Below are 115,343 nucleotides of genomic sequence, written 5' to 3'. Positions count from 1 at the left end.
GCTCAATACTTTTCCATTATCACTACTGGAACTAGTCTTAGAACACGCAACTACAATCAACGAAAAGCACATTAAAATTGCAGCCACGAAAGCTAGTTTCTTCCTCAATTGCCATACTCCCTCTCGTTAGTATTTTGGAATTTTCCCGTTCCCATATAACACTAATACTTTGGAAGAACGCGGTACTGACAATGTCATGTGATTTAAATAAGAATTTCTTATATTTACTTCCAAAACCGCTAATTTCAATTTTGACCCACTTTTGGAAAAACTGCTTTACAAAAAGTGAATCAAAATATCAGCAAATTGATAGTATTATATTAACTGTATTAAAGATAGATACCTCGTATAGATAAACACACAAATTAAATTGCAAAAGTTCTACTGGCATAGAACTAAAGCTAAAGAGTTAAAAAAAGAATCTTCACAGCTGGCACTGCGAAGATTCAAACACACACAACACAAAGTTTTTAGTTAATAGATGAAGTTACTGATTGTTCAACAACATCAACCATAGATACATACATATCTGGTGCTACACGAACAAATGGAATACCTGCTTGAGTATAGATGGCTGTATCTGAATACCATTTTGTACCTGCGGCAAGTTTAATTTTACTATTTTCCTCGAAATTATGATTGTAGACGGAGACCTCATGATCTTCGGCTACTTTTATTGTTTCGGGGCGTTTTTTGTACAAAAAACTGTCGTCTGAACTTACGTAGTCGTTAGCAGCAACTTGGTAGTAGTCCTTACCATCAATTGTTCTGATGTTGCTTACTGACCATGTACTGTTTTCAGGTAAAGTTGAATCTGTTTCATCACCTGAAGCATTGTACAAGTTAGCTGAATCTGAATCAACTTGTACCTTATAACTTGAACTTACACTCTTTGCTTGAGCAGTTGTTGCTGGCATAACAGCTGCTCCGGTACTTAATAAAGCCATTGCTAATAAAGCGATCGCGTTTTTTTTCATAATAATTTTCCTCGTATAGATAGATTTTTAAATTTAGACAAAAATAACACACAAAATAAAGCACACAAAAATTCTACTGGCATAGAATTAAAGACACACGCAACAAATTGACCGATTGGCATTTCGTCCAATATTATTGTTAATTTAATAATACAAAATTTACTAAACAATTTCAATACATATAGTCTATTTATTGTTATAATTTTTTTAATAATTTGCGTAAAAGTAAAAAAAGAACAAGAAACTGTGTATTTTAACTCAGTCTCTTGTTCTTTTTTGTTCGAAAGATGTTTAAACCATTTTGTCTAATAGTTTTTGATCACTCACAAACTTTGCAAAATAATATGCTGAATCTCTTAATTCACGGTATTCCTGACTTCTATTTTCATCTTTTTCAATCGATTCTGCTGCATAAAAATATAAGTAGTCCAAAAAATAGGTCGTATGTTTTGCTTTTGCTAAATTAATACCCTTTGAACTAAATTTCCAAGATTTTTCTGGAATATTTAATTCAATATAGGCATTTGCCAAAGATTTGCAGAGATAAATCAGTTCGATCTCATTCGCATTAGCGATTTGTAAGTTTTCTTTAGTAGCATCTTCGATCATCTCGAAGTAATATTGTGCACGGTCTTTATGACCTTGTCGCATATAATTCATACCTTTAAATAAATACGTCAACAAAGTATAAATATCATAAACATCAGATTTAGTTAACTGCAATACTTTGTCTAAAGTAAATAGCGAATTGTCATAATCTCCATCGTTATATTCCAGAGCACCTTTGATCAAGTTAACTTGCTTCATGTCTCCATCGCTCAACTTGCTATGCAAGATAGATAACTTCTCTGGTATCTCATCAGTATCATCTAATAATAGATCCCTCTCCAATGAATCAAGGATGCTTTCTTCTTCAGAGGTAGAATTACTTGAGAAATCACTGAATACATCGTTTAAGCTCAATTCCAACTTCAAACATAATTTTGTAAGAATATTTACCGTTGGAGAAATATTGTGTTTTTCGATCTTACTTATAGTATTTTGAGTACAAATATCTGCTGCCAATTCAGTTTGTGTCAGATGCATACTTCTTCTCTTGTCATAAATAACTGATCCTAGAAACATTCTTCTCACTCCTATTATTGAGATAACATTATTATTAATAATACCACATAGGATATTAAATAGTCCTTTTGTGATTATTAAGTTTTTTACTACCTATATTATGTTAATATTCAAGTACATGAAATGATTTACCACAAGGTTAATTTTGGAATTTTTTTTAACCTTTTTATATATAAGTAAGCAGAGAATAACATATAATGATTTATTTAAACCCAATATCTTATCAAAGTGTTGATTTTATAAATAATATACTTTTTTTCTTATTAGTTTTCATTATAATCCCAAAAACTAGAAGAAAGTCAAATGTGATACTAGCCATTGTGGCTAGTATCACATTTAGCTTTATAGACATATATCATGATAATGCCGGTATCTTGCTGCTGATCATTTCATATTTTTTCTTATTTCGACATTATAAACCAAAAACCATCAATAGAGTACTGTGGTTACTTATTAGTTTATTTATAAATGCATTTTCACAGAGTTTAGCTTGGATAATTTCAATCAGCTTATTCAATATTCACGATCAAATAGTCATGATGCTCATCTGTAATGTAATTCTAACCTACGTATTCGCAATGCTGATCGTTTATTCAGGAATATTGGTAGTTGATCAATGGAAAAAATACATTAACTTTAATGACCCAATCATAGCTGCGATCATAGTTTCCGCAATGTTAATACTATTTGTGGGCTTCGTTGCGTTCACAACTATTTCTCGAATTTTAGACGTCCAATTAGCTTATATGCGGACAAACGTTATTTTAACCATAATCATATTTATTTTCATTTTTCTCGGAACTTTGTACTATATTGCTGGATACCTCAAACAACAACGTGCTATACGAGAATTGGAAAAAATCAAAGAAAACAATTTGTACATCAAAGAACTCGAAGGTAATTATGACGAGATGCGGAAGTTCAAACACGACTACAAGAACCTACTGCTGTCCCTATCTGTATTGCTAAATGACGATGATGATAAAAATGCCAGAGAAAAAATCAAAGATCTACTAAAAGATTCAACCATAAATACTAATGACGTCTCCAAACTGAACAACCCTCGCTTATTCAAGATACAAGATGAGCTAGTTCGAGGAATCATAATTAGTAAAATCATTACCGCAAAAAATTTCAACATTACCACAAATACTGAGATCGATCCCGAAATATTTATTTCTAGGAGCGATTCAGTTCCAATTACGAGAATCCTTGGGATCCTTTTTGATAACGCTATTGAAGCTTGTCGCAAGAATCCTCAACCATTCTTAAAATTTGCGATATTAGGCGATGATAATACGACCGAATTTATTATCATCAACAATACTGCGCCTAATACACAGATAAATATCAATAAAATTTTTGTTAACGGTTTTTCCACCAAAGAGAATCACAATGGTATTGGCCTGGCCAATGTTCAAGAACTAGTAAATAAAAAGCCAAATTTCTTTTTACATACCAAGTTTGAAAATGATGAATTTACCGTCATTTTAACGATTGAAAAGGAGAATTAGATTTTGTTAAACGTTGCTATATGTGAAGATAACCTTGAATTGATCGATGTATATCGTTTGATTTTTAAAAATTATATGAAGGATCACCCAGAACATGAAATGCGGATCGTTATTTCGACCGGAAATCCTACTGAATTCGAAAACTATATTAAGTATCGTAGTGACAACAACGATATGTTTTATTTGATAGATATTGAATTTGCCGACTCACAGACTAAGGGAATCGACTTGGCTGAAGAGATCCGTAAAAATGACGCCACGGCAAAAATTGTTTTTGTTACAACGCATGAAGAACTGGCTTATTTAACGTTTAAGCGAAAAATCGAACCTCTCGACTACATTAGAAAAGAAGACGGCATCAAATCAATGAATGAGTCATTGTACAAAGATCTGGATCTGACCTTTGAACGACTGCATGAATTAAAATCCCAACGTAAAAAGATGTTCCACTATAGTCTTGGATCTAGAGACTATACCATCGACGTCAAAGATATAAATTATCTGGAAACATCATCGAGTTCGCACAAAGTCTTTCTTCACAGTTTGACTGAGATCACCGAATTTCGTGGTAATCTAAATTCAATTGAAGAAGAATTTTCCAACTTATATCGTGCACACAAGAGTATCCTAGTAAATCTAGACAATATTCATTCTATCGACTCATTGAATAAAATGATTTACTTTAACGATGGCTCCAGTTGTGAGGTATCTCGAAGAAAATTACCTGGTCTAAAGCGAAAAATGGCACAGTAGGAAAAACCTACTGCGCTATTTTTTTGCTCTAAAAGGCTTGTGTAAAACTCTCTGAGGTAACTTCATAAAATGGAACGTATTCATCAGTCGCAACTCTAGCGAATGGCATACCTGATGAATTATAGATCACTGTATCAGAATACCAATAAGTATTTGATTTGAGTGCCACTTCAGTACTCTCATCAAAGTTGTGATTGTAAACCGGAACTTCCCCGCTAGAATCTGATACTTCAATGACTTCTACTCGTTTTTGATATAAATAACACTGTTTTGAATTTAAATATTCATCTGAACCGACACGATATAACTCTGTACCGTTAGTTTCATCTAAGATTTTTCCGACCTTCCAGTTACTCTTATAAGGCAAAGACTTACCTAGACTACTTCCGGTTGAACTGTACAATTGAGCTGGATCAGCCGTGATATCGGCATAATATCCTGATTGAGTTACTGATTCCGCCTTTGCCGTGCTGTAATCAAATGAAGAAAATCCTAGAAGAATCAAAGATACTATCATACAAAGAATAGTTTTCTTTTTCATTTTTTCGTCTTCCTTTATCTTAGATTACAGCTGAGTTTATCGTTATTAATATCAAAATACAAAACATTTGCATACAATAAATTAAATTTTATTTTTAAAATTATAATTATTGTACATTTTGTACTCCAATTGTAATTACAAATTAACTTATAATTGAGTTTTTAAATTACTCTCTAAGATTGTCTGATCAAAATACTTTACTTTTCAAAGAACAAAAAAAATAGAAATGCTGATTAGCATTTCTATTTTTTGCATTTATGCGGGTAAGAAGATTCGAACTTCCACGGAGATAATTCTCCACAAGATCCTTAGTCTTGCGCGTCTGCCAATTCCGCCATACCCGCATTCCTGACGTACAAGTAATATTTTACAATTCATTAAATTCAATTACAAGTAGATGTTCAATAAATATTACTTAGATATTAATATTTTTTATGAATTTCAACTTTCCCCGGCATTTTCCACAGACATAACGACTAGTGTTTATTTTGCGAACTCTATGATAAATCGTATGACACTTGGTACATTCATATACGTGAACCGTCCGATGTTTATTGTTAGTACTAACTGGTGGCGCATATCGCAAGCCACCGACTTGTTTCAGTAATACTTTGAACTCATGATCCTTGTGCTGTGAGGGCAGACCTGAATTGTACAAGTGATAATGACACAGCTCATGTTTAATGATTCCCACTAGCGTATCCATTCCATAGATCTGATACATTTTGGGATTGATATCGATATGACGATCACGTAAGTGGAATCTCCCACCGGTAGTCCGTAATCTCTTATTAAAAAAGGCTTGGTGAACAAAAGGCTTCCCAAAATTTTCTTGGGAAACCTTTTTGATAAGTTCAGTTAATTCTTCATCTGTCATTAAATTTGTGTCATCTTTTGAATGTATTTGGAGAACTTGTCCATATTCTCATCTTGAACTTGTTCAGCTTCATTAAACTTCTTACGATCGATTGTTTGATCTTCGTTGATACTGTCAGTCATCTCTTGACAAGCAGCAACGTACTTCTTAAATGAGTTCACTAGAGACATGTGTGTACCCATGAATCTTGCTGGTGCCTTTGCCTTCTCCAACTTACCAAGGATATCAGCGTAAGTATCAGTGCCAGACTTGAAATCATGCATGATTTTTGTGTATTCAACAGAATCGATCTTTTCTACTTGATCACGATCCAATGCCTTACGTAACTTTTCAAACTCGGGATTTAACTTATCTTGTTCATCTTGAATAATTTGAACAGAATTGTTAATTAAATTACCGTAGATCATTGCTTTCTTTTGTGTTTGATTCATAATTATTTTTCCTCTTCTTTTAAGGTTTTTTCAGTATAAATATCACGTTCAATAGTAAATCTAGGGCGATGCTTGACTTCGTTGAATATCTTACCAACATACTCACCGATAACACTGATACAGATCAGTTGAACCCCGCCAAGAGCCCAAATCGAGACCATCATCGATGACCAGCCGGATACAACGCGTCCATTGACCTTTTGTATAATAGTATAAATCAGCAAAAGGATACTGATCAATACAATAAGAAATCCCAGTCCCATGATCATTTTGATCGGAACGATCGAGAATGAAGTTATTCCGTCCATGGCAAATCTGATCATCTTACGTAATGGATACTTAGATTCTCCAGCGAAGCGCTCTTTTCTAGCATAATACACTTTGTCAGATTTGAAACCAACTAGTGGGACGATCCCACGCAAAAACAAATTGGTCTCTTTATAGCTCAACAATACTTCACAGGCGCGCTTGCTCATTAATCGAAAATCAGCTGAGTCAGGTACTAATTTTACCCCTAACCAGCCCATGAACTTATAGAACATCTCAGCCGTATTACGCTTAAAGGAACTGTCAGTATCACGATTGTTTCGAACTCCGTAGACAACTTCTGAACCGCCAATAAATGAATCTACCATCTTGGGAATGGCGTTAACGTCATCTTGCAGATCCGCATCGATCGTTACCACAGCGTCAGAATCTTTTGAAGCAGCAGTTACTCCAGCTAACAGAGCGCCTTGGTGACCAAAGTTACGGCTCAACTTCACCCCACTGACTATCTCATTTTCTTTGGAAAATTGATCGATCAGATTCCAAGTTTGATCCTTACTACCGTCATCCACAAAAACTATCTTACTAGTAGTTGAAATCTTCTCAGACTTGATCAAATTAGTAACTATTCTTGTCAATTCTTTAGTAGTCTCATGGAGCACCTCTTCTTCATTGTAGCAAGGCACAACAATACTTAATTTAAACATTGTGCGAGTTATTCCCCCTCCATTTTTGACTTAAAAATTTAACAGTACTATACAGTCCAACACTGCCTAGAATAGCAATCACTGGAATAAATTCCAAGCGATATCTGCCTTGAACCTCGATCAGCAATTGTACAACGGCATACGCCATCAGTGGCAACAGTAACAGATAAAAATTATTACTGAATCTTTGTTTGAATAACCTTAGCGAACCGACCCAAGAAAAGATGATCAATATTACGGTTCCCATGTACGCTGCCATTCTCATCAGCGATGTCGTCTTAGCAGAGTGGATTTTTTCAAAACCGGTAAAGTCCATTGCAGTAGAATTCTGTGCCCAAAGAGTACTATTCTTGCTCCACAACAAGCTCAACCACTTATGATTACTGTTTAAATAATTAATATTCTCATGAATTACACTATACTCTTTTTTGCTCATTGTCGCTCTAGTGTCCTTCAAGTCGAAGCGGTCGACCATTGCCTGGTCGTAGACACCTCTTGAATTATAGTCCAAACCAATTACGAATTTCCATTCCGAATCCCGATTTGACAAGCCATAACTATTCAAACCAGATGACTTGATAGCCATCCCTGCACCGCTAAAAATAACAAAATAAATAGCTAAAGTGATCAATAATTTCCAAATAGCATCTAGGTGTAAGTGATTATTGCTAATAAATAAGTACATGATACCAAAAACAATAATTCCGGCAATGATAACTGGTCCGATCGGTCTGATGATGCTGCCCAAGCCAAGTGTCAATCCAGCTAAGGCAAACGACCAGTACTTATTCAAAATGATCAAGTAAAAAGTAACTAAGAATAGCAGCATCCCCAAGTACTGATTATTAGTCTGACTATTCAAAGCAAACCAGTCCAAGTCGATCATCAGTAACAAGACTGATAAGCGCGCCATCTTGATGTTATTAAAAATTTTAACAACTAATTGATACATCACCAACAGAATCAATACTTGATACAAGACGTTCAACAATTGAATTGCGATGATATGATGACCGAATATCTTGACCACCGTCATAACATAGACTAAGAATCCCGTTTGATAAGCCCACTTAGCAAAATAGTCATTGTCCATCTGATAAATCTGCTTACCACTCAAAGCCCTTGGAGCATTATCCCAAAATGCCTTAAAATCACTGACTTGTGTCTGTGGAACTAACTTGATCCAAATAATAGCCGCAATGGCGAATATAGCAAGCAAACTTAGTAGCACTAAACGGTTCTTAATCGGATCATCATCAGATATTCTGATCAAAACTAACGCGGCTAATAAAACTAATATAATTGCACAAATAAGAACCAGTACATTAAATACTGGTTCATAAGTTAAATAACTCTTACCGAAATAGATTGCCATCTGGACAAAAACCATTGATGTGAATATTGCCACACAGATTAAAACAATCTTACTGATAACACTTTGAAATTTGTTAAGCATAGTTCCCTCTTTTATTGTTTCCCTCTATCTGCAATCAAATTGCAGTTTCATCAGAATGAATATGAGTTGCCACATACTCACCTAACTTATTGATACATTCCTCAATGTTCTCCATGCTTGAAGCATAGCTAAAACGAATATGTCCTTCTCCACCGATACCGAAATAACTACCGGGAAGAATAGCCAAATGTTCTTGATCCAAAATATCAAAGCAAAGCTTAACATCGTCTTGCTCTAATCCTTCTGGAATCTTACCGAACAAATAGAAGGCTCCGTCAGGATCTGGACACTCGAAGCCGATCTTGTTCAAACCTGCAGCCAAAGTATCTCTTCTCTGACAATACTCCTCACGCATCTTGATTGGATCGTCAAGACCGTTTTGGTATGCTTCCAGAGCAGCAGCCTGAGTGATCGATGTGATCGACGTAGTAGCCAGCTCATGAATCTTATTGATCTGTGAGATAATCTCTGCCGGTCCACAAACTACTCCGAATCTCCAACCAGTCATAGCATGTGACTTGGACAAACCATTCAATAATAAAGTTTGCTCAGGCAAGAAATTAGCAAATGACTCATGCTTAAAATTATAAGTCAATTCACTGTAAATTTCGTCACTTAAGACGAAGACATTATACTTTCTTAGAACATCAGCTAAGGCTGTTAATTCGTCGTGGGTATAACTAACTCCAGTTGGATTACTTGGATAATTAAACAAGAATATTTTGATTTTTGGATGCGTACTCAAGATTTCATCCAAAACCTCTGGTGTTATCTTAAAGCCAGTCTTAGAAGTATCGATATAGATCGGTGACGACTGGTTAAAGTTTGCATCTGGTCCATAGATCGTAAACGATGGCGATGGGATCAAAACCTCATCTCCAGGTTGCAAGATAGCATTGAAAGCTGAAAAGACACCTTCAGTAACACCAGTTGTAGCAATTATTTCTGATTCTGGATCGTAATTCAAATTGTATTTTTTATGTAAATAGTCAGCAACTGCTCTTAGTAATTCGTGATCGCCTTCTGGAACAGTATAGTGAGTCTTATCATCATCAATTGCCTTGATAGCTGCTAATTTAATATGATCCGGTGTGGTAAAACTTGGCTCACCGATCGTCATATTGACACAATCAGGAATTGCCTTAGCACTGGCATTAAACTTGAAGATATCTTGTTGCTTGATGGCTACCACTTCTGGTTTCATTAGTGACAGAATATTTTTAAACATGTTTAAACACCTCTTTGTGCGTATTTTATCATATCTAATCGTGTTATAAAAATAGACATTCAAAAAAATGAATGTCCAAATATGAAATTCGTTATATTTGACTATTTATCAAAAACAGTGTAAGGAGTTCTGCGTTTGTGGGCAGTCTTCTTATACCAGTTCTCAATAATTTCAGCACTCTTTTCAGGAATATCTTTTCCTTCAAGATAATTATCGATATCCGTGTAAGAAACACCAAGAGCTTTTTCATCTGGAAGGCTTGGACGATCTTCTTCAAGATCAGCCGTTGGTGTCTTCTCATAGAGATTCTTAGGAGCGTTTAACTTCTCCAACATAGCACGTCCTTGACGCTTGTCTAATCTGAATAATGGCGTTACATCAGCCGCACCATCACCGAACTTAGTATAGAAGCCAGTGATATTCTCAGCAGCGTGATCTGTTCCTACGACAACTCCGTGATTGTCACCAGCAATGGCGTATTGAGCGATCATGCGCATACGGGCTTTGATATTTCCCTTGTTGAAATCAGTAATTTTGAAGCCATTAGCTTTTACTGCCGCAACCATAGCATCCACACTATCCTTTATGTTAACACGGGAAACAACATCTGCACCCATCCATTCGATTGCTTGCATCGCATCAGACTCATCGGCTTGTTCTCCGTAAGGAAGACGAACTGCAATAAACTTATAATCCTTATCGCCAGTTTCATCACGAAGTTCAGTCATAGCCATTTCTGAAAGTTTACCAGCCAAAGTAGAATCCTGTCCACCAGAAATTCCTAATACTAATGTCTTTAAAAATTTATTCTTCAATAAGTAGTTCTTCAAGAAATCAACCGAGCGACGAATCTCCTCTTCGACGTTGATCTCAGGTTTTGTTCCTTCATACTCAATTATTTCTTTTTGAAGTGGTCTCATTTACTAGTCACCTATTCTAATATTATTTACATCATTGCGGACTTTTTCGATATATTTCATCTTATGACTATATAGTTTAGATGACAAGTCAACTGGATAAATCTGTGGATTCAAAATACGCTTGTATTCATCCCAGAGTGAATCCAGATTCTTCGCACAATAAGATCTAATATCTTGAACATTAGGTGATTGATAAACTTGCTTCCCATCGACAAAAATATCCGTCAATAAAGGTTCAGCTTGGAAGTCCTCGACCGTCTTATTAATGTAAGTGTATTGTGGGTGGAACATGTAGAGTGAAGAGTGCTTACGAGGATCTTCATTCCAAAGTGTTACATAATCACCTTCAGACTTATTGTTCTTCTGATTATTGGTGATTCTCCACACTTGCTTCTTACCTGGTGTTGAGATCTTAACCGCATTACTTGATAACTTCAACGTATCCATCATATTACCACGATTGTCTTCGATACTTACCAACTTGTATACCGCTCCTAAAGCTGGTTGATCAAAGGCGGTGATATTCTTTGTCCCAACACCCCAGACATCGATCTTGGCATCTTGCATCTTCAAGTTAAGAATCGTCTTCTCATCCAAGTCATTTGAAGCGTAGATCTTCGCATTCGGGAATCCAGCTTCGTCCAATTGCTTACGAACACGTTTTGAGATGTAAGCCATATCTCCAGAATCGATTCTGACACCTTGGAAATTGATCTTGTCGCCAAATTCTCTGGCTACTTTGATAGCACTTGGTACTCCACTCTTCAAAGTATCATATGTATCAACTAAGAAGACACAGTTCTTGTGTGTTTCAGCGTAGGCCTTGAAGGCTTCATATTCATTACGATAAGTCTGTACCAAAGCGTGAGCATGAGTTCCAGAAATAGGAATACCAAACATCTTACCGGCAAGAACGTTACTTGTAGCGTCAAATCCACCAATATATGAAGCACGACTACCCCAAATAGCAGCGTCAACTTCTTGCGCACGACGTGAACCGAATTCCAATACTGGATCACTCCCGCAGACAGACTTAATACGAGCCGCCTTAGTCGCAACTAAGGTTTGATAATTAATAATGTTCAAAACAGCAGTTTCGATCAATTGACATTGAGCCAGTGGACCTTCAACTTGGAAAATCGGTTCTTCATTGAAGACCAAATCTCCTTCTTTGGCGGAACGGATCGTACAATTAAAGGTCATATCCTTTAACCAGCGTAAGAAATCTTCATCGAATTCTCCGTATTCTCTTAAATAATCAATATCGGAATCTGAGAACTTGAGGTTATTCAAATAATCGATCACATGTTCCAAACCGGCAAAAATTGCGAATCCACTGTCGAATGGCAAGTTTCTGAAGTAACATTCAAAAACCGCATTGCGATTATGCAATCCCTTCTTCCAGTACGTATACATCATATTCAATTCATAGTAATCAGTATGTAAAGTTAAACCTTCGTCTTGGTATTGGGTCATCATATCTCCTTGATTTTAGATGGTTACAAATTTACAGTATTTAATTCATCAATACTTAAAGTAAATTGTACCCTTTGTCGACTAATTCGGCTAATTTTTCAATCGAGTAATTTTCACGACTCTCTTGATAGAGCGCTAATCCCTTCTGGTTCAAGGTATCATTGCGCCAATCGCTGTAAGCATCTTCAAGTGCCGCAATCAATTCTTCCTCATTCTCAGATTCAACCAACCAACCAGTAGTATCATTAATGATCTTATTAGTTGCACCAACATTTGTTGCGATAACAGGACGTCCATAATAGGCCGATTCTAAGTAGACCGTTGGCAAACTCTCAGACTTAGATGTCAAAATCGAAATATCACAGCCTTCATAGTAATCACCAGTATTTTCTTTGAAGCCAACGAATTCAACTTTTTCATCGATACCGAGATCCTTAGTCATTTTTTGTAACTCTGACATCAATGGACCGTCCCCAACCAGTGTCAATCGATAATTGAATTTGACCTTGCTCAAAGCATGCAACAACAGCTTATGATTCTTGACCTCGACCAAACGAGCCACTTCCAAAATGTTAAAAGTATTGTGTCTTGTTGGAATAGGATTAGAATTTGAAAAGTCAATTGCATTGAATACTTCGAATAATTTATCGTCGGATATTTTGAGTTTTTCAAAATAGGACTTCAAATTTGGATTCATGTAGAATAGAAAATCCGCCTTCTTTAACGCATGGAGATTAAGTTTGAGCATTACTTTTCCTTTGAGACCAGAAAAATCGATTCTAGGATCTGAATGGACAGTGATTGCCCACTTAGCATTAATCTTCTTATTAATAAGTGAAACGATATAATTGGCTCGAGGACCGTGGGTGTGAACAATATCAATATGATTGTTGTTGATATAAGCAATCAGTGGTTTTAATATTGATAGGTCAAAACGTTGCTTCTGAGGCATTACAGCGACCTTTAAGTCGTTCTCACGTGCCATCTTGGCAACAGGACCATCTTCAAAGGTCAATAAACTAGACTCAGTATGAGTTAATTTTTGCCCTTTCATCAAATTAACAATATAAGTTCTTGCTCCGCCGTCTTCGTTACCAGCATTAATATGTAAAACCCTCATAGCACACCTCTCAAATTAATCTTTCTCGTGTATAATAATACAGTAAAGGAGAACGGTATGCACAAGAATAGAGTAAATATTTTGGGTACAAAATTTGACAACTACACTGAAAAACAATTTCACAAGTATTTGAGTGACGATATGGACGGTAGATCTAACCGTTTCATCGTTACACCAAATCCAGAAATAGTCCTTTCAGCCCGCGAAAATCCCGAATTTTCAAAAATAATCAACAGTGCCGATTATGTCATTCCCGATGGGATTGGAATCATTAAAGGTGCTAAGACATTGGGTACACCAATGCACGAACGTATCACTGGATTCGATACTTTGATGTTTCTAATAAAAACTGCCAACAGAAAGCAACTCAAAGTATATCTTCTTGGCGCAAAACCAGAAGTCATTAAAGCCAGTGCCGACCGCATTGAACGTGAATTCCCACAGATTGATCTAGTTGGATATCACGATGGTTATTTCAAAGACGACCAAGAAGTTGTCGATGATATTGTGGATAAGAAGCCTAATGTTGTTTTAGTGGCTTTAGGATCACCTAAGCAGGAATTCTTCATTGACAAGTATCGTCATCAAAATGATGCTATTTGGATAGGCGTAGGAGGCAGTTTTGACGTCTTCTCAGGGACTAAGAAGCGTGCGCCTAAGATATTCCAAAAGCTCAGTTTAGAGTGGTTATATCGCTTAATTAAGGAGCCTACTCGCTTTGGGCGTATGTTAGCTATACCAAAATACATGAGACTGATAAACGCTGAGAAAAAGCATTCTGTGAAGTAGTGCTACTGCCGCTGAAGATGTTCAACAATTCCATCTGCCGTCGGACCGGCTTAAGTCTTCGTCTTAAGCCTCGCTTTGAAGCCTGTAGTCTTCAAAGTCGTCCAGTGTACTAAGCGATAAATCGCCTAGTACACTATCACGGCGGATTCCATTGTTGATCATCTTCAGCTAGTTTTTTCGTTGATTTGATTCGTAGTCGCTTGATGATTTAATTATTTCGTTGAAAAATTAATTAAATAGTATATTACAATAATTTTGATAATCCTCTTATAGTTAAAAGCCTATAAGGGGATTTTTTGTATTTTGTACTTAGACTTAACCATTCAAAAAAACATCCAATCTTATATTAATTAAACTATCATAGAACAACCAATCAAATCAGCTGGAGGTCAGCAGTAATGGAATCCGTGGCGATTGTGCTGTTAATGCGGGCGGTTTTCCCACATTTACAGCACGGATGTCTTTCTTGATTTGCGGTCTATGCAAAGCAAGAAAGCAAAGTTCGAGACCGCTTTTTGGCTCGGACTGGTCCCGCCACAGATGGAATTACTGCTGACCGGAAGCGGAATAGTAAGCAAAAATAAAAAATGGCTACATCTCAGAAAAGCTCCAAGATATAACCATTCAAAAACATATTCAATTTTATATTATTTAAACTACCAAAGAACAGCCAATCAAATCAGCTGGAGGTCAGCAGTAATGGAATCCGTGGCAAAAGTGGTGTTAATGTGGTGATTTTCCACATTTACAGCACTGGATGTCTTTCTTGATTTGCGTGGTTTATGCAAAGCAAGAAAGCAAGATTTTAGACCGCTTTTCGGCTCAAATCGGTCCTGCCACAGATGGAATTACTGCTGACCGGAAGCGGAAAAGGAAATCAAAACCCTAGTCCCGCACCCCAATAGTATAAGGATCCTCATTAGTCCGTAACAAAATCCGTGCATTAAACATTGCATAGGCCAGAATCCCTACGAAGTAAATACTTACTGAAGGAGCTTCGATCACATGTCCAGTCAATAGTGCCATTCCAAATCCTAAAGCAACACTGGCAACCAACAATGACCACTTGTATGACCACATGTACTTAAACTTCATAAAGAAAGTTCCTATCAAGTAAATCAAACAATAGATCAACGGTGCCATATAGACAAGTGTTCCTAAGAACCCGAATTGGAAGAAGATATCGATATAATCCATCTCAACCAACTTAGCATTTTTAACCTTCTTAAAGTTAGTAGCATAACCCATTCCGAAGATCTTTTGGGCAGGTGTTGCTTTAGCGAAGTTGTGTGAGGCATTCTCGAAGTAGATAGTACGTCCACTCAATAAGTATGAAACTGTCTTATTAGTCTTGACGTATTTCTCTTGATCCTTAGTTAGACCTTTTTTAGTCTTAGCTTTTTTCTTCTTGTACTTGATCATCTCACTATGTAATTCTGCAGTTCTTGAAACTGCCATAGCTGGATAGGCTAAGAAGATACCACCAAGCGTTATTACTAAGATTCCAGCCAAAAACGCCATGAGTTTCTTGCTAGCTCCACGACGGAAGAATTGGATCACGGTCGACAAGATACCCATACAAATACCGAAGATAACTGCAAGCAACGAGCCCTTCGTACCGATCAGTAAGGCTGAATAGATTGCTATGATGATCGTTACCCAGTAATAAACTCTAGTCCAAGTATCGATCTTTTCTAGAGCGTACCAAATCATAATTGGGAATGTTATTGAAACAATGGCACTCAACTCATTGGCAGCAAAGAACCAGCCACTTTCACCCAACTTGTAGTATGAATAAGAACTGAATGAGCTACCAGTGAAATGAGCAATTATCATAATGACACTGACAATGTTGATTGCATAGAAAATTGCCTTAGGGAAGAAACGATTGATGATTCGATCTTCGGCTAATTCTTCAAACGCATAGAAATACGCCAATAACATTACAGGATAGTACAAACTCTTTGCCAAAGTTGTTAATTCTAGTGATGGAACAAAAAGTGTCTTTGTTCGCATGTTAACGACTAAATTTATTACTGACATTAATGCCAATAGAACAAAGTAGCCGATTATCATGAAGCCTTTTTTATTATCACGATTTAATATTAAATATATCAATAGATAAAAGACGGTTACGGCCATAACAGCCATTCGAATCAGTACACCAAATGTGACATCGATGTGCATTCTCATCATTAAGCCGGTGATAGAATCTAATATCGGTTGAAATACAATATACAGCATTAAGAAAATGCTATATTTTTTTACAAAGCTTTGCATAAATGACTCCCAGCTAAATATTTTGAAACGGTGTTGTTTCTATATTACCTTAAATTACCCTCGAAAAAAATATCTGACTTTATCTTTCTAGATAAAATTCAAAACGATCTCCGGCATATTGTGAACGTACATATTCGAATGGACGTCCATCATCTAAGGTTGTTACTTGACGCAAACGTAAAATTGCTGAACCACGCTTTACTTTCAATAGTGTAGCAATTTTTTCTGATGATAGCATAGCTGACACAGTCTGAGTGGCAGTCCCTAAGCGCAAACCTGCTTTATCCTCTAGGGCTTTGTACAGAGAAGACGTTATGTCTTCCTTGTCTAGATCACTAACGATCGATGTAGGAATGGTAGTTACCTCAAAGCAGATCGGTTGGTCGTCAGCGTAACGAATTCTTTCCATTCGCAATACTTGTTCCCCATCACTCAACTTGAGTTTTTCCATCTCACTCATGGATGGATCAGCGACGTGATAAGAAACCGTCTTACTCGATGGTTTCTTACCTTGTCCTTCAGTGATCTCGGTAAAACTAGTTGTTCCAGACATCTTCTCTTGAACCTTACTGCTAGAAACGTATGTACCTGATCCAACCTGACGTTGTAGGATTCCCTCATCAACTAAGGTTTGAATTGCTTGTCTGAGAGTCATACGACTTACATCGAAGTCTTCGGCTAGTTTACGTTCAGAAGGTATTCTTTCGCCAACTGCCCACTTACCTGATTCGATTTCTTTTTTGATTCTGTTATGTATTTGAATGTAAACTGGAACTCTCATGTTTAAGATTCTCCTTTTGAGCAGTTAAGTGCCTTTAACACTAATAGAATAGATTATACCGTAATTCGGATAAATAATAAAAAAAAGGACCGATGAAATCGGCCCTTTTTTGTAAGTATTGGGTTAGCTGGATTCGAACCAGCGCATGATGGAGTCAAAGTCCATTGCCTTACCGCTTGGCTATAACCCAATTAATGGAGGGGAGTGGATTCGAACCACCGAACCCGAAGGAGCGGATTTACAGTCCGCCGCGTTTAGCCAGACTTCGCTACCCCTCCATGTCTTTACTCGACTTAATTATATTACCGAAAATATTTAGACATTTCAAGTATTTTTAGAAGATTTTTTTAATTGCATCAAAAAAAGAGCCGACTCGATTTGAGTCCGCTCTTATAAAATATATTATTTAAAATACTTCCTAGTTAACACCCTTCATGAGTGGTTTGATCTTAGGCACAAGCAATGCCAAGATGATACCTACTACAAGTGTTACAACACCTGTAACACCGAAGAACATCATTTCGTTACTTGGGTTACCAGGTTCGAATAACTTAACAAGTTGCGCATTAGCAGCTTGTCCGGCTGAATCAGCCAAGAACCACATACTCATCATTTGTGACGAGAATGCCTTAGGAGCTAGTTTAGTTGTAGCAGACAATCCAACTGGAGAAATCAACATTTCACCAATTTCAATAATACCCCAACTTAGAACCAACCAGAGTGGACTAACCTTACCATCTGAGCTTAATCCAACTAGAGGGATCATCAGTACGAAGTAAGAAATAGCTGTAGCAACCAAACCTAGCCAGAACTTCGAAGGTGAAGATGGTTGTCTCTTACCTAACTTAAGCCATAACCATGCAAATATTGGTGAATAGATGATGATAAAGAATGGGTTAAGCATCTGGAATTGAGGTGCAGAAATACTGAAGTTAGCAAAGTGCAATTGTGTTTGTTCAGCCGCAAATAGAGCTAGAACAACTGATCCTTGTTCTTCGATTGCCCAGAAAATAGCAGCAGCGATGAACAATGGAATATAAGCAATAACACGAGAACGTTCAACCTTAGTAACCTTCTTGCTAGTAAGCATCATTACGAAGTAACCAACAGGCAAGGCAATACCAAGAATACTTAGAATAACAATGAAGTTATCAACTGTTAATGCTTTGGCGAATGCCATGATAGCCACAATAACAATTATGGCAATAACACCATAGGCAACACGTCTGTAGAACTTCTTAAGTTCTGAGCCTGAGATTGGATCTGGAGCATGTAAACTTGATTCTGGAAGGTATCTTCTACCATCCCACCAGTAAACAATAAGTCCAATAAACATACCGATAGCAGCTAATGAGAAACCAGCGTGGAAGCTGAAGTGGTGCCACATTGAGTTAACCGCTTGTGGAGCAATAAGTGAACCCAAGTTGATACCCATGACGTAGATACTGAAACCAGAATCACGACGTGGATCATCATCTGTATATAGTCCACCAACCATTTCAGAAACATTAGGCTTCAATAAACCAGTACCGATAGTAATCAATCCGATTGAAAGGAATAATCCAGCTTCCCCTAATGGGAATGACAAGGCGATGTGACCAAGCATGATCAAGACACCACCCCAGAAGACAGTTCTTCTGGCTCCCAAAATTCTATCACTGATATATCCACCAATAACACTAGACATATAAACTAGCGAACCGTAGATAGACATAACTGATGCGGCCGTGACTTGGTTCATTCCAAGTCCACCCTTATCTATAGCATAGTACATATAGAAAAGTAAGATGGCACGCATACCATAGTAACTGAATCTTTCCCAGAATTCAGTTAAGAACAATGTTCGCAGACCTATAGGTTGTCCGAAGAAACCTCGGTCTTTCTTCTTTTCATCCATTAAAAATTCTCTCCTCACATTACACAACAATAGGTTAATATTAAGCTCTTGAACGCAATCTGTCAAAACTTTTTTAATATTTAGTCCAAAAATGTTGTTATATCAACAAAAAAAAATAAGAGTATTTTAATGTGAACTCTTATTTATTGTTAGATAGCTACGTTTTTAAGCCACAAGCTTTCATTATTTATGATGTTTAAATGCCATTGTGGCCGCAACTGCCTCTCTCCAACCGTTGTAGAGATTCTTACGAACTTCTTCTTCCATCTTAGGTTCATAGTCACTACCAATTTGGTAATTCTTCTTAATATCATCTAGATCTTTCCAGTAACCACTACCTAGTCCTGCTAAAAAGGCTGCTCCTAAAGAAGTCGTCTCCAATTCAGCAGAGACTTGCAGTGGGATTCCTAATAGATCGGATTGGAATTGCATCAAGTAATCATTCGCGGTTGCCGCACCATCGACCTTTAAGACTTCGATTGGGATCTCTGAATCAGAACTCATCGTATCAATAATGTCCTTAGTCTGATAAGCAATTGCTTGTAGAGTTGCCTTGATAAAATCATCGTCAGTAGTTCCACGAGTAATACCGAAGACGGTACCATGTGCCTTGTCATCCCAATAAGGAGCACCTAATCCAGAGAAGGCCGGCACAACATAGACTTCGTTGTGATCAGTCGATCTCTTGGCGGCAGCGTCAGTATCAGGTGTGTGTTTGACAATTCTCATCCCATCACGCAACCACTGCAAAGCTGCACCGGCAACAAAAATACTACCTTCCAAGGCATAAGTTATCTCACCATTGATTCCATAAGCAATTGTCGTCAATAGATTGTTATCTGATAAAGCTGGCTTGTTACCAGTATTCATTACGGCAAAAGCGCCAGTACCATAAGTGTTCTTAACCATTCCTGGTTCAAATGCCATTTGCCCGAATAATGAAGCTTGTTGTGATCCCGTCATACCAGTGATAGGTACTTCTGAACCATAAAAATGATAATTCTTAGTTACACCGAACAATTCTGAATTAGACTTAACTTCCGGTAACATTGCCTTAGGAATATTGAATAACTCTAATAATTCATCATCCCACTTAAGATCATTGATGTTGTAGAGCATCGTCCGACTGGCATTAGCATAGTCAGTTAAGAAGCTGTCACCATCAGTCAATTGCCATAATAACCAAGTGTTGATCGTCCCAAACAGCAATTCACCCTTTTCAGCACGTTCTTGAGCACCGTCGACATGGTCTAAGATCCAGCGGATCTTCGTGGCTGAAAAATACGGACTCACGATCAAGCCAGTTTTTTTGTGGATCTCTTCTTCATAACCATTTTTGATCAAATCATTAGCCAACTCGGAAGTTTGACGACTTTGCCAAACAACAGCGTTGTGAATTGGCAAACCAGTCTTCTTGTCCCAAATAACCGTGGTTTCACGTTGACTAGCGATACCGATCGAATCGATTTGATCAGGTTTGATCCCTGATTCAATCAACGTCGTCGCAATTGTTGTCTGTACAGCATTCCAGATCTCTGTTGCATCATGTTCTACCCAACCAGGATTTGGTAGGATTTGACGAATCGGATGGCGGGCTGAAGCTATTTTTTTGCCAGCATGATCAAAGATAATGGCTCTGGCAGTTGTTGTACCCTCATCGATTGCAAGTATGTATTCTTTTTTTACCATTTTTATCCTCACATAATCTAATAACACCAAAAAGGTTTAATCACTTACACAATTAAACCTTTTTGTATTATTAATTTATTAATTATCTCTATTTAATAGCTTTATGCTTGAACTGTCTAGTAGCACTTACGGCTTGTTGCCAACCTTCATATAAGTAATCTGAACGTTTCTTGTCCATTTCCGGCTTGAAAGTAGCACCCGTAGCGTAATCTTTTTTGATTTCGTCTAAGTCCTTCCAATAGCCAACAGCTAATCCAGCTAAGAAGGCAGCACCTAGAGCAGTGGTTTCAAGATCCTTGGCACGTTGAACTGGCGTCTGCAAAATATCAGCTTGGAATTGCATCAAGAACTTGTTATTAGCAGCTCCACCGTCAACCTTTAAGGTTGGAATATCAATGCCTGTATCCTTCTTCATCGTGTCAATAACATCACGAGATTGATAAGCTAATGATTGGAGGGTTGCCTTGATAAAGTCTTCACGGCTAGTTCCACGTGTCAATCCGAAGACTGCACCACGAGCATCGGAATCCCAGTATGGAGCACCCAATCCTGTAAAGGCAGGAACAACATAGACTTCATCGTCATCATGAGAATTAATAGCAGCTTCTTCTGATTCTGGAGCTGAGTCAACCAACTTCATGGCATCACGCAACCATTGAATAGCTGATCCAGCAACGAAAATACTACCTTCGAGCGCATAGTAAACTTTGCCATTGATACCATAACCGATCGTCGTCAATAAGTTGTTATCAGATAATTGTGGCTCTTCACCTGTATTCATAACTACGAAGGCACCAGTACCGTAAGTATTCTTAACCATTCCTGGTTCAAAGGCCATTTGGCCGAACAAGGCAGCCTGTTGGTCACCTGCCATACCTGATATTGGAACTTCAGAACCGTAGAAATGATAGTCCTTAGTCTTACCATAAACTTCAGAATTAGGACGAACCTCTGGAAGCATCGCTTCAGGAATATTCAAGATCTTCAAAATATCTTGATCCCACTTCAATTCATGGATATTGAATAACATCGTACGACTGGCATTAGAATAGTCAGTCACATGAGCGGCTCCACCTGATAGTTTCCATAAAAGCCAGCTATCGATCGTACCAAATAACAATTCACCATTTTCAGCACGTTCTTGAGCACCCTTAACGTGATCCAAGATCCAGCGGATCTTCGTAGCTGAGAAATATGAATCGATCAATAGACCAGTCTTTTGATGGATCATATCGTCATAGCCGTCTTCTTTAAGCTTATTGGCGATATCTGTCGTCTGACGACTTTGCCAAACAATTGCGTTATAAATCGGTAATCCAGTCTTCTTATCCCAAATCACAGTAGTTTCACGTTGATTCGTAATACCGATCCCTTTAATTTGGTTTGGTTTAATACCAGATTCAATAAAGACATTAGCAATAGTTGATTGAACAGCGTTCCAAATCTCATTAGCGTCGTGTTCTACCCAACCAGGTTCTGGGAAATGTTGCGTAAATTCACGCTGAGCATCTGCGACCTTGCTTCCTTTTTTGTCAAAAATAATCGCACGTGTACTTGTTGTTCCCTCATCGATTGCCATAATGTATTCATTTGACATTTCTGCACCTCATCTCTTTATGTAAGCGTTTCATGATAAAATCTTATAACATTTAGCTAGATATTGAAAATTAAAAGACTTATTTTGCAATAATTAGCTATTTCACAAACATTTTACTACTATTTTTATTTAAATATTTATTAAAAGCTAAATATATTGCAAAAATAGCGATTGAAATAATTGAAATTATCCAACCTAACTTCAAACCTGGAAATTGATATTTTAGCTCTATCTTATGGTAGCCCTTATCTAGGTCTATCGCCATTAAATTACTGATAACTTTATGAATCTTAACTTTTTTACCATTATCATAAGCTGTCCAGCCATTATCATAGGGAATACTCAATAACAGTGGTGAATTCTTCTTGACCGATATCGTGCCTTTGACCGTATCGTGATTCAAGTCCGAAGTTATCTTCATTGAATTAGCACGGAACTTATCTATAGTTGCCTCATACTTATCATAATCAAGTGAACGGAAGTAACTCGGGTTGATCTCCAACGGTTTACGTGTCAGAATTTTGACTTCGACAGATTCATTTTTCTTAAAATCACCCAAGTCCATAACGGCAGCCTTTTGTACTTCTATCTGTGGAGTGTTGATACGGCGGCCATTGACATAGATTCTGGAGGCATAATAATTGAATGGTGATACATAGAAGTATAACGGTCCAGTAGTTTCAGTTTTCAGTTGATAAGTGTACATAGTTCTCTTTTTGTGGTTCTTTTGCGACATAGTATTGATTGAAGCATTCTTCAAATACTGCGTGTCAGTACCATTCAATGACTGCCACAAACGATTTTGGTTATCCAAGGCTCGCTTAGGTATCATCTGAAAATCATAAACATCATTGCTGACCAAGAAGCCTAAGGTTGGTGCATCATAATGTTCATTAACGATATAACGATGATCCAACTGACTGATATTGAAGTAAACGCCGAAGAGTGCGTTGGTAATATCAGTTCCACCGAAGTGACTGATCCGTCGAACGTTGAAACTGAAATAACCCAGATCATTCATCATCGTCATAGTATCTTGATTAAGTGTGGAGCTGTACAGACTGAGTCCATTGATATTGAACAATACCGGATCATTGTAATTATTGTACTGATCTGGAAAGGCCTTGTTCAATCCTGACTTCGAAACAATGATTCGATGTCCCGGATGACTGCTGTTCTTTACATCTGTCAAAATATTATTTTCACGTTGATACTGTCGGCTATATACTTGTTGATTCCCCAAATAGGCCGTATCAAGCACCGAATTGAAGTTAGCAAAAACTTCAAACGAGATCATTGCCAGAATACCAATGCCGATATACTTATTCTTACTGAACATGATTATTAACAGACCTGAGATAACGATACAGATCAAACTCAGCCAAAAATAGTGATAGTTATACGCATTATCAGGCGTCTCGTAGCCCATTCTCTCAATGAATCTAGGAACTAGCCATTCCGTTGCATAACCAATACAGATCAAAATACCAGCCGTACAAGTTGACTTGATAATAGTATGAACATCCTTGAAGACCCCTGCTGAAAAAGCTTTATGAGCTACAAAGATACAGACAAAAGAGAAAATAAAACTATTTCTGAACGGGAATCCCGCTGGATTTTGGAACATATGCCAAACTGTATTAAAAGTCGTCACAAACATACTGGCCAGCAAAATACCGATCAAGAACATCGAGTGATTCTTGTCGGACTTGGACACTCGATTACTGAAGAAGTAACTCAGCAACAAAATCAAAACCGTCGAAGTCATAAAGACCGATGGTCCGTGGTGCAGTCGCTGCATAAAGGTATTGCCGCCGATTCCTAATTGTGTGAAGGCTTCGAATCCGAATCGAGCTGAAGGTAAATAATTAAAACTATCGAATGAAGTCTTCGCCGTCTTCAACATTCCTGCAAAAGTCGGTATCAACACTACTGCAGCACTCAGTCCTCCCAGCAGTGAAGCTACAATATAATTCCTAATCGTGACAAAACGTGTCCGTTGCTGCATCAGGTTGTTTTCCAAAGCTAAATATATGAAGAAACACACTGAAAAAATACAGAGCATGTAGCCCAGATAATAATTAAAAATAATTGATAATAAGATCGAAAAATAATACAAAACAAATTTATTATCCTGAATAACACGCATGACACCAACCGCTACGATCGGCAACATGATCAGAGCATCCAACCACATTAGATCGTAAAAATACGAAGCCGTGAATCCACAAAAACTATAGGCGATCGTAAAAATATAATTCGAAGGACGTGACTGCTTGAAATATTGCGTTAGAAAATAAGCCATCGACACGCCCATGGCCGAGATTTTCAGCATAATAATCACGTCAGCAGCTACTGGAACTGCTTGAGCTTTGAATAATACTAGTAACAAATTAAAAGGCGATAACAAATAATAGCTGATGATTGGGAAAAAGTTATCCCCCAACGACTGACTAAACAAATATAAATGGAGATTTCCGTGAACTAATTGCCGGCGCAACTCGGTTAGAAAGGCAATATATTGTGTTCCCAGATCACTCGTTAAAAAATTATTATTTCCAAACGGAACTAAGCCGTTGAACCAAAAAATCATTGAAATAATGATCAAATTGATTGCAAAGGCACCCAAATAATATCCAATACGATTTTTTTTCATCCTGAACTCCCATTAAACTACCTTAAAACCTTACGTAATTAATAACATATAATCAAGTCGATTACATCAAAAAAGGCTTGATTTTGAGTATACGTTAGATGGTCTATTGCCAGGGTTTCTATTGCCGCTAACGGTGGGCAACAATTCCATCTGCCTTGGGACCGGCTTAAGTCTTCGTCTTAAGCCTCGCTTTGAAGCCTGTAGTCTTCAAAGTCGTCCAGTGTACTAAGCGATAAATCGCTAAGTACACTATCACGGCGGATTCCATTGTTGCCCATCGTCAGCTATTTTTCGTTAGCACTTAAATAGTGTACCCACTTAAAAAGTAATATTACATTATTAACGACAAAAAAACTGTGGCAATAACTGATACACCAGCGATAGCTAAAAATGGATGTTTTTTCATATGATTCACCTCTTTTGATGACTATGCATACATAGTAACCGGATATTATGAAAATAATCCGCTCAAAATAGGAATAAAGTGTGAAAAAACATCCAGCAAAATTAAGTTCTTAAGTAGCCTTTTTCTTGTTCGACTGCTTTTTGACCTGCCAAATTCAAGTAATCAAATGGATTATTGAAGTTCGGTGAGAATAACATATCTAACAAGGCAAGTTGATCGATCGTGGCATCGTTCTGGATCAAGGCTGAAACTGTATTGGCAGATTGTGATACATCATGTTCACTCATCAGCTGAGCACCCAAGATCTTGCGGGTATTGCGATCATAGACTAATACGACTGTAACTGGCTTCGTATCCGGCATGAAATCTGGTCGGTAAGGTCCAGTATAGACGATGTTGGCAACATTCAGGTTTGCTTCCTTAGCATCTTCTACTGTCAATCCAGTAGTGGCGACGGTTTGATTGAATACCAACATCCCCGTTGTCGATTGTGTTCCGATCGTTCTCAATCGGCGATCCAACACATTGATACCGGCTAAGGTTCCTTGACGAACGGCGTGAGATGCCAGTGGTGAATATCTAACGGACTTCGTTGGATTATAATGGATGACTGACGCATCACCAGCTGCTAGAATATCTGGATTCGACGTATGCATGTAGTCGTCAACGATGATAGCACCATTTTCAGCCATATCGACTTGACCTTGAAGCAAATCAGTCTGAGGAATCATCCCAGCACTCATTGCTGCCATGTCGACTTCGTATTTTTTACCATCAGCAGTAACTTCCAAGGCGCCATTTTGAGTATCAGAAAAAGCCTGGACCCGAGCTCCAGTAAAGACTTGAACGCCGTTATCTCTGAGCTTTTCAGCAACAGCCTTTGAGATCACTGGTTCAACGTATTTGTTCAATAGATATTCTGATTGTTGGAACAACAATACCTCATGACCTGACTTAGCGTAACCCTCAGCCAATTCAACTCCAACATATCCGCCACCAATAACGGCGATTCGTTGCTTTTTCAAAGTTGAAGTACACAGATTGCGGGCTTGTTCGTAGGTCTTGCACAACAAGACTTTTGGATTTTCGATCCCGCTAATAGTTGGTATAGCAGTAATTGAGCCTGTTGCCACGATCAACTTATCATACGTGACCTTTTCCATATTCTTAGTTTCAAGGTTTTGAACTAACAGTGAGTGCTTATCTGCATCGAGACTGATGACATCATGATTCATCTCCATGTCGACTCCTTGACGTTCAAAATCTTCCGGTTCGGCATATAGGGCATCTGAAAGTGTCTTAACAGTTCCCTTGATATGTAAATACGTAGCGCAGGACAAATAAGAGATACTATTTTGACGTTCATATACTGTAATTTCCGTTTCAGGATAATAATTTAAAATCTGTTTAACGGCAGCTATGCCTGCATGAGTACAACCAATGACGACGACTTTCATAAATTAACCCTTTCTTTCTGTCGAATATTATCATAGTATATTATAGTGTTATATTAAATTATGTAAATAATTATATTTTGGAGGAAACGTTTATTGACATCAGTTTATCGTTATTTTGTTCAACCACAAGTAGATACTCATACGGATACTATCATTGGATACGAATTATTAATGAAGAAACATACACCGGAAGGTTGGCGCTTGCCAGAATCATTCTCCGCAATCGATCCACAAATCACTGCCGATTTATTAATTGAAACAACCAAGGTACTATCAGACAAGGTTCGTCGCTTATCCGTGAATATCAGTCGTGAGCAACTTATGACAACAACGATTTCTGAAGCAATAATCCAAAGTCAGCAACAAATTTACCCAACTAAGTTAGTAGTAGAACTAACTGAGGATGACAGCCCTCATAATTATCCGATAGAAGAGATCATCCAAAAACTGTCAGATTTTTTGGATAGAGGAATGCAAATATCACTTGATGACGTTGGAACAGGTATTAATCATTTTCAAAACATCAAAGATTTATTACCATTTGCCTCAGAATTAAAATTTGCTTTACAAAACTTTAGTAAGAAGTTTATTGATGACAAGATGAAACAAAAAATTCATTTTTGGCATGCAATGAGCCAAGAATACGGTTTGCGCTTGATTATTGAAGGTATTGAAGACAAAGCTGATCATCAATTAAGTGACAAATTGGGTGTGCACCTTAAGCAAGGTTACTATTATAGTAAGCCGCAATTATTGAAGTTACCTCATGATTGTTGTTTGTATTAGAATTTGCTTGGTTGTATGCCGCTGAAGGTGGGCAACAATTCCATCTGCCCTGGGACCGGCTTAAGTCTTCGTCTTAAGCCTCGCTTTGAAGCCTGTAGTCTTCAAAGTCGTCCAGTGTACTAAGCGATAAATCGCTAAGTACACTATCACGGCGGATTCCATTGTTGCTCGCCTTCAGCTATTTTTTTCGTTACTACTTGATTAGAGTGATAATTAATTTTTCAAAATAAAACAGCACGTCTCGACAAAATCGTCAGACGTGCTGTTTTTGTGTAATTACTTAATTTAACTGTAGGTCATGCAATATCATGAACAAAACATGAAACTTAGCCCTGTCCACTCCTAAAAAATAAATAGAACAATCATCACAATCCCATTCCATACTTATCATGTTGAGCCGAAGGGCGAAAACAAGGAAGCCCGCAGTGCTTGTGGAATTAGCGATTTATCGCTTAGTCCACGGACGTATTTTGAAATTCGCGGTCTATGCGAAGTTCAAAATCGAGCTTGGAGATCTTAGCTCCAAGCGGTCCCACAGCGGCTTTCTTGTTTTCAACCGCGGGCGGCATCAGAACACCTACCTACTCAACAACCTTGCTGTTAGCTTTTTCCACAGCCGCAATTGCCAAAGCACTGACATAATTAACCGGCTTGTCAAAGTTTGGTTGGAAGAGGAAGTCAACCATAGATAGCTCATCAATAGTTACTTTCTTTTGAATAGCTAAGGATAGCAAGTTAGCTGATTGAGATACATCGTACATACTTGTCAAAGCTCCACCAAGTACTTCACGTGTTTCAGGATCCCAGACTAAGTTCATCAATACTGGTGTTGTCGATAACATGAATTCTGGACGATAGTTATCTTCAAGCGTTACGCTCTCTACTTCTTTGTTGAGAACTTTGGCATGTCCAACTGTCAAACCACTAGCAGCGTATGTTCTACCGAATAGTTCAACGGCTGATGATGATTGTGTTCCCATGTACTTAGCAGTGTCTTTTTCAATATTGGCACCAACCAAGATACCTTGACGAACAGCATTCGTTGCCAAAGGAATGTATTGATTATCATTAGTTGGATTGTAGTGAACTGATGCAGCATCCCCAGCTGAGAAGACATCTGGTTTGCTGGTGTGCATGTATTCATCCACGATCAAAGCACCATTTGGAAGTGTTTCGAATTCATCCTTGAACATATCAGTGTTAGGACTGAAGCCAACGCACATTACCGCAACATCAGCCTTGTATTCATTCTTATCAGTCTTAACGATAACACCGTCAGCTGTTTCTTCGAATGATTGAACTTTTTCACCAAGTCCTAGTGTTACACCATTGTCACGATAGTCCTTTTCAGCGACTTCTGACATATTCTTATCAAAGTTCTTAGCCAAAACATCTGGCAAAGCATCGATCAAAGTTGTTTCTTTACCAAGAGTAGCGTAACCTTCTGCCAATTCAGCACCGATGTAACCAGCACCGATAACAATAGCACTCTTGATATTTTGAGCATTTTCTCTCAACTCTGTAGCATTTGTCCAGTTCTTGCACAATTGAACACGATCAGAGTCGATTCCAGGAATATTTGGAACGATAGGAGCTGAACCTGTAGTGATGACTAATTTATCATAGTCATGTTCAGAAACATCACCAGTTTCCAAATCTTTTACAGTTAGTTTTTTATTATCAAAGTCAATATTAGTTACATCATGCTTCATCTGCATGTTTGCACCTAACTTGGCGAGATCCTCAGGACTTGAATAGAACATCTTATTAGGATCTGAAACACGATCACTTACCCACAAAGCGATTCCGCATGACAGAAATGATAAATTATCATTACGTTCGTAGACTGTAACTTCCCAGTCTGGATGTGCCTTCAAAATGTTCATTGCTGAAAATGTACCTGCGTGTGTACAACCAATAATACTAACTTTCATAGTATCTACCATCCTTCTATTGTGATAATTTAAACTATTGCTATAGACAGAATGTCAAACCTAAGCAAGCGCTTACCCAAGATTTATAAAAAAATATGCCATGACTGATATTTAATACAAATCCATCTATAGCAACGTTTCCCCTTCTCTCTCAATAACCAAATTACTATTTTTGACCGTAAAGCAAGAAGTAACTATATTATCATACAAATATATTAGTTTGTGATGTTAAAAACAAATAAAAATTTTTGTCTAAATTGAATAGAATTGTTTAAACAAATGTTGTATACTCTTCAATGTGAAAGGGGTACAGATATGATTGCCAATGCAATTCCTTCCTTTTATTAAATAAGTAAAACGTGTTACGGTACACATCCTCATATCGTAGCAGGTTCTATTACAACTCAAAGTAAATATAAATTGCCCCCCTCAATCAATTTATACTTATCGAGTTAGTTTCGTCAGTTTCCATTTTCCCATTCCGATGATCACTGATTGAATGCTTTCATTAATTAATAAAATCCCTCTCTATTTTTGACAAATTTGGAAACCTCACATAATCATATCTGGCCACTTGCACTACTGGTAACCCGTTACACAGTATGTGTGACACAAAATAGGCTCGTCCCCCCAAGAGGCGAGCCTATTTTTTTGTGCTCTTTTAACAATGCTATTCTTGAGTAAAAATCCACGTTAGCTTACCATTAAAGAGTATTTAATAATTGGGAGGTCAATAAAATGTATACTGCATCAGATAATCGTTACAACAATAATTCTGTGCGTCACGCCGGTTCTACCGGCCTAATGCTTCCACCAATTTCTCTAGGATTATGGCGCCACTTTGGTAGTGCTGATCCACTGAGCGAACGTCGAAAAGTTATTTTGCACGCCTTTGACAAAGGAGTCTTCCACTTCGATGTTGCTAATCACTATGGCGATGGTCAAACCGGCTTCGGAACTTCCGAGGAACTACTTGGTCAAATCCTAAAAGACGACTTGAAACCATATCGTGATGAACTAGTTATTTCTACCAAAGCTGGTTACGAGATCCACGATGGTCCTTACGGTATCGGTACTTCTCGCAAGTCATTACTTCAAGATATCGATGATTCACTACAAAGATTGAACCTTGACTATGTGGATATTTATTATGCCCACCGTTACGATGACCAAACACCAATTGAAGAAACAGTTCGAGCATTGGACGATATTGTTCGTTCCGGTAAAGCACTCTATGTTGGTGTTTCAAATTACGAAGTACCAGAACTCAAGCAAGCTATTTCATTGTTCAAAAAATTAGGTACTCCCTTCGTACTTGATCAAATGAGTATGAATCTATTGAACGATCACGTTGAAACTAGTGGTTTGGCAAAACTACTCGAAGATAATGGCGTTGGTGCAATTGCCTACGGCCCATTATGCGAAGGACTATTGTCAGATCGTTATCTCAACGGCATTACTGACGACTTCAACATCCATCGCACTAATACTGATTTGTTGGACAAGGGTCAAGATGCCTTGGTTGCTAAGCTGAATAAGCTAAACGACATTGCTAAGAATCGTGATCAAACACTCAGTCAAATGTCACTAGCTTGGTTATTGAAGGATCCGGTCGTGGCTAGTGTAATTATCGGTACTACTAGTGTTGAGCACTTGGATGAGAACTTAGGTGCTTTGGATAATTTGAAGTTTTCTGCTGATGAGGTTAGTGAGATTGACGGTTTGATCAGGGGTTAAGGTAGTGTGGTGTTCTACTGCTGTTTCCGTCTCCGGTCGAAGATGAAAAATCCTGCTGTGTAGAACGTCTGGAGCCTTGGTCTCCAGACTCGATTTTGAACTTCGCGCAAACCCGCGAATTTCAAAATACGTCTAGTGCTGTAAAAACGAGAAGTTCACTCGTTTAACACCACTGCCACTGCGGGATTTTTTCATCTTCAACCTCCGACTTCCCCTCTGACTTCGTCTGGGGCCTTTGTTTGTCGGTATATAATTACTATAAAGTAAAAAATCTGTTAGGAATTCCAATAAGGATTTCTAACAGATTTTTTTGATCACAAATATTTAAAGAGTATCTAAGTCTCCAGAGAAAAGTATCGGAGCTAGCCGTAATAGTGTTGTCGAACGGTGGTCTTCCGTTCTTACAACACTGACGACTTTAGAAATTTTCGGTCCTCAGAAAAGTTCTAAAGCGAGGTTCCAGACCTTGGCTGGAACCGGTCATACAGCGAGCGGAGATACTTTTCTCTGGAGACGGCATCCCCCATAAAACAAAAAAAGAACATCTATTCAAAAGATGTTCTAAATACACATAGTGCCATCTGCAGGATTCGAACCTGTGACCGCCGGTTTACGATACCGATGCTCTACCAACTGAGCTAAGATGGCAAAAGCGCCTATAAAAAAATACATCTAATTCGCAAGAACTAGATGTATTATCAGCGCACCTAGGTTTTTCCTAAGTATATAACTCCGGATGTCAGACTCGAACTGACGACACCCTGATTAACAGTCAGATGCTCTACCAACTGAGCTAATCCGGAATAATTCAATAGTCGCTTTTCAACAACTATTAAATTTTATCAATCTACTAATAAAACGTCAATATCTATTTAGCATTTTCTTTAGTAATTTTTGTAACTCCACCCATGTAAGGTACCAAAACGTCAGGAATTGTAACTGATCCGTCTTCGTTTTGATAGTTTTCAAGAATTGAAGCCACACATCTACCAACAGCCAAACCTGAACCGTTCAATGTGTGAACTAGTTGAGCCTTGCCATTTTCATCACGGTAACGAATTTGGGCACGACGTGCTTGGAAGTCTAGACAGTTTGAACAACTTGAGATTTCACGGTACTTGCCTTGTCCTGGCAACCATGTTTCAAGGTCATATGTCTTAGTTGAACTGAAACTAGCATCCCCACTTGATAGCACGATTACGTGATAAGGAATGTTCAACTTCTTCAAGATGTTTTCAGCATCAGCTGTCATCTTCTCTAATTCAGCGAATGATTGTTCTGGTCTAGTAACCTTAACCATTTCAACCTTGTTGAATTGGTGCATACGGATCAAACCACGAGTATCACGGCCGGCACTACCTGCTTCTGAACGGAAACTTGGTGATAGAGCTGTGACCTTCTTAGGAAGTTCCTTACCATCAAGGATCTTGCCAGCAAAGTAGTTTGTCAATGGAACTTCGGCTGTAGGGATCAATGTCAATGGGTTCTCATCAACCATAACCGTATAAACATCTTCAGTAAACTTAGGGAATTGAGATGTACCAAACATTGCTTGGCTGTTGACCAAGTAAGGTGTGATCATTTCTGTATAGCCTTCCTTTTGGTGTTGATCCAACATGAAGTTGTAAACAGCACGTTCAAGTCTAGCACCCATACCAATGTAGTAAACAAAACGACTACCAGAAACCTTAGCAGCTTGATCGAAGTCCAAGATACCTAGATCTTCACCGATTTCCCAGTGATGCTTTGGTGTGAAGCTGTATTCAGGAATATCTCCCCACTTACGAACTTCCTTATTGTAACTTTCGTCAGGTCCAACAGGAACTGAATCATCAGGAATATTAGGTAGACGAACTAAGATATAGTTCATCTTGTCAGCTGTATCTTCCAACTTAGCGTCCAAGTCTTTGATGTCAGCACCAACTTGCTTCATGTCCGCAATTTCTTGGTCAGCATTTTCTTTATTACGTTTCTTTTCAGCGATACCTTGAGAAACTTTGTTTCTCTTCTCCTTTAGTGTTTCACTTTGAACTAATAGATCACGGCGATTCTTATCTAGATCCAACAAGTGATCGATCTCTTCAGCTGTAACACCACGTGACTCTAATTTTTTCTTAGTCCAATCTGGATTTTGTCTGATCATCTTAATATCAAGCATTGATTTTTTCCTCCTAAAATTTGTAAACAAAAAAAGTAGCCACTCATCCCGTAAAGGGACGAATCGACTACTTTTCGCGGTACCACCCAGTTTCAATGTATAACAAATACATTGCACTCACAGACGATATCGGATCAATCCGAACGGCATTACCCGTTAGCTAGAATACTGGAATAGAAATCTTAGCGATTCACACCAACCATCGCTTCTCTGAAAGATTCTCAAATAGGTACTCTCTTGGCTTTGTTTATTTATCTATATAGTAATTTAAAATCCATTAAAATTCAAATTAATAATGATAATGTCTCTTAGTATGTTCAACATCGATGTCGTCCAACTTCAAGAACTTCGTGTGGTGACGGATCTTGTAGTATGCCCAGCAGACGAACAAGACAATTAGTCCACTGTAACTGATCAAGAGACGCATTACGTTAAAGTTAACTAATGAACGAATATCTTGACCAATAATGATGATGATACCAAGGATGATCGCTAGGATCGGACCAAATGGGAACCACTTAGCCTTGTACTTCAAATCATCCAAGCTGTATCCCTTGTTGATATAGGCCTTTCTGAAACGATAATGCGAGAAGGCAATTCCGATCCAAGCGATGAATCCTGTCAATCCACTGGCCGCAACTAGTAATTCATAGAATGAATCACCGTACAAACTAGTGAACAAAGCGGCACCACCGACTAAGGCAGTGAGTAGAAGTGAAAATACCGGCACACCACGGTTGTTAGTTCTCTCGAACGTATGTGGTGCCATGTCATTCTTACTCATTGACCACAGCATACGACTGGCAGCGTACAGACCAGAGTTAGCAGCTGAAATAACTGACGTCAAAATAACAGCATTCATGATACCAGCAGCTAATGGGATACCGACCTTCTTGAAGACGATCGTAAATGGACTGATAGCAATATCGCCAGCCTCTGAACCTAATAAGTTAGGACTTGTATAAGGAATAATTGCTCCAATAACCGCAATAGATAAAATATAGAATAGAAGAATTCTCCAGAAAACTTGTTTGATAGCCTTAGGAATACTCTTCTCAGGTGTTGCTGACTCACCGGCAGTGATACCGATCAACTCAGTACCCTGGAACGAGAATCCAGCAACAACGAAGACGCTCAGTACCGCTGGCACTCCGCCAACGAATGGTGCATGTTTGTATGTGTAGTTACTCAAACCGATGGCTTGTCCATCGCCACCAAGAATACCCATGATCGTTAAAATACCAACGATCAAGAAGACGATAACCGCAGTAACCTTAATCGATGACAACCAATACTCAGTCTCACCGAATGAACCAACTGAAACTAGATTGATAATCAATAAAATAACTAGGAAGCTCAAACTGATCTTCCAAGACGACCAACTTGGGAACCAATACTTAACAACAATCGAAATAGTTGAAAGATCAACAGCTAACGTAATTGCCCAGTTGAACCAATAATTCCACCCTAAAGCGAAGCCAAAGGCGGGGTCGATAAACTTAGTAGCGTATGTCGCAAACGACCCTGAAACCGGCATATATGTAGCCATCTCTCCTAAACTAGTCATTAAAAAGTAAACCATCACACCAATGGCAACATATGCCACCAATGCTCCTCCGGGACCGGCAGTCGAAATTGACGAACCACTAGCAACGAAGAGTCCAGTACCGATTGACCCACCAAGAGCAATCATGGACAGATGTCTAGTTTTCAACGACCGATTCACATCAGTATTTTCCATTTTTTTCGTTTCCCCCATCTTGGATTTTACAAAAAAATCCTTATTACCAGAAGAAACTACTGACAATAAGGATTCGATTTTCATCCAAATGATCAATAGCCCAACGCACCAATGTGCGACAGTCCGTTATCTCTTAAATAACGGCCCAACAAGATTACCAATAGGGGTAATGAAGTTTCGGCATTGTCACCTTTTACACTAAATCTTTGTACCCTATCATACTCAAAAGTGCTAATTATTGACAATGCGCCTCTATCTGATTACAAAATATTATAAATAAATGTTACCATAGTAGCAAGTAGTGTCACAAATTAATTCTGTTTTATTTAATAAGCCAGAGTCGGGGGAATTGAACATGTTGGAGCAAGTGTTCTTAGTAAAGCAAGATGTTGAAAAATATCGGATGCTCACGGTGATAAAATCATTGCCACCACAGGAGCTCAACCTTAGTAATATCAGTAATAGAATGCAATTCACTTATCAGAAGACTTACAATATCTTCCAAGCCTTACTCGAAGATATCATGGAAGTAGCACCGGATATGGATCCGAAGGTGACTAAGATCGAATCGATCGATTTTTCAAAAATCGCTATCGACACATACAGATTGTATTTAGTCCAAAATTCCATTGTCTTCCAAGCCTTCAATTACGGACTAACTAACGCCAATCCGTCCTTTGAAGCCTTCAGTAATGAACACTTCACTAGTAAATCAACACTTAATAGAAGAATGTCTTCCTTCAGATCGTTCCTAAAAAACTTCGGCTTAAAGATTTCTAACTCCACCCTGGAGATCAAAGGTGACGAAAAATGTATCCGTTGGATGGCATACTTCGTCTACTGGTATATCTATCATGGTCAAGAATGGCCATTCCTACTGATCAAGCAAGACGACATAGACGACATTATCGACCGCTCTGGCAAGACATTCAGTAATCCTATCACTTCCTCGCCATATCGCGTATTAGACTGACCAAACGTAATTATATTACCAGTATGGATAAATATAACGATGTCTTCGGTAATCAAAAACTCGGTGAAGACGTATTGCGTCGTGAAGACTACACGATCGTACCGATCAACGCCTTAGATAATGAGAACAAACTACTCAACTTGTTCCACAAGATGGTCTTCCAACCTAGTGCTGAGATCTATGCACAGCCAATGAACTTCGATGTCAGAATCAATCCCAAGTTCTATGCCTTGGTCTATCACTTCATTGACTTCCTCAAGGAACACTATCGTGATGATATGACCGTTTATCACAACCAAAAAGTCCTAAAAGATATCATGACTTACGTCTCACGTGATATTATCTTCTATTACATCATGGCTAACGACGGTATCGTTAAAGGCAGCTACTACGACAAGAATCCTGAAGATACCAAGTCCTTGTCATCCCTCTATCAAGATATCCATGAGTTCTTCTCCGATGTCGACGATGCCGAATATCACGGCGTACACAACGGTGCCGAAGCTATCGCCCATGACTTGTATCAGATCCTGCCTAGTTATATCAATACGATTCAGAAGCAAGATTATATTCATGTCAAAGTCCTAGTCGATCCCGGTAACGCCGCCGAAGAAGTTGTGCTGAGAAACGTTAGAACACTAGAATTCGTCCAAGTCGTTCCTAGTGATCAATACAAAGACGTTGACGTCCTGATCTCAACCTTGGACATCTTACCTCGTGATTATGAATTAGATCTCTATCCAAAGAATATGAAAGTTATCCCTTGGAATATCACCAATACACGAACTGATTACATCTGGTTGCTAGTCAGATTAAATCAAGTCTACGTTGATAAGCTCAAAGCTCGTGACGCTGATAAGAAGAAAAAGACAAAAAAATAAGCCTTGCGGCTTATTTTTTTTGCATTAATTCTCTTTAACATTCACTACATCAACAGCTCTAACCCACTCATCAGTAGCCACACGATACATTGTGAAGCCATCAATGACAGCAGTCTTATCAGTTATCCAACTACTATTCGCCGTCAATTGCCTATTAGTTACCGCATGACCACGTTCATCATAGACCGTTACGTTGTAATTATTAGTTTGCACTACCGCATGTATTGGCGTGTACTCCAAGGCATCATCAGCACTGACGAATTCATTGCTTCCTACACGATAGTACTTAGTACCATTCATGTAAGTATAAATATCCGTTACCCAATCACTATTAGCACGCAATTGTCTGCCCAATTTGACTTGATGGGCATTGAGCAAGTCCTTACTTGAGTCATTGTAAGTCTTGATAAACTTGTTGTTTGCCGTATAGACATAGACATCGTCCATCTTGACCCACTCGTCAGTTGCTACACGATAGTACGAAACACCATCTCTAGTCAACTTCTTATCAGCGAACCAGCAAGTATTCGGCTGCAAAGCACGATTAGTGATCAATTGACCTTGAGTATCGTACAGCCTTGCTGCAGGTTGATCAGCGAATGTTGCCACATCAATATTCACATCCGTTATTTCAGAAGTTGGCGTAGAAGTTGAAGAACCACCGCCGTTATTAGTTGGGTTCTTAGTATAAGTAACATACCCTGCCCCTGTAGGATCAACTACCGAGAAGTTACCATCCTCGTCGATCGATACTTCGACAGTCTCCTTGTCAGCTGTGTATCCTGGATATCCTGGGACATCTATTGTTATAATAGTGCCTTTTTCACCGCTAGCTTCCACTTCTACTGGGTCCTTATGGTTTGAAGGGATCGTTACAGTTCCCGAAACAGGATTCTGTCTGTATTCAATATGATCATTTGTACTTACATTGAATGCTTCATTATCGTCCGGTCCTTCAATAGTTCCCGAAATCGTTACAAGATAATTGCCATCATCATCGGCAACTAACTTAGTTCCATTCTGATATAGGGTATATCCTTCAACTGCTGGGATTTCAATATCTGCAGTAACTTCATTACCCGGCACTCCATGAGCAGTTTCTTTAATTTCGTAGCTTTCACGTGATTCATCACTGTACGGTACAGATACCAACAAAGTGGCATCCTCAGTACGGACATATGTTTCATCGAATTTACTATACTGTTCATTGTTGTCTCTCTGCTCAGCAGGTGTTAAATATTTGTTAAATACATCAGTTAGTTCGCCCCCATCTTTTTCACCCTTTGGGTCATTTTCAGTACCACTACCCACTGCATAATACTCAGGGCTAACGTTAGGAAAAGGTGTGGGTCTATCATTTTTCAAAAAGACAACCTTTTTGCCTAGTTTTAACTTATAAATATTAGTGGAACCAAACATAGCTCTTGTGTTTTTATTGGAAAACATATCAAAATTAGATATATCTAGTGCCTGCAATGATGAAGAAACTGCAAACATAGCCTGCATATTCATTACATTACTTGTATCAAAGGATGACAAATCCAAATTTTTTATCGAAGACATATTTGAAAACATATATTGCATAATTGTAACTTTACTTGTATCAAAGGATGATAAATCTAAATCTTTTACCGCAGACATATCAGAAAACATATAGCCCATCGATGTTACATTACTTGTATCAAAGGATGATAAGTCTAAATCTTTTACCGCAGACATACCAGAAAACATACGACTCATATTCGTTACATTACTAGTATCTAATTTGTTAAGTCCATTAATTTGAGTCACATTTTTTAATCCTTCAAACAAATAACTAGAATCTTCATTAGCTGTAACAGAATCGTCTATTTGAATTGACGTAATATTATTCGAATAATTACTGTCTACCCAATATTCATCATTGCGTGAACCTAATTCACCAGCACCAATGTGTAATACCCCAGTATCATCAATAGTCCAATTCGATGTTCCAAATTGACCGCTATCAACAATATTATTTGTATCAGCTGTTGTATCGTCAGTACTTACATCATTTTCCCCATTTTCAACTGGAGCACTAGCTAATGAATACGTACTAATAGATTCAGAATTAGTTTGATCATCATTAGTTTCAATGGCGGTATAATCAACAGTTTCATCAGTCGTTATAGTTCCATCGTTGTTCACATTGGCTATTACCATACTCTTATCAGCTTTATATTCAGTTTTTACTGGTACGGTAACGGGCACGGTTTGACCTTCATTACCTGTAACATCATTTACAGTAATAGCGCCTAGATTAGACTGTATAGTTACATTTGCTGTCACAGACTGATCCTGATCTTGTACAACATTTGGATCATTCGTGGTCGTACTACTTGAAGCTACTGTATCTGATGTTCCTACTACATCAGAGTCAGCGCGCACATCTACACCGGTTAATGCTCCTCCTAAAAGGATTCCTGCAAAAGAAAGTGTTGATACGATCGCCCACTTTTTTTCAACCGTAAATAATTTCCTTTTTACAACCATATTAGAGTCGGATTTAAATCGCATGTGTTTCATAAAAGTCTCCCTCCAATTTATAAAAAACATGTAATAAAGTTATTTATATACGCTTTCATTATGACACATTTTATTACCCTAAAAGGGCATTTTTGCATAATTGGCTAGTAAATTATGCAAAAAAATAAGCCTTGCGGCTTATTTTGAATCTACTTACGACTTCTAGTCTTCTTACCATGCGATCCAGTGGACTTATTACGTTGTGAATAATACAAGAACATCCACAAGGCAACCAGAATCAAGGCAATAATACCGACGATAATTATGATCCATTGATTACTCTTCCGACCGGTCTTTTGTTCAGCTTGTTCTTCGACATAATCGACATCACTCTTACTTACGGAAATAGTTCTAGTAAAGGTCTTCTCATATCCAGCCTTGCTCTTAACAGTTATAACTGCCTTGTACTTACCTGCACTCAAATCCTTAACGGGAATGAAATAATTAAACTGTGAATTTGGTGCAATTTGTAAGTTCTTAGCATTATACTTCGTCGTATCACTATTGTGATAGATCTTAGCCTTTAACGTAACCTCATTGATATTGATTGGTGCAGTGTTATCCATGGTATAGGCAATACCAGAGTTACCAGCGACTGACTTAGGCTTGGCGTTAGTCATATGCATATTAGGAGTCACCCCATCGTCTTTTGAACGCAAGACAACACCTTTAACATATCTAACCTGATTCTTGATGTTAATATTCTTAGATTTAGTTGGACTAACATTGGCTGTTGTCGTTACACCACCTAGGATAATTCCAGTATATTCACTAGAAGGCGACTTAACTTTGAAACTAACCGTCTTAGCTTGACCGACTTTCAGATTAACCGTTGTCTTGCGTTTGCCATCAACTAAAGAACTCAATGAAGGATTCTGATTCTTGTACAACTTCACATTGTACTTGTCATAACCAATAACACCAGAGTCAGCCGTATAAGCATCGTTGACCTCAGCTTGTACCTTAATCGGCTTACTACCAGTATTAATGATCATAACCTTCAAGTCTTGTTCCTTATTAGGCTCAACCTTCAGGTCAAAGTAAGACTCGTTCTTATCGATCTGATTATCAGGTAATACCGCTTGAACTGAATATGATTTGTCAGCTGCCGCATTAGCCTTAGTTGGATATGCAAAACTTATAAACGATAATAATATAGTAAATACAAATAAAATTTTACGTTTCATATTAACTCCTATTCTGATGCCAAATTCCCCAAAAGATCAATACGACGAGAGATACCAATACAAGTACGATCAAGATGTACGTAATTGACTTATCATAGACCAAGTTCTTACAACGTGAGTTGATATCATTAGCTTGTTTCTGGGTAATCGTATAGGTTTTCTTGAAATTCCAAACAGCCTTACCACTTCTGGCTACACCCTTGACCTTATACTTACCTGGAGCAATCGGTGTTTGATTCTGGTTGAAATCAATTGGTATCTTGGAATTAGGGGCAACTTTCGGATAAGTCAGATCAGCCGTCATTTTCTTAGGTCCCATGTTGAACCTATCTAACCAGCTTTCACGTTTGACTGTGGCATGAACTATAACTTTTTTCATCATACCTGGTTGGTTGTTCTGGAGGTTAACGTAAACATGAGGTTGATAATGCTCCACCCCTAATGACAAACTGTGCAAGCTTAGTATTCCACCGACAGCCTTATTGTCCTCAGTTATCCACACAGGAATAACTGAGTTTCCCCTTTCATTTCGATTAACATCGTATACCTTTAGACCACCTATGATTAATCCCTTTAACTTCTTATCAGGTAACTTCACGTTAAAAGTTAAATCTTTAGTCTGACTTGTTTTTAAAGTTACAGTTTGAGGCTTAGTCATATCCGCAAATGCAGACTGTAACCCATAATCACCAGTTTTTATATTCTCAGTATAAGCAATTTTTCCATCAGATGAAGTTGTGGCATTAGTCGGTACGACCCTGAGTCTGAGTGCTCTAATACCAAAGTTACCAATAGATATTTTTAATTTTTTTACTCCATCTTTTTTACCAATAATTTGAAATTTATCAGTGACATCTGAATCACCAATTAATGGAGTTACTGTTACACCATTAATATCTGCATGAGCAGTCTTGGGTGTCATAAATATAAACAGCATACAGAAACAAACAACTGATAATAAATAGAACATTTTTCTCTTCATGTTTTCTTAACTCCATAAGCCTAGATATGTGTGTACACATCAATAATACTAAAAAAGCCGTTCCAAGTCTTGGAACAGCTCAATTTAATTTTTAATTTTAAAATATTAACGACGACGTCTTCTAGTTGGTTGATTATTTGGTCCACCATTATTGCCGTTGTTCTTGTTGTTTTTCTTACCTAGATAAATACCTAATCCTAGAATAATAGCTAGAGCTAAGATTGCTAGAAGAATGTACAACCACATATAATTAGGCTTGATACCTGCAAGTTTATTATACTTAGCAGCATCAGAATTAGTAATTGTAAAGTCCTTATTAAGAACCCAGCTCTTTATACCACCAGCAGTTTTATAAGTTAACTTCAGATGATAATCACCCGCTTGAAGTGATTTCTTGCCCCAAGAAATTGAATAATTATAATTTGAAGTTGGTGCTATTTCTTGACTGGTGCTTTTATTTGTTATTTTAAATTTCTTGTCACCTTTTTTAGTTACGATGGCTTCTGCACTCAAACTACCAGAATAAGAATTATTAGAATTATGGACATTTGCTAGAACACCAGGCTCTTTACCATTAGTAGCTGCAACAGTATTAGGTTTTACAGTTCTAACAGAATATTTTGGCTCAATTTTATCTTTTCCAGTTTGATGTATTTGTATTGGAATAGAATAACTAAACTTGTTCTTTATTAAAGTACCATTTGAAGTTACGGTACCCTTTGCCTTTTCTTTATAGGGACTAACATTAAAACCACCCATTAAATAACCATCAAAGCTTTTTTTGGGTACAGTTATCGTTGCAGTTACTGTTGCAGTAGACTTTCCTGGAATGGATATGGTTCCCTTATTAGGTGTAACTATATTTCTTGTTTGAATTTTTAGTGAAGAATCCACTACTTTGGTCTTATCATATCCTAAATTTCCGTTGTCGGTTGTATAAGCAGTATTAGCATTATACAAAAAAGTTCTAGTATCACTTTCCTGATTAACAATCCCCAGTTTTACTTCTACCTTTTGACCAGGATCACCTGTAATAACATATGATCCGTTATCTATATTTACATTATCGTTAGATTTTCCTAAAACTTGTAATGCATATCCACCATTTGTCGCTGCTTTTACATTTGTAATATTATTAGATGCAAAAGAAAAGATACCAATAATCGACATGACAGTAAAAACGAGTTTACTTATAATATTTTTCATACTTAATCCTCCATTAATACTAACCACCATTGCTTTTATTATAAAGTAAAAACCACTACTAGTGTAGTGGTTTTTACATAATTCATTAAACTAATATTATTTGTCTTTAAGCTTCAGGAGCTGCTGCAAGTGTCCATGTAATTGTACTCTTGTATGAAGTTACAGCATTTGTACCTTGAGCATCTGTAGGAACAGCCAATGATGCATCTGCTGGAGTGTGGAATTGTGCAGTAACTGCACCGGCTTTATATGATCCCTTTGTCATATTCATAACTGTTCCAGCTGCTCCAGTATCACTAAGAATGGCTTCACTTGTTTTTTGTGCTGTAGCTGCAGGATCTACTGTTACACCATCAGCATCATTTGCAATATCTGTAGGGTTCAATGTTAGAACAAATCCACCCTTTGATGGTCCACCTGTAAATGATCCTAATGAAGCTGTTAATTTAAATCCTGGTTGGTCTGCACGTGAATCTTGAACTGTCAAATCACCATTAGGGTTATTGTCACCATCATTATTGTCACCTTCGGCATTATTATCTACCAATTTGGCATTCTTTTGACCGGCAACGGCTGAACCAAATCCAAGATTAGGAACATCTTTAAGTACTAATAGTCCTGAGATAACATCAACATTAACATTTGACTTAGCAGATGCTCCTGTAGCATCTCCTTCTGCCTTTGTATCAGAATCAGCAATTGCAATATAATTTGAGCTGTTCAATGTACCTGTTGTTGCTTTTGAAACAACTGTACCATCTTCTTGTTGTTCAAATGAACCTGTAGCAGCGAACGCTGTTGTTGCTGGTGCAACTAATCCTAATACCATACCTGCTGAAGCTAAGCTACCTACTAAAACGTTTTTTGATAATTTCATGTTTATATCCTCCCTGATATAGAAAAATTATTTTTTTAAGTTCTTCTTGATTACGGTTACTATGTTATCAGATTTTCCGTTGCGTACACTTCATATTTCGTAAAGCGAATTTTCAAAATCTGAACTTTTTTCGTAAGCCTTAATCAGTGGTGAAACGGTGGATCTTCTTCATATAAAAAGCGAACAGACCAATCAAAATTGAAAAGCCCATAATAACATATCCATACTCGTGCGCATCTCCCGTTTGCGGATAAGATGACATGTTATTTACATTTACCGATGGGGTATAACCTACATCTTTGGTTGTAGGACCTGCATTTGTGCTTTCACCGGTATTATCACCAGTTACTAACACATGGGCATTAGATCCTGTGCCGCCATCTCCTGAATCATCAGTGTTGGCAACGACAGCCTCTGATCTAGCTACGCCCCCAGAGTTATTAGTAGACTCAGCGATAACATGGTTAATGCTGAATCCGCCAACAACTCCTAGAACAATTACGGCAATTGCAAAATAACCGACTATTCGCTTTTTCAATGAAAGACTTTTTCTAGTTCTTTGTCTTTTTTTCATATCGAAAAACCTCTCATCAAAATCAGTCTATTATCTCCTTACCGATTACTAGTTTATCATCTATTTCTTCCCTGCAAGTTCGTATTTGTTAAGAAATTCTTACGAGAAGTGACACTATGGCTTGAGTAGGTAATATTCGATCAGATCATTGGTATTGTCCAATAGGGTGAAATTCTGGTCCACCTCATAAATATATTTGAAATTTTGTTTGACAAGCAGTTTTTGAGGGGCAATATTGTGTTTTTCGGCTGCCGCCCACAGTTCTGTCAGCTTCAATTCCTCAAAACTATACTTGATCATCAATTCTACCGCCTCAGTCGCAAGATGCTGCTGGCGGTATTTTTCTTCTATTATAAAACCGAGTTCTCTAGTCAACTCCAAACCGCTATTCAAACCACGTTCATTCAACTCAATGATTCCTACCATTAATGAGTTCTCTTTCAACGCTATACAATAAGAAGTTTCTAGTTTCAAATACCGGTCGAATATCCGCTTAGCTTCATTAATATCAGTCGTATACTCCATCCCTGACAGTTCATGATTACGTTTATTCTTGACTAATTCATAGAAGGCATCGAAGTCCCCCTCTTGAAAATTACGTATGATTACTTTGTTTCCTATTAAATGCATCTAATCTTCCTCAATCAATCTATTTACTAACGCCATTATATCGAAGTGATATCGGACGAGGATCTCTACCAGAAAGTTGCCGAAAAGGCTGAAGCCGATAATCGAAGCGTCAATAAGTATATTGTGCATCTTTTACAACAAAACACAAAAGAAACAATCTTCGAGAATTGCCTTCGCTATCTATTCCTCCTACGTTTGAAAAAGAGTAAGCCGCTGTGAGCCGGATCAAGCCTTGGTCTTGATCCTCGATTTTTAACTTTGCACAATACGCAAATTTAAAAATACGTCAGTGGACTAAGCGATAAATCGCTAATTCCACTAGCACTGCAGGCTTACTCTTTTTCAATCTCCGGCTAGTGTTATTTTTTATATTTGAATTGTACGTAAAAAAAGTGGTTATGAGTTTTGGCTCATAATCACTTTTTTTACATGTATCTTCTTTTCAACTCCGTATCATCTTTTGATGGTAAATAACCATATATTTCATAAAACTTATTGGCCCATTCAAATAATATCTCCTGATATTTATTCTGTACCTTATGATTATTTTCGATTTCATCTAAGGTCGCAGGACTTATTCCCAATTTCTTAGAAAAAGTTCTTATATCAAGATTTAATTTTTTTCTAATGGTTCTGATATCATTAGAACTTAAATAACCCAAATATTTTTTATATTCTTCAATAGTAGGAAAAGACTCGATGCTCCTATTACCACCATTAGCCGTACTTTTTGGCAAACTACACATTAATTCGTAAAATTCAAGCGACCATGAAAATAGCACATTTTGATAACTATTTTGAATAATATGATTATTCTCTATATTAGACAATGTTGTGTAACTTATTCCTATTTTATCGGCAAACGATCTAGTAGATAAATTTAATTTCTTTCTTAGTTGCTTTATTTCAGATGGTTCCATGTATCCAACTTTTTTTCTATAAGCATGAAAGTCAGCATACACATTTTCCATAGGATTATCAAAATCACCCCAAAGTTCTCCATTTGAATCTTTCCAATACCTATGTTCTACAAGAAGATCAGTGACATTTCTAACAGTAACTACTTCCATTTTCTTTACTTCAACATATATTTCAGTAGTATCTTTTTCGTAATTATAAAATCTTTTTTTATTAGCCATTGTCCTCATTCCTTTCTTCTTGTATTAACAACGGGTAATGTAACGGATAAAGGGCAATATGATATGATATCCAAATCACAATGCCATTAGGTTTATCTTGAAACTTTAAATAACATTCTTCGGAATTTATATTTATGCCAAATATCCAAATATCTCCGGTAGAAGGCGGCATATGATTATCCGGCTTTGGACCAGAGATATAATTTTTCCATGTTAAATTATCTACCAAAATTTCAAAAGCTATCTTTTCATCAATAGCCAGTCGAGATAAAGTTTCTAAATTCTTTGGTCGCATGCTTAAACGCCATTCATTCCTACGGCTAAAAATATTCTGAAGTTCTTCATTTACCTTTTCCCGGCTGATCACAAATCAATACCTATACCCTATATTTTTTCATTATCATAATATCACATTTTGTTACTCATCAATAACATTTGATTTTAAAAAAAGTCATAAATCAGAGGTAAAAACAAAAAAGCCCGCAGTGATAGTTATGTTGAAATTCGGTACGAAGTTCAACATCGAGCCTGGAGATTTTAGCTCCAGGCGGTCCCACAGCGGCTTTTTTGTTTTTTCCCGGAAGCACAACTACTTACGGATATCCAATATATTACCAACATCAGTCCGATCAGTCCTGATACAATTCAACTTACTGTTGTCGGGATATCCCATGGCAATACCAACAACTAATTCTTGATTATCAGGTATCAACAATTCCTTCTTCAAGATATCCGGATAAGCAACCAAGCTGTACGCTGGAATAGTGCCAATTCCCCAACTGGCAGCTGACAACATCAACGTCTGACCGAATGATCCGAGGTCAAAGAGTGTGAATTCACTTGCCTTATTGCTGGCAGTCAAGAATGCGATGGCTGGCGCATGATATAGATCAGCACGTGCTTCTTGGAACTCTGGATCACTAGTACCTTCATCCCCAATCGCACTCTTCACTGAATCGCTCCAATGATCAATATTCTTCAACGACAATTCAGATCTATCAGCACGATGTGGTGTCGTCAAATCTGGATCACTAGGCAGATTATTCTTCTGTGCATTCTTATATGATGACCTGATGCGTTCCAACACTTCGTCCTTAGCAACATAAACATGCCAAGGTTGTGAGTTTTGCCATGATGGAGCATGACTAGCATCTTTGATTATTTCTTCTATTAAACTGTCAGATACTTCTTCGTCACTAAATGAACGAATCGATCTTCTTTTGTAAATCAGGTTTTTCCCCAAAACAATACCTTCAATCTTATTTTTAGGACTTCAATCCATTTTAAACTATAATAGTATTATTAACACGTAAACTATCGGAAAGGTGTGAATTTTTATGGACTTAGATTTCAAAGGCAACACAGTTACTACTATTGGTACACCATTATCTGTTGGTGATCAATTCCCTGACTTCACAGTACTCGACAAGGATGGCAACAAGGTTACTCTCAATGACTTGATCGACAAGCCACTGCTGATCAGCGTCGTTCCTGACATTAACACACGAGTATGCAGCATTCAAACAAAGCACTTCAACACTGAAGTCGGCGGACACAGTGAGATCAACTTCGTAACTATTTCTAAGAATACAGTTGAAGAACAATCGCACTGGTGTGCAGCTGAAGGCGTTAAGAATATGAAGATGCTCTCAGATGTTGACCAAGATTTCGGTAAAAAATCTAACCTATTAATTCCCGATTTAGGTATTTTAGCACGTTCTGTTTGGGTTGTGGACACAAATAAGCAAATTCTTTACTCAGAAATTTTGAAAGTTCAAACTAACGAACCTAATTATGACAAAGTATTAGATCAAGTAGATCAAATGAACTAAGCAAAAAGCCGGCTGATTGCCGGCTTTTTTGGTATATGAAGCAACAAAAAAAGTAGATCGCTGTTAACTTTGGCAGGTTAACGATCTACAGTCTCCAAAATAAGTTTAGCCACCACTTGGCTGTCAGGAGAGATGCGAATAACATCTCTATTTTTTGTACACTCATAATATAACACAGATCATTTGAAACTTCTCTTGTTATCTTCTGCGATGTTTAACAAAGGTTACAAAATGCAGTATCGACCCTAATAATACGAAGAAGATAATCGTGAAGCTTATATAGTCTGTCCAGAAGTTGTCAGGCATAATTTGTTTTAGCGGTAATTGAATGCCCATGGTGATCAATGCCATCACGGCGATCATGAAGAATAGCTGAATATATCTTTTCAATGTCGAATCGTCCTTTCGTTTACGTTGAGAAATCTTGTGACCGTACTTCGCACACAATTTCAACTTGCTCTCAGGTATTTCTTTCATTCCGAATGTCCCTGGCAAAACTATCTCACCGGTCTTAATGACACCAGCAGCTGACATAACACGGTCGATCGTCTTGAAGCTCTCGTCAGTTACACCGGTGACGAAGTTTTCTAAAGTGCTGACGTAACAAGATGTGATACTCAAATAATGCTTATTCTTGAATTGGCCAGGTATCGTATCGCCATTGGGCTTGAAGTAAACAAACTTGGGGCGCATGCAGTCGAAGAAGTTCTTCAGAACTCCTGATAACTCGCGCCAATAAGTTGGTGCCGCAAAGACCCAGACGTCACTCTCGGATAATTTATCCGACAAGTTATCAAGCACTTCGTTCTTCTCGTGGTACTTGTGAGGTGTGATATCGTAGTCTTCCAAAAAAATTGTTTCGGTTTCGACGCCTGAATCAACGTTACTCAGAACAGCATCTAACAGTTTGGCATTGATACCATGCTCCTGATGAGATGCTAGGATTCCTAATATTTTCAATATAGTACAACCTCCCTCTGCGTTACCTAATATTATAGACAAATTCATATCAGTGGCAAAATAGAATTAATATTGGTATGGTTAAATTAACGGTAACATATCAAAAGGAGGAATTATATCAATGAAAGTCCTAATAATTGGTGCCCATGGAAAAGTTGGACACTTGCTGATAGGCGAATTACAATCTAACAACATTGATTTTGTCGCTGGTCTACGTAGTCAAAAACAAATCGATGCCTTCGAGGCTAACAACATCCCAACTCAATTCATCGACTTGACAGCTTCACTTGAGGATATCCACAAGTCGATCAAAGACTCCGGTGCTGACGTCATCGTCTTCTCCGCTGGTGCTGGTGGCGCCGGATATGACATGACACTTCAAATCGACCTCGACGGTGCGGTCAAGACAATGATGGTCGCTGAATCTCTTGGGATCAAACGTTACATTATGGTAAGTTCGATCTTCAGTGACAATCGTGACAAGTGGGATGCTTCCGGTATCAAGCCTTACATGATCGCCAAACATTACGCTGACGAACACCTTCGCGGAACTGACCTCGATTATACGATCATTCACCCCGGTGCTTTGACAGATGAAGAAACAACTGGCAAAGTCAAATTGCTTGGCAATGATGAATCAGGCAGCGTTCCTAGAATCGACGTGGCAAAATCATTGACGGCCATTATCAAGAATCCTAACACAATTGGCAAAGAGTACAATATTGCTAGTGGTGATACACCGATTGATAGTGCGTTTAACTAATATACACAAAAAGGAAGCCGTTTGGCTTCCTTTTTATAATCTCTTTTTTCTGACTAATTAAATGAAAGAAACATACGAAGCATTAATGAATTCATTCGTAGCAACACGATAGTACTTCTCACCATTGATAATGGTATATCTATCAGTGATCCAGTCACTTGAAGGTTTCAACGCACGATTAGTGATCATATGACCTTGATAATCAACCAAGTATCCCATTTGATTACTATTTACTTGCACGATGCCCTTTTGTCCAACGTAAACATAAACATCAGCTGCTTTGGCAAATTCACCGGTCGCAACACGGTAATACTCAGTACCATCAACGGTATGAATCTCGTCACTGAACCAACTTGTGTTGATACCTAGAGCACGATTGCCGACAAGCTTGCCGTTTTTGTCGAACACATTTACCACTTTGGTAGTTGTAGCAACGTTTTGTAATTTTTTAGTTGTGGTGTTTGTATTAGTGTCGGTGTTTTCATCAGATTCAGATGAATTATGATGTGATGAGCTAGACGAACTACCACCTGAAGAAGGTGCTGCTTTATACACAACATTAAAAGTATAGCCCTTATCAGCATTCGCAAAGTCATTTACTTCTCCACCAATAGTAGTTTGAACAAACTTAGATATGAAATCTCCCAAAGTCGTTTGATCAGTTAAATCAATGCCTAACTTTTGAGCAATATCACTAATGGATGATGTGTTACCATCGCTATCTGTCATTGTATTATTAGCATTAGACCAGTCTACTTCCCTGCCGGAAACTGAACTGTTCCAAGTATAATCATCAACTGATGAATTGATTGGAAAATCTAATTCTGTTCCATCATTTAAACTCTTACCATTCTCATCCTTTTCAGAAATACCAACAGTCATTTTTTTGGCATCACCAAATACCATATTCATAACATAATCTTTTCCTGCACTTGAATCTAGATTATTCCCAGGATTCATTTCACCGCTCATTAGTTTTACAAAATTATCCATTACTAAATTTACTGAACTCAAAGAACTCTTGTCAATATAATAAGGGTCATCAGGATTATCATAATTAAACATACCTGAAATTGGAACACCATTAATTGCTAATGTTTTTCCATATTGTACACCAACTGTAGATTTATCAAAATTAAACTGTCTGTCTGAAATGAGATCATCTAATGTGTAATTATCAAAATCATTCGCGTAGACTTGATGAACTAAAACTTTTTGCCCCAATACTTTGCCTGATTGATCAACCTCGTTGATTATCATCTTTCTAGGACTAATTGATGGAACTTTTACTTGATAAATTTGATTGTTATCATCGGTTAATCGTGACATAGGTTCAACACTATATCCTGCATACCCTACGCGTACTTCTCCAATATCACTTAGTGTTGATACACTAGGTACGCTGCCCACTTTACCTGTAAAAGTTTTATCTGAAGTATACAAAATTGTGCCATCATCGCCAATGTATTGAATCTTATAAGTGACATCTTGATCCGAAGTAGTAACATCTAAATATTTTGCATCAATAATCCAATTCATATCTGAAAAATAATCTGAAATCGGGCTTAAATTAATTTCAGAACTGACTGTAGAAATAATTGCCTGAGATATTGACTTTAAGTCAGTAGCACTAATACTATGGTTAGACGTATAGTTTGCAAATGATTGCGGTGATTCTTTATAACTACCATCCTTAGACTTCATATAAACTGTGGAAGCATACATATCAAGGGTTCTATTTTTCAAAAAGTTATCAAATGAATATGTACTTGGGTCAACTGTTCCATACATTGGTATATTTACTTCAGTACCATCCTGAGATCCAATATTATTACCTGCTTCATCATGCTCATATACTGTCACCTGCGCGTCATCTAACTTAGGTACTACAACACTCAAATTACCTCCACCATCTTGAATGGTGATAGTTCCATCACCATTAGATGTATTGACAGCACTAACAGCGTATCCTGCTACTCTTTTTCCTAATGGACTTTCATCTGTTAAACTACCTAGCGTTGGAACGGGCACATTGCTACCAACCTTTCCTGTTACAGTAGTCGTGATTGGTGCACCATTATAAATTAATGGTGTCCCATTGGCGTCTGTATATGTGATTGTATAAGTGGCTTGAGAATCAGCAGCTTGTTGTGTATCGGGAGTTATCGATGCTGGCATAGCAGACACCTTGGTCTTACTTCCACTGATTTGCCCATTAGACGAATTACTAGAATTATCCGCATCATTGATATTTTGTGTTGCCATAGTATCAGAACTACCAGTGGTTGTTGCAGAATCACTATTTTCTTGGGTTGTTTGAACTTTCTGCGTCTGCTGAACGGGTTGAGTCGATTGGTCAGATTGAACATCATCAGCATTAACAACATTCAATGTAGAGAAACCTAATAACGTTAGCCCACCTACAAAAGCTAATGTTGCTTTTATAACCCAATTTTTCCCAGACTTATATAATTTCTTCCTCAATACAGAATTTGGCTCTTTCTTTAACTGTTGAAATCTCATAATTATCCCTCCCTATTTATTAATTTAATAATAACCCATATAAATAAAAATAATAATATTTAGTAAACAAAAAGAGAGACCGATTAGGCCTCCCTTTAGGGATTCTTATTTTACTTGGCAATACGCCATTTAATTATCATTGAACTTACCCATAATTCCAACCGTTGGCTGAATATTGATAAAGGCATTTTCATCGATCTGCAAAATGATTTTTTTGGCGAAGAACAATTCATACTTAGTCAAGACCATTGTCAACGACCCGATAGGTTCGCCAGAATAAGCTCCGGTCAAGGTATGATCGAGTGTGATACCACGATTGATCGACTTCATCAGTACCTGCGACATCTCGTCTACTTTGTGTGAATAAACAACGACGGTGATCTTCTGTTGTTGCAAGTACATCTTATCCACGATCATGTTACAAACATAGATAGAAACGATACTGTACAGTGCCAACTCCCATCCAAAGACGATTCCAGCAATGGTAATAATGATGGCATTAACTACGAAGCTGACTTGACCAACTGTCCGACCGGTACTCTTCTGCACGATCAGGGCAATAATATCCGTTCCACCAGTCGAGAATCCGGCTCTAAAACAAACTCCGATACCAATACCTGTCATGATTCCACCGAATATTGCAGCAAGCATGGGATCGTTCGTAATGGGATGCAGTGGCACAAACAAAATAAAGACTGACGCAGAAACAATTGAGATCATCGATAAAATGGTGAACTTCTTACCTAACTTCAACCAAGACAAGATTATCAGTGGCACGTTCAAGATGGCATACCACAGATAAACTTGAGTATTTACATGTGAAAATTGTTCGATCAAGTTAACGATCAATTGGGAAGCACCCATAACTCCAGCTGTATACAATTTGGCTGGTTGCAAGAGCAATTGAACACCCAACGCCGAGGTCAATCCGTAAAGTAACGCCGCAAAAATACTTTTATAATAGTTTTTGATGAATTCCATGGAATCACCCCTACTTCTATAGACTTCTTAATTTTGATTATATATCAGGCAAACCTAAAAGCCTATCATTATTAATACGCTATAATAAAATTAGTAAGTAAATTACAGGAGGATTCATATTTATGAAAAAATTAGGTTTCATAGGAACAGGTGTCATGGGTTCTGGAATCATTAATAATCTTCTAAAAGCCAATTACGAGATAAATATTTACACTCGTACCGAATCAAAGGCCGAACCTCTACTCAAAAAAGGTGCCAAGTGGTTATCCAGTCCAAAAGATGTCGCTGAAAATTCCGACATCATCTTCTCAATGGTCGGATTCCCTCAAGACGTTAAGGATGTTTATTTCAAAGACAACGGTGTCTTCGCTGGACTGACTTCAGGCAAGATCATCGTCGATATGACTACAAGTACACCAACACTTGCCAAAGAAATCGGTGAAAAAGCTGAAAAAATCAACGTCGAAACATTAGACGCACCAGTATCTGGTGGTGATGTCGGTGCTCGTGACGGTAAACTAACTATCATGGTCGGCGGTTCCAAGAAAGCCTTCGATGAATTAGTTCCTATATTCGATATTATCGGTCAGACTAACCACTACTTCGGTTCATACGGTGCTGGTCAACATGCTAAGATGGCCAATCAGATCATGATTGCCGGAACAATGACCGGTATGACAGAAATGTTCGTCTACGCTAAGGCGGCCGGACTCGACATGGACGCAATTCTTAAGACTGTCAGCGGCGGCAGTGCTAACAACTGGAGCCTTGATAATTATGGACCTCGTGTGCTTGCTGGCGACTTCAAGCCAGGATTCTATTCTAAGCATTTCTTGAAGGACTTGCGGATCGCACTTGAAGAAAGTGAAAAGATGAATCTTGATCTACCAGCAACTAAGCAAGCTAAAGCACTTTATGAAAAACTAGTTGATGAAAAAGATTTGGGTAATGATGGTACACAAGCATTGATTAAGTTATGGTGGTAATTGAAAAGGAGATTTGCATATGCGAATCTCCTTTTTAATTATCCAAATATTCCTAAAATATCAGTTTGAATTGCATTTATAGCCTTAATTAAAACGCTGCTTTGAACATGTTCAAGATACTTCCATCTTCTTGCACCATAGTCCAATGTATATATTTGAAGTGTATCTATATAACCATCAACATTAGTTCCAAGATATTTAATTAAACTTGGAACTTTTATTCTAGAATTTGCATGTGTAATTGGCATTACAGCAACTCTGTCAGTGTACTTATTATATTTAGAGCTTGATACTACAAGAGCAGGTCTTCTTTTAGTAATTTCATTTCCTCGTTGCGGATCAAAGTCAATCATTATCACATCACCTTTTTGAGGGTACACTAATCATTCAACTCACTTTCCATTATAGTTGGACCATCATCACTAGGAATCGCAAAATCTTTTTTATCAAAATTTGGATTATCAAATACGCTTTTTCTATTTGGTATTAAAGTCAAAATCCCATCTTCATCTGAATATATTCTGTAACTCTTATTATTCGAAATAAGTTCTTTTGGTAAAATAACTCCTTCCGAATTCCCAATCTTTCTGACTTTAACTTCCTTACCAGACAAATCCATCATGTTGATTCCTCCAATCTTGTATAACAAGTTATAACATAAAATAAATACTAAAACATCTTTATTGCTCAAGTAAAAGGGGATTCGCAAATGCGAATCCCCTTCTCTAATTTATCTATAAATATTCCGGATTCAACAACGGCTTACCGTCTTTATCCACAAGCACGGTCATCCCTGATCCCATTCCTGGATAGACCCCCAGAATATACTGAACTCCTGTGGTTTTGTCAGTGATGATGTCCATCATCTGTGCTCCATTTGATTTAGCTGACTTAACTTCGAAGCGTTCTTCTTCTTTGTTCTTGTTAAACATATTACTTGTCCTCCACAAATTTTGCCCAATTATTATTCTCGTTGCGTTGTGGTAAGCAAGTCAGAATTATCATGATCAGCTCACCGATCCCAGGTAAAATAAAGCTCAACATCCACCAGCCACGCAAATTACGATCGTGCAGGCGGCGGATCGAGGCGGTCCAAATTGAAATAATGTAATATCCAAATGTCATAACCATAGCAATTGACCAAACAGAGCTCCAATAGAAATCATTGATGGGCATGATCGTCACTAACCACCCGAATAACCCCATCAAAACGGCCGCAATCAAGGTCATTCCAAACAATCCCCACCAAAAATCAGCTCGGCTCATTCGCTTTGCCCCGACGAACATATCTTGAAAATATAACTTCGTCGAATTAATTATGTTAGGTCTATTACTTTCATTCCAAATTTCTTTATTCTTCATCGAATGCCTTCCTAGTTACTAAATATGTATTCCAATTATAAATCCTAATATACCAATAATATACGTTAAAGCAAAATATAAGAAACATCTGAAAAATTTTCGCTGGAACCACAACTGGCTCAATTCCATATTCAAGGTGCCATAAGTGGTGAATCCACCGCAAAATCCTGTCCCCAAAAATAATAATAATCCACCGCCATGAATGTTGGCTGTGAATATCCCTAAGAATAAAGCACCAAAAATATTTATCAACAAAGTTATAACTGGAAAGTCGATTTTGATCCGCTGTGACAAAGCTGTTAATTCATTGCGAAAGAAGGCGCCAATACTAGCGCCAAAGCCTACTAACAAAAAACTCATCGCTTCTTCTGCCTCCCTGCATAGTCGATAAAGGCACGTGTTGCCGCCCAGTAGTTGCCAAGTAATGCACAGATGAATCCACCAACGATGGTGATGGTCAGATAAGTTATCAACATCGTCCAGTTACCTGCTTGGTAAAGCTTGTATGTATCAGCGGTAAATGTGGAAAAAGTTGTGTACGATCCCAACAGCCCGGTACTCAATGCCAGAATAATTCTTGATGATAAGTGATACCGATCTTGTAAATAATGGATCAAGAACGGCAAAATCAGTGCACCACTTAGATTTGCGACTAACGTTCCATACGGGAAGCCGCTGGTTGATTTGAACAATAATCCCTCTCCATAACGAAGATTGCTACCGATAAAAGCTCCAATAAAAATAATTGAAAAGGTCTTTAATTTTTGCATTTCCTCACTCCAATTCTTATAGAATAGCACAAAAAAAGCCGGGATAAATCCCGGCTTTTTTGAAACGAGTTGCAGAAAACAACTCCCTCCGCTTACTACGGATAATAAATGCACCAACTTCGTTGGCACCTTCATTATCCTAGGTAATGCTCAGGAGTTCCCGTTTTCCTCCACTCTCTAATCAAAACGAGTTGCAAAAGCCAGATTACTGCGCCTGCTACAGATAGTGAATGCATCACTTCGTGATACCTCCACTATCTTAGGCAGTGCTCAGAATCTCCCGGCTTTTTCCAATCTCTACTTCTTATCCATATCATGTCCACCGAACTCATTACGAAGTGCGGCAACGACTTTTCCTGACATTGTATCGTTCTCTAATGAACGGTAACGCATCATTAATGCGGCTGCGATAACTGGTGTTGGGACTTGTAGCTTCAAGGCTTCGTCCAATGTCCACTTACCTTCACCTGATGAATGCATCACACCTTTGATTTCATCCAACTTAGGATCTTTAGAGAAGGCATTTTCTACTAATTCCATCAACCATCCACGGATAACTGAACCGTGTGACCAAACTTTGGCTACGGCTTCGTTGTCATACTCGAATGGGCTATGTGATAATACGTCGAATCCTTCGGCAATGGCTTGCATTTCACCGTATTCGATACCATTGTGGACCATCTTCAAGTAGTGACCACTTCCGGCTTTACCTGTGTATAAGTAACCATCTTTAGCAGCGATTCCCTTAAAGATAGGTTCGATGTAACTGAACAATTCAGCGTCATCGCCACCGATCATGAAGTTACCATCACGGTTAGCACCACTCATACCACCAGATGTACCGACATCAAAGAATTTGATGCCTTTGTTTTTAAGAATTTCATTGTGCTTTAATGAATCTTCAAAGAATGAATTTCCACCATCGATCACAATATCATTTTGATCTAGCAATTCACTTAATGTGTCAATCGTTGAATTTGCAGGTTTTCCTGCTGGCAACATAACCCAGACAATACGTGGAGCTTCTAAGTTCTTCACTGCATCTTCTAGACTATCAACAACAGTTGCACCAAGTTTTGTTGCGCTCTTTTTAGCATCTTCATTCAAATCGAATGCCACTACTTCATTATTGTTTCTAATTAAATTCTCAGTCAAGTTGATACCCATCTTGCCGAGACCAATCATTGCTAACTTCAAAATAAATCCTCCTAGATTTTTTACGCCATTAAATAGTATACGGTAATGTTCCTGCATTTGAAATATCTTTGCATATTAAAAGCGCATTCAAAAAAATGAATGCGCAGATTCTTTATAATTTTTTTGAAAGCGGGTAAATTTATGGACTTTTCTGCTCTCTACCAAAACGAGTTGCTCAAGGTCTGAGCGCCCTTTCTCCACTCTCTACTTAAAACGAGTTACAAAAGCCAGATTCCTGCGCCTGCTACAGATAGTGAATGCATCACTTCGTGATACCTCCACTATCTTAGGCAGTGCTCAGAATCTCCCGGCTTTTTCCACTCTCTACTTTACAAACCTATTCCACCAATGTCCGCTCTTCTCATTATCTTCATGAACTTGTTCGTTCACTTTTTCTTTGATCACGGCATCTTGGTTCTTTTTATTTTCTTCTTTATAACGATCGAATTGGCTTTGAAGGCTGTCTTTTTCTTCTTTGGCATCAGCTAATTTTTGCTTCAAATCAGCGATTTCTTCGTCCTTCTTCTTATCGTTTGATCTTAGATCTTCAAGAGTTTTCTTCAATTCAGTAATTTCAACGTCGCTACTGTCAGATTCTTTATTTGCACCTTCCGCAACTGGGAAAATCTGCTTGGCAGCTGAATCTAAGGTCATCTTTGGTCTATGACCTAGTTCAACCATTTGCTTGAAATCTTCTATATTCTTAGCTGTATATAAGCGATTATTTTGGCTGTTGCGTTCGAAGTAATCTGTATTACCTGTGGTATGTTCAACGATCAATGAATACTTACGCAATGTTGCAACGCTGATCCCCAAACCTTCGGCTGCCTTGGCAGGCGTTAAAAATTTACTGCTCTTTGCTTTACTCAAAAGTATTTCCCCCGATATGTTTCTAATATTTCAATTATAAAAATAAAGTGCAAGACTTTCAACCACCAAATCACAGATGTGAAGTGTTATAGTTAGTAATCACTATATTTTGTCAAAAATATTGTTATACTTGAGATAGATTGTACTGCTTTAGGTGTATAATTCTTCTTACTAAAGAAAAGGGGAAATGATATATTGTCAAGTTCCACTATAACAACTAACTTAATCATAATTTTAATTACGTTCATCTTCGCGTTCTTCTTCGTGGCTGCCGAGTTTGCCTTAGTACAGACTCGTCCTAGTCAACTAGAAGATGCTATCTCCAAGGGCGAGGGAAACCCTAAGAAGTTGAAACGTGCATTAATGATGGTAAACAATTTGAATGAATACCTATCTACTACGCAAGTTGGTACTAGTATCGCTGGTATCATCTTAGGCTGGATCGGTGAAAGTACGATCGAGTATTTGTTGGTCGATTTCTTCGGAATCATCCACCTATCTAATGGTAGTGGTGGCCTTCACGCACTAGGTTCTATCATCGGTGTTCTACTTCTTACTTATTTAGAAGTTGTACTTACTGAGATCGTTCCTAAGAATGTTTCTATAGATATGCCGCTAAAAATGTTGATGCTGACAGTAACGCCAATGCGTATCTTTCACTTATCAGTTTATCCATTCGTCTGGTTGTTGAATACTTCAGCTTCTGGAATCGTCAAGTTGATGGGCTTGAAGCCGGCTGACTCAGAAAACGAAGTCTTCTCACAATCTGAGATCCTTCGTCTTTCCAAGTCTGCCGTTCAAGGCGGTGATATGGATCAAAACGATGTCGTCTTCATGCAACGTGCCTTCGAATTGAATGACAAAGTTGCCAAGGATATCATGGTCGATCGTACTAGTCTGTATGTTGTTGATATCACTGACAAGGTCAAAGACGTGTTGAAAGATTACTTACAACAAGGTTTCTCAAGATTCCCAGTCGTTGCTGACAATGATAAGGATAAGGTCCTAGGTTATGTCTACGCTTATGACATCGTCCGCCAAAATCAAGTCGATGGTGAGATCGGTATCAGCCGTATCTTAAGATCAGTCAATACCGTTCCCGAAACAATGCCTATCCAAGATATCTTATCGAAGATGATCAAGAAACAAACACCTATCGTCGTTGTTGTCGATGAATACGGTGGTACCAGTGGTATCGTTACTGATAAGGATATCTACGAAGAATTGTTCGGAACTGTCAAAGACGAGATCGATGATGTTTCTGATGAGTACATCGTTAAGAATGACGACAACAGTTATAACGTTTCTGGTAAGACAACACTCTATGACTTCGAACGTTACTTCAGAACCGATATTCCCGAATTCCAAGAGTCAGATATTATAACTATCGGTGGTTATATCATCGAGAAGTATCCTAATATCAACAAAGGCTTCGAATTCACCATGGATAATTTCAAGTTCAAAGTAGTAGAATTCGATCACGGATTCGTAAATTGGTTCAAAGTTACAATTGACAAAAATGCCGTTACCAAACAAGATAACCTAGCATCATTAACTGACGTTGATAATTTGAAAGAATAGTTGAAAAAAAGGACCCGCAAAAATGCGAGGTCCTTTTTTAGAATTCATTTAAATTTTTATCAACCAAACATAAAACAGTCGGAGGTTGAAAATGAAAAAAGCCAGCAGTGACAGTGGTGTTAGAGCGAGCGAACTTCTCGTTCTTACAGCACAGGACGAATTTTGAAATTCGCGGGTTTAGCGAAGTTCAAAATCGAGTTTGGAGGCCATGGCTCCAAACGGTCCCACAGCAGGCTTTTTCATTTTCAACCGTAGACGACAAAAAGTAGACGACTAGCATCCGCCGCCCATACTAACAGTATTAGCCTTAACAGCATCCCAATCAACAATATTGACCGCACCGTCAACAAGCTCACGAGCATTCTTGAACACGATCATATGTGTCTTAGGATTTACTTCCAATTGCATGTCTTTTTGAATATAATCGTCAGCAATCTTCTTAAAGTAGATCGGACCAAGATCACTATCTAGTGTGATCTCGTAATCTGACTTCGGTGCATCAGGATCGATAGCAATAAATCTAAACTTCGTTACCAACGCACAATTACCTTCATCAGAATATGGTCCTAAGCCATTGTCGAGATCCAGCAATAACACCTTGCCAGCGTCAACGTATGGTTGTAGTTTTTGTTTAACTTCATTAGTCATTTCAATTCTTGCCATTATTACGTGCTCCTTAGGAATTTGCCTTAACAATATCGTAGTCAATGATGTTGACACTGTTATCGATGATTTCCTTGGAGTTCTTGAAGACCAACAATTGTGTCTTAGGGTTCACATCAAGCTTCAAACCGTCGTCAATGAAGTCTTCAGCGCTTTGCTTGTAGTAAATCTTACCAATGTCGCTATCAAGAGTGATCGTATAATCAGACAAATCTTCATCGGCGCTTACTGCAATGATTCTAAACTTAGTGATCAAAGCACAGTCACCTTCACCTGAGAAACGACCTAGGCCATCATCTAAGTCCAAGATGATCTTCTTACCGTCATCAACATATGATTGTAATTTGGTCTTTGCTTCACTTGTAAGTTCAATTTTCATATACTATGCACCTCTACTATCTGTATTTGTATTTCGTGGTACTTCCCCAGTCCAATATGCTTAAAATGAATAGCATAAAGACGATAGATATATAACTTAGGAATATACCGTTGAGAATATTATACAAAACATCACGCAGATTGTATTCTATGTTGCTCGCAATGAGGTCTTGTAGTGGATAGTACGTACCGGCTAGTAGCACAGCCAGTAAGATCGAAGTGATTATGCCAACTGTACCAATATGATGGAAGAACATCATACTCGAGCCGACCTTGGACCACAATCGCAAAGCTAACAGGACAAAAATTATTCCTGCCGCGATCATTGTTAGTTTGACCATCCTCTTTAGCGTCTGCAATTCAGACAGCACTTGTTCGATCGGTCCGATATCGTCTTGGATGATCTGATCCATGATACCCTTGTTGTTATTAACTACCGAATCGATCTCAGAATCGATGTTCACACCATTAGTCTTAGCCTCTTTCTTGAGGTTATCGCCAATAGTCTGTAAAATAACATCACCAATAGTTAATTTTGTATCGTCATTATATACATCGTCAACGGATGCATTAATAATCTTTTTTATATCACTCTTACTCATATCAGTAGCTGACAAGCTGCCGACTTCTGAATAATTATTGACCAATCGTCCGAGTTTTTGGTTAGTATAACTGCGTATCAAAGATACATTAGCATCGCTGCTAACGACTTTTTTTACATAATCTCGATTGAATACCGTCGATAGAGTGATACCCAAAAAGACGATTATCATCAAACAAATTGATAATAAGACTAAGGTGAATCCGTGACGATTGTATGATAATGATTTACTCATGATTGACTACTTCTCCATAGCTAGTTTTGCAATGTCTTGCGGTGTGTTCACAATCCATTCAGAATGAGCCTTACTTAGCTCATCATGTGTCCCAAAACCGTATGTTACCCCGATGGCTTTGAGATTATTCTTATGTGCCCCCACTATGTCACTGCTACGGTCCCCAACCATAACTAAGTTGTCAGAATTTAAGTCTACTGACGTTTTGTTGATACCATATGCTATCACGTCTTCCTTAAGAGTGCGAGTTTGTTCGTCCTCACTAGCACCAAAAACGTGTCTGATATATGGTTTCAAGCCGATTTGATCGATGATCTTCTTAGCGAAGATCTCAGGTTTTGAAGTCGCAACGAAGACTTCTTTGTTGCCGGCTTTCAATTCCTTCATCATATCTACGATACCATCATACACTTGATATTGTTGCCAACCATCAACTGCATAGTAATCTTTAAAAGTTTTAAACAATTCTTGTGCCTTAGGGTCATTCAATTCTAGATGGTCATACTTCTTGAATGATGCTCCCAGAGTTGGACCAATGAATTTACGCAAAGTGGCATCGTCATGTGGAACGTATCCGTAGACTGTCTTATACATATATTTCAAACTCTTCATAATCCCTTGTTCGGAATTAATAATCGTTCCGTCTAAATCGAAAAATAAATTGTTCAAATTAATTTCATCCTTTTGTGTTAGTGTTAAATTTAATACGTAGAAACAATTATAACATCTATTAAATAATGTCGCAGGTGTGTAAATGGTAAAAGTAAAAAGGCCCAAAACATTCACAGATATTAATGCCGGACTAAGTCATAAACAAGTTCAAGAAAAGACTAATGCCGGCCTCACAAATGTTCAAATCAAAAAATTATCCCGACCGATCCCTAAGATACTGGCGGATAACTTATTCACTCTCTTTAACTTTGTCAATTTAGCTATTGCTATCTTGATTTTTTGGACTGGCTCCTATCGTAATCTGTTCTTCTTAGGACCAGTGATCGCCAACATCATTATTGGAAGTTATCAAGAGATCCGCTCCAAGTTGACCGTCGATAAGATCAGCTTGGTCAATGAACAAGACTTCCCCGTGATCCGTGACGGCAAGAAGAGTGAAGTCGCTATCGATGACCTAGTCGAAGACGATATCGTCATACTCAAGCGTGGGAATACGATCCCGGCTGACGGTATCATTCGTTCAGTCAATGGACTGCAAACTAATGAGTCCAGTATTACCGGTGAAGCTGATACGATCGTCAAAAAAGTTGACGACGAAGTATACTCCGGAAGTTTCGTTGTAGCTGGACAAGCTAAGGTCCAACTGACACAGGTCGGTATGAAGAGCTTCATCTCTCAATTGTCTAACGCTGTCGGTAAAGAGAAGCGCAAGGTCAGTGTCTTAATGAAGATCATCAATAATATCATTAAGATTCTAACATATACGATTATCCCGATCGGGCTAATGCTATTCTTCCGATCATTTCTTAAGAACGGTGACGTCTCAACTTCGATCCTTAGGACGTCCGCTTCCGTTATCGGTATGATTCCGGAAGGACTAGTCGTTCTGACCTCGATTGCCTTGGCAACTGGTGCTTACAACTTGTCGAAGAAGAATATCCTCGTCAGATCTTTAAGTGCCATTGAGACTCTCGCTCGAGTCGACACCCTCTGTCTGGATAAGACCGGTACTATCACCACCGGTAAGCTCACTGCCAAAGATACCTTATCTTATAATAATTACAGCTCAAATCAAGTTCAAGCGATCGCTACTAAGATAGTTGAAGTAACGCAGGAGACTAACGCCACGGCGCAGGCGATCCTCAAACTAAAAGTCAAAAGTTTCTCCGAAAAAGTGACCGAAGTAATTCCCTTCTCATCTGAAACCAAGTATTCCGGCTTCGTAGCTGCAGATGGCTCCAGATACATCATGGGGGCTCCTGAGTTCATTATTAAAGATACCGATACAAGTATATCCAAAATAATAAATACGGCAGCAGAGCAAGGATTTAGAGTTATAGCGGTACTTAAAGAGTCGAATAGTACTCAAACGCTCGTTGGATTATTAAAGATCTCCGATGAAGTTAGAAAACAAGCACCAACGACTTTTTCTTACCTAAAGAATCAAGGTATCAACTTGAAGATCATTTCAGGTGATAATCCTGTTACCGTCTCTAACGTGGCTGCCCAAGCGGGGATCGATGCTGACAACAGTTACATCGATATGAGTCAAGTAAGTGATGATACCGACTACACAAAATTAGTTATGAAATACCGTGTCTTCGGTCGTGTCCGCCCGGCTCAAAAGGCTGATTTGATCAAGGCAATGCAGGACAATGGCTTGACTGTCGGTATGACCGGTGATGGTGTCAACGATGTGCTCGCCATGCGTCAATCTGATTGTAGTGTGGCGATTGCTGGTGAAAGTGACGCCGCCGAAGCCACTGCCGACTTCGTATTATTGAACCGCAACTTTGATTCAATGATCTTCATGCTTAATGAGGGACGCCGAGTTATCAACAACGTTGAACGTGTCGCTTCCTTATATCTGATCAAGACTATTTATTCAGTCGTCTTGTCGATCATGTTCATTATTCTCGGTACTGGCTATCCATTCGAACCATCACAATTGACACCGGTCAATGCGCTGACTGTCGGTATTCCTACCTTCATCCTAGCGCTGGAGCCAAACTATACTCCACCAGCTGGGCGTTTCATGAGAAACGTTATGGAGATTGCCTTACCGTCCGCTATCGTCAATATTCTGATGATCAGTGCGGTTTACTTCATTGGCAATCACTTGGGATTGTCATACCACACGACTTCAACCTTATCTGTCTTCACTATCGGTATTATCGGCTACTGTGCTTTGATCTCGATCAGTAATCCGTTGATAATCCGGAAAAAGATTATGATTGCTATTTCGTTTGCGTTGTTCTTATTGGCATTTATGTTTACTGACAAGGCATTCGGGTTGCAGAGTATTTTGATCTGGCAATACAGTTACATGTATCTTGCTATCTTCCTGATCTCTTGGCCGTTGTTTATGTTTATGCGTGAGGTTTTGGGACGTCGAGTATTTAGCAAGATCAATTGGAAATGATGCCGCTGACGCTGGGAAACAATTCCATCTTCCGTGGACCGGCCTCAGTCTTCGTCTTCGGCCTCGCTTTGAAGCCTGTAGGCTTCAAAGTCGTCCAGTGTACTAAGCGATAAATCGCTAAGTACACTATTACGGCGGATTCCATTGTTTCCCAGCGTCAGCTAGATAGAAGTTATTAATACTTAGTGAATCTATTCGTAAAGCCATCGATGAATTAAAATATTTCATCGATGGCTTTTTTATTTAATAATTTTGGCAGTTCTATCTAAGTCCACACTAACAAGTGTAACTGTACAATCAGGATTTTCCTTTTCAATTTTCTTTAAATCAGAGGGCGTTGGTAATTTCTTTTCATATTCAACATTCTCCTTATTTCAAGAATAAAAAATACGCATCACGAAAATTTCAGTGATACGTATTTTACATACAAATTCAATTTAGCTGGAGGTCAGCACAGATGGAATTACTGCTGACCGGAAGCGGAAAAAACACAATCCCTATTTCCGCCTATTCTTCTGATTTCTCTGATTCAAATAAACAATAATACATAATAAGATCAATATTACAATAATCGCAATTACGATCCACATGAAGTAGTTCGGTTCGCTGTGTGTATCGACTGATGTCTTATCCAGCTTACTTGCCTGCTTGTTCGTAACCGCAAAGTCTCTACTAAAATGCCAATGATATTTGCCCTTTTCAGCCGTTGCATCAAGTATCAAAGTATACTTACCAGACTTGAGTGTCTTACCGTTAGTCTCAATCGGAAAACCAAAATTACTGTTTGGTGCCATCGTCATCATCTTCTTCGTAGTTGAGAGGATCTTGTCCTTGGTACCTTTAGTATTGACTCTAGCCTTAATACTCAAGTCATGCATGATCGTAGGCTTGGGATTTTGAAGATAAGCATTGATGTAGTTCCTGCCATTGTACTGCTTGGCTTTGACATTCAACAGCTTCATGTTAGGTGCTACATAATCCTGATTGGACTGCAGCTGTAACCCTATTACATAGGCGTACTGATTGACGATCGAAACACCCTTCGACTTCTTATTATCATCATCTTGAACCTTTTGTACTCTAACTCCACCTAGGATCACACCTGAGAATGACTTCTTAGGTACATTCAAATGAAAGGTGTACTCTTTGGTAGAATTAGCCGGAACTTTGACCGTCGTTGGAGCTGGCACTAAGCTTTCCAAATTAAGTTTTGGATTCAATGACTTATCCAAGGCAACGCCATGAGTTGAATAATCAATTACCCCATTGCGATTAGTCCCGGCACGATTGATGGAGACTCGATACTTGTTCTCCTGCGAATCAGTATTTTGGATCTTGATCGTCAGATCCTGACCTTGATCAGGTTTCACCAACAAATCAAAATACGTTATCTTCTTATCGATCTGGTTATCTGCTTGAGTTGCAGAGACTGAAAAATTCAAATTTTCAGCCTGAACAGTTTGGCTGTCAAAAAATATCCCCAACAACGCAACTATCGAAATACCCAAAGCTGCCCACAATTTTTTCATACTATGATTCCCCTCTTGTAAACTAAAACCCCACTTATATTAATAAGGATAACTAACTTGGTGCATTGGTCAAGGACCAACTTAATGAACCAACATAATGGTCGGCTGGAGCATTACTGATATCATTCAAAACCAACTGTGTTGGTGAGTCGCTGTCCTGATTGAAGCCAATCGTCCAAGTGCTTAGACCTGTATTAACTGGAGCCACGACAATATTTTCATACGTCCCTAGAGGGATCTTGAGAGTTTTCGACACTGGCGATGCACTAGCGTTGTCACTAGACTTGTTGATAGCGAGACTACCAAGGTACAAATACCCGTCGTCGATCGTTGAACCGCTCTGTTCACCCACCAATTCATCAGGCTTCAATTGTAGCGTCCAACCGTTACCATTGCCACGAGCATCCGTAACTTGCACCATTGCGTGAGTATTCTGAAGTGTTGCGATCAGACCACCTTGTCTCTGCTGATAAGAACCAAATCGCAGATCACTTACATAATCCAAAGTTAATTTTCCCACCGAACCCGTTTCGTTATTCCCAGAATCATTATCATCACCAGGATATGGATCATTAGGATCATAAGGATCACGACCATCATTAGGATCAGTCGGAGTATTCGGTTCAACCAGCCCGACCTTTGCATAAGTCGTCAGTGTATCGGTCGCCAATACAGAAGTCGAATAAACTGAAAAGGACAATATCATACTTAGTAGTATTGAGCCATATAGCACAAGATCACGTCGCATTATCGTCCTTTCTTGAAATTTATTTTATTTTTGAGAATTATTATGATGCTGGTCCGTCAGTTAATGTCCATGTCAATATTGAAGTATAATTGCCGGCAAGATTACCAGCGGGAATATCCAAAGTAATATCTTCATTGGCATAAGTATTATTCCAGATACCAATACCTGTATTAGGTAAGGCCGAGAAGATCGTTTGATCAGCGCCGTTAGAAGTAATAGCAGCTCCTGTTGGTGCTGTACTTTGGTTATCATCTTCTTCTGACTTTACAGTACCAGGTGCAAAAGAAAGTTCTGCATTATTTAATGTCTTTTCACCATCCGTAAATGGTGTGCTAGAAAGTGTAACAATCCATCCTGCTCCCAAACCTGGATTGGAAACCGTAATATTATCATCAACATTGGCTGCATGAAGCGTTAAAGGTTCAGTACCAATCTTTTGAGAACCGAAATCAATATTCGGAGCATTTGTAAGGGTCACCTTGTCCGTCTCGTCTGATGTCAATCCAACTTTTGCAGTAGTAGTATCGCCACTGCTGATTGGTGCCGCATTAACAGCAACTCCCGTAGTCGAGACGCCTAATACCAAAGCGCCTAAAATCGTCGTAGTCTTAATTAAATTTCTCATCTGAATCTCTCCCTCTTTTACCCTCTATTAATAGATAGATAATCCAACCTAACAACATGATAATCAAGATCAGTACCCCTAATAGAAGGCCTTCTTGTTCATTACTTGTTTGTGGTAACAAGCCAGTCAATATATTAGGCTGACTTTTGGCTTGTATTGCAGTTGTTCCAGGAGCCTTAGTGACTTGGTTATCCCCGCCGTTGTCACCATTTGTAACTTCATTGCCATTTTCACTGTGATTAGCAATGGTACCGCCACTATTATCATTACTACTTCTACCGCCAGTATCATTAGAAGTAAGAGTAATGTCGTAGTAGCTGGATTGTTGGTCAGCTCTCACGATCTCAGTTTGTGACTGAAATAACAAGAACATTGAAAAGGCAAGCAGTATAAAAAAAACACTTTTTTTACGCATCGCATCCCTCCAAAAGTTACAATCGAGCAATTGATACTTTATTAAGTTAGATAATTATCAATAAAGCACAATAAATTTAATATCTTCTAACACCATGATTATACAACATTTCAAAGCTTGTTTACTATATCACAATTGTTTTTTATTTAATAAACTACATGAATATATAAATATAACAGCCGATAATACTTGATTATAAAAATTATTAAACGCCCAAATTCATTGATACCAAAGGCATCAACGAGAGATCCAACCACAATCAACAAGCTTCAACAAAATCACCAACAACTAACCAGAGAGTAGGCAAATTGCCACCCAACCCAAACAAAAAAAGACGACTATGAGAAAGAAATCTCACAATCATCTTATATATATCAAATCAGCCGGAGAGCAAAAATGAGAAAGTCTGCAGTGATAGTTAATTAGGCGATTTATCGCTTAATTAACTGGACGAATTTTGAGCTTAGAAATCTCAGCTCCAAGCGGTCCCACAGCAACTTTCACATTTTTGTTCGGAGGCAGCAAAAGAAAATCACACTCCTAACCAACAGTACCTTCCATCTCATAACTGATCAAACGGTTCAATTCAACGGCATATTCCATTGGTAGTTCCTTAGTAAATGGCTCCACGAATCCCATAATGATCATCTCAGTAGCCTTAGCCTCGCTCAATCCACGAGACATCAAGTAATACAATTGTTCCTCCGAAACCTTCGAAACTTTCGCTTCGTGCTCCATCGAAACATTACCATTCAAGATCTCATTGTATGGCACCGTATCAGAACTGGATTCCTCATCCATGATGATCGTGTCACACTCAACATGCGCCTTAGAGCCGTCAGAATTACGCTCAAATCTGACAGTACCACGATAATCGACTGCACCACCGTCTTTTGAGATCGACTTCGAAACGATCGAAGACGAAGTGTTCTTAGCATTGTGGATCATACGTGCACCGGCATCCTGATCAACACCTTTACCAGCAACGGCGATCGAGAGCATCGTACCTTTAGCACCTTCACCATCAAGGTAGACACTAGGATACTTCATAGTGATCTTAGAACCTAAGTTACCATCGACCCATTCAACTGTCGCATTCTCCATAGCTTGGGCACGTTTAGTTTCCAAACTATAAACATTGTTCGACCAGTTTTGAATCGTCGTATAACGGACGTAGGCATCTTTTTGCGAGTAAACTTCAACGACAGCCGCATGCAAACTATCACTTTGGTAGTTTGGTGCTGTACAGCCTTCAACGTATTGAATACTTGCGCCTTCGTCAACGATGATCAAAGTACGCTCGAACTGTCCACTGTTCTCAGCATTCAATCTGAAGTATGACTGAATTGGAATATCCAACTTAACACCCTTTGGCACGTAGATGAATGATCCACCTGACCAAACGGCACCGTTTAAGGCCGCAAACTTATTGTCGTTTGGATGTACTAACTTGCCAAACCACTTTCTGAACAATTCTGGATATTCACGCAAGGCTGTATCAGTATCGGTGAAGATGATACCAAACTTAGCGAACTCATCACGCATGTTGTGATAGACAACTTCTGATTCGTACTGAGCTGATGAACCGGCCAAGTACTTACGTTCAGCTTGAGGAACACCCAAACGATCGAAGGTATCCTTCAATTCTGTTGGCACGTCATCCCAATCACGATACTTCTTATCAGTTGCCTTCTGGTAGTAACGCATGTTCTTCAGATCAAGCTTGGACAAGTCCGGTCCGAAGGCAGGCATTGGCATCTTCTTGTAAATTTCATAACTCTTCAGGCGAAAATCAAGCATCCATTGTGGCTCGTTCTTTTCCTTAGAAATAGCACGAACAACATCTTCAGTTAAGCCTCTACCAGTTGAGAATACTGGTTCGACATCATCATGGAAGCCAAAATCATAGTCATCATTCAAACCAAGATCTTTAACTGATGACACAGCCTCTTCATTATTCTTAGTATTTTCTGTTTCTGGCATCTTTTTCACTTCCTATGATTATTTGTTCAAGGCCTTGTGCAAAGCCTTCCATGCTAAAGTTGCACATTTGATACGGGCAGGAAACTTAGAGACACCTTGCAATGTAGCAGCGTCTTCCAAGATATCAGTATCGACATCCTCGCCGATGATCATGTTAGAAAAGGTCTGCACCATATCTTCAGCTTCATCAGTCGTCTTACCGATAACCGCATCGGTCATCATACTGGCAGAAGCTTGACTGATCGTACAACCGTAACCGCTAAAGGCGGCGTCTTGGATCTTGCCGTCTTCAACTTTTAAATCAAGTTTTAAAACATCCCCGCATGTGGGATTCTTCAATTCAATATCATTGGTCTTATCAGATAGTTCACCGTGATGATGGGGATTATCTGAATGATCCAAAATAACTTGTCGATATAAATTATCCATTCTAGACAGTGCCATCTTTAAAGAACTCCTTTGTTGCAATAATTGCATTAACTAATTTGTCGGCATCTTCTAATGAATTATAGAAATAAAAACTAGCACGTGCTGTGGCGGACAAGCCTAAGTAAGTCATCAATGGTTGTGCGCAATGATGACCAGCACGAACAGCGACACCTTCCATATCTAGTCCTGTTGCCAAGTCATGCGGATGTAGTCCTTTGAGATTAAAGGAAATAACCGCCGTGTGCTTGTCAGGATCCTTTGGTCCGTAGACTTCTAGGTCATCGATTGCCAATAACTTCGGTAAGACATAACTGACGATTTGGTGTTCGTAGTCAGCAATCTTTTGCATCCCGATTCCATTGAGGTAGTCGATCGCATAGCCGAGTGAGATCGCACCAGCGATATTAGGTGTCCCAGCTTCAAACTTCCAAGGTAATTCATTCCAAGTAGTGTCGTACTTCTTAACGAACTCGATCATCTCGCCACCGTATTCGACTGGCGTCATCTGATTGAGCAATTCTTCCTTACCATACAAGACCCCGATACCAGTTTCTGCCAGCATCTTGTGTCCGGAGAAGGCGAAGAAGTCGCAATCTAAGTCTTGAACATCGATCGGCATGTGCGGTGTCGACTGTGCCCCGTCGACTACCATAACCGCACCATGTTGGTGAGCTAATTGAGCTAACTTCTTAACTGGATTGATCACACCGAGAACATTAGAGACATGAGCTACTGAAACGATCTTAGTCTTATCAGTGATAAGTTCTTCAGCTTGTTTCATATCTAACTCGCCGTCATCGGTCAAGTTGATATACTTCAACTTAGCATTTTTTTGGATAGCTAGTTGTTGCCAAGGGATCAAGTTACTGTGGTGTTCTAGGATCGAAATCACGATCTCGTCACCTTCATGGATATTTTCACCGTAACTTTGGGCGATCATATTCAAGGAATCAGTCGTTCCTTTGGTATAAATAATTTCTTTAGATGACTTAGCGTTAATAAAAGCACGGATCTTTTCACGCGCAGCTTCAAACATCTCAGTCGAACGTTCAGCTAGTGTGTGGACACCACGATGAACGTTGGCGTTATCTTGGTAATAGAACTTCTCCATGGCTTCGATAACGGCTTTGGGTTTTTGAGTAGTTGCGGCATTGTCTAGATAAACTAAGTCTTCGTCGTTTACCTTTTGCTTGAGGATGGGAAAATCATTGTTGTCCATTGATTAACTTCCTTTCGATCATTTGTGTCAAACGATCACGTACTTCTTCTTCAGGGATCTCGGTAATAACACTGCTCAAGAAACCTCTAATTACTAGACGTTGTGCGGTAGCTTCGTCGATACCACGGCTCATCAAGTAATACATCTGTTCTTCATTGACACGACCAACACTGGCAGCGTGGCCGGCAGTAACGTCGTTTTCATCGATCAAGAGAATTGGGTTGGCATCACCACGGGCATGTCTTGACAGCATCAAAACACGACTCTCTTGTTGGGCATCTGATCCTTGTGCACCTTTAACGATGTGACCCACACCATTGAAGGTCAATGTTGACGATTCAAGGATAACTCCGTGTTGGAGAATGTGGCCGATCGTGTGACGACCATAATTAGTTACTTTAGTATCGATTCCTTGGACTTGTTCACCAGTTGTGATCGCAACGACCTTGGCTTCAGTATGTGAACCGTCACCTAACAAGTCAGTCCCGAAGTCACCGATAACATTACCGTCATTCATGAAGCCGATCGCCCAGTCGATTCGAGCGTTGGCACCAGTGATACCACGTCTACTCAAGTAACTAGTTGTCGATTCACTCAATTGATCCAAAGCTGAATAGTGAACTCGAGCATTGTCGCCAGCGACAACTTCAGCGACGATGTTGGCCTTATTCTCTTCAGCGTCACCATTAGTAATGAAGTTCTCTAAGTAAGTTACTTCAGAGTTAGCTTCAGCGACTAATAACACGTGTTGATTGAAGTCACGCTTGATGCCGTCATCTTGAACGAAGGTAGCTTGGATCGAATCTTCGACCTTCACATCATGAGGAACGTATAGGAAGATCCCACCATTCATCATTGCTGCATGAATTGCTGTGAGTTTGTTGTCATCAGCTTTGACGGCTTTGGTCATATAATACTTCTGAATAAGTTCTGGATAATCATTGATAGCTGTGAAGATGTCAGTTAAGATGACACCTTTAGCGGCTAGTTCTGGTTGCAGGTGGACATCGAGTGTCTTGCCTCCTGCTTGAATAATGTAATTCTTCGATGTTGCGGGAGCGTAAGCAGTGGCGACACTTTCAACATTGAAGTCAGTTGGACGATCTAATCTCCAACTGCGATAATTGATTTTTTCATATCTAGGTAATGACAAATCTGATGACTTAACTAGATTGTCAGTTCTAATTTTCGTGAACCAATCTGGTTCGTTATTTTGGTGAGAGAATTGAACGACATCGTCCATGTATTTGTCTTGTAAACTTGGTCGCATATCCAATCCCTCCTATATTTCATCTGTCAATTTAACATCAAGATTTAAGTCGTCACGAATTCCTGCGTAACCTTCGTCTTCTAGCTTCTTAGCTAGATCTGGGCCGCCGCTTTGGACGATGCGGCCATCCATCATGATATGTACTTGGTCTGGTACGATGTAGTTCAATAGACGTTGATAGTGAGTGATGATCAATGATCCGAAGTTATCACCGCGCATTGAGTTAACACCACGTGAAACGACCTTCAAGGCATCGATATCTAGTCCTGAATCGATCTCGTCGAGAATGGCGAACTTAGGTTGGATCATCAATAGTTGCAAGATTTCATTACGCTTCTTCTCACCACCAGAGAATCCTTCGTTCAAGTATCTGCCGGACATTTCGTCAGTCATATCCAAGATGTTTTGTTTTTCATCCAACATCTTGATGAACTTTCTAACAGGAATTTGATCGTCAGGATCACGGCGAGCATTGATAGCAGCACGCATGAATTCGATGTTTGTAACCCCAGGTATCTCAGCTGGATATTGCATAGCTAGGAACAAACCTGCACGAGCACGTTCATCAACTGGCATATCCAAAATACTCTTGCCGTCTAGTAAAACATCCCCTTGAGTTACTTTGTAGGCAGAGTTACCCATGATCGCAGCTGATAATGTAGACTTACCAGTTCCGTTAGGACCCATGATGGCATGGATCTCACCAGTACTCATTTTTAAATTAACGCCTTTTAGAATTTCTTGGCCTTTACCATTTTCTTCATCTGTAACTGAAACATGTAGATCTTTGACTTCTAATGTGGACATAATCTAACCTCCATTGTGATGTCTTTATTATAGTATTTTATAGGCATAATTTTAATGCCTTTTAGATATAAATTTAACTTTCGATTGTAATATTTTTGAATACGCTTAACCTGCTGATATAAAGGGAAAAGTCAAGGGTGATTTTTAACCGATTTTAGAGGCGTTTTGGTATTTATAGACTTACAATCAACAAGTTAAGTGTATCACGATGAGCACAAAAAAAAGCTAGGTTAAACCCTAGCTTTTGGAATATTTATATATTTTTTTAATTCCTATTGTATATAGAAATTAGAGGATCGTAACATCTTTGGCGTTGACCCATTCGTTAGTAGCAACACGATACATCTTGTTACCATCGATACGAGCAGCCTTGTCGACTTTCCAAGCACTGTTTGTAGCAAGTGCACGGTCATCTAGCAAGTTACCCTTAGAGTCGTAAACCTTAGTATTAGTATTGCCGTTTGTTTGAGCAATCTTAGACATTGGTGTGTATAGATATACATCAGATGCTTTAACGTATTCGTTTGTAGCAACACGGAAGTACTTCACACCATTGATGTAGATCTTCTTGTCAGTAATCCAGCTGGAATTGTCTGAAAGAACAACGTCATCTAACAATGTACCCTTGCTTGAATACAAGTCAGTGTAGCCATTGTTTGGATATGTCGTCAATGTGCCCAAGAAGTCGGAAGAATTAGGTGCAACTTCGATCGACTTGTTAGGATTATCCTTATTGATCGTCATTTGGATATCGTCAGCATTAATGAAGCTGTAACCATCTGGAGCTGTTAATGTGACATCCTCGCCGTCAGCACCTTCACCGGTTGTGATACCGATCGTTCTACCTGTATCTTGATCTAAGAATGTAATTACGTATGGGACGTTTGACTTAGTTACGTACACGTCACGTACGTATTTGTCAGTCTTCAACGTGAATCCTCTATCAACAACATTAGCTAGTTCATAGCCTTCTGGAGCTTTTAGAGAGATATATGAACCATATGTACCAGTATCTGTTGCTGTATTAACAGTCTTACCACTGTCCTTATCGATATAGTTAACTGTGTATGATAATGTGGCTGGAACAACGTCTACTGACTTAGAAATTGGTGTCTTAGTGAAATCTGTTGTATCAACGGTATATGTTGCATCATCTGAATTCTTCAAGCTGAATCCTTCTGGAGCAGCAATAGTAATAGTTTTTGTATCAGCAGTTGAGTCAAAACTACCTGTTGTAGTTCCTACAATATTACCATCGGCATTCTTGAATGAAATTGTGTATGGAATAGCGTCAGTAGTCTTTGTTGGGTCAACTGTTGTAATTGTTGCATTGTGCGTCGAAGTTGCCATAGGTTCACCAGTTGAAGAATCATTAACAATGTTTCCATTAGCATCAATTGGTGTGGCAGTATAAGTAACAGCATTATCATCTGCGGCCTCAGTTTGTGAAGTCAAAGTATCCTTACCTGTTGTGATGGCAACGCTAAACTTTTGTCCTTGTGCATTACTAATAATATACGGAGTATCGATCGCATTTGTATCACCAATTGCAATCGATCTATTAGCAAGTTGTGTCCAATCTGGCTCACCAAATACATTGATAGTTCTATTAACAGCATCACCAGTAGTGTAATTATCCTTTGGTGTGTATGTAACGGTATATGTACCTGGATCTGTAATGTCACTCGTGGACATATCGGTTAATAATGTTGTCTTATTCTTTACACCTTTGGCATCAGTACCATTAGTTGATTCAGCTGTAACGTCTTTATTTACAACAGCATTATAGAAGTCAGTTTGTGCAGGTGCTGTCTTAGTTGTAAAGTTCATCACTTGTGATGAATTGCTGAACGATACGGTTGGTTTAGCATACTTATATTGAACGTTAACTGTCTTAGTTGTATCACCACTAGTAAATGTAACCTTTGTCGCAAATCCAAACTTGTTGCTATCAACAACAGTCATTGGGATCTGTGTAGTATCGGTCTTAGAAGTAGTAATGTTCAACTCATTAGCTAGATCAGTATTGAAATCTGATCCTGACTTGCCGAAGATCGGATCAACCTTCATAGTTGCATTGTTCTTCAAATCGGCGAATGTTGTTGCAGTTCCCTTAGCTGCAGTTGGTGTAGTTGTTGTTGCTTCTGTTAATGCTCTAGTTGCAGTAATTGATGGAACTGCGGTTGTTTTTGCTTGAACTATTAAAGGGCTAGCGCCAAGTACAGTGCTGGAAAGCATAATACTAGTTAGAGCCAGTGTTTTTATCTTACCCATAAAATAATTCCCCCTGTTTAATGTTTTATTTGATAATTTCCTTAAAAATATAACTACACTTACATTTTATCAATTTTTCAGTAAAAATGTTGAAGTTTTTATCCAAAAAGCAAGTTAATTCGAACTTTTTTAAATAAATTTTAATTTTTATATTTTATTATTCATACTTGCCATATATCACTAATTATTAATTCATTAAAGCACAAAACAAGCCATCTTCTCGACGACTTGTTTTTTTACAGACTATCGGTCAAGTACCAAGAAATCGTTCCGGTATAATTACCTGCCACTGGGCTAGGCAGAACTTTTAGTAAAATACCGTTGTCCTGTGACCACTGACCTGCAACATCAGTAATGACCTTATCTCTGTCGATAGTCTTGTCGGACGCTAATAAGACTTGGCTATCTCTCAATGATTGAATCGCTCCAGCCTTATTCGTATAGATCAAACCACCGGCCAAACTCTGATCAGTGTTAGTTTCGACTAGATCTGTACATTGGGCACTCAGAGCCCAAGTTGAATTGACACTTTCAACTTTCAAATTCCAATCACCTAGACGTGGCAAGATCCGAGTTTCGGCACTTGCATTGATCGCACTGAATGAGTAACTGGGATCATTGTCTAACTTCAATGACTTGTCAATAACTGTGATATGGTAGTCCACTGGATCTGAAGTTCTACCGAAGCCATCAGTAGCTGTGATCGTTACGGTATGCTCACCATCGCCTAGTCCTTGAGCAGGTTTTTCGTGAGTGAAATGATTGTTGGCACCCATCGTATCACCCGTCAGTGCATAGTTATACGGTGTGGCTCCGTCAACGGAAATACTCAACGTGATATCAGAATTCTTAAACGACGCATTGTCACTGTAGTTGATCGTTCCACCCATAATAGCTGTTTCTGATAATAACGTTGTAATATCAGTCACATCAGGCGTCAGGATCAAACTAGTATTAGGAACATTCACGGTGAAGTGTAACTCGTTAGACTTAAGATCATCACTATCGGTCATATAAATCGTCACTGGATTATCGCCTAACTTAAGATCAGTTGCTTCTATATTAGTGGTGAAATTACCTGAAGTTATCTCACTAGCACCGGACAATTGCTTAGTTGTCTCTTGGTCGTTCACTATCGTATGCAGCGTCATATCATCGTTTTTAAAACTAGAATTATCATTATAATTATGCGTACCATCGATCCCTACGTCAGCGTTACCAGCAACTACTAACTGGTCATCATTAGTCGAAGCAATCTGCAGTTTCTTGCTTTCGACATTGATGGTATACGTCAGCGTATTAGAAGTGATCGTATCGGTCGTACCATCATCCAACAAATAATTAGGATCGACCACGTATACTTTGACCTCATGTGCGCCGCCTTTTAGGTTTTCTAAATTAATAGCAAAGCTACCATTCGGACTCAAGGTGTCCTTCCAAATATCCTGATCCACACCATCGATCGAATAATGAATGTCCATATCATTATTATCGATCGCCTTCTGACTGGCAAAGCTCATATCACCAGTCAATGTTGCTGTCTGTCCGGTATAGATCGTAGCTGGATCTTCAGAAGTTTTGGTTATCTTCAAAGTATCGGCTGGTGCCACAATATCAAAAGCTTTAGTTTCCAAGTCAGCGATATATTGATCACTATTAATCTGTGCGTGAGATAATTTGACGTGCAATGAAGTCGTACCTGTCGGCAAATCTGCCGCCTGACCGTACAATTCAATCGTTGCTAGTTTGTTGGACAATCCCAAATCATCATCCAAATCAAAGCTTATATTATTGATCTCATTACCATCATTATCAGTTCCAACGGTCGGTGTCTGACCATAAATAACTTGTTCATCGCCATTGGCATAAGTAACCTTTCCTAGTTCTTTGGTTGGATCAGTTTCAAATTTCACATTATCCGGCAATGAAATGGTTGCCTTAGCATCGTTGATCTCGGATCTTCCTGACTGGTAATTGACTAAGTATTTGAACGACAGTTTGTCATTAGGATGAACTGTTTTTTTGCTTGCCAAGCTTAAGTCATCATTATTACCGAATAAGGACGGATCGGTGTTACTTGTCTTACTAGTGTCTGTTTCAATTATCTTGGAAGAAGTAGTCTTGTTCTTTATATAAGCATTCGTATCAGCTTGAACTAGTCCAGGGATAGTTTCAAAAACCACTTTCGTATCAGCGCCGATAAAGCCACCAACACTGGCAGTGGCTGAAGTAGAAGTAAATCCAAATCTTAATTTTGTGGTGCCATCTAGTTTGAACTTACCTAGATCCAACATGATATTCTTAGAGATCTGTTCTTGTCCTTCAGGGATGTATTGACCATTAGAATAAGTTATTCCCTTCAGGTTTTTATCATTTATCTTGTAATTCAAAGTTGCCTTGTCTGAACCATCTGTTGGCGGTGTATACGTAACGATCACATGATGCCAAGCAAATTTTTCATTTTGGTTACCTCTAGTAGTTAAATTCTCGGGATCTTGATGGTTTTGTAAGTAGTAGTAATCATTGAACAAGCCCCCGTTACCCATTTGATAATATGTGCTGATATCACCAGGATAGCCCCACGCCACATGTTGCTCACCTAAACTTCTCTGTGGCGACCAATTGATTTGATAACTATCAAACGCTGCACCTCTTTCACCCGATTCGAAAGTTGTTCCACCATTTCTGACATTATCTATTTCCAATGCCCAACTCTTCTGAATCGCTGTTTTCGCTACTGCATCAGGAGTAGATCTTTTCGTACTATCGTCTCCCCATACACCGATAGTTTCTCCACCAACAATATTTCCTTTACCATCAGTCGCGATCGCATTTTCATCACCATTTTGAAGTACAAAAACCAATCCTTGCGAAGCACTTGCGTAAGCTCCCATATAGATCCACATTGAGATAGTTTGTTTTTGACTGACATCAAAATAATTATCTGTATTATTACTCCAAATAGCCGATGTGGAGTTAGTAATATTCGTAGTTGCTACTTGAATAATATGACCATCAGAAATAGTAGGCATGTATTTGGTATACTTACCCGCAACAAACAGCGCATTGGGATCGGACAAGCTACCGATCGTAATGCCTTCAGGTGCGACGGCCATTGCCTGTTCATCGGTATAGTACCAATCAGGTGTAGCATGAACTCGATCACCTATCGTCATGGCAGCCGCTAAAAAAGCAAATAAGAAAATAATTCCACGTATAATCCCTTTAACATTTTTCATATTAAGACACCCCTGGTTAATATGGTTTTGCTCGTGTTTAAACATATATTTATAATTACATTATGCTATATATTCAATATGTATAAACATCTATTTGTGTAATTATTTTTATCTTATATTGACTTTTTGTATTGTTTTGTTTTTTGAGGGTGTGGGGGATGGTGGATGGATGCCGCTGATGATGGTCAACAATTCCATCTGCCGTGGACCGGACTCAGTCTTCGTCTTCGGCCTCGCTTTGAAGCCTGTAGTCTTCAAAGTCGTCCAGTGTTCTAAGCGATAAATCGCTAAGAACACTTTTACGGCGGATTCCATTGTTGACCATCATCAGCTAAACTTGTATTACTTCTGTATTTATTAGCAACCACTAATACTTTACTGTTAAAATTTTATACTTTCTCAGAGCAAAAAAATGCACACCACAAAATTATATCGTGATGTGCTATTTTGTTTGTACTATTAAAATTGACCAGAAGCGGACTACCTCCCAATCCCAATCCAAAACCAGAATCAAATACTATCAGTCAAATTCCATGAAATCGTACTAGTATAACTACCCTTTATAGCCGCACTGTTCATATCCAACAGAATACCAGTCTCATCGCCCCAACTACTAGAAATGTCAGTCGTTGCAGTCAGTGGCTCGTCCTGTTCAGCAATCTCAACCGGATTACCATTCGAACCCGTATTCAACGTGCTAATATTGTTTTCGTTATTCGGATCTATGTAAACCATATTACCATCCAATATATTCGCAATACCGCCATTGGCATTGTTACGAACAAAGTTTGTTGCGGAGGCAGTCAACTTCCATTGACTCATTACACTATCAACACTCAGATTCCAATCTCCACTCCGTCTAATGTAATCCGTTATTTCCGGATCTACGACGTGCTGACCGAAGCTGTAATTTTTACCTGTTGTCAATTGAACGTATTTTGTAATTATTTTTACGTTGTAATAGACAGTGTTAGATTTTCGCAAATATGGATCAAGTACATAATACTCTGCCGCAAATTCTTTTTTGTTCTTATCAAAACCAGAACCACTGATCGGCAATCCCATACCATTATTGATCTTATATTCTCCCGTAACATTAGAATAATCGTTGATATCATTAGAAATCACCGAACCATTGGATATTATTCCATCCATATAACCTTGTGATGACATATATCTAGGACTGAACTTATGATCTGGATCACTGTAATTCAAAGTTGCGGGTAGCTTCAAATCATTTATCTTTAGAGCTGTTATATCTTCATGACCTTCATTGGAAAGACTTATTTTCAGTTCTGGAACGTTAATCTTATAATTGACATCTTCCTTATACGTACTAATTGTCGTACTATCGTCTCTCATGGCAGAGATTGAGAAAGCAATTGTGTAATTATTCTCTCCTTCTGTTAATCCCTTTGTACTATTTGGATTAACGTTCCCTAAACCTTGATATCCAATTGGCTTGAGTTCAATAGTATATTTAGCTTCAGTATTGTCACTATTATACTCATAATCTATAGTTGAACCATTCAATAAAGTTGGGGTCTGTTCATTACCTTTACCATCGATTAAATAGCCATACATTTTGGTAAAATTAGGACTTACTTTTGCACCATCGCTAAACTTGATCGTTCCTGTTATTTTTTGAATACCATCATCATCCACGGTTCTATTCTGATTATCAGGTGTAATTATTAATTCACGGTCATCGATGTTGACATTATAAGTCAGGACATTAGAACTAATAATATCATCGTTAGCCTTGGACACGGCTTTGACCGTAATTGTATGCTCCCCTTCAGATAGTGATTCTAATTTAAGAAAGAACGGAACTGTCCCAGATGCTGGTTGGTCGGTGTCAATCGCGTGTATCTCTTCATCATTATCAACTTGATAAATCATAGTAACATCCTTTGGATCCAAGGTCTTCTTTGATCCATATTCCATATTTCCTTCTAGTGAAACTAGGTCCTTAGACTTATAGTCACCATCACCTTTGGTCTTAGTCAAGATCAAAGTATCGGAAGGATTCACAACATCGAATTGTGGTGTTTCCGTATCAGTAACATAGTTAGAACCAGAAATTGCCGCATGTCCTACTGGAACGGTCGTTTTGGTTTGACCATCAGGAATCTTATCTGCTGTCGTTTTAAGTTCTACTCTCGCTGTTTCCCAATAAATATCATTGTCGTCGGTCTTACCCATATCTTCAATGGCCACTTTTACTTTTCTAGTGCTTGGATCATAACTGATCCGATCGATATCAACTGACTTAGTAACTTTGTTACCAGTGGCATTGTCAATACCTGAATAATAGATCTTACCGATATCATTATCTGTTACAACTGATACACCTTCTGGAACTTCAATCGTCTCAACAACATCCTTAGATTGCTGCTTACCTGATTCGTATTGTAGTAAATAATTAAATCTTAAATCATCCCCTGGGTGTGCCTTTTCGGTATCATCGAGTTTTAATGTCTCGTCATCCATGAAGTCGGTATTATTGCTGATCTTACTGTTTGTCGTCTTATTAACGATATAAGCGTTAGCCTCCATCTGAACGATCGAAGGCATACTTTCAAATACAATTGCTTCAGTGCTTGGTTCAGAGGCAGCTGTAGCCCCAGTAAATCCGTAGTACAATTTGTTATCCTTGATAGTTCCAAACTGACTCATGTCTAATTCAACTTTGTTGTCATATTCAGCTTGTCCAGTACTACCGGAGCCTTGGGCTCTACCATCAATTAACTTGTCGTTTAGAACATAGGTTAAAGTGGGCTTAGAAGTAGCGGTGGCTGGATTATAGGTAATAGTAATATGATGCCAAGAATCTCCAGCCGAATTATTGTTAGCGAAATCTTGTTCCTCTATTCCTCTGTGATTCAGAAGATAGAATGGAAACTCTGCCTCTCGTTCAAAAATACTTACGCTTACAGGATAACTGTTGTAACCAGATTTATAATACATTTCTTCTGCGGCCGGATAGCCATATGCTGCATGTTGATCAGGTGTACTTCTGGCGCCACCAGTGTCCTGATAATTTAGTTGGTATGAATCAAAATTTGATCCATTTGTACCCAGTTCTGAGGAACTTTTACCACCATTTCTATGAGTATCAAATTCCAAGGCAAAACTCTTCTGAAGTGCTGATTTTGCCATGTCATTCAGAGTACTCTTAGCCGTATTAAGATCATAAAGTTGAGTAATGATTCCTCCCTCGGCTTCTACCGCCTTATCACTACCCCAGACACCAAGTGATTCACCACCCGCAACGTCTCCACCGCTCTTAGTTCTGGCAATCGCATCATAACCAGAGTTCTGTAATACTAGTGCCATACCTTCAGCTCCAGCATCAGTTGATGCTCTATATCCACCGAAATAAAGCCAAGCTGTTAATGTCTGTTTCTGAGTAATATCAATATAGTTATCTTGTTCCTTATTAGCCCATACTGAGGTTACTCCCGACGGACTACCTTCACCAGTTAACAAAATCATTGAACTGTTATTTTCGTAAATTTTGGGCTTCATATCATCACTACCAGCTCCGGCTTTGAATAGATCATCATCACTCAAGTTACCAATTGGAATACCAATTGGTGCCAATGGCAGAGCATCCTTATCTGTGTAATAAGATATGGCATGTACCGTTGAGACGGTCCCAAAAACTATTGCCAAACATACAACTATATTTGCAAGTACAAACCCAACTAAACCTTTCTTCATGAGATATTCACTCCCCAGATAATGGTGGTAACAAAAAAAGACCATGGAAAATTACGTTTCCTATGATCTTTATAGTTATTGAAGACACTTAATAAATTTCAATTAATATTCCACGATAACTACAAAGCAAAATCCAGACTGGGCTAAAAACCTAGATGAATTGCAAAACGTGTAATATTAAATCTGTATATTCTTAAAAAACTCAATGTTTAAATTTTTATCATCTAACCACAGCCTACCCAAATTACCCTTCATATATAATATGTATAAACACATTATATCACATGTTTAGACATTTATAAATATAACGATGTAACCGTTTTCCAAAAAATAATAAAAAAATTGGCATTATTTAAAAATGTCAATTTTTTATTATTTCTAATCAAGACTATCCGTCAAATTCCACTTGATCTTACCGCTATAAGAACCAGCCACAGCATTAGGATCAACTTCCAACAAGACGCCGGCATCGCTGCCCCACTTACTGGAAATACTATAACTATTAGTCGTATCATTGTCATTCTCACTCACTAAGACTGGAGAATTCATTGATGTTACTTGACTACTATTAGGATTTACATAGATAAGTTGACCAGCTAAGGTTTGGTTATCAGAAGTCAGATCACCAGCACTAGCGGTCAATTGATAAGGTGAATCGATCGTATTAACTGCTATATCCCAGTCACTAGTTCTCTTAACTATCCGTTCTTCTGGACTTTGGTTAAGTGCCCCAAAGGAATAGTCATCCTTATACGTCAAACTGGCTGATTTGTAAATCATCTTCAGATTGTATGTTAGTTTGTTCGAAACACGTCCGTATGGATCAGTTGCTTTGAAGGTAACTGTATGAGTTGGTGTTGTTTGATCATCAATTCCTAACGCTGCTTGAGTTAACTCTATGGTTGAATCATATGATGTGGTTGACGCATCATCAGAACTCTTAGGCAGATCTGCTACTTTTTTTCCATCGACCGATACGCTGTAAGTCAAGTCTGATGGCGCAAAGCTCAAGTTATCTTCGTATGCGGACTTGATTGGAAAGTCGATCGTATCATCTGTTCCCATTTGAGTAATATTGCCGTCTGTCCCGTCGCCATATGACAAGACTGGATTCTTATCTTGAACATCGATGACATACGTCAAGGCATTGGAAGTGTGACCTGCACCGTCAGCAACAGTAACCTTGATCGTATTCTTACCGACTTTTAAGCCGGGATCATCAGAATTATCGATCAACATATCATACGATAATTGTGTCTCAGAAGATTCTGATTCTGCGATTCCCTTGACGGTAGCTTGTCCCGATTCAGGATTGCCACTATCGTAATTAGGGTTAGAAATAGTATAGTTTATGCTTAAGTCAGAGCCTGAAATATCAGAACCATCATTGTATTCGGCTGTGATTGCTGGCATTGGTACACTAGTCTGATTCAAGATCGTCGTTGAAAGAGAATCTGACGATGCAATCAATGCTAGATCTTGAACATTTACTGTGTAGGTCAACTTATTAGAAGCGATAACGTCTTTTATCCCGCTAGCAGAAGTATAATTATCGTCCACTACTTGAACCGTGATCTTATGTTGCTTAACATCGGAGCTGCCGAATGGAATCGAGAACTTGCCGTTATCACTAGCAGTATCCTTATATATCTTGCTTTCTCCGCCATCGACTGAGACATAAATATCCATATCACTATTATCAACATTGGCTTGATTATCAAACTTCATGGTACCAGTCAAGTTAGTTGAGCCTTTCGGTGAAATAGTTACTGGATCGGTTGAAGTCTTAGTAATAGTTAGATTATCCTGGGGAGCCATAATACTAAACTCCGGTGTTTGAACGTCGGCAATATAATTATTACTTTCAAATTTGGCATGTGATGCTTCCACCTTAAGTGATGAAGTATCATCAAGTACGTCAGCAGCGGTAGCATTAAGTACAACCTTGGCGGTATTAAATGAACTAGTCAAAGTTTTATTAATTTTAACTGTTACCGTATTACCATCTACAGTCCCTGAAGAAATTGGATCACTGCTACCATCTGCATAAACTATCTTACCGATATTGCCACTAGTATCAGTTGTCAATTTAATATTATCTGGCAAATCAATCTTTGCGATTGGATCAGCCAAGTCTTCTTTACCAGAATTGTATCTGATCATGTAATTGAATGTTAAATCATCTTTGGGATGAACTGTAGTGGTATCGGGTAGTTTCTTATCGTCATCTGTCATGACATCGTTACTCGAGCTGATCTTATTCTTATTAGTCTCATCAACTACATAGGCATTTTCATCAGCATCAACGATTGATGGCATACTTTCAAATACAATTGAATTCAATTCTGAATTGTCCTGACTACTACCATTAGCAGCTGTAAAACCGTATAAGAGTGGATCACCCTTTTTCAAACCTAAGTTTGAAAGCTTAAGATTCAAGGTGTGATCTACGTAAGTCTGACCCGTCTTGAGGTGTTGGGCATAACCATTCAAAGATTTGTCATTGAACTTATATTCCAAAGTTGCTTCATCAGGATCGGCATCTGTAGGTGGTGTGTACTTAATGATCAAGTGATGCCAGGCTAGAGATGCATCTGCAGCAAAATTTAATGGCACTTGGTCAATATCATTATGCAGTAATTCGTAATAATTGGTTTTATCCATTCCTAAAAATCCAGAACTAACATTTCCCAGTAAGTTATAGCTATCAGGACTGCCAGGATAAGCCCAAGCCATATGTTGATCACTTATACGTCTATTGAGAGGGTCTGGTTGATAATCATCGAAACTATTGCCCGGAGTACCATTATCATAATCTTCATAACTATTATTACCAGAAGAATTAACGATGCCATCAAATTCTAGAGCCCAGCTATTTTGAATTGCTGAAGCAGCGATGGCACTTTTGTCTTTTTTATTAGACACATCACTGCCCCAAACGCCCATTGATTCACCACCGGCAATGTTGTTGCCATCTTTTGCAATAGCATTTGTGGTATTTTTATCATTTTGCAATACTAGAGCCATACCTTCTGAACCACCGATATTGGCACCGAAGTACAACCATACCGACAAGGTTTGCTTTTGACCAGTATCGATATAGTTCTCTCGAGATTCATTGCTCCAAACTGAAGCTACTTGATTAGGGATACTTACTTGAGTAAGACGAAGAACATCGCCTTTGTAAATGGAAGAATCACTGCCATCAGTATGAGATCCTAGTTCAAATAAATTATCGCTGCTCAAATCTCCTAATTGTAATCCGTCAGGTGCGGCATCCATTGCTTGATCATCCGTAGTAATAGTTACAGCATCAACATTTGTAGTCTTAATCCCAATTAACATCAAAAATATCATTATAAAAGTGAAAAAAAATAAACTTAATTTTTTCATAACTGCCCCCTGCTGGCTTATGTCTAAAATTAAATAATTTATCAAAATATCGTGATATATGTTTACACAAATTCCCTACCTCTATTATGGCAGGATTATCTGTATATACAAGTCGGATAATAAAAAAATAATTTACGAAAAATAAAATAATACATAAAAAATCACACATTCATCAACTGAATGTGCGATTTTTTGTATGAATCGAATTAAATTGTATTAGACAAATACCAATCAATTTCACCTTTATATTTTCCACCACTAGGATGTGGCTGAACCTGCAACAACACTCCTGTATAATCACGCCACTCTTTGGCAACATCGAAGTCGAGTGTTTCCTTTTCGTCGTCTTCAGCAATCAAAACTTCTGAAGACATTGGCAGACTTATTCCTGATTTATTAACATAGATCAAGCCGCCATTTAGTTCACTAATCTTATTGTCGTTCTGATCAAATGAGAACAACTTCGAGGCACTAGCTGACAGTTTCCAGGTGGAGTCTGTACTATTAACTCCTAATTTCCATTTCCCATTGCGCTTTACTACTATATCTTCCCCACTCGTATTCACAGGTTCAAATGAGTAATCTGGCTCATAATCTAGTGATACTGAATTAGACAGAAGTGTCACCTCATATGCCAATTCATTCGACTTACCGCCGTACTTGTCGGTTACATAGGCGTGAACCAGATACGGAACATGTGTCGTATCAGTAATACCTAATTCTGATGCTTCAAAAATTTGTGTCCAGGTGATTTGATCCACACTACTTTGAGATTCTTGAATTTTTTCAGTCGACTCTTCCCCGTCATCGACTCTCATATGCCAAGTTAAATCAGCTGTATCAAACTTATGTGCATCTTCATAGGATACTTTGGCAGGTAAGTTGACTTTATTATCAGATTTCAAAACGGTAATATCCGTATTATCCGTAGTCAGAACCGGATTCTTCTCATGCACATCCACATCATACTTGAGAATCTCCTCTGAAGAGATCAGATCAGTAGTCAGTGCATAGACCTCGATCGTATGCTTACCAGGACGGATTTTATCCATCCCATTCCCAGTATTCAACGTAATACTGAACTTACCATTAGGACTAGTCGTATCCCGACCATACTTAATATCACCGCCATCGATGCGATAAATCTGATAGACATCCTCGTTGTTCAGATCTAGCTTCTGTTTGTCATCACTCAAAGTCATCGTCCCGTTCAATTCTAATGATTTCCCTACTTCAACTGAGGTCGTTGATGGCAGCTTTGCGATGTTTAGTTTTTTGACCCTAGGAATGATCGTGAAGTCTGGCGTACTGACATCACCTTTGTAAAGATCACCTTCAATTATCCCGTGAGCTGCTGGAACTTTGGTATCAGCATTGTTGTCGACTTTTGCCTTCCCATATATATAGATAGAAGCAGCTCGCATGTCCAAGTCAAACTCCTTGGTATAGTTGTAAGTTAATACCCCGTCATTAACTTGATCAGCTGTTATTTGATCAACAGTCCCGTCTGAATAATTCACTTGGCCGATGACACCTGAATCAGCATATTGCAGGTGTTTTGGAAGATTCAACCTGGCAACAGCATTCTTCAACGTTCTCTTCCCAGTCTCATAAATCAAGTTATAGCCGATCTTCATATCATCCCCATCACGAACATTTTGATCTCCAGAGAGAACTTCACGTTCAGCTTGAGATAGGTCAAACACATTCGAACTAATATCCGCATTAACTAATGAAGGCATTGTTTCGAAGATTGCCATATTGACCGAAGCTTCTGCCCCAGTCGAGCCGGTGAAGCCATAACGCAGTTTGTTTGGAATAATACCATCTTTATCCGCAAATTTAGTCAGATCCAAACTAACGTTATGACTAAACTTTCGATTCTCAGGAACTGTCCCCGGAGTACCGTCGATCAACTTGTCATTAAAAGTATACTTGAGTGATGCCTTAGTACTGCTATCAGCTGGCGGTGTATATTCCAAAGTCAAATGATGCCATGAGTATTCCGGCTTGCTGTTGCCGGTCAAGCGCAAAAATTCTTCGGCGTCATTGTGGTACATATAAAACAAGCTCCCATTACCACCACCTGTACCGTAATCAGGGGTATAAGTTCCCGGATCTGCTGGATAATTCCAAGCAACGTGCTGGTTATTATTATTCTCATCCGCATTAAGGTACGTGTCAAAGGCGCTCAAAGAAGAAGCAACCCCACTGTTGTTCATGAACGTATCAAATTCCAAAGCCCAGCTTCTAGGGATGGCACGTGAGGCAATCACCTGAGGTTCCCCATTTGCCGGTTCATTATCAGTGCCCCAGACGCCTAAAGTCTCTCCACCGTGGGCAATTCCATCCTTATCTATATCAACAGCATCCGCCCCGCCGTTCTGAAGAACCACTGCGATCCCATCAGCAGGATTCTTGGCATAGCCAAAATAAAGCCACATCGACAAAGTCTGTTTGACACTAGTATCGATGTAATTATTCTTGTTCTCATCACTCCAAATCGTTCCCAGCTGATTAACATCGTCAGTCAGTAAGACCGCATCAGTATTAGGATTATTCTTATTAGGTTGCTCGATGATCCGAGCACTATTATCACGAGGATCAGTTCTTCCCAGCTTCTTAACATATGTGAAGTAATTCTTAGCATCAGCCTTGTCAGTCAGCGATAATCCTCGCGGTGCTACTGCCTTAGTAGCTTCGTCATCTCGGGTCGTGGCATTTACCCGATTCGTACTACAATACAATACAAAAAAAGCCATCAGCAAAGAAAATAAAGTCAGTGGTAGTTTTCTTCGTCTCAAAAATACTTCCTCCTTCATACACAAATAAAGGATACTAAAGATACTAATTGTATATATTTCATATATTGAAATAATTTATTTTCAAAGTTGAACACTACAATTATTGGATATAAAAAATAAAAAATCGTTGCTACATCAGCAACGATTATATTTATATTCAACTAATTATTACATCAAACCATCAACCAAGGTCCATTCTATCTCACCAGTATACGTTCCGGCAGAAACATTAGGTTGGATCTTCAAGAGGACACCTTCCGTTGGTAACCATTCATCCGCAATATGAGTTATTTCCTTGTCAGTACTTACTGTACCGTCGCGATCGATCTCCACTGGATCGTCGGCTAAAGTATATTCATTGCCATCTTTACGATAAATCATATCTCCAGATAGTGGTATACCGTTAGATCCCATTAGACCATCAGATCTAGCCGTTAAGATCCACGAAGTCTTAGCACTAGTTACGTCCAACGTCCACTTATCAGCACGTTTTAAGATCTTACTTTCGTTAGATTGATTGGAGGCTTGGAACTTGTAGTTTTTATCGCTTGTTAATTGGAGCAGTTTGTTTGTTATGTAGACTTTGATCGTTACTGGTTCGGATTCTCTGACGATATTGCCTAAATTATCTACATCTTGAGCAATTATCTTTAATTCGTTATCGCCTTCTTTGAATACACTCCCGTTCCAATCATATTTAAACTCATAAATACTCTTATCATCATCGTCAATTTTAGTCATATCATATAAACGCAATTCTCCATTTATATAGTATGCAATTCTAGATAGACCTCCGACAAAGTTACTGCCATCATCGTGACTGATAGAACCCGTAATATGTAGCACATCATCGCTAGACATAGTAATCTCTCTTTCATTATCAACATCGAGCAACAGCTTCTTATCTTCCACATTCACCGTATACTTCAAGTGATCGGATATTCGATGCATCGAATCAGTCACATATACTTCTACATCATGTGATTTGACTGATAATCCACTCAGAACTAATGAATAATCAGAATCCGCTGCGGAAGGATCGACCGTGTAATCGGATACGCTCTTTTCTCCGTCAACGATCGTAGTCACAGTAACCTTATTATTACCAAAGGTTGAACCGTTTTGGTATTTGATATTCATATCCATGACGGCTTCCTTGCCAGTTTTGATAGTTCTTGTCATATCATCGTCAGGATCCTTTGGTGCTAAGCGCAAAGTATCCGTCAATGGATTGATGTGAAATTTTGGTGTCATGACATCCCCAGTATAATGGGTACTATCGTATGAGGTGTGGGCTGGTAAAACTGCAGTCTTTTCGGCTGACGCATTCGAGCCAATATTAGCTGTTCCATTCAATCTGACTTGAACACTAGCGTTATCACTACCCATACTTCTCAAAGTCAAATTGATCGTGCCGTCAGCGTTCAGTGCCGAAGCATTGATTTTTTCTATATCTGTTTCCGAATAAGCAATTTCACCGATATTACCATCTTCATCGGCTGTGAAATCCACATTCTCAGGCACATTGATCTGTGTCTTAATATCTCCAGTATATTCAAAGCCTGAATTGTAAGTTAAATTGTAATCAAATCTAAGCTTGTCGCCATTATTGACATTATCATCAACCGTAGAATCCTTATCACTGTCCGGAATATCACGTTCCTGTGTATAATCATAGAGATTAGTTGTCGCATTGACGTCAGCGACTGCCGGAATCGATTCGAAAATTACAGCATTATTCGTTATAGTGCTTCCAGTTGAACTAGTTAGACCCCAACGTAATTTGGTTTGACCTGATTTTAAGTTGAATTCACTTAAATCCAATTCAATGTTGTCATGCTTAATACCATCACCTCTGATATTCCACTCATTAAATGGTTTGATCGATCCATCGTATTCTTTATCATCAAAGGAGTATGAAATATGCGGCTTATTACCATTTTCAGGTGGATAATAAATAAAAGTAAAATGTTTCCAAGCTTCACTTACTGATCCGTCACCTGACATATCTAAGTTGGGAATTACATCTTTGTGCTGCATATTAAAATAGCTTCCATTCTTTTGATAAGTGCTTTCGCTAGCAGGATAATTCCAAGCAATATGTTGACCCTTAGCTTGCTTAGAACCTTTTTCTAAGGTCGCGTCAAATACATCGTCTTTTCCACTTGAAACATTTCTTTGAGTATCGAACTCTAAAGCAAAACTATTCTGAATAGCACCATTCTTAAACTCACTTGCGGATGAAATCGATGAACTTAAAATAGAATTCGGTGATATTGTACCTCCCCAGATGCCCAGAGATTCAAAGCCTATAGGTGTCTTTGGATTTAGAAGTGACACCAGCCCTCCTTTGTAGAACGAAATTGCATCATCACCCTTATCATCGTTTTGAATAACAAATGCCATTCCTTCTCCTGAACCATTGTTACTATCAATGTCATTCTTATCTTCGTTGTATTTATTATAATTAAAGTTTTTATCACCAAAATAAAGCCACATAGAAAAGGTTTGTTTTTTACTTATATCGAAATAATTGTATTCTTTATTATCAGATGACATTTTTCCCCAAATGGAACTCAAATTTTCTACCCCATTGGTCATTTGAACAATGTCGGTATTAACCGTATCACCCTTTTCTAAAATTTGAGCACTATTTGAGACCTTTTCACCAATAGTATAACTTCCAGGTATATTAAAATAATCTTTAATACCAGTCATCCCCTCAGGTGCTCCCATGAATACTGCATCTTTAGTCGGAGCAGCCTCAACCTCATTAGTTTTTGAGCCCACGAAAAATAGACCCATCAAGAACATGAGCCATACCCCAATATGAATCATTGCATGCCGCTTTTTCATTACGTCATCCCCTCTATTCTGCTTTTATTAATCGCCTCTTCGTTTAAGTTAAAAACATCACATTTATCATTAAATTAATTCTATCATATGCACCATGGCTATAATATTCCATTATATATATTTTTCTTTTCATAAAATGGAATATTTCTAAGCAAACAAATAGACGTCAACTTTTTACAGTTGGCGTCCAAGTTTAATTCGTCGTATCAATACTATCCGTCAAAGTCCAATTTATCTCACCGGTGTAAGATCCAGCGGAAGCATCTGGTTGAACACTTAACAGAATACCGGTGTCATCAGTCCAGTTCTTGGTAACATCAGTAACGACTGTATCGTTGCTGACATTATCATCAGAATAGATCAACACTGGATTATCTTGTAGTGAAGATTGATTCAAGCCATTGCGATAAATCATCGTACCCATTATTGGCAGATGCGTAGTGCTGTTCATTAGTGCCGTTGACTGAGCCGTTAAACTCCAAGGTGTCTTAGCACTCGTGACTTTCAAATCCCAATCACCAGAACGTCTGATCAGTTTCTCCTCATTAGACTGATTAGTTGTTTGGAATCTGTAGGATTTATTGCTCTCTAGCGTAAGTACCTTGGTGGTTACGTTGATGGTTATATCAACATGCGACGTACGACCATCTCCATCAACTACAGTTATCGTTAAAGTGTTCTTACCTGAATTTAAAATTGATGCGGACAACTTATAGGAATAGTTATAGACAGAATGATCTGAACCGTTAAACATCGGTTTACCTTGCAAAACTGTCTTTCCATTCACTATATATGAAATATATGTATTACTAGAATCCAAATCAGTACCATCATCATAACTGATACTGCCAGTAAACAATATTGTATCTTCCGGAGAAATAGTATAACTAGTTTCATTATCTGAAGTAAGTATTAATTTTTTATCTTCAACCGTCACATTGTAAGTAATATGATTCGACACTACATGCTTAGAATCAGAAACATAGACCTCTACTGTATGAGTACCAACACCCAATGTGTCAGCGTCATACTTCAATGCGTAATCAGCAGTCGTAGCAGTTGAATCCACTGAAAGTGTTGCGTCGTCTTGTTGAACGCCGTCTACTTTAGTATGTACTGTCACACTATCACTGCCAAATTTAGATCCTTTATCGTAACTAATGGTTCCGTTCATACTGGCACTATTTCCTAGCTTGACCGTCTTATTCAGATCATCAGTATTGGCGATTTTCAACGTGTCAGTAACTGGATTAATAGTAAATTCTGGTGTCATAGCATCACCAGTATAGTGACTACCCTCGTAAGAAATATGTGCTGGATCCACATCTGTGGAGGAAGCTGTCGTATTATCGCCGATATCAGCTTTACCATTCAAGTGAATCTCGACATTAGGGTTACTACTATCTAAGCTTTTCAAGGTTAACGAAATCGTACCGTCGGAATTTAAGTCAGTTGCTTTGATTTTCTGTGTGCCATTTGAGTCCACGACCTCACCGATATTACCATCACTGTCAGCAGTGAAATCAACATGCTTAGGAAGATTGATCTTCGTAGTAATATCACCTGTACCCATCATCCCAGAGTCATAATTTAAGTTGTAATCAAAACGAAGTTGATCACCATTATTGACATTATAATCCTGACTAGGATATCTATTAGCATCAAGAATATTACGTTCTTGAGTCTTATCATACAGGTTGGTTGGTACGCTGACATTAGCTAAAGCTGGAAGCGATTGGAAAATGACCGCATTTATGGTTGGCGTTTCACTAGAACTAGTAATACCCCAACGAACCTTTGTCTGACCTTTAGTTAAATTCAGTTTACTAATATCAATATCGATAATTTTATGAGTCATATTGTCGGCACCGTCACCCCTTTGATCCCATTCTCTATATTTTTTAACACTACCATCAGTATCTTTATCATCAAAAATATACTGTAAATGAGCTGTAGTACTACCTGATTCAGGTGCCGTGTACTTGATTGTTACATGATGCCAAGAATCTTTAGGTACACCCTTAACCATATCATCGATTGCCAGATATGTATCGGGAATCGGATTATTATGATTCATTTGATAGTATGCATAAAATCCCGTATTGTTGTACTTATATGTATCAGAATCCGCTGGATAATTCCATGCTATATGCGGTCCCCTAACTTGCCGAGAATTTGATGAATCAACAGCTGCGTCAAAGTCATCATCTTTACCACTCGATAAATCAGGTATAGTAGTATTCATATAGCTATCAAATTCTACTGCAATACTCTTTTGAATAGCACCAGCCGCCAAATCAGTTGTATTTATTATCATATTACTACTACCGCTACCGTTACCACCCCAAACTCCAATACTCTCTCCTGTTTTAGGGGTCCTTACAGAATTAAAAAATTGATTCTGATTATAAGTTGAAATAGCATTGATTCCCTTGTCATCGTTTTGAATTACAAATGCCATACCATCACTTGATGCTCCTTCAGTACCACTGAAGTACATCCACATGGAAAAGGTTTGATCCTTAGTAACATCAAACGAATTATAATCCGCATTGCCAGAATCGGTCATTTTTCCCCAGATTGAACCTAATTGATCTGTACCAGTAGTCATTTCATATAAATCAGTTGGCGTTTTGTCCCCCTTATTAACCAAAGTAGCTGAATCTTTAATAGAACTGCCACTATAAGTATCTGGTTTTTCAAAATAATCATGTAAATCTAGTCCTTCAGGTGCTGCCTTCAATACATCCGCTGGACTGACAATAGCTGCTGCTTCAACCTGATCAGTTTTTAAGGGCAGACTAAATAACCCTATCAATAGAGCAAAAAATACTCCCAAGTATATTTGTAAACCTCGTATCCTCATAATGAACACCGCCTCAATCGTCTCCGAAATCATTCCCCCAAGAATTCCTTTAGAGATAAAAATCGCAATAATAATAATTAATTTTCTTATTTATAAAAATAATATTACACCTATATACTTTCTCTATACAAAAAAAAGATGCTCAATTACAAATAATTGGGCATCTTTTTTGACTTAAAATAATATATTATTGATATTCACTGCCTGTTTACGAATCAATGCTATTGGTCAAAGTCCAGGAAATCGTTCCTTCATAACTTCCGCCGGTAGCATCAGAACGGACTTTCAAAAGAATTCCTGAATCTTGCAACCAATTGCCGGCGATATCAAAGATTCTGTCTTGATTGCTCAAGGTATTATCTTCTCCTAACAAAACTGGCTCACTATTCAATGGTACTTCAGTATTACCATCTCGGTAGATCAAACCGCCGGCTAAGGGCAACTTGCTTTTGGAATTTATCAATGATGAGGCTCGCACTTTTAAACTCCAAATCGAATTGAGACTTTCAACTTTCAAGTTCCACTTTCCTTTGCGATGGATCAACTGTGGTGCATAGGTTTGATTAACGTCCTGAAAACTGTAACTAGGATCACTCTGCAAATTCAAGACGGTTGTATCTTTATCAACGATCACTTCATAATCTACCTTATTCGAAAACCTGTGCTTTGCATCGGATACGTAAACTGTGATCGTATGCCGGCCTAGCGACAGAGAACTGGCCTTCATCATTATACTATAATGTTTTTGTTGAGAATCTTGGGTTATCGGTAACTCAGTCACATTGGGTGTCCCTTGATCGACCACCGTATGTAAGGACAGCTTATTATTATCAAACTTAGAACCCTTGGCATATTCGATCTTACCGTTCATTTCAAATTTTTGGCTATGTTGAACTTTCACAACCTTGGCGGAAGTAGCCGCTGCGGTCAAAGTATCTTCAACTGGATTAATACTGAACTGTGGACTCATAAGATCACCTTTGTAATGCGGACTAGAGAATGACGTGTGCGCTTGTTGAACATTGGTGACCTTTGAAGAGACATCGCTACCGATATCCGCATTACCAAATAGCTTGATTCGAACATTATTATTGTCATATCCCAGACTGTCGAGCTTAAAATTCAAGAACTTGACTGTCTTACCTTGGTCATCAAGCTCTTCACCCAGTTCATCCTGGGTAAGATCTATTGTCTTATCATTACAAATAACCTTCCCAATAACCCCATCGGCCTTGGGTTTAAAATCGACATAGTCTGGCAAGTTCATCTTGGTAGTTATTGGTCCAGTCTCAGCTAGTCCGGAATTATAATTCAGTAAATAATCGAATTCCAATTTGTCACCATTATTGACGTTCACATCTGCCTGCTGATTCTGATCATGATCAAGGATCTCTCGTTCTTGGGTGAAATCATACAGGCTCGAACTTGTTTTGATATCAGCAACAGCCGGAATGGATTCAAGCACAATTGCATTATTGGTATCTTTGGTTCCGGGTGAACCAGTAGCACTGGTGAAACCCCAACGGATCCTTTTTTGTCCAGGTTTCAAATGGAAATACTTAGTATCGATATCAATGTGATCACCTTTTTTACGAGGGCGCTTGTCCCAATAGCGGTATTTTCTGATGGAACCATCATAGTCTTTATCATCGAAGACATACGAAATATGCGCTATGGTACTGTCGCCACTTGGCGGCATGTATTTAAAAGTAAAATGATGCCAAACTTCCTTGATCTTATCGTTACCAGACAGAACTAAATTATTAATTACATCATGGTGTACCAAATCAAAATAATTGGTCCAGACATTTTGACCTTCGTGATAAGCACTGGCTTGATTGGGATAACTCCAGGCAATGTGCTGACCCTTATTCACAAAATCCTTGCCGCTTTTGAGACCATCGAAGAAATCACCTTGTTGCCAGATAAACCCCTGCCAAGTCATATTAGTATCATTGTGATGAGTATCAAACTCTAGAGCAAAACTATTCTTAATAGCACCATCCGCCATTTTCTGAGCAGTCGGTGAACCAAATCCACCCCAAACGCCGATAGTTTCACCAGTTTGGGGATACGACCCACCTAAGGCCGTCAGCTTCTTAGAAATAGCATCGATCCCGTTGGGGTCATTTTGGATAACAAACGCCATCCCATCTCCGGATCTCGTAAAGTCGTCGCCAAAATACATCCAGGCTGAAAAATTCTGTTCTTTAGTCACGTCAAAATAATTATACGGCGTATCCGGTGCATCAGCGGTCGCCATTTTACCCCAAATTGAGGCCAGCTGATTAGTCTTATCAGTCATTTGCACGACATCCGACTTGTTTCCAGCTTGACCTTTTTTGATAATCTTCAAACTATTAGGTACTGTACTATTGCCAGTGTACTTAGTTGGCGCCTCAAAATAATCCTCCAGATCCATCCCCGACGGTGTTGCTTTGAGAACATCAGATATGCTTGGATTAGCCTTAACTGTGGTAGTCGACTTGCCCAAGAAAAGAAAAAGAAGTATTGAAGCAACAACCAATATTACACAGTTCCTTCTCAATTGCTTGTTCATAACCATCTATATCCTCGTGAAATTATTCATATGTATCTATATAGATGTTACTTCTTATGACATGATATTTATATAAAAAATTCAAACGAATTTGTTGTATTTTGATATAAGCATTTTTGTAGTTTTTGATGCCGCTGATGATGGTCAACAATTCCATCTGCCGTGGACCGGCCTCAGTCTTCGTCTTCGGCCTCGCTTTGAAGCCTGTAGTCTTCAAAGTCGTCCAGTGTTCTAAGCGATAAATCGCTAAGAACACTTTTACGGCGGATTCCATTGTTGACCATCCTCAGCTAAACTTGTATTACTTCTATATTTATTAGCAACCACTAATACTTTACTGTTCAAATTTTATACTTTCTCAGAGCAAAAAAATGCACACCACAATATTATATCGTGATGTGCTATTTTGTTTGTACTATTCAAATTAGCTGAAGGTCAGCAGTAATGGAATCCGTGGCGATTGTGGTGTTAATGCGGGTGGTTTTCCCACATTTACAGCACGGATGTCTTTCTTGATTTGCGATTTATGCAAAGCAAGAAAGCAAAGTTCGAGACCGCTTTTTGGCTCGGACTGGCCCCGCCACAGATGGAATTACTGCTGACCGGAAGCGGCAAAACAACCACCACTTCAAATTGTATTGCTCAAACACCAATCGATCAGCCCAGTATAATGACCGCCCAGTGGGTTAGGCAAAACTCTCAACAAGATACCATTAGTTGGCTTCCAGTTGCCGCTGATATCATAATCGTTCGTCAATGCCTCAGTCTGATTATCGATCAAAACATACGAATCCATATCGTGGGCTATATCGTCTTTGCCTACAAAAATCATATTGCCCTTTAAATTGCCAATATCATTTCCTTCAGCATCTTTCCCCACCATATCAGTAGCCTTAGCCGACAATGACCAAGCGGAATCAACACTGTTGACGCCTAGCTTCCACTTACCAGCTCGTTTTACCGTTCTAATTTCACTACTTGTGTTTATCGACTGAAAAGCATAGTCATCGTGGATCAAATCAGCTGATTTCGCCAAATACTCCAAGTTGTAAGTAACCACGTTGGACTGGCGATCACGCTGGTCTTTAACGTAAACTTCTATTTGATATTTGCCCGGTTCGGTTATACCAAGACTGTCCATGGAAAAGTTCTGAACTAAATCTTGCTCCAAAACCTTAGAAAACTCATCTTGAATCGGAGCACTGATATTATCCTTGATAACTTGTGTTCCATCCTGATTCATTACTTTCATCTTCCAAGTCAGATCCGTGCTGCTAAAAGTAACATTGCCATCATAAGTGATGTGAGCCGGAATATTAACGGCCTTTAACGCCTGAACCGCTGTTAGGTCTGGATTATCAGTCGACAATACTGGATTGACTGCCGTCACATTGACCAAATACGTCAGTACGTTAGAGGCAATGCCATTTTGATCGATCACCTGAATATTAACCGAATGCTGCCCCACTGGTAATTTTTCCGCATCCGCAATATCTAAGGAGAATTCTCCGTCTTTACTCAAAGTATCCTTATAAGTAGTTGGTTCTCCGTTATCGACTGTCATTAAGATCGACATATTCTCATTCTTGATAACGGTGGAATCATCATACGACATCGTTCCGGCAAAGTTAGCAGTATCACCCACCCCGATATTTTGATTGAGAGCTGATGTCGACTTGATCGATAAGTGGCGAGGTTCAGAGATGATATAGAAGTTAGGCGTGTTCAGATCTCCCTTGTACAAGTCACCCTTTATCAAAGCATGCGCACTGGCAACTGTCGTTTTGTTACTGTTAGTTTCGATCTTAGTAACGCCAGTGATTTCGACCTTGGCACCTTTTAGACCGTTATTCAAACCACGTTTCAGTCTGTGACTAAGCACACCATTGGTCACCTCTGAAGCTGGTATTGGTTCAATTTTTCCATCTGAATAAACCACATTGCCAATATCTCCTGTTGTATTGTAGACGATATTCTTCGGTAGATTTATCGTGGCGACCGTATTCAATAAGTCATTTTGACCAGATAAATAATTCAAGTTATAACTGAATTTGATCAAGTTATTATTGTAACTCTTGGCGTCTCCTTCTTTGATCTCCCGATTACCTTGAGAGACATTGTAGACCTTTACTTCCGAACTGGCGTTGACTAATGACGGCATAGTCTCAAACACTGCCATATTCAAGGATGCACTAGCTCCAGTGGAACCGGTGAAACCATATCTTAACTTAGTATCAGTCACACCATTCGCATCTTTATCAAAATGAAAATTAGCTAAGTCCAGATCGACAGTGTTAGAATACGGCTGATCAGCTGGAGTACTCAACATCGATCCCGGTTCTCCATTAGTCTTCTTATCATTGAATGAATAAGTTAAACTAGCCTTGGTCGATCCAGTAACCGGCGGTTGATAGTCAATTGATAAGTGATGCCACGAATTATCACCAGTAGTACCACGCGTTAGATTTAAATATTGTTTGGCGTCATTATGAACTAGCTTGAAAACAGCACCAGTGGTCCAATTGTACTCGTAAGTACCTGCTAAAGCTGGATAATTCCAGGCCATGTGTTGATTACCTTTCGATGTTGATTCAAAATCATAATCAAAGTAACTTCCTAATTCCGGCGTCGAATTCCGATTCAAAAAAGTATCGAATTCCAGTGCCCAAGAATTTTGAATGGCATTCGCTGCCACGACTGATGGTTTAGTTTGAGTTTTGTCGACATCCGGTCCCCATACACCTAAAGTTTCACCATCTACCGGCTTATTATTATAGGTAGTAATTGCATATTCCTTGCGGGGATCGTTTTGAAGAACCAAAGCAATTCCATCAGCTGGCAATTCACCATGACCAAAATACAACCACATTGACAATTTTTGTGGTATCGCCGTATTAATGTAATTGCCCTTATCAATATCACTCCAAATAGAGCTCAATTGCTTAGTTCCACTAGTCAATTGAACCGCATCAGATTCCGAATAATTAGGATTCTGTCCCCTGATTATCGTGGCATGGTTCGGATAATTAGCCATAAAATTATCAACATATGTAAAATAAGAATCCTTACCGTCACCATTCATCAGTGCCAATCCCTGTGGAGTTGCCTTCCTCCCATCAGCATCCAGATCAGCACGAACAGGCATCGCAGAGAATTTCAAACTTAAAAGTACACAAAATAAAATAGTGCCCAAAATAGACATTATCAATTTCTTTCTATTCCTCATTTGGCTCCCTCTCATGACAAATATATTTATAGTATATGTGGTAAAAATATATTCATTATTAACATAACCTATATCAAAATGAAAATGGTTCCACATCAGAAAATAAAAAATTACCAAAAATGACATTTTTTAGTAAAAATACAGTTTATAAATAATGTTATGAATTAGATAGCCCAATTAATAATATATTTTTTAAACAAAAATAAATTATTTATTATATCAACAAAAATTAAAAAGAAGCCAAAAAAAATACCTGCGAGCAACTTCAGCATGAAGTTGCCAGCAGGCATTTTTGTATCAATATATCTATCTGACTGAAGAACATCCAAACAAGTCGGAGGGAAAAAGTGAAAAACTCCAGCAGTGCCAGTGGTGTAGAACGAGCGAGTTACTCGTTCGTACAGCACCGACGTATTTTGGAATTCGCGTACCTTGCGAAGTCCAAAATCGAGCTTGGAGACCAAGGCTCCAAGCGGTCGCACAGCAGGAGATTTTTCACTTTTTCCCGGAGACGACACCCAACTTAAACACTCTCCACCAAATTCCAAGAAATCAAACTCTTATAAATCCCAGGACTATTAAAAGAGCGCAAGTCTAACAAAATACCATCGTCATATCCCCAATCACTAGAAACATCAGTAATCTGAGGCAAATTATCTCCCGAATACTTACCAGAAGCAATCAACGTATTTTGCAGATCAGAAGTATCATTTCCACTAACAAAAATCATATTACCGTTCAAAGTCTCGGCAGCTTTGCCATCATCGAAGTTTTGAACAAAGTTTCCACCGGTAGCTGTCAGCTTCCAGTCAGACTTCAAACTAGTAACATCAACATCCCAATCACCAGAACGATGAATGTAACCAGCCTTCTCTGCTCCGGAATTGATCGTTTCAAACTTATAATCATCCACATTGAGCTTAAGATATTTTTCCAAAACCGTAATATTATAAGTCAATTCAGATGACTTCCGGCCGTATGGGTCAACACCGTACATCTTTACCGTGTGAGCTCCGGAACTAGTCTTCCCTTGGAGTACTGAAGAAGCCATTGGGTCGATCTCATATGGTGTCTTAACATCAGCAGTCGGATCAGCGAACTTCACGGTTTCCGGTTCGTTATCCACCTGTTCATAAAATGTCAGATCATCCTTACCTAATAAGTAATCAGGATTATCAGGATATTCATAACTCAATGACAAATGGCTCCCGTCAAGATCAGTGATCGTTGGATTCAATTCATCCGAAGAAATCTTCGGTGTGATTTTTGGCACATTGATGACATACTTGACCTTACCATAATGCCCGGCACTATCAGTGACAGTAACATCGATCGTATTCTTACCTTCAGTCAGCACTAAGCCTTGATAATTATTGTCATCCGCCATGAAGTCATCAATATTGTCGATATTATCTTTGGCAGCAATTGGCTTCAAATCAAAACTAAACTTATCATCACTCACCGTCGTAGTAACTGGAGCTTGCGGATCACGGCCTTCATTAGTTACTTGATAAGTAACTGTCGGGTCGCCACTTTCGAGGTAGGATCCATCTTCATGAACAAAAGTTCCAGAGATCGTCTGATCCTTATTGTTCGTAACTGTTCTAGTCAGATCCGTTGTCGGTGTAATGACCAAAGAATTGTCAGGTTTAACAACGATCTCGTAAGTTATTGTATTTGAGATGCGATGACCAGAATCTGTTAAATAAAGTTTCACTTCATGTGTACCAGTTCCTAGAACACTGCCACTCAGTGCCAACAAATAATTACCTTGAGTCGCATCGGCAGCAACTGACAAAGTACCATCTTCTAGTGCTTTGCCATCAACAGAAGTATGAACAGTTAAATCCTTACCATCGAACTTGCTACCTTTTTGATAGCTGACAGTTCCCGCTAATTGCGCCGATTCGTCCGACTTGATAGTCTTATTCAACTCATCGGTATTGTTAATAACTAACGATTCATTATTGATAATGAACTTCGGTGACATGGCATCATTGGTATAATGCTTGCTTCGATAAGCAGTGTGGGCTGGTTCTACCGTTGTAGAAGTTGCGGTAGCAGTATCCGGCACACTGGCGGTCCCAATTAATTCGATCTTAGCTGAAGGATTAGCTTCTGCCAAACTATCCAAGGTTAGATTGACGCTAGTTCCATCACTGCTCAAAGCTGAACTAGGGATATCGACAGTCTTATCGCCATAAACTATCTGACCAATATTTCCGTCACCATCCGGAGTGAAGTCAACGTTCTTAGGAAGGTTGACCGTTGTAGTGATATCACCTGTACCAATAAGTCCTGAACTATAATCCAGTGAATAATCGAATCTTAATTTGTCGCCGTTATTTACATTGGCGTCTGCCGATGAATTACGATCCAAATCAGGAATATCTCTATTTTGCGTAATATCGAATAATCCTGTAGTCGATAAGACGTTAGCTATCGCTGGAATCGATTCAAAGATGACCGCTTGTGGTTGATCAACCGTGTTATATGAACCGTCAGTAGCCGTGATACCCCAACGAATCTTGGTTTGACCAGATTTTAATCCTAATTTACTTAGATCTATTTCAACCGGCGTATGAACACCACCGACACCGATACCATCCCATTGAGAATAAGGATTTATCGTTCCATCATATGTCTTATCAGCGAAGGCAATCGACATATGAGCCGTTGTGCTGCCACTTGAAGTTGGTGGATAATAATTAAAAGTAACGTGCTTCCAAGCTGTATCTACCTCATCATAATTTTCTGCAACAATGTAAGTATTATTCTTTGGATCTAGCGGCTCCATAGTATAGTAATAACCGGTTATATTTTTCCAACCCAAAATCCCTCCAGTAGTATTTATAAGAGTACTAAAATTACCAGCCTGCTGATAAGTATTCGCTGAACCTGGATAGTTCCATGCCACATGTTGACCTTTACCTACATACGTATCATTCTTTTTTAATCCATCCAAATCATTATTAAGCAAACTGCTACTACTAGATGCAGTTTCATTACGTGCAGCATCAAATTCAATAGCAATACTATTCTGGATTGCACCTTTGGCATAATCAGTTGTAGTGCTGGCAGTTGAAGGACTACCACCACCTGACCAAACCCCCAATGATTCCCCAGTATCAGGTGTAGTACCGTCAGTACTTATTCCCTTAGCAATAGCATTGTACCCATCACTATCGTTTTGAAGCACAAATGCCATCCCGTCAGTATTGGCCGTAGTGACCCCTTGCTTACTGGACCCTTGGCCAAAGTACATCCAAGCGGATATAGTCTGTCGCTTGCTCAGATCTAAGTAGTTATAATTATAATTACCATCTGTCGCGTTACTGCCATCTTCCATGGCCTTCCCCCAAATAGAAGCCACTTGATTAGGACTACCAGTCATTTTGACGATATCACTAGGATATTCATTATTATTGAATAATTTGATACTGTTATTCACGACCTTGCCACTAGTTCCTGAATAACTCGTTGGATATTGGAAGTAATCGTCCAACTTTATTCCGGCGGGAGCGGCGTTGAAAACATCCTTCTCGGTCAGAACTGCAGCTTTAATGACTGTTATATTAGTCATTACAAGCAATAAAGCCAAAAATGGCAATACGAATAAAATTTTTCCCATTTTATTTTTCATAAGCAAATCCTCATCTTAAATAAATATACTTATCCCTCAGATCAATCAAATAACACAATACGTATAATTGTTATTTAATTAATTATTAGTTTATATAATACATTATGTATATCATTTAAATTTTCCAATAACTATAAGAATTTATATTTAAAAATGAAATTATAATTAGGGCAAAAAAATAGACTTGTTACAAATCATCGTGATCTGTAAACAAGTCTATTTGAATTAACTACTTAATAACTGTGTATCCATCGCGAACTTCAAACAATGAACTAGTTGATTCGTCCATCTCTGTCATTCTGATAGAGTCTCCAAGTAAGTCTGTAACTGACAAGATCTTCAACTTAGCGAATTTGCATTCTTCAGGAACAACGATCGAATCTGTTACAACGATTTCTTTAAGTTCTGAGTTTTGTAGATCTTTGGCAGCGTTCTTAGAGAAAATTGGGTGGGTAGCAGCGGCATAAACATCAACTGCTCCAGCTTCCTTCAAGGCTTCTGCACTATTTATCATTCTTGTACCAGTATCAATTAAGTCATCTACGATAACGCAATGTTTGCCTTCAACGTCACCGATGACACCAGGAACAATATCTTCCATTTCAGTTGATCTTTGATCAACGATAGCAATTTGTGAACCGAATACTTCTGCCAAGGCACGCGCACGTTTCATTGAGTTATGATCAGGTGCAACGAAGACGAAGTCATCTTGCTTGTCGTCCATCTTGTCCATGAAGTACTTGGCGAAGATAGGCATGGCACGTAAGTGATCGACAGGAATGTCGAAGAATCCTTGGATTTGATCAGCGTGCATATCCAACGCAATAACACGGTCAACTCCACCCATTTCTAGCAAGTTAGAGAATAACTTAGCTGAGATAGGTTCACGTGCACGAGACTTTCTATCTGAACGTGTATATGCGAAGTAAGGCAATACACAAATAATTTGTTTCGTACTTGCACGTCTTAGAGCATCAACGGCAATCATTAATTCCATGAAGTTGTCGTTAACTGGATCTGAAACTGAATGAATGATGTAAACGTCTTTTCCACGAATACTCTCATTGATTTGAATATTGATTTCTCCATCTGCGAAGTGAGAAACGGATGCGTCCAACAATGGAACACCCATATATTCAGAAATTCTCTTGGCTAATGGTTGATTACCATTCAAAGAAAGTAAAGCAATTTTATCTAATGATGTATTAGACATATCTGGTCTGTCCTCCAAAATTATATTAATACTGGTCGATCAATGGGCTTACTTTCGTCCGCAATCACAAGGCCCATATCATTATCCGTCATGACACGTTCCTTATTGCGTACGGCAGACTGCGAGACGATTGTAAACTTATAGTTCAATTTTACACTTAATTGAAGGTACTTATCCAGTATATACGAGTCAATTTTACCATTTAAATACAAATGATACTGCGGATACTTCTTCATAACGTTTTCAACCGTCTTTACATTCGCGTCATTTTTTAACTGTGCTATTGTCAGAGCAATACCTACACGTTCTGCAAAGTTTCCGAGAAACTTATTTTTTTCGTCCGGTTTTAATTGCGGCTTGCCAAAAATATTTTTCTTAATATAATCCTCAACATTAGTCATTGATTTCCACCTTTCGAACTGTTATTCCTATTATACATACTATGATAACGGTATAATAGGAATAAAGAAAGGATGTGTTATCTATGGATGAAATGGTATTTTTTAACCCTGGTGACGCAATTGCTAACTCAAAAGATTTTGGAGAGGCAGTTCGTGGAGCACAAATTTATAAAGCTAAAGATCCTTATGAATCATCCTTGATCGTTGCGGAAGATGTTTCCGACAAGAAGAGTTTCGTCGTCTACTTCGCAAAGGATGAGAAGTCTCAAGTCAAAGATTCAGATAAATCAGTTATTCCTTATCATTTGAAGAAAAAAATCTAAATTTTTAACAAAGTTATAAACAGCAAGGCGGCAATCGTCTGAACACTACCGACTGCTAATCCATAAATCAAGAATCTAGGCCCTTCTTTTAAGAACTTCGCTAGATCAAGTCGCAAGCCGATTGCTGCTAAAGCTGTCGTTTCAAACCAAGTGCTGACCACGTGCGCACTATCACCAAAGATCGTCGGCATCGTAGTCACACTGTTAATAATGCAAATGATCAAGAATGCCAAGACGTACCAAGGAATCGGCATTCTTGTTTTTTTATGCGTATTTACCGGCACACTAGAATTGTGATTCACTTTCTTTTCGAAGAAGAAGACCACAGCGACCAGCATAATGATTCGAGTTATCTTGAATAACATCGCATACTTAACCGTTTGCGAATCGATCAAGCTTGCACCTGCAACTACTTGCCCCACTGATTGTAACGTTCCCCCAAGCAAGGCACTCTTACTGAGCAGACTGTCGCCAAAAACCGCCAGACCAAGAAATGGCAGTGTCAGCATCATTACTGTTCCCAACAAATTAACTAATGTGATGATCTGCCCTTTCTCTTCATCATCAGCGTCAATTGCCGGAGCGATCGCCCCAATAGCAGAAGATCCGCAGACAGCATTTCCTCCAGCCATCATCAAGGACATCTTCTCACTAAAACCTAGCTTGCGCCCGATCGCATAAGCTGAAATAATAACAGTAGTCATCATCATGAGAATGTACACCAATCCAGGTACTCCCATCTCAGCGATGGTTTGGAAGGTCACGGTAAAGCCTAACAATACGACTGAATATTCCAACAACTTGCTCTCGGAAAACTTAGTCCCGATCGAAAGAGTCGACTGCTTAAAAAAAGTATTCCCCAAAATAATTCCTAATAAAATTGCGATCGTTGCTCCTCCAAGACTCGGCAACCAAATTGCCGCAACTTTCGCAATAATCGCTACCACTACTGATAATCCCAGTCCTGGTAAGGTTGCAATGACTTTTTGCATCCTTGTATCCTTACTAGTTTCTAAATCCATATACTTAACCTCCTATGACAGTCTCTTAAGTATATCGGTAGAACTACGATTAAATTATTCGATAACCTAATAGCTTCCATTAATAATCCTGATAGGAGTTGATCATCATCCTTAAACTATTAGAAACTTTCAAAACCGTTTATGAGACTAAGAGCTTCTCGAAAGCCTCAAAAATATTGTTCGTCTCACAACCAACCGTCTCATCGCAAATAATGCAGCTGGAGAATGATCTCAATATCAAACTATTCATTCGCAACGGTCGCCAAAAGATCCTCGCCACCCCGCAAGCAGATATCCTCTACAAACGAGCTATCGACTTGATCGACGACTGGGAAGATCTCAGACAAGAGATCCGTCACGACGCTGACAAAAAAATCTCTTGTGATATCGGCGCTTCGCACACCTTTGCCATCTACCTATTACCGATCCTTCTACCAAAACTCTACAAGAAATTCCCTAACATCCACTTTACTATTCGGATGATGAATTCAATGGAAGTTCTCGAGAGCATTGAAGCCAGCAATCTAGACTTCGGATTCATCGAGAAGCCACTGGCTGCCAGTAACATCAAGCGTACTAGCTTATGCGATGATCAATTAGTCTTAGTCGACAATGGCGATCCTTGGTTAGTGAGAGAACCATCATCTGGGGTTTACTACTACACTAAGCAGTACTTAGCTGAGAACAATATCACTGAACCTAAGATGGAAGTGAAAAATAATGAAATGATCGTCAGACTTTTGAAGCAAAATTTTGGCAAGTCGATTATTTCTAAGCGAGCCGCTGAAGGTTTGGATTACCAAATGTTGAATTACAAATACGAACGAAAATTCTATTTAATGCGCTCTGAAAGTCATCATTTCGATGATATCGACGAGTGTATCAATTACACTATCAAGACTTGTCGTGGGTTGTTTTGATGCTTTGTGGTTTTTGATGCCGCTGAGGATGGTCAACAATTCCATCTGCCGTGGACCGGCCTCAGTCTTCGTCTTCGGCCTCGCTTTGAAGCCTGCAGTCTTCAAAGTCGTCCAGTGTTCTAAGCGATAAATCGCTAAGAACACTTTTACGGCGGATTCCATTGTTGACCATCCTCAGCTAATTTCGTATTACTTCTATTTTCTAATATCTGCTTACCAACAAAATAATATCGAATTTTTTTATACCCAAAAAGAATAAAACAGTGTGCCCTGACAAATGAATAGATGATATATTCATTTGCCAGAACACACTGTTTTTATATAGTCGATAAATTGAGCTGGAGGTCAGCAGTAATGGAATCCGTGGCGATTGTGGTGTTAATGCGGGCGGTCTTCCCGCATTTACAGCACGGATGTCTTTCTTGATTTGCGATTTGTGTAAAGCAAGAAAGCAAAGTTCGAGACCGCTTTTTGGCTCGGGCTGGTCCCGCCACAGATGGAATTACTGCTGACCAGAAGCGGCATCAGAACCAGAATCCAATACTATTCCAACGTCACACTCCCGTTAATTTGTTAAAATATAGTTGCACAAAGTTTTACTCGATTTGTTCTCGATTGTCCTTGTCCAAACGAGAATCTCTGATCGTCTTGTAAACCCGCAAATTGGCAACACCAACATCACGGACATTTTCCATCGCAAACTTGCGTGTAATACTGTCCTTGCGTGAAACATAATGATACAGAGGAATATTGTCGAGATAAAACTTCTTCGCAACAGTCGCATATTCAACGTTAAAAACTTGATCTTCCATCAAATCCAGATCCGTCTGAAAGTGGATCGAGTTAGCTTCGATCAGGCTGCGACGATAAACTTTGTTCCAAGTGTATCCCATGATCGTGCCACTGATCTTGGTTATCTGTTTGATAGCTTCATCACGGTCAACGAAGCCGTTTTGACGCTTATCGGACTTGACCTTGCTCTTGCCGTTTTCGTTATCAATAAAGAAACCGCACGTTGCAAGATCAACGTCAGTATTTTCAAAAACGGTTAAAAAGAAATCAACATATCCCGGTTCTAACCAATCATCGCCATCGATAAAAGTGACAAGATTGCCAGAGATATGCTTTAGTCCAGTGTTTCTAGCTGCTGAAACACCAGAATTATTAGTGTGAGCATACGACGATATCCAATCGTACTTAGCTTCATAACTTGCGATAATATCCAACGTACTATCGGTCGAACAGTCGTCCACCACGATCAATTCAAAATTCTTATTAGTTTGAGCGACCAATGAATCAAGTGTCGACACAACATAGCTGGCAACGTTATAAGTTGTCATTATGATTGAAAGTTTATTATTTACCATTAAATCACCTTAATAGTATTTTACTTCGAAAGACCTATAATACGCAACGAATCCGAGGAGGAAAAAACATGAAACGAATTTTAAATCTTGACGGAGCCATAAACTTACGTGAATTGGGAGGATATAAAACCACTGATGGTAAACAAATTAAATATAATAAACTCCTTCGTTCAGGAGATATAAGTAATTTAACTCCACAAGCTTTAAATTACCTTAAAAAATACGGCTTAAAGTACGTGGTGGATTTTCGTGGCGATCGAGAACAACAAGTTTGGGCAGATCAGAGTACTGATTTTTACCAAATTTATTCCGACCCGGTTTATCCATTAATGGGCAATGGTGACAAGCTAGCCAGTGCTTTGAGCAACACTCAATCCTACTTAGGCATGATCTATCAAAGTGTCCTATTAGACAAATACGGACAACGTGCCTACGCTTTATTATTTGAATTATTATTAGAAAATAATCAAGAAAAAAAATCCTTACTATTTCACTGTGCCGCCGGAAAAGATCGAACTGGCATGGCTGCCATTTTGATTCTCAAAGCCCTGGGTGTCGACGATGAGACCATTGCCCGTGACTACTTGTTGACTAACTTGATGTATTCCGATTCTGAAACTATCGAAAAAACTCTAAACGATAAGAATGGTAATCAAGACATCAACAAGATGAACATGACTAAGGCTGACTTAGAGAGTATTACTTCGGTTTTTGACGCGATAAAACACTATTATGGAAGCTTCGAGAATTATCTAACTCAAGCTTTGCATTTTGACAAAACTAAGTTGCAAAGATTAAAAGATATTTATTTGGAAGACTAAGCACACATTCTCAGCGACGGCTGAGATTTTTTTGTATAATGGAGGTTCGATATGTGAAAGTTTCATGAACTTTCACACCAACATCTTTATACAAGTATATTTATCTTGTATACTAAAGTCTGTTAATACAATGGAGGAATGAGAATGTTTTGTCCAAATTGCGGCCACAAAGTTGACGTATCACAAAAGTTCTGTGACAACTGTGGCTATGATCTAACTTCAATTAAAACTAAACGTAACGAAGAAAAACAAGCAGCTTCAAAAAAAGACGATGACACTATCAAATCATTGTCCGATATCGAAGCAGAATTAAATGATTCTGAACCTGAAAAAGTAACTTCTGAATCCAAACCTAAATACGAGCAAGCTCCTGCTCAACAAAGAGAATACAGCTCGGTGAAGCCTGCTTCAGAAGTAGTTCACAAAAAGCCTGTCGTCAAACCAACTACTCCTAAGTACGATTCCGTTCGTACTTTTGACAGTACCAAAAAGGTCCCTGATGAAGCCTTGGAGGACCGTACAGTTGCCTATGATAAGGATGCTTTTCGACAAGCTGCTGCTAAGCCTTATGCAGCACCGAGAACTTCTAATCCTACTCATGCTTCACAACAGCACGAATCATCAGCTCTTAACACTACTCAAGACTTTAAGAATCGACTCTTCAAAAACGGCGAGGATCCTTTCAAGCCTACCAAGAGTGAATTAAAGAAGATGAAAGAACAAAAGAAGCGTGAACAAGCCGAGAATGATACTAATGATGGTTTGATCCATAACATGGGTAAATTTGCGAAGAACAATGCTTATCTTGGGATCTTTGCAGTTATTATCGTGGCTATCTTACTAGTAGTCAAAAGAAACTACGGTTTCATCGCCTTAGCAATCGTCTTATTGCTCTGGTTCTTAGCTTCACAAGTCAGCCATGGTAATGAAATGAGTGCCAACAAAAAGTTCAAACGTGATAACAGTCATACTTCCGATGGCCAACCACAACAATATCAAGAAGAATACAAGAAGCCTAAGAAGCAAAAAGTCACTGATTCTTCACACGGTAAGAACACTCGTCAAAAAGTCATCATCGGTTCATCTATCATTGGCTTCGCCGCATCGATCGGTGGTCCTTTCATCAACGGAGTTTCACTATCAAGTACCATTGCTTCAGCCGCTAGTTATACTGCTAACTTCGGTTATCAATACAGTACTTTGATCGTGAACTTATCTTCAGCTATCCGTCTGATCTGTTTCTTATCACCAGTAATTGCTTTGATCGCAGCCTGTTTCAGAAATCGTGGCAGTATCAGAATGGTTCGATTATTCACTGTTCTACCAACGATCATCTACGCTTTAGTCTTTGCAATCTTCTACTCTGGTGCAGTCAACTCATCAGTTATCACCGGACAGACTGCTGTCGGTGGAACTCAATTCGGTGCCAGCTTCTACATCTTGCTAGTAACTTCGATTGTGTCATTGATCATGGCATATTCATTGCATCCCAGAATGAAAGCTTAGAAAAATATACATTGAGTACAAATACCTAGTCGTCCACGTTTTGGACGGCTTTTTTGTTTGCATTTATAAGTTTGCCTGCTATAATTTGGGTTAAGAAAATCAAATATGTTTAAACACGTTCGATTTTCGAAAACCCATTTCTTTAGTTCCATATAAAGACTGAGTTTGCATGTTCCAATTCCTCACCGGCTTAAAAGAACCGACGTTGCGGAATATGTATCGGAGTACCACAATGAATGGGATTAAAGACAAGGGGGCACCCCCTTGTTTTTAAAATTTAATATATACGGGGATGAATAAGAATCAATACCATACAAGTTAAGGATTCGTTCTTTTCAATCATCCGTAGAGCTGGCGGATCGATTGGAAAGACGAGTTTTCGAATAGAAGCTGTAGTCATTTGATTGCCAGCCTAATCATTATATAAACCCTCCCGAGATACAAAAATTTAGTTAAAAAAATTCCAAATAAGGTGATAACAATGTTATATAATGCCTCTCTGATAATTTTAAGCATCTTTTTAATAATAATTACGATAGGCATGGCCTATTTGGGAATTAAACACACACTTGGTAAGCAATAGTATTTGCTTACACAAACGAACCCACCCTCTATTCTTATAGAGAGTGGGTTCGTTTTGTCTTAAAGACAGCTTTCAAATGACCAAGTCAGTGTCGTACTGTACTTACCAGCTGGCACTGACGCTTCATCAATGTACAACAAAGGACCATTTTCCTTATCGAAACCAATTGATTGTAGTGGTTCATTCTCCTTACTCTCAACGACTTTTACTTTTTTGCCCATTATTTCTTCGTAATTACCGTTGTCATACAACCGTATATGACCAGGCAGCACATTGCCCTTTTCATCCATGAATTCATTTTCTTGATTCACGAAGACCTTGATCTGTTCCTTCACCCGTCGCTGATCATCAACCGAAACAATATCATTCGGCTTATTCGTATCATCAGTTCGAGAGATTAATTCGTCCTTAGAGTATGCATGGATCGAGCCATAATTAATGTCTCGAACATTCTTCTGCAAAGCATTGATCACATAGTTCAAATTCTTTTTAGCACCTAAGAAACGATAAGAATTGTCTTCCTTATAAGAGAATATATAAGGCTGTGTTTCTGTGCCTTTGTTAGAAGTTACGCCTCCTACTGTGGTCAGGATCTTAATATCTAGTTTTTTCCCAGCGTCACAGTTAATGTCATTGATTATCAAGTTGGCAGTGTCATCTCCTGACAAGTGCTCCACATGGTATTGCTTCGAATTCAATTCTTCGCCGTTAATATTAACACCCTCAACGATCGTGTCACGATAAAGCGGCAAGACATATTTACCATCCCGCAAAGGGACACTTTCGCTGCCAACACGGACTTCATCGTTATACAAAACCTTATCACCATTAGCGATGTCGTTCAAAGTATCGTCCGTATTATTATTGTTAAAAGTTTCATTACTGACTGAATTACTCAAAGTTACTTCCGGACTATCGGCAGGTAACACATTCAGCTTGGCCTTATTAGTGATGTATTCATACGAATCTCTACCGAACTTCATACTGATTTCGATCCAATACAGATCATTATTGTTCTTGACCCGTGGTTCTTCGATCTTATACATCAGTTCTTTTTTGTTAGATTCAACCAGTTCTCGATCATTCGTACCAGCAGGTTGTCTGTACCATCTGATTGTAAAGTCCGCACTTTTCTCATCCCACTGTCCGATATTACCTAACATTTCAAATTGAACTGGCTCACCAGACTTAACTTGTCTATCATCGAGTCCGCCACCGATCCGAACCTTGGTGCTATCTGAAACAACGCTGCCGTCAGCATTCTTGATCGTACCTGTCACTGTAACGATTCCGGAGACACCACGGCTATTAGCATGCAATTCACCAGTTTCTTTATCGATGTAAGCCAATTGATTGTTATCGACTGACCAAACAATATCTTCTGTATAGTCTTCAGGTGTAACTTTGGCTCGCGCCACAGTCGAGTTCAACGCAATCTCACTCGGATTGTTATACAGGTAATCGTCATCGACTGAAACTTCGATCTTGTCAGCGTTCTTGTCCTTCTCGTTGACTAGAACCGTGGCAACCTTGGACCAAATTTCAGCAAATGGAAAACCGAGTCCTCCAACTGGTCGCCAATTAACTTGTTGCTGATAATGAGTCACACCTGCTTCTTTATTCGGTAGATGCAAGTCTTCTTGGTTACCGCCCTCTTGCTTACTCATTTCTGTCCAGTGCTCACCTTTATCAGTCGATTTGTACCACTGGTACCTTGGTACGGCAAATGGTGTCATTGTTATTCCCAATGTCGATCGTCCTGAATGTGTGACTAGATGGGTAGTATGGTTAGTAACTGTAAAAGTAACTTCTGGTGGCTGCACGGTATATCCACGATTCAACCAAATACCCATGAATTTTTTCACGTCTTCTGAAGGTTCTGCCTTAGGCTTAACCTCAATGTTGACGTCTTGTGTTGCAGCATTAACGGTTTGTATATTATTTCTTATCATTCCTCCTGTAACAATGAATACCGCTATCATTATCAGGGGATATAGTACTCTCCTCATGAAAGTTATATTCCTCATTCTTCGTTTTTATTTATTCGTTACAAAAATTCTTTTATTTTTTTCTGTAAACAAAAAGTAGCGCGCTGAAATCATTTTCAGCGTGCTACTTTTTCATATTTATAGTAAACTATTTATCCTCGACTAGGAATTGCATTCGATCAGCAATGTTAGTAAATATACCATCTACTCCCCAAGAAAACAACTCTTGAGCTCGATTTATGTCATCTACCGTCCAAACGTTGATCTGATAGCCATAGTCCTTCATCTTCTTGACCTTGGCTTCAGTCAAACCACGACTGTCCGGATGGATATACTTGGCATGACAAGCTTGCATGTATAAATTCCAATCTTCACCCATACCAAAGACATCAAATAATACCGCATAGTCTAGGTTAGGACGCAGATCATGCATCTTCATCAACATAATGGGGTTAAAACTAGAAATAATCAATTGAACATCAGGATCTAGACGAT

Annotated in this window: 93 protein-coding genes, 5 tRNA genes and 1 riboswitch (2 of these 99 running past the window's edge); of the genes, 16 read left to right on the top strand and 82 right to left on the bottom strand. The window is 38.7% G+C overall.

All coding sequences use genetic code 11. The features are described from left to right. From U8519_RS08175 to U8519_RS08165, 3 genes are all read right to left on the bottom strand, one after another. Positions 1-72, bottom strand: partial view of an aryl-sulfate sulfotransferase gene (locus U8519_RS08175; RefSeq protein ID WP_334329893.1) — the beginning only. Its footprint begins 1,551 nt before the window's first position; 72 of the gene's 1,623 nt are visible here — the first part of the coding sequence; the start codon lies at positions 70-72; its stop codon lies off the left edge, out of view. A gap of 398 nt (positions 73-470) precedes the next feature. Then, positions 471-977, bottom strand: a complete 507-nt coding sequence (locus tag U8519_RS08170; protein WP_334329827.1) for an SLAP domain-containing protein — start codon at positions 975-977, stop codon at positions 471-473. A gap of 291 nt (positions 978-1,268) precedes the next feature. Next, on the bottom strand, positions 1,269-2,102 hold the full coding sequence (locus tag U8519_RS08165) for a helix-turn-helix domain-containing protein (protein WP_334329826.1): 834 nt from the start codon (positions 2,100-2,102) through the stop codon (positions 1,269-1,271). Between the two features lie 305 nt (positions 2,103-2,407). Here U8519_RS08165 and U8519_RS08160 point away from each other — a divergent pair, with 305 nt between their 5' ends. After that, positions 2,408-3,616 (top strand): sensor histidine kinase, encoded by a 1,209-nt coding sequence (locus U8519_RS08160; protein ID WP_334329825.1) that lies wholly within the window; start codon positions 2,408-2,410, stop codon positions 3,614-3,616. A gap of 3 nt (positions 3,617-3,619) precedes the next feature. Continuing rightward, positions 3,620-4,369 (top strand): LytR/AlgR family response regulator transcription factor, encoded by a 750-nt coding sequence (locus U8519_RS08155; protein ID WP_334329824.1) that lies wholly within the window; start codon positions 3,620-3,622, stop codon positions 4,367-4,369. 28 nt (positions 4,370-4,397) lie between these two features. Here U8519_RS08155 and U8519_RS08150 read toward each other — a convergent pair whose 3' ends face one another. The 10 genes from U8519_RS08150 to U8519_RS08105 all read right to left on the bottom strand — a co-directional run bounded on the left by U8519_RS08150 (position 4,398) and on the right by U8519_RS08105 (position 13,392). After that, positions 4,398-4,910 carry a hypothetical protein gene (locus U8519_RS08150; protein WP_334329823.1) on the bottom strand — a complete coding sequence of 171 codons (513 nt, stop codon included), beginning with the start codon at positions 4,908-4,910 and terminating at the stop codon, positions 4,398-4,400. 258 nt (positions 4,911-5,168) lie between these two features. Further along, positions 5,169-5,254: transfer RNA gene (locus tag U8519_RS08145), tRNA-Leu, on the bottom strand. Between the two features lie 71 nt (positions 5,255-5,325). Next, positions 5,326-5,787 carry a SprT family protein gene (locus U8519_RS08140; protein ID WP_334329822.1) on the bottom strand — a complete coding sequence of 154 codons (462 nt, stop codon included), beginning with the start codon at positions 5,785-5,787 and terminating at the stop codon, positions 5,326-5,328. Then, positions 5,787-6,218, bottom strand: coding sequence for a hypothetical protein (locus U8519_RS08135; RefSeq protein WP_334329821.1), 432 nt, complete (start codon positions 6,216-6,218; stop codon positions 5,787-5,789). Before U8519_RS08135 ends, U8519_RS08140 begins: the two co-directional genes overlap by 1 nt. A gap of 2 nt (positions 6,219-6,220) precedes the next feature. Continuing rightward, entirely contained in the window at positions 6,221-7,192 is a 972-nt protein-coding gene (locus U8519_RS08130) for a glycosyltransferase family 2 protein (RefSeq protein WP_334329820.1), read from the bottom strand. Further along, positions 7,185-8,648, bottom strand: coding sequence for an ArnT family glycosyltransferase (locus U8519_RS08125; RefSeq protein ID WP_334329819.1), 1,464 nt, complete (start codon positions 8,646-8,648; stop codon positions 7,185-7,187). Before U8519_RS08125 ends, U8519_RS08130 begins: the two co-directional genes overlap by 8 nt. A 34-nt stretch (positions 8,649-8,682) precedes the next feature. After that, a complete protein-coding gene (locus U8519_RS08120; protein ID WP_334329818.1) occupies positions 8,683-9,876 on the bottom strand; it encodes an aminotransferase class I/II-fold pyridoxal phosphate-dependent enzyme in 1,194 nt (397 codons plus the stop codon). Positions 9,877-9,977: 101 nt separating this feature from the next. Next, complete coding sequence (gene nadE, locus U8519_RS08115) at positions 9,978-10,796, bottom strand: ammonia-dependent NAD(+) synthetase (protein ID WP_334329817.1); 819 nt, start codon at positions 10,794-10,796, stop codon at positions 9,978-9,980. Positions 10,797-10,799: 3 nt separating this feature from the next. Continuing rightward, complete coding sequence (locus U8519_RS08110) at positions 10,800-12,275, bottom strand: nicotinate phosphoribosyltransferase (RefSeq protein WP_334329816.1); 1,476 nt, start codon at positions 12,273-12,275, stop codon at positions 10,800-10,802. Positions 12,276-12,327: 52 nt separating this feature from the next. Next, positions 12,328-13,392: a glycosyltransferase family 4 protein gene (locus U8519_RS08105; protein WP_334329815.1), complete on the bottom strand. Its 1,065-nt coding sequence runs from the start codon at positions 13,390-13,392 to the stop codon at positions 12,328-12,330. A gap of 57 nt (positions 13,393-13,449) precedes the next feature. Between U8519_RS08105 and U8519_RS08100 the strand changes: the two genes are divergently transcribed. Next, complete coding sequence (locus tag U8519_RS08100; RefSeq protein ID WP_334329814.1) at positions 13,450-14,181, top strand: WecB/TagA/CpsF family glycosyltransferase; 732 nt, start codon at positions 13,450-13,452, stop codon at positions 14,179-14,181. An 885-nt stretch (positions 14,182-15,066) separates the two neighbouring features. Here the strand turns inward: U8519_RS08100 and U8519_RS08095 are convergent. The 9 genes from U8519_RS08095 to U8519_RS08055 form a co-directional block, all read right to left on the bottom strand. Next, positions 15,067-16,461: an O-antigen ligase family protein gene (locus U8519_RS08095; protein WP_334329813.1), complete on the bottom strand. Its 1,395-nt coding sequence runs from the start codon at positions 16,459-16,461 to the stop codon at positions 15,067-15,069. A gap of 79 nt (positions 16,462-16,540) precedes the next feature. Then, positions 16,541-17,242 carry a GntR family transcriptional regulator gene (locus U8519_RS08090; RefSeq protein WP_334329812.1) on the bottom strand — a complete coding sequence of 234 codons (702 nt, stop codon included), beginning with the start codon at positions 17,240-17,242 and terminating at the stop codon, positions 16,541-16,543. A 118-nt stretch (positions 17,243-17,360) separates the two neighbouring features. Further along, a tRNA-Gln gene (locus tag U8519_RS08085) sits at positions 17,361-17,432 on the bottom strand. A 5-nt stretch (positions 17,433-17,437) separates the two neighbouring features. After that, a tRNA-Tyr gene (locus U8519_RS08080) sits at positions 17,438-17,520 on the bottom strand. A gap of 140 nt (positions 17,521-17,660) precedes the next feature. Beyond that, positions 17,661-19,139 (bottom strand): peptide MFS transporter, encoded by a 1,479-nt coding sequence (locus U8519_RS08075; protein ID WP_334329811.1) that lies wholly within the window; start codon positions 19,137-19,139, stop codon positions 17,661-17,663. A 183-nt stretch (positions 19,140-19,322) separates the two neighbouring features. Beyond that, entirely contained in the window at positions 19,323-20,828 is a 1,506-nt protein-coding gene (glpK, locus tag U8519_RS08070; RefSeq protein ID WP_334329810.1) for a glycerol kinase GlpK, read from the bottom strand. A gap of 88 nt (positions 20,829-20,916) precedes the next feature. Continuing rightward, the gene (gene glpK, locus U8519_RS08065; protein WP_334329809.1) at positions 20,917-22,425 is read right to left on the bottom strand and encodes a glycerol kinase GlpK; all 1,509 of its coding nucleotides are present in this window, start codon (positions 22,423-22,425) and stop codon (positions 20,917-20,919) included. Between the two features lie 97 nt (positions 22,426-22,522). Then, complete coding sequence (locus U8519_RS08060) at positions 22,523-25,081, bottom strand: YfhO family protein (RefSeq protein ID WP_334329808.1); 2,559 nt, start codon at positions 25,079-25,081, stop codon at positions 22,523-22,525. Positions 25,082-25,588: 507 nt separating this feature from the next. Continuing rightward, positions 25,589-26,944 carry an FAD-dependent oxidoreductase gene (locus U8519_RS08055; protein ID WP_334329807.1) on the bottom strand — a complete coding sequence of 452 codons (1,356 nt, stop codon included), beginning with the start codon at positions 26,942-26,944 and terminating at the stop codon, positions 25,589-25,591. A gap of 93 nt (positions 26,945-27,037) precedes the next feature. Between U8519_RS08055 and U8519_RS08050 the strand changes: the two genes are divergently transcribed. Further along, positions 27,038-27,730 (top strand): EAL domain-containing protein, encoded by a 693-nt coding sequence (locus tag U8519_RS08050; protein ID WP_334329806.1) that lies wholly within the window; start codon positions 27,038-27,040, stop codon positions 27,728-27,730. A 581-nt stretch (positions 27,731-28,311) separates the two neighbouring features. Here the strand turns inward: U8519_RS08050 and U8519_RS08045 are convergent. Further along, positions 28,312-29,664, bottom strand: coding sequence for an FAD-dependent oxidoreductase (locus U8519_RS08045; protein WP_334329805.1), 1,353 nt, complete (start codon positions 29,662-29,664; stop codon positions 28,312-28,314). A gap of 738 nt (positions 29,665-30,402) precedes the next feature. Between U8519_RS08045 and U8519_RS08040 the strand changes: the two genes are divergently transcribed. After that, a complete protein-coding gene (locus U8519_RS08040) occupies positions 30,403-31,401 on the top strand; it encodes an aldo/keto reductase (RefSeq protein ID WP_334329804.1) in 999 nt (332 codons plus the stop codon). A 575-nt stretch (positions 31,402-31,976) separates the two neighbouring features. Here U8519_RS08040 and U8519_RS08035 read toward each other — a convergent pair. From U8519_RS08035 to U8519_RS08020, 4 genes are all read right to left on the bottom strand, one after another. After that, a tRNA-Thr gene (locus U8519_RS08035) sits at positions 31,977-32,049 on the bottom strand. 82 nt (positions 32,050-32,131) lie between these two features. After that, positions 32,132-32,204, bottom strand: a tRNA-Asn gene (locus tag U8519_RS08030). 65 nt (positions 32,205-32,269) lie between these two features. Then, entirely contained in the window at positions 32,270-33,559 is a 1,290-nt protein-coding gene (serS, locus tag U8519_RS08025; protein WP_334329803.1) for a serine--tRNA ligase, read from the bottom strand. A 289-nt stretch (positions 33,560-33,848) separates the two neighbouring features. Next, the gene (locus U8519_RS08020; RefSeq protein ID WP_334329802.1) at positions 33,849-35,300 is read right to left on the bottom strand and encodes an amino acid permease; all 1,452 of its coding nucleotides are present in this window, start codon (positions 35,298-35,300) and stop codon (positions 33,849-33,851) included. A gap of 88 nt (positions 35,301-35,388) precedes the next feature. Then, positions 35,389-35,563, bottom strand: a riboswitch (Lysine riboswitch). Between the two features lie 92 nt (positions 35,564-35,655). Between U8519_RS08020 and U8519_RS08015 the strand changes: the two genes are divergently transcribed. Continuing rightward, entirely contained in the window at positions 35,656-36,273 is a 618-nt protein-coding gene (locus U8519_RS08015; protein ID WP_334329801.1) for a helix-turn-helix domain-containing protein, read from the top strand. A gap of 23 nt (positions 36,274-36,296) precedes the next feature. Continuing rightward, on the top strand, positions 36,297-37,154 hold the full coding sequence (locus tag U8519_RS08010) for a hypothetical protein (RefSeq protein WP_334329800.1): 858 nt from the start codon (positions 36,297-36,299) through the stop codon (positions 37,152-37,154). Between the two features lie 24 nt (positions 37,155-37,178). On the opposite strand, the gene U8519_RS08005 is transcribed toward U8519_RS08010, so the two are convergent. From U8519_RS08005 to U8519_RS07960, 10 genes are all read right to left on the bottom strand, one after another. Next, a complete protein-coding gene (locus U8519_RS08005; RefSeq protein WP_334329799.1) occupies positions 37,179-39,701 on the bottom strand; it encodes a BspA family leucine-rich repeat surface protein in 2,523 nt (840 codons plus the stop codon). Between the two features lie 149 nt (positions 39,702-39,850). Continuing rightward, a complete protein-coding gene (locus U8519_RS08000) occupies positions 39,851-40,888 on the bottom strand; it encodes a DUF916 and DUF3324 domain-containing protein (protein WP_334329798.1) in 1,038 nt (345 codons plus the stop codon). A gap of 1 nt (position 40,889) precedes the next feature. Next, positions 40,890-41,870 carry a WxL protein host-binding domain-containing protein gene (locus U8519_RS07995; protein WP_334329797.1) on the bottom strand — a complete coding sequence of 327 codons (981 nt, stop codon included), beginning with the start codon at positions 41,868-41,870 and terminating at the stop codon, positions 40,890-40,892. 105 nt (positions 41,871-41,975) lie between these two features. After that, positions 41,976-43,076, bottom strand: coding sequence for a DUF3324 domain-containing protein (locus tag U8519_RS07990; protein ID WP_334329796.1), 1,101 nt, complete (start codon positions 43,074-43,076; stop codon positions 41,976-41,978). Positions 43,077-43,182: 106 nt separating this feature from the next. Beyond that, positions 43,183-43,953, bottom strand: coding sequence for a WxL domain-containing protein (locus tag U8519_RS07985; RefSeq protein ID WP_334329795.1), 771 nt, complete (start codon positions 43,951-43,953; stop codon positions 43,183-43,185). A 139-nt stretch (positions 43,954-44,092) separates the two neighbouring features. Beyond that, complete coding sequence (locus U8519_RS07980) at positions 44,093-44,527, bottom strand: LPXTG cell wall anchor domain-containing protein (RefSeq protein WP_334329794.1); 435 nt, start codon at positions 44,525-44,527, stop codon at positions 44,093-44,095. Positions 44,528-44,641: 114 nt separating this feature from the next. After that, positions 44,642-45,157, bottom strand: a complete 516-nt coding sequence (locus U8519_RS07975) for a GNAT family N-acetyltransferase (protein ID WP_334329793.1) — start codon at positions 45,155-45,157, stop codon at positions 44,642-44,644. Between the two features lie 425 nt (positions 45,158-45,582). After that, complete coding sequence (locus U8519_RS07970) at positions 45,583-46,296, bottom strand: helix-turn-helix domain-containing protein (protein WP_334329792.1); 714 nt, start codon at positions 46,294-46,296, stop codon at positions 45,583-45,585. Beyond that, positions 46,289-46,663: a hypothetical protein gene (locus tag U8519_RS07965; RefSeq protein ID WP_334329791.1), complete on the bottom strand. Its 375-nt coding sequence runs from the start codon at positions 46,661-46,663 to the stop codon at positions 46,289-46,291. The genes U8519_RS07970 and U8519_RS07965 overlap by 8 nt, the downstream gene beginning before the upstream one ends. Positions 46,664-46,885: 222 nt before the next feature. Beyond that, positions 46,886-47,539 carry a nitroreductase gene (locus U8519_RS07960; protein WP_334329790.1) on the bottom strand — a complete coding sequence of 218 codons (654 nt, stop codon included), beginning with the start codon at positions 47,537-47,539 and terminating at the stop codon, positions 46,886-46,888. 94 nt (positions 47,540-47,633) lie between these two features. On the opposite strand from U8519_RS07960, the gene tpx reads away from it, so the two are divergent. Then, positions 47,634-48,128, top strand: a complete 495-nt coding sequence (gene tpx, locus U8519_RS07955; RefSeq protein WP_334329789.1) for a thiol peroxidase — start codon at positions 47,634-47,636, stop codon at positions 48,126-48,128. Positions 48,129-48,326: 198 nt separating this feature from the next. On the opposite strand, the gene U8519_RS07950 is transcribed toward tpx, so the two are convergent. Then, entirely contained in the window at positions 48,327-49,088 is a 762-nt protein-coding gene (locus tag U8519_RS07950) for a flavodoxin family protein (RefSeq protein WP_334329788.1), read from the bottom strand. A 121-nt stretch (positions 49,089-49,209) separates the two neighbouring features. On the opposite strand from U8519_RS07950, the gene U8519_RS07945 reads away from it, so the two are divergent. After that, positions 49,210-49,851 (top strand): SDR family oxidoreductase, encoded by a 642-nt coding sequence (locus U8519_RS07945; protein WP_334329787.1) that lies wholly within the window; start codon positions 49,210-49,212, stop codon positions 49,849-49,851. Between the two features lie 57 nt (positions 49,852-49,908). On the opposite strand, the gene U8519_RS07940 is transcribed toward U8519_RS07945, so the two are convergent. Next, positions 49,909-52,374 (bottom strand): KxYKxGKxW signal peptide domain-containing protein, encoded by a 2,466-nt coding sequence (locus tag U8519_RS07940; RefSeq protein ID WP_334329786.1) that lies wholly within the window; start codon positions 52,372-52,374, stop codon positions 49,909-49,911. A gap of 129 nt (positions 52,375-52,503) precedes the next feature. Then, the gene (locus U8519_RS07935) at positions 52,504-53,355 is read right to left on the bottom strand and encodes a YitT family protein (protein WP_334329785.1); all 852 of its coding nucleotides are present in this window, start codon (positions 53,353-53,355) and stop codon (positions 52,504-52,506) included. A gap of 122 nt (positions 53,356-53,477) precedes the next feature. On the opposite strand from U8519_RS07935, the gene U8519_RS07930 reads away from it, so the two are divergent. Continuing rightward, positions 53,478-54,341 (top strand): NAD(P)-dependent oxidoreductase, encoded by an 864-nt coding sequence (locus U8519_RS07930; protein WP_334329784.1) that lies wholly within the window; start codon positions 53,478-53,480, stop codon positions 54,339-54,341. Positions 54,342-54,379: 38 nt separating this feature from the next. On the opposite strand, the gene U8519_RS07925 is transcribed toward U8519_RS07930, so the two are convergent. The 8 genes from U8519_RS07925 to U8519_RS07890 all read right to left on the bottom strand — a co-directional run bounded on the left by U8519_RS07925 (position 54,380) and on the right by U8519_RS07890 (position 58,540). Then, positions 54,380-54,694 (bottom strand): type II toxin-antitoxin system PemK/MazF family toxin, encoded by a 315-nt coding sequence (locus U8519_RS07925; protein ID WP_442892137.1) that lies wholly within the window; start codon positions 54,692-54,694, stop codon positions 54,380-54,382. A gap of 26 nt (positions 54,695-54,720) precedes the next feature. Continuing rightward, a complete protein-coding gene (locus U8519_RS07920) occupies positions 54,721-54,963 on the bottom strand; it encodes an AbrB/MazE/SpoVT family DNA-binding domain-containing protein (RefSeq protein ID WP_334329782.1) in 243 nt (80 codons plus the stop codon). Between the two features lie 112 nt (positions 54,964-55,075). Beyond that, on the bottom strand, positions 55,076-55,273 hold the full coding sequence (locus U8519_RS07915) for a DUF6440 family protein (protein WP_334329781.1): 198 nt from the start codon (positions 55,271-55,273) through the stop codon (positions 55,076-55,078). Between the two features lies 1 nt (position 55,274). Next, positions 55,275-55,703 (bottom strand): DUF805 domain-containing protein, encoded by a 429-nt coding sequence (locus U8519_RS07910; protein WP_334329780.1) that lies wholly within the window; start codon positions 55,701-55,703, stop codon positions 55,275-55,277. Between the two features lie 18 nt (positions 55,704-55,721). Beyond that, positions 55,722-56,063, bottom strand: a complete 342-nt coding sequence (locus tag U8519_RS07905) for a FluC/FEX family fluoride channel (protein ID WP_334329779.1) — start codon at positions 56,061-56,063, stop codon at positions 55,722-55,724. After that, positions 56,060-56,473: a fluoride efflux transporter FluC gene (locus U8519_RS07900; RefSeq protein WP_334329778.1), complete on the bottom strand. Its 414-nt coding sequence runs from the start codon at positions 56,471-56,473 to the stop codon at positions 56,060-56,062. Before U8519_RS07900 ends, U8519_RS07905 begins: the two co-directional genes overlap by 4 nt. Positions 56,474-56,770: 297 nt before the next feature. Then, positions 56,771-57,670, bottom strand: coding sequence for a phosphogluconate dehydrogenase (NAD(+)-dependent, decarboxylating) (gene gnd / locus U8519_RS07895; RefSeq protein ID WP_334329777.1), 900 nt, complete (start codon positions 57,668-57,670; stop codon positions 56,771-56,773). 324 nt (positions 57,671-57,994) lie between these two features. Then, positions 57,995-58,540, bottom strand: coding sequence for a hypothetical protein (locus tag U8519_RS07890; protein WP_334329776.1), 546 nt, complete (start codon positions 58,538-58,540; stop codon positions 57,995-57,997). 195 nt (positions 58,541-58,735) lie between these two features. Here U8519_RS07890 and U8519_RS07885 point away from each other — a divergent pair, with 195 nt between their 5' ends. Continuing rightward, positions 58,736-60,121, top strand: coding sequence for a hemolysin family protein (locus U8519_RS07885; RefSeq protein WP_334329775.1), 1,386 nt, complete (start codon positions 58,736-58,738; stop codon positions 60,119-60,121). 273 nt (positions 60,122-60,394) lie between these two features. Here U8519_RS07885 and U8519_RS07880 read toward each other — a convergent pair whose 3' ends face one another. From U8519_RS07880 to U8519_RS07865, 4 genes are read right to left on the bottom strand one after another with little or no spacing between them, the layout of a single operon-like run. Then, a complete protein-coding gene (locus U8519_RS07880; protein WP_334329774.1) occupies positions 60,395-60,784 on the bottom strand; it encodes an iron-sulfur cluster biosynthesis family protein in 390 nt (129 codons plus the stop codon). A gap of 13 nt (positions 60,785-60,797) precedes the next feature. Next, positions 60,798-61,163, bottom strand: coding sequence for an iron-sulfur cluster biosynthesis family protein (locus tag U8519_RS07875; RefSeq protein ID WP_334329773.1), 366 nt, complete (start codon positions 61,161-61,163; stop codon positions 60,798-60,800). A gap of 16 nt (positions 61,164-61,179) precedes the next feature. After that, positions 61,180-61,998 (bottom strand): hypothetical protein, encoded by an 819-nt coding sequence (locus U8519_RS07870; RefSeq protein WP_334329772.1) that lies wholly within the window; start codon positions 61,996-61,998, stop codon positions 61,180-61,182. A gap of 6 nt (positions 61,999-62,004) precedes the next feature. Next, positions 62,005-62,667, bottom strand: coding sequence for an HAD hydrolase-like protein (locus tag U8519_RS07865; protein WP_334329771.1), 663 nt, complete (start codon positions 62,665-62,667; stop codon positions 62,005-62,007). An 85-nt stretch (positions 62,668-62,752) separates the two neighbouring features. On the opposite strand from U8519_RS07865, the gene U8519_RS07860 reads away from it, so the two are divergent. Beyond that, complete coding sequence (locus U8519_RS07860; RefSeq protein WP_334329770.1) at positions 62,753-65,092, top strand: HAD-IC family P-type ATPase; 2,340 nt, start codon at positions 62,753-62,755, stop codon at positions 65,090-65,092. Here U8519_RS07860 and U8519_RS07855 read toward each other — a convergent pair. The 25 genes from U8519_RS07855 to U8519_RS07735 form a co-directional block, all read right to left on the bottom strand. Then, positions 65,079-65,237, bottom strand: a complete 159-nt coding sequence (locus U8519_RS07855; RefSeq protein WP_334329769.1) for a hypothetical protein — start codon at positions 65,235-65,237, stop codon at positions 65,079-65,081. The two genes, U8519_RS07860 and U8519_RS07855, sit on opposite strands and share 14 nt — an antisense overlap. A 352-nt stretch (positions 65,238-65,589) precedes the next feature. Then, entirely contained in the window at positions 65,590-66,621 is a 1,032-nt protein-coding gene (locus U8519_RS07850) for a DUF916 and DUF3324 domain-containing protein (protein ID WP_334329768.1), read from the bottom strand. 52 nt (positions 66,622-66,673) lie between these two features. Then, a complete protein-coding gene (locus tag U8519_RS07845) occupies positions 66,674-67,369 on the bottom strand; it encodes a WxL domain-containing protein (RefSeq protein WP_334329767.1) in 696 nt (231 codons plus the stop codon). 40 nt (positions 67,370-67,409) lie between these two features. Then, positions 67,410-67,994 carry a WxL domain-containing protein gene (locus tag U8519_RS07840; protein WP_334329766.1) on the bottom strand — a complete coding sequence of 195 codons (585 nt, stop codon included), beginning with the start codon at positions 67,992-67,994 and terminating at the stop codon, positions 67,410-67,412. After that, positions 67,978-68,409: a hypothetical protein gene (locus U8519_RS07835; RefSeq protein WP_334329765.1), complete on the bottom strand. Its 432-nt coding sequence runs from the start codon at positions 68,407-68,409 to the stop codon at positions 67,978-67,980. The genes U8519_RS07840 and U8519_RS07835 overlap by 17 nt, the downstream gene beginning before the upstream one ends. A 540-nt stretch (positions 68,410-68,949) precedes the next feature. Beyond that, positions 68,950-70,392, bottom strand: coding sequence for a Fe-S cluster assembly protein SufB (gene sufB, locus U8519_RS07830; protein WP_334329764.1), 1,443 nt, complete (start codon positions 70,390-70,392; stop codon positions 68,950-68,952). Positions 70,393-70,410: 18 nt separating this feature from the next. Beyond that, entirely contained in the window at positions 70,411-70,836 is a 426-nt protein-coding gene (sufU, locus tag U8519_RS07825) for a Fe-S cluster assembly sulfur transfer protein SufU (RefSeq protein ID WP_334329763.1), read from the bottom strand. Next, entirely contained in the window at positions 70,823-72,040 is a 1,218-nt protein-coding gene (locus tag U8519_RS07820) for a cysteine desulfurase (RefSeq protein WP_334329762.1), read from the bottom strand. Before U8519_RS07820 ends, sufU begins: the two co-directional genes overlap by 14 nt. Beyond that, positions 72,027-73,310, bottom strand: a complete 1,284-nt coding sequence (gene sufD, locus U8519_RS07815) for a Fe-S cluster assembly protein SufD (protein ID WP_334329761.1) — start codon at positions 73,308-73,310, stop codon at positions 72,027-72,029. Before sufD ends, U8519_RS07820 begins: the two co-directional genes overlap by 14 nt. 12 nt (positions 73,311-73,322) lie before the next feature. Then, entirely contained in the window at positions 73,323-74,117 is a 795-nt protein-coding gene (gene sufC / locus U8519_RS07810) for a Fe-S cluster assembly ATPase SufC (protein WP_334329760.1), read from the bottom strand. 288 nt (positions 74,118-74,405) lie between these two features. Next, complete coding sequence (locus tag U8519_RS07805) at positions 74,406-76,391, bottom strand: SLAP domain-containing protein (RefSeq protein ID WP_334329759.1); 1,986 nt, start codon at positions 76,389-76,391, stop codon at positions 74,406-74,408. A gap of 236 nt (positions 76,392-76,627) precedes the next feature. After that, entirely contained in the window at positions 76,628-79,630 is a 3,003-nt protein-coding gene (locus U8519_RS07800; protein ID WP_334329758.1) for a hypothetical protein, read from the bottom strand. A gap of 108 nt (positions 79,631-79,738) precedes the next feature. Continuing rightward, positions 79,739-79,945, bottom strand: coding sequence for a hypothetical protein (locus U8519_RS07795; RefSeq protein WP_334329757.1), 207 nt, complete (start codon positions 79,943-79,945; stop codon positions 79,739-79,741). 195 nt (positions 79,946-80,140) lie between these two features. Continuing rightward, positions 80,141-83,356, bottom strand: a complete 3,216-nt coding sequence (locus tag U8519_RS07790; protein ID WP_334329756.1) for a hypothetical protein — start codon at positions 83,354-83,356, stop codon at positions 80,141-80,143. A gap of 378 nt (positions 83,357-83,734) precedes the next feature. Then, complete coding sequence (locus U8519_RS07785; RefSeq protein ID WP_334329755.1) at positions 83,735-86,749, bottom strand: hypothetical protein; 3,015 nt, start codon at positions 86,747-86,749, stop codon at positions 83,735-83,737. Between the two features lie 206 nt (positions 86,750-86,955). Beyond that, on the bottom strand, positions 86,956-89,553 hold the full coding sequence (locus tag U8519_RS07780) for a lectin-like domain-containing protein (protein ID WP_334329754.1): 2,598 nt from the start codon (positions 89,551-89,553) through the stop codon (positions 86,956-86,958). A gap of 168 nt (positions 89,554-89,721) precedes the next feature. Then, the gene (locus tag U8519_RS07775) at positions 89,722-92,409 is read right to left on the bottom strand and encodes a hypothetical protein (protein ID WP_334329753.1); all 2,688 of its coding nucleotides are present in this window, start codon (positions 92,407-92,409) and stop codon (positions 89,722-89,724) included. 193 nt (positions 92,410-92,602) lie between these two features. Further along, the gene (locus U8519_RS07770) at positions 92,603-95,275 is read right to left on the bottom strand and encodes a lectin-like domain-containing protein (RefSeq protein ID WP_334329752.1); all 2,673 of its coding nucleotides are present in this window, start codon (positions 95,273-95,275) and stop codon (positions 92,603-92,605) included. A 208-nt stretch (positions 95,276-95,483) separates the two neighbouring features. After that, entirely contained in the window at positions 95,484-97,835 is a 2,352-nt protein-coding gene (locus U8519_RS07765) for a lectin-like domain-containing protein (protein ID WP_334329751.1), read from the bottom strand. A 22-nt stretch (positions 97,836-97,857) separates the two neighbouring features. Further along, entirely contained in the window at positions 97,858-98,109 is a 252-nt protein-coding gene (locus U8519_RS07760) for a hypothetical protein (protein WP_334329750.1), read from the bottom strand. Positions 98,110-98,463: 354 nt separating this feature from the next. Then, a complete protein-coding gene (locus U8519_RS07755; protein WP_334329749.1) occupies positions 98,464-101,061 on the bottom strand; it encodes a hypothetical protein in 2,598 nt (865 codons plus the stop codon). A gap of 164 nt (positions 101,062-101,225) precedes the next feature. Next, positions 101,226-101,609 carry a hypothetical protein gene (locus U8519_RS07750; RefSeq protein ID WP_334329748.1) on the bottom strand — a complete coding sequence of 128 codons (384 nt, stop codon included), beginning with the start codon at positions 101,607-101,609 and terminating at the stop codon, positions 101,226-101,228. Beyond that, complete coding sequence (locus U8519_RS07745) at positions 101,585-104,704, bottom strand: hypothetical protein (RefSeq protein ID WP_334329747.1); 3,120 nt, start codon at positions 104,702-104,704, stop codon at positions 101,585-101,587. The genes U8519_RS07750 and U8519_RS07745 overlap by 25 nt, the downstream gene beginning before the upstream one ends. A 229-nt stretch (positions 104,705-104,933) precedes the next feature. Further along, positions 104,934-105,917, bottom strand: coding sequence for a ribose-phosphate diphosphokinase (locus tag U8519_RS07740; RefSeq protein ID WP_334329746.1), 984 nt, complete (start codon positions 105,915-105,917; stop codon positions 104,934-104,936). A gap of 20 nt (positions 105,918-105,937) precedes the next feature. Beyond that, on the bottom strand, positions 105,938-106,318 hold the full coding sequence (locus tag U8519_RS07735) for a YueI family protein (protein ID WP_334329745.1): 381 nt from the start codon (positions 106,316-106,318) through the stop codon (positions 105,938-105,940). An 83-nt stretch (positions 106,319-106,401) separates the two neighbouring features. On the opposite strand from U8519_RS07735, the gene U8519_RS07730 reads away from it, so the two are divergent. Next, entirely contained in the window at positions 106,402-106,641 is a 240-nt protein-coding gene (locus U8519_RS07730; RefSeq protein ID WP_334329744.1) for a hypothetical protein, read from the top strand. On the opposite strand, the gene U8519_RS07725 is transcribed toward U8519_RS07730, so the two are convergent. Then, positions 106,638-107,663 (bottom strand): YeiH family protein, encoded by a 1,026-nt coding sequence (locus tag U8519_RS07725; RefSeq protein WP_334329743.1) that lies wholly within the window; start codon positions 107,661-107,663, stop codon positions 106,638-106,640. The genes U8519_RS07730 and U8519_RS07725 overlap by 4 nt on opposite strands. 98 nt (positions 107,664-107,761) lie before the next feature. On the opposite strand from U8519_RS07725, the gene U8519_RS07720 reads away from it, so the two are divergent. Beyond that, a complete protein-coding gene (locus U8519_RS07720) occupies positions 107,762-108,583 on the top strand; it encodes a LysR family transcriptional regulator (RefSeq protein ID WP_334329742.1) in 822 nt (273 codons plus the stop codon). On the opposite strand, the gene U8519_RS07715 is transcribed toward U8519_RS07720, so the two are convergent. Both U8519_RS07715 and U8519_RS07710 read right to left on the bottom strand, forming a co-directional pair. After that, positions 108,500-108,745 carry a hypothetical protein gene (locus tag U8519_RS07715; RefSeq protein WP_334329741.1) on the bottom strand — a complete coding sequence of 82 codons (246 nt, stop codon included), beginning with the start codon at positions 108,743-108,745 and terminating at the stop codon, positions 108,500-108,502. The two genes, U8519_RS07720 and U8519_RS07715, sit on opposite strands and share 84 nt — an antisense overlap. Positions 108,746-109,179: 434 nt before the next feature. Continuing rightward, entirely contained in the window at positions 109,180-109,950 is a 771-nt protein-coding gene (locus U8519_RS07710; RefSeq protein ID WP_334329740.1) for a glycosyltransferase family 2 protein, read from the bottom strand. A gap of 68 nt (positions 109,951-110,018) precedes the next feature. Between U8519_RS07710 and U8519_RS07705 the strand changes: the two genes are divergently transcribed. Together U8519_RS07705 and U8519_RS07700 are read left to right on the top strand one after the other, a co-directional pair. Continuing rightward, positions 110,019-110,771, top strand: coding sequence for a tyrosine-protein phosphatase (locus tag U8519_RS07705; protein WP_334329739.1), 753 nt, complete (start codon positions 110,019-110,021; stop codon positions 110,769-110,771). Positions 110,772-110,915: 144 nt separating this feature from the next. Next, positions 110,916-112,277 (top strand): zinc-ribbon domain-containing protein, encoded by a 1,362-nt coding sequence (locus U8519_RS07700; RefSeq protein ID WP_334329738.1) that lies wholly within the window; start codon positions 110,916-110,918, stop codon positions 112,275-112,277. 642 nt (positions 112,278-112,919) lie between these two features. Here U8519_RS07700 and U8519_RS07695 read toward each other — a convergent pair. Together U8519_RS07695 and U8519_RS07690 are read right to left on the bottom strand one after the other, a co-directional pair. Next, entirely contained in the window at positions 112,920-114,812 is a 1,893-nt protein-coding gene (locus U8519_RS07695) for a hypothetical protein (RefSeq protein WP_334329737.1), read from the bottom strand. Positions 114,813-114,996: 184 nt separating this feature from the next. Beyond that, positions 114,997-115,343, bottom strand: the 3' end of a protein-coding gene (locus U8519_RS07690) for a glycerophosphodiester phosphodiesterase family protein (protein WP_334329736.1). It continues 403 nt past the right edge of the window; 347 of the gene's 750 nt are visible here — the last part of the coding sequence; its start codon lies beyond the right edge, outside the window; it ends in the stop codon at positions 114,997-114,999.

The organism is Companilactobacillus sp. HBUAS59699 (assembly GCF_036913575.1).
Taxonomy (GTDB): domain Bacteria; phylum Bacillota; class Bacilli; order Lactobacillales; family Lactobacillaceae; genus Companilactobacillus.
The sequence above is the reverse complement of the archived record's forward strand: the minus strand, read 5'-3'. Positions and strand labels throughout refer to the sequence as shown.

Bases quoted from the DNA above. Each gene is read 5' to 3' on its own strand.
- U8519_RS08170 (WP_334329827.1), bottom strand. From the start codon at position 977: ATGAAAAAAAACGCGATCGCTTTATTAGCAATGGCTTTATTAAGTACC.
- U8519_RS08165 (WP_334329826.1), bottom strand. From the start codon at position 2,102: ATGTTTCTAGGATCAGTTATTTATGACAAGAGAAGAAGTATGCATCTG.
- U8519_RS08150 (WP_334329823.1), bottom strand. From the start codon at position 4,910: ATGAAAAAGAAAACTATTCTTTGTATGATAGTATCTTTGATTCTTCTA.
- U8519_RS08140 (WP_334329822.1), bottom strand. From the start codon at position 5,787: ATGACAGATGAAGAATTAACTGAACTTATCAAAAAGGTTTCCCAAGAA.
- U8519_RS08135 (WP_334329821.1), bottom strand. From the start codon at position 6,218: ATGAATCAAACACAAAAGAAAGCAATGATCTACGGTAATTTAATTAAC.
- U8519_RS08130 (WP_334329820.1), bottom strand. From the start codon at position 7,192: ATGTTTAAATTAAGTATTGTTGTGCCTTGCTACAATGAAGAAGAGGTG.
- U8519_RS08125 (WP_334329819.1), bottom strand. From the start codon at position 8,648: ATGCTTAACAAATTTCAAAGTGTTATCAGTAAGATTGTTTTAATCTGT.
- U8519_RS08120 (WP_334329818.1), bottom strand. From the start codon at position 9,876: ATGTTTAAAAATATTCTGTCACTAATGAAACCAGAAGTGGTAGCCATC.
- nadE (WP_334329817.1), bottom strand. From the start codon at position 10,796: ATGAGACCACTTCAAAAAGAAATAATTGAGTATGAAGGAACAAAACCT.
- U8519_RS08110 (WP_334329816.1), bottom strand. From the start codon at position 12,275: ATGATGACCCAATACCAAGACGAAGGTTTAACTTTACATACTGATTAC.
- U8519_RS08105 (WP_334329815.1), bottom strand. From the start codon at position 13,392: ATGAGGGTTTTACATATTAATGCTGGTAACGAAGACGGCGGAGCAAGA.
- U8519_RS08100 (WP_334329814.1), top strand. From the start codon at position 13,450: ATGCACAAGAATAGAGTAAATATTTTGGGTACAAAATTTGACAACTAC.
- U8519_RS08095 (WP_334329813.1), bottom strand. From the start codon at position 16,461: ATGCAAAGCTTTGTAAAAAAATATAGCATTTTCTTAATGCTGTATATT.
- U8519_RS08090 (WP_334329812.1), bottom strand. From the start codon at position 17,242: ATGAGAGTTCCAGTTTACATTCAAATACATAACAGAATCAAAAAAGAA.
- U8519_RS08075 (WP_334329811.1), bottom strand. From the start codon at position 19,139: ATGGATGAAAAGAAGAAAGACCGAGGTTTCTTCGGACAACCTATAGGT.
- glpK (WP_334329810.1), bottom strand. From the start codon at position 20,828: ATGGTAAAAAAAGAATACATACTTGCAATCGATGAGGGTACAACAACT.
- glpK (WP_334329809.1), bottom strand. From the start codon at position 22,425: ATGTCAAATGAATACATTATGGCAATCGATGAGGGAACAACAAGTACA.
- U8519_RS08060 (WP_334329808.1), bottom strand. From the start codon at position 25,081: ATGAAAAAAAATCGTATTGGATATTATTTGGGTGCCTTTGCAATCAAT.
- U8519_RS08055 (WP_334329807.1), bottom strand. From the start codon at position 26,944: ATGAAAGTCGTCGTCATTGGTTGTACTCATGCAGGCATAGCTGCCGTT.
- U8519_RS08045 (WP_334329805.1), bottom strand. From the start codon at position 29,664: ATGAAAGTTAGTATTATTGGTTGTACACACGCAGGTACATTTTCAGCA.
- U8519_RS08040 (WP_334329804.1), top strand. From the start codon at position 30,403: ATGTATACTGCATCAGATAATCGTTACAACAATAATTCTGTGCGTCAC.
- serS (WP_334329803.1), bottom strand. From the start codon at position 33,559: ATGCTTGATATTAAGATGATCAGACAAAATCCAGATTGGACTAAGAAA.
- U8519_RS08020 (WP_334329802.1), bottom strand. From the start codon at position 35,300: ATGGAAAATACTGATGTGAATCGGTCGTTGAAAACTAGACATCTGTCC.
- U8519_RS08015 (WP_334329801.1), top strand. From the start codon at position 35,656: ATGTTGGAGCAAGTGTTCTTAGTAAAGCAAGATGTTGAAAAATATCGG.
- U8519_RS08010 (WP_334329800.1), top strand. From the start codon at position 36,297: ATGGATAAATATAACGATGTCTTCGGTAATCAAAAACTCGGTGAAGAC.
- U8519_RS08005 (WP_334329799.1), bottom strand. From the start codon at position 39,701: ATGAAACACATGCGATTTAAATCCGACTCTAATATGGTTGTAAAAAGG.
- U8519_RS08000 (WP_334329798.1), bottom strand. From the start codon at position 40,888: ATGAAACGTAAAATTTTATTTGTATTTACTATATTATTATCGTTTATA.
- U8519_RS07995 (WP_334329797.1), bottom strand. From the start codon at position 41,870: ATGAAGAGAAAAATGTTCTATTTATTATCAGTTGTTTGTTTCTGTATG.
- U8519_RS07990 (WP_334329796.1), bottom strand. From the start codon at position 43,076: ATGAAAAATATTATAAGTAAACTCGTTTTTACTGTCATGTCGATTATT.
- U8519_RS07985 (WP_334329795.1), bottom strand. From the start codon at position 43,953: ATGAAATTATCAAAAAACGTTTTAGTAGGTAGCTTAGCTTCAGCAGGT.
- U8519_RS07980 (WP_334329794.1), bottom strand. From the start codon at position 44,527: ATGAAAAAAAGACAAAGAACTAGAAAAAGTCTTTCATTGAAAAAGCGA.
- U8519_RS07975 (WP_334329793.1), bottom strand. From the start codon at position 45,157: ATGCATTTAATAGGAAACAAAGTAATCATACGTAATTTTCAAGAGGGG.
- U8519_RS07970 (WP_334329792.1), bottom strand. From the start codon at position 46,296: ATGGCTAATAAAAAAAGATTTTATAATTACGAAAAAGATACTACTGAA.
- tpx (WP_334329789.1), top strand. From the start codon at position 47,634: ATGGACTTAGATTTCAAAGGCAACACAGTTACTACTATTGGTACACCA.
- U8519_RS07945 (WP_334329787.1), top strand. From the start codon at position 49,210: ATGAAAGTCCTAATAATTGGTGCCCATGGAAAAGTTGGACACTTGCTG.
- U8519_RS07940 (WP_334329786.1), bottom strand. From the start codon at position 52,374: ATGAGATTTCAACAGTTAAAGAAAGAGCCAAATTCTGTATTGAGGAAG.
- U8519_RS07935 (WP_334329785.1), bottom strand. From the start codon at position 53,355: ATGGAATTCATCAAAAACTATTATAAAAGTATTTTTGCGGCGTTACTT.
- U8519_RS07930 (WP_334329784.1), top strand. From the start codon at position 53,478: ATGAAAAAATTAGGTTTCATAGGAACAGGTGTCATGGGTTCTGGAATC.
- U8519_RS07925 (WP_442892137.1), bottom strand. From the start codon at position 54,694: ATGATTGACTTTGATCCGCAACGAGGAAATGAAATTACTAAAAGAAGA.
- U8519_RS07920 (WP_334329782.1), bottom strand. From the start codon at position 54,963: ATGATGGATTTGTCTGGTAAGGAAGTTAAAGTCAGAAAGATTGGGAAT.
- U8519_RS07915 (WP_334329781.1), bottom strand. From the start codon at position 55,273: ATGTTTAACAAGAACAAAGAAGAAGAACGCTTCGAAGTTAAGTCAGCT.
- U8519_RS07910 (WP_334329780.1), bottom strand. From the start codon at position 55,703: ATGAAGAATAAAGAAATTTGGAATGAAAGTAATAGACCTAACATAATT.
- U8519_RS07905 (WP_334329779.1), bottom strand. From the start codon at position 56,063: ATGAGTTTTTTGTTAGTAGGCTTTGGCGCTAGTATTGGCGCCTTCTTT.
- U8519_RS07900 (WP_334329778.1), bottom strand. From the start codon at position 56,473: ATGCAAAAATTAAAGACCTTTTCAATTATTTTTATTGGAGCTTTTATC.
- U8519_RS07880 (WP_334329774.1), bottom strand. From the start codon at position 60,784: ATGGCAAGAATTGAAATGACTAATGAAGTTAAACAAAAACTACAACCA.
- U8519_RS07875 (WP_334329773.1), bottom strand. From the start codon at position 61,163: ATGAAAATTGAACTTACAAGTGAAGCAAAGACCAAATTACAATCATAT.
- U8519_RS07870 (WP_334329772.1), bottom strand. From the start codon at position 61,998: ATGAGTAAATCATTATCATACAATCGTCACGGATTCACCTTAGTCTTA.
- U8519_RS07860 (WP_334329770.1), top strand. From the start codon at position 62,753: ATGGTAAAAGTAAAAAGGCCCAAAACATTCACAGATATTAATGCCGGA.
- U8519_RS07855 (WP_334329769.1), bottom strand. From the start codon at position 65,237: ATGGAATCCGCCGTAATAGTGTACTTAGCGATTTATCGCTTAGTACAC.
- U8519_RS07850 (WP_334329768.1), bottom strand. From the start codon at position 66,621: ATGAAAAAATTGTGGGCAGCTTTGGGTATTTCGATAGTTGCGTTGTTG.
- U8519_RS07845 (WP_334329767.1), bottom strand. From the start codon at position 67,369: ATGCGACGTGATCTTGTGCTATATGGCTCAATACTACTAAGTATGATA.
- U8519_RS07840 (WP_334329766.1), bottom strand. From the start codon at position 67,994: ATGAGAAATTTAATTAAGACTACGACGATTTTAGGCGCTTTGGTATTA.
- U8519_RS07835 (WP_334329765.1), bottom strand. From the start codon at position 68,409: ATGCGTAAAAAAAGTGTTTTTTTTATACTGCTTGCCTTTTCAATGTTC.
- sufB (WP_334329764.1), bottom strand. From the start codon at position 70,392: ATGCCAGAAACAGAAAATACTAAGAATAATGAAGAGGCTGTGTCATCA.
- sufU (WP_334329763.1), bottom strand. From the start codon at position 70,836: ATGGCACTGTCTAGAATGGATAATTTATATCGACAAGTTATTTTGGAT.
- U8519_RS07820 (WP_334329762.1), bottom strand. From the start codon at position 72,040: ATGGACAACAATGATTTTCCCATCCTCAAGCAAAAGGTAAACGACGAA.
- sufD (WP_334329761.1), bottom strand. From the start codon at position 73,310: ATGCGACCAAGTTTACAAGACAAATACATGGACGATGTCGTTCAATTC.
- sufC (WP_334329760.1), bottom strand. From the start codon at position 74,117: ATGTCCACATTAGAAGTCAAAGATCTACATGTTTCAGTTACAGATGAA.
- U8519_RS07805 (WP_334329759.1), bottom strand. From the start codon at position 76,391: ATGGGTAAGATAAAAACACTGGCTCTAACTAGTATTATGCTTTCCAGC.
- U8519_RS07800 (WP_334329758.1), bottom strand. From the start codon at position 79,630: ATGAAAAATGTTAAAGGGATTATACGTGGAATTATTTTCTTATTTGCT.
- U8519_RS07795 (WP_334329757.1), bottom strand. From the start codon at position 79,945: ATGGAATCCGCCGTAAAAGTGTTCTTAGCGATTTATCGCTTAGAACAC.
- U8519_RS07790 (WP_334329756.1), bottom strand. From the start codon at position 83,356: ATGAAGAAAGGTTTAGTTGGGTTTGTACTTGCAAATATAGTTGTATGT.
- U8519_RS07785 (WP_334329755.1), bottom strand. From the start codon at position 86,749: ATGAAAAAATTAAGTTTATTTTTTTTCACTTTTATAATGATATTTTTG.
- U8519_RS07775 (WP_334329753.1), bottom strand. From the start codon at position 92,409: ATGAAAAAGCGGCATGCAATGATTCATATTGGGGTATGGCTCATGTTC.
- U8519_RS07770 (WP_334329752.1), bottom strand. From the start codon at position 95,275: ATGAGGATACGAGGTTTACAAATATACTTGGGAGTATTTTTTGCTCTA.
- U8519_RS07765 (WP_334329751.1), bottom strand. From the start codon at position 97,835: ATGAACAAGCAATTGAGAAGGAACTGTGTAATATTGGTTGTTGCTTCA.
- U8519_RS07760 (WP_334329750.1), bottom strand. From the start codon at position 98,109: ATGGAATCCGCCGTAAAAGTGTTCTTAGCGATTTATCGCTTAGAACAC.
- U8519_RS07755 (WP_334329749.1), bottom strand. From the start codon at position 101,061: ATGAGGAATAGAAAGAAATTGATAATGTCTATTTTGGGCACTATTTTA.
- U8519_RS07745 (WP_334329747.1), bottom strand. From the start codon at position 104,704: ATGAAAAATAAAATGGGAAAAATTTTATTCGTATTGCCATTTTTGGCT.
- U8519_RS07740 (WP_334329746.1), bottom strand. From the start codon at position 105,917: ATGTCTAATACATCATTAGATAAAATTGCTTTACTTTCTTTGAATGGT.
- U8519_RS07735 (WP_334329745.1), bottom strand. From the start codon at position 106,318: ATGACTAATGTTGAGGATTATATTAAGAAAAATATTTTTGGCAAGCCG.
- U8519_RS07730 (WP_334329744.1), top strand. From the start codon at position 106,402: ATGGATGAAATGGTATTTTTTAACCCTGGTGACGCAATTGCTAACTCA.
- U8519_RS07725 (WP_334329743.1), bottom strand. From the start codon at position 107,663: ATGGATTTAGAAACTAGTAAGGATACAAGGATGCAAAAAGTCATTGCA.
- U8519_RS07715 (WP_334329741.1), bottom strand. From the start codon at position 108,745: ATGGAATCCGCCGTAAAAGTGTTCTTAGCGATTTATCGCTTAGAACAC.
- U8519_RS07710 (WP_334329740.1), bottom strand. From the start codon at position 109,950: ATGGTAAATAATAAACTTTCAATCATAATGACAACTTATAACGTTGCC.
- U8519_RS07705 (WP_334329739.1), top strand. From the start codon at position 110,019: ATGAAACGAATTTTAAATCTTGACGGAGCCATAAACTTACGTGAATTG.
- U8519_RS07700 (WP_334329738.1), top strand. From the start codon at position 110,916: ATGTTTTGTCCAAATTGCGGCCACAAAGTTGACGTATCACAAAAGTTC.
- U8519_RS07695 (WP_334329737.1), bottom strand. From the start codon at position 114,812: ATGATAAGAAATAATATACAAACCGTTAATGCTGCAACACAAGACGTC.